This is a genomic window from Enterovibrio norvegicus DSM 15893, from assembly GCF_900115495.1.
Taxonomy (GTDB): domain Bacteria; phylum Pseudomonadota; class Gammaproteobacteria; order Enterobacterales; family Vibrionaceae; genus Enterovibrio; species Enterovibrio norvegicus.
In genome coordinates this window covers 1-115,343 of record NZ_FOWR01000016.1, presented here as the reverse complement: position 1 = coordinate 115,343, position 115,343 = coordinate 1, and the positions used below count along the sequence as shown (strand labels likewise).

The 115,343-nt window shown below is 49.2% G+C and carries 104 protein-coding genes, 1 other RNA gene, 1 pseudogene and 1 riboswitch (1 of these 107 running past the window's edge); of the genes and pseudogenes, 61 read left to right on the top strand and 45 right to left on the bottom strand.

Annotated features, from left to right (window positions below; translation table 11 throughout):
- Positions 1-103 carry the 5' end (the start) of a cation:proton antiporter gene (locus BM082_RS12225; RefSeq protein WP_074927080.1) on the bottom strand. Its footprint begins 1,232 nt before the window's first position, so only the first 103 of its 1,335 coding nucleotides appear in the window; its start codon is at positions 101-103; its stop codon lies beyond the left edge, outside the window.
- Positions 104-293: 190 nt separating this feature from the next.
- Here BM082_RS12225 and metH point away from each other — a divergent pair, with 190 nt between their 5' ends.
- Complete coding sequence (gene metH, locus BM082_RS12220; RefSeq protein ID WP_074927078.1) at positions 294-3,968, top strand: methionine synthase; 3,675 nt, start codon at positions 294-296, stop codon at positions 3,966-3,968.
- 102 nt (positions 3,969-4,070) lie between these two features.
- Here the strand turns inward: metH and lysC are convergent, their stop codons facing one another.
- Complete coding sequence (gene lysC, locus BM082_RS12215) at positions 4,071-5,423, bottom strand: lysine-sensitive aspartokinase 3 (RefSeq protein WP_074927076.1); 1,353 nt, start codon at positions 5,421-5,423, stop codon at positions 4,071-4,073.
- 92 nt (positions 5,424-5,515) lie between these two features.
- Positions 5,516-5,689, bottom strand: a riboswitch (Lysine riboswitch).
- Positions 5,690-5,904: 215 nt separating this feature from the next.
- On the opposite strand from lysC, the gene BM082_RS12210 reads away from it, so the two are divergent.
- On the top strand, positions 5,905-7,023 hold the full coding sequence (locus BM082_RS12210) for a pyridoxal-phosphate-dependent aminotransferase family protein (RefSeq protein ID WP_074927074.1): 1,119 nt from the start codon (positions 5,905-5,907) through the stop codon (positions 7,021-7,023).
- 78 nt (positions 7,024-7,101) lie between these two features.
- On the opposite strand, the gene BM082_RS12205 is transcribed toward BM082_RS12210, so the two are convergent.
- From BM082_RS12205 to BM082_RS12105, 21 genes are all read right to left on the bottom strand, one after another.
- A complete protein-coding gene (locus tag BM082_RS12205; protein ID WP_017017665.1) occupies positions 7,102-8,634 on the bottom strand; it encodes a Wzy polymerase domain-containing protein in 1,533 nt (510 codons plus the stop codon).
- A 242-nt stretch (positions 8,635-8,876) separates the two neighbouring features.
- Entirely contained in the window at positions 8,877-11,711 is a 2,835-nt protein-coding gene (gene uvrA / locus BM082_RS12200; protein ID WP_017017666.1) for an excinuclease ABC subunit UvrA, read from the bottom strand.
- Between the two features lie 163 nt (positions 11,712-11,874).
- Positions 11,875-12,735 carry a UTP--glucose-1-phosphate uridylyltransferase GalU gene (gene galU, locus BM082_RS12195; protein WP_017008090.1) on the bottom strand — a complete coding sequence of 287 codons (861 nt, stop codon included), beginning with the start codon at positions 12,733-12,735 and terminating at the stop codon, positions 11,875-11,877.
- 116 nt (positions 12,736-12,851) lie between these two features.
- A complete protein-coding gene (locus tag BM082_RS12190) occupies positions 12,852-14,162 on the bottom strand; it encodes an oligosaccharide flippase family protein (RefSeq protein WP_074927072.1) in 1,311 nt (436 codons plus the stop codon).
- Positions 14,163-14,169: 7 nt separating this feature from the next.
- Positions 14,170-15,891 (bottom strand): SLC13 family permease, encoded by a 1,722-nt coding sequence (locus BM082_RS12185; protein WP_074927070.1) that lies wholly within the window; start codon positions 15,889-15,891, stop codon positions 14,170-14,172.
- A gap of 3 nt (positions 15,892-15,894) precedes the next feature.
- Positions 15,895-16,959, bottom strand: coding sequence for a glycosyltransferase family 4 protein (locus tag BM082_RS12180; protein WP_017016830.1), 1,065 nt, complete (start codon positions 16,957-16,959; stop codon positions 15,895-15,897).
- On the bottom strand, positions 16,959-17,771 hold the full coding sequence (locus tag BM082_RS12175; RefSeq protein WP_017016831.1) for a putative capsular polysaccharide synthesis family protein: 813 nt from the start codon (positions 17,769-17,771) through the stop codon (positions 16,959-16,961). The genes BM082_RS12180 and BM082_RS12175 overlap by 1 nt, the downstream gene beginning before the upstream one ends.
- Positions 17,771-19,054, bottom strand: coding sequence for an O-antigen ligase family protein (locus tag BM082_RS12170; protein ID WP_017016832.1), 1,284 nt, complete (start codon positions 19,052-19,054; stop codon positions 17,771-17,773). The genes BM082_RS12175 and BM082_RS12170 overlap by 1 nt, the downstream gene beginning before the upstream one ends.
- Positions 19,038-20,090: a glycosyltransferase gene (locus BM082_RS12165; protein WP_017008096.1), complete on the bottom strand. Its 1,053-nt coding sequence runs from the start codon at positions 20,088-20,090 to the stop codon at positions 19,038-19,040. Before BM082_RS12165 ends, BM082_RS12170 begins: the two co-directional genes overlap by 17 nt.
- A 71-nt stretch (positions 20,091-20,161) precedes the next feature.
- Positions 20,162-21,571: a sulfate adenylyltransferase subunit CysN gene (gene cysN, locus BM082_RS12160; protein ID WP_017016833.1), complete on the bottom strand. Its 1,410-nt coding sequence runs from the start codon at positions 21,569-21,571 to the stop codon at positions 20,162-20,164.
- Between the two features lie 54 nt (positions 21,572-21,625).
- Entirely contained in the window at positions 21,626-22,543 is a 918-nt protein-coding gene (gene cysD, locus BM082_RS12155) for a sulfate adenylyltransferase subunit CysD (protein ID WP_017008098.1), read from the bottom strand.
- A 13-nt stretch (positions 22,544-22,556) separates the two neighbouring features.
- Entirely contained in the window at positions 22,557-23,528 is a 972-nt protein-coding gene (locus BM082_RS12150; protein ID WP_017016834.1) for a DHH family phosphoesterase, read from the bottom strand.
- Positions 23,529-23,560: 32 nt separating this feature from the next.
- A complete protein-coding gene (locus tag BM082_RS12145) occupies positions 23,561-25,786 on the bottom strand; it encodes a GumC family protein (RefSeq protein WP_017016835.1) in 2,226 nt (741 codons plus the stop codon).
- 33 nt (positions 25,787-25,819) lie between these two features.
- Positions 25,820-26,338 carry a polysaccharide biosynthesis/export family protein gene (locus BM082_RS12140; RefSeq protein WP_017014380.1) on the bottom strand — a complete coding sequence of 173 codons (519 nt, stop codon included), beginning with the start codon at positions 26,336-26,338 and terminating at the stop codon, positions 25,820-25,822.
- Entirely contained in the window at positions 26,339-27,541 is a 1,203-nt protein-coding gene (locus BM082_RS12135; RefSeq protein WP_017014379.1) for an outer membrane beta-barrel protein, read from the bottom strand.
- A gap of 10 nt (positions 27,542-27,551) precedes the next feature.
- On the bottom strand, positions 27,552-28,949 hold the full coding sequence (locus BM082_RS12130) for an undecaprenyl-phosphate glucose phosphotransferase (RefSeq protein ID WP_017014378.1): 1,398 nt from the start codon (positions 28,947-28,949) through the stop codon (positions 27,552-27,554).
- 416 nt (positions 28,950-29,365) lie between these two features.
- Positions 29,366-30,655: an HlyD family type I secretion periplasmic adaptor subunit gene (locus BM082_RS12125; protein WP_017014377.1), complete on the bottom strand. Its 1,290-nt coding sequence runs from the start codon at positions 30,653-30,655 to the stop codon at positions 29,366-29,368.
- On the bottom strand, positions 30,655-32,364 hold the full coding sequence (locus BM082_RS12120) for a type I secretion system permease/ATPase (protein WP_017008105.1): 1,710 nt from the start codon (positions 32,362-32,364) through the stop codon (positions 30,655-30,657). Before BM082_RS12120 ends, BM082_RS12125 begins: the two co-directional genes overlap by 1 nt.
- A gap of 124 nt (positions 32,365-32,488) precedes the next feature.
- Positions 32,489-33,106: a calcium-binding protein gene (locus BM082_RS12115; RefSeq protein WP_074927068.1), complete on the bottom strand. Its 618-nt coding sequence runs from the start codon at positions 33,104-33,106 to the stop codon at positions 32,489-32,491.
- 529 nt (positions 33,107-33,635) lie between these two features.
- Positions 33,636-34,253, bottom strand: a complete 618-nt coding sequence (locus tag BM082_RS12110; protein WP_017008107.1) for a calcium-binding protein — start codon at positions 34,251-34,253, stop codon at positions 33,636-33,638.
- Positions 34,254-34,461: 208 nt separating this feature from the next.
- Positions 34,462-35,139: a LuxR C-terminal-related transcriptional regulator gene (locus tag BM082_RS12105; protein WP_017008108.1), complete on the bottom strand. Its 678-nt coding sequence runs from the start codon at positions 35,137-35,139 to the stop codon at positions 34,462-34,464.
- 396 nt (positions 35,140-35,535) lie between these two features.
- Here BM082_RS12105 and ssb point away from each other — a divergent pair, with 396 nt between their 5' ends.
- Positions 35,536-36,072: a single-stranded DNA-binding protein gene (ssb, locus tag BM082_RS12100; protein ID WP_017014374.1), complete on the top strand. Its 537-nt coding sequence runs from the start codon at positions 35,536-35,538 to the stop codon at positions 36,070-36,072.
- A gap of 231 nt (positions 36,073-36,303) precedes the next feature.
- On the top strand, positions 36,304-36,858 hold the full coding sequence (locus BM082_RS12095) for a YbhB/YbcL family Raf kinase inhibitor-like protein (protein ID WP_074927066.1): 555 nt from the start codon (positions 36,304-36,306) through the stop codon (positions 36,856-36,858).
- A 14-nt stretch (positions 36,859-36,872) separates the two neighbouring features.
- Here the strand turns inward: BM082_RS12095 and BM082_RS12090 are convergent, their stop codons facing one another.
- Positions 36,873-37,751, bottom strand: a complete 879-nt coding sequence (locus tag BM082_RS12090) for a LysR family transcriptional regulator (RefSeq protein ID WP_017014372.1) — start codon at positions 37,749-37,751, stop codon at positions 36,873-36,875.
- 252 nt (positions 37,752-38,003) lie between these two features.
- Here BM082_RS12090 and csrD point away from each other — a divergent pair, with 252 nt between their 5' ends.
- The 24 genes from csrD to tldD all read left to right on the top strand — a co-directional run bounded on the left by csrD (position 38,004) and on the right by tldD (position 66,518).
- On the top strand, positions 38,004-39,956 hold the full coding sequence (csrD, locus tag BM082_RS12085; RefSeq protein WP_074927082.1) for an RNase E specificity factor CsrD: 1,953 nt from the start codon (positions 38,004-38,006) through the stop codon (positions 39,954-39,956).
- A 141-nt stretch (positions 39,957-40,097) separates the two neighbouring features.
- The gene (locus BM082_RS12080) at positions 40,098-41,549 is read left to right on the top strand and encodes a hypothetical protein (protein WP_017014370.1); all 1,452 of its coding nucleotides are present in this window, start codon (positions 40,098-40,100) and stop codon (positions 41,547-41,549) included.
- The gene (locus BM082_RS12075; RefSeq protein WP_017008115.1) at positions 41,546-42,202 is read left to right on the top strand and encodes a type II secretion system protein GspM; all 657 of its coding nucleotides are present in this window, start codon (positions 41,546-41,548) and stop codon (positions 42,200-42,202) included. The genes BM082_RS12080 and BM082_RS12075 overlap by 4 nt, the downstream gene beginning before the upstream one ends.
- A complete protein-coding gene (locus tag BM082_RS12070) occupies positions 42,186-42,512 on the top strand; it encodes a hypothetical protein (RefSeq protein WP_017014369.1) in 327 nt (108 codons plus the stop codon). The genes BM082_RS12075 and BM082_RS12070 overlap by 17 nt, the downstream gene beginning before the upstream one ends.
- Before the next feature lie 5 nt (positions 42,513-42,517).
- Entirely contained in the window at positions 42,518-44,140 is a 1,623-nt protein-coding gene (mshL, locus tag BM082_RS12065) for a pilus (MSHA type) biogenesis protein MshL (protein ID WP_017014368.1), read from the top strand.
- A gap of 14 nt (positions 44,141-44,154) precedes the next feature.
- The gene (locus tag BM082_RS12060; protein ID WP_017014367.1) at positions 44,155-44,988 is read left to right on the top strand and encodes an ExeA family protein; all 834 of its coding nucleotides are present in this window, start codon (positions 44,155-44,157) and stop codon (positions 44,986-44,988) included.
- A gap of 6 nt (positions 44,989-44,994) precedes the next feature.
- Complete coding sequence (locus tag BM082_RS12055; RefSeq protein WP_074927064.1) at positions 44,995-46,293, top strand: tetratricopeptide repeat protein; 1,299 nt, start codon at positions 44,995-44,997, stop codon at positions 46,291-46,293.
- On the top strand, positions 46,283-47,998 hold the full coding sequence (locus BM082_RS12050) for a GspE/PulE family protein (RefSeq protein WP_074927063.1): 1,716 nt from the start codon (positions 46,283-46,285) through the stop codon (positions 47,996-47,998). The genes BM082_RS12055 and BM082_RS12050 overlap by 11 nt, the downstream gene beginning before the upstream one ends.
- Positions 47,998-49,230 carry a type II secretion system F family protein gene (locus BM082_RS12045; RefSeq protein ID WP_074927061.1) on the top strand — a complete coding sequence of 411 codons (1,233 nt, stop codon included), beginning with the start codon at positions 47,998-48,000 and terminating at the stop codon, positions 49,228-49,230. The genes BM082_RS12050 and BM082_RS12045 overlap by 1 nt, the downstream gene beginning before the upstream one ends.
- Positions 49,231-49,842 (top strand): hypothetical protein, encoded by a 612-nt coding sequence (locus BM082_RS12040; RefSeq protein ID WP_074927059.1) that lies wholly within the window; start codon positions 49,231-49,233, stop codon positions 49,840-49,842. It begins immediately after the preceding gene.
- Positions 49,839-50,258, top strand: a complete 420-nt coding sequence (locus BM082_RS25435) for a type II secretion system protein (RefSeq protein ID WP_074927057.1) — start codon at positions 49,839-49,841, stop codon at positions 50,256-50,258. The genes BM082_RS12040 and BM082_RS25435 overlap by 4 nt, the downstream gene beginning before the upstream one ends.
- A gap of 3 nt (positions 50,259-50,261) precedes the next feature.
- Positions 50,262-50,726 carry a type II secretion system protein gene (locus BM082_RS12030; RefSeq protein ID WP_074927055.1) on the top strand — a complete coding sequence of 155 codons (465 nt, stop codon included), beginning with the start codon at positions 50,262-50,264 and terminating at the stop codon, positions 50,724-50,726.
- Positions 50,713-51,339: a type IV pilus modification PilV family protein gene (locus tag BM082_RS12025; protein WP_074927053.1), complete on the top strand. Its 627-nt coding sequence runs from the start codon at positions 50,713-50,715 to the stop codon at positions 51,337-51,339. Before BM082_RS12030 ends, BM082_RS12025 begins: the two co-directional genes overlap by 14 nt.
- Positions 51,339-52,082 carry a PilW family protein gene (locus BM082_RS12020; protein WP_017016846.1) on the top strand — a complete coding sequence of 248 codons (744 nt, stop codon included), beginning with the start codon at positions 51,339-51,341 and terminating at the stop codon, positions 52,080-52,082. Before BM082_RS12025 ends, BM082_RS12020 begins: the two co-directional genes overlap by 1 nt.
- The gene (locus BM082_RS12015) at positions 52,072-52,512 is read left to right on the top strand and encodes an MSHA biogenesis protein MshP (protein ID WP_074927051.1); all 441 of its coding nucleotides are present in this window, start codon (positions 52,072-52,074) and stop codon (positions 52,510-52,512) included. Before BM082_RS12020 ends, BM082_RS12015 begins: the two co-directional genes overlap by 11 nt.
- On the top strand, positions 52,509-55,544 hold the full coding sequence (locus BM082_RS12010; RefSeq protein WP_074927049.1) for a DUF6701 domain-containing protein: 3,036 nt from the start codon (positions 52,509-52,511) through the stop codon (positions 55,542-55,544). Before BM082_RS12015 ends, BM082_RS12010 begins: the two co-directional genes overlap by 4 nt.
- 116 nt (positions 55,545-55,660) lie before the next feature.
- On the top strand, positions 55,661-56,704 hold the full coding sequence (gene mreB / locus BM082_RS12005) for a rod shape-determining protein MreB (RefSeq protein ID WP_002537278.1): 1,044 nt from the start codon (positions 55,661-55,663) through the stop codon (positions 56,702-56,704).
- Between the two features lie 41 nt (positions 56,705-56,745).
- Positions 56,746-57,684 (top strand): rod shape-determining protein MreC, encoded by a 939-nt coding sequence (gene mreC / locus BM082_RS12000; protein WP_017016849.1) that lies wholly within the window; start codon positions 56,746-56,748, stop codon positions 57,682-57,684.
- The gene (gene mreD, locus BM082_RS11995) at positions 57,677-58,165 is read left to right on the top strand and encodes a rod shape-determining protein MreD (RefSeq protein WP_017008130.1); all 489 of its coding nucleotides are present in this window, start codon (positions 57,677-57,679) and stop codon (positions 58,163-58,165) included. Before mreC ends, mreD begins: the two co-directional genes overlap by 8 nt.
- Before the next feature lie 12 nt (positions 58,166-58,177).
- Positions 58,178-58,765, top strand: a complete 588-nt coding sequence (locus BM082_RS11990; protein ID WP_017008131.1) for a Maf family protein — start codon at positions 58,178-58,180, stop codon at positions 58,763-58,765.
- A complete protein-coding gene (gene rng, locus BM082_RS11985; protein ID WP_017008132.1) occupies positions 58,762-60,231 on the top strand; it encodes a ribonuclease G in 1,470 nt (489 codons plus the stop codon). The genes BM082_RS11990 and rng overlap by 4 nt, the downstream gene beginning before the upstream one ends.
- 16 nt (positions 60,232-60,247) lie before the next feature.
- Positions 60,248-64,165, top strand: a complete 3,918-nt coding sequence (locus BM082_RS11980) for a YhdP family protein (RefSeq protein ID WP_074927047.1) — start codon at positions 60,248-60,250, stop codon at positions 64,163-64,165.
- Complete coding sequence (locus BM082_RS11975) at positions 64,165-64,983, top strand: carbon-nitrogen hydrolase family protein (RefSeq protein WP_074927045.1); 819 nt, start codon at positions 64,165-64,167, stop codon at positions 64,981-64,983. The genes BM082_RS11980 and BM082_RS11975 overlap by 1 nt, the downstream gene beginning before the upstream one ends.
- A gap of 89 nt (positions 64,984-65,072) precedes the next feature.
- Positions 65,073-66,518, top strand: a complete 1,446-nt coding sequence (gene tldD, locus BM082_RS11970; protein ID WP_017008135.1) for a metalloprotease TldD — start codon at positions 65,073-65,075, stop codon at positions 66,516-66,518.
- A gap of 183 nt (positions 66,519-66,701) precedes the next feature.
- Here tldD and yjgA read toward each other — a convergent pair whose 3' ends face one another.
- Entirely contained in the window at positions 66,702-67,229 is a 528-nt protein-coding gene (gene yjgA, locus BM082_RS11965) for a ribosome biogenesis factor YjgA (protein ID WP_017008136.1), read from the bottom strand.
- A gap of 133 nt (positions 67,230-67,362) precedes the next feature.
- Between yjgA and pmbA the strand changes: the two genes are divergently transcribed.
- Positions 67,363-68,703 (top strand): metalloprotease PmbA, encoded by a 1,341-nt coding sequence (gene pmbA, locus BM082_RS11960; protein WP_017016853.1) that lies wholly within the window; start codon positions 67,363-67,365, stop codon positions 68,701-68,703.
- 222 nt (positions 68,704-68,925) lie between these two features.
- On the opposite strand, the gene mgtE is transcribed toward pmbA, so the two are convergent.
- The 12 genes from mgtE to BM082_RS11900 form a co-directional block, all read right to left on the bottom strand.
- Positions 68,926-70,293, bottom strand: a complete 1,368-nt coding sequence (mgtE, locus tag BM082_RS11955) for a magnesium transporter (protein WP_017016854.1) — start codon at positions 70,291-70,293, stop codon at positions 68,926-68,928.
- Positions 70,294-70,419: 126 nt separating this feature from the next.
- A complete protein-coding gene (locus BM082_RS11950; protein ID WP_017008139.1) occupies positions 70,420-70,695 on the bottom strand; it encodes an HPr family phosphocarrier protein in 276 nt (91 codons plus the stop codon).
- On the bottom strand, positions 70,692-71,543 hold the full coding sequence (rapZ, locus tag BM082_RS11945; protein WP_017008140.1) for an RNase adapter RapZ: 852 nt from the start codon (positions 71,541-71,543) through the stop codon (positions 70,692-70,694). The genes BM082_RS11950 and rapZ overlap by 4 nt, the downstream gene beginning before the upstream one ends.
- Before the next feature lie 21 nt (positions 71,544-71,564).
- Complete coding sequence (gene ptsN / locus BM082_RS11940) at positions 71,565-72,011, bottom strand: PTS IIA-like nitrogen regulatory protein PtsN (RefSeq protein ID WP_074927043.1); 447 nt, start codon at positions 72,009-72,011, stop codon at positions 71,565-71,567.
- Positions 72,012-72,013: 2 nt separating this feature from the next.
- Positions 72,014-72,301 carry a ribosome hibernation promoting factor gene (gene hpf, locus BM082_RS11935; RefSeq protein WP_017008142.1) on the bottom strand — a complete coding sequence of 96 codons (288 nt, stop codon included), beginning with the start codon at positions 72,299-72,301 and terminating at the stop codon, positions 72,014-72,016.
- Between the two features lie 27 nt (positions 72,302-72,328).
- Positions 72,329-73,822, bottom strand: coding sequence for an RNA polymerase factor sigma-54 (locus BM082_RS11930; protein ID WP_074927041.1), 1,494 nt, complete (start codon positions 73,820-73,822; stop codon positions 72,329-72,331).
- Between the two features lie 75 nt (positions 73,823-73,897).
- A complete protein-coding gene (gene lptB, locus BM082_RS11925; protein ID WP_017008144.1) occupies positions 73,898-74,623 on the bottom strand; it encodes an LPS export ABC transporter ATP-binding protein in 726 nt (241 codons plus the stop codon).
- A 6-nt stretch (positions 74,624-74,629) separates the two neighbouring features.
- Entirely contained in the window at positions 74,630-75,136 is a 507-nt protein-coding gene (gene lptA, locus BM082_RS11920; RefSeq protein WP_017008145.1) for a lipopolysaccharide transport periplasmic protein LptA, read from the bottom strand.
- Positions 75,117-75,683, bottom strand: a complete 567-nt coding sequence (lptC, locus tag BM082_RS11915; RefSeq protein ID WP_074927039.1) for an LPS export ABC transporter periplasmic protein LptC — start codon at positions 75,681-75,683, stop codon at positions 75,117-75,119. Before lptC ends, lptA begins: the two co-directional genes overlap by 20 nt.
- Positions 75,680-76,267, bottom strand: coding sequence for a 3-deoxy-manno-octulosonate-8-phosphatase KdsC (gene kdsC / locus BM082_RS11910; protein ID WP_074927037.1), 588 nt, complete (start codon positions 76,265-76,267; stop codon positions 75,680-75,682). The genes lptC and kdsC overlap by 4 nt, the downstream gene beginning before the upstream one ends.
- Positions 76,267-77,235, bottom strand: coding sequence for a KpsF/GutQ family sugar-phosphate isomerase (locus BM082_RS11905; RefSeq protein WP_074927035.1), 969 nt, complete (start codon positions 77,233-77,235; stop codon positions 76,267-76,269). The genes kdsC and BM082_RS11905 overlap by 1 nt, the downstream gene beginning before the upstream one ends.
- A gap of 12 nt (positions 77,236-77,247) precedes the next feature.
- Complete coding sequence (locus tag BM082_RS11900) at positions 77,248-78,210, bottom strand: calcium/sodium antiporter (protein ID WP_017008149.1); 963 nt, start codon at positions 78,208-78,210, stop codon at positions 77,248-77,250.
- 386 nt (positions 78,211-78,596) lie between these two features.
- Here BM082_RS11900 and mlaF point away from each other — a divergent pair, with 386 nt between their 5' ends.
- Genes mlaF through murA form a run of 7 tightly spaced genes read left to right on the top strand, consistent with a single transcriptional unit; the run spans position 78,597 to position 83,158 of the window.
- Positions 78,597-79,394 carry a phospholipid ABC transporter ATP-binding protein MlaF gene (gene mlaF, locus BM082_RS11895; protein ID WP_074927033.1) on the top strand — a complete coding sequence of 266 codons (798 nt, stop codon included), beginning with the start codon at positions 78,597-78,599 and terminating at the stop codon, positions 79,392-79,394.
- 8 nt (positions 79,395-79,402) lie between these two features.
- Entirely contained in the window at positions 79,403-80,173 is a 771-nt protein-coding gene (gene mlaE, locus BM082_RS11890; protein ID WP_102259412.1) for a lipid asymmetry maintenance ABC transporter permease subunit MlaE, read from the top strand.
- A 4-nt stretch (positions 80,174-80,177) separates the two neighbouring features.
- A complete protein-coding gene (gene mlaD, locus BM082_RS11885) occupies positions 80,178-80,654 on the top strand; it encodes an outer membrane lipid asymmetry maintenance protein MlaD (protein WP_074927031.1) in 477 nt (158 codons plus the stop codon).
- 6 nt (positions 80,655-80,660) lie between these two features.
- Positions 80,661-81,305, top strand: a complete 645-nt coding sequence (gene mlaC / locus BM082_RS11880; protein ID WP_074927029.1) for a phospholipid-binding protein MlaC — start codon at positions 80,661-80,663, stop codon at positions 81,303-81,305.
- The gene (locus BM082_RS11875) at positions 81,302-81,625 is read left to right on the top strand and encodes an STAS domain-containing protein (protein WP_017008154.1); all 324 of its coding nucleotides are present in this window, start codon (positions 81,302-81,304) and stop codon (positions 81,623-81,625) included. The genes mlaC and BM082_RS11875 overlap by 4 nt, the downstream gene beginning before the upstream one ends.
- Positions 81,622-81,885, top strand: a complete 264-nt coding sequence (gene ibaG / locus BM082_RS11870) for a BolA family iron metabolism protein IbaG (protein ID WP_017008155.1) — start codon at positions 81,622-81,624, stop codon at positions 81,883-81,885. Before BM082_RS11875 ends, ibaG begins: the two co-directional genes overlap by 4 nt.
- A 16-nt stretch (positions 81,886-81,901) precedes the next feature.
- Positions 81,902-83,158 carry a UDP-N-acetylglucosamine 1-carboxyvinyltransferase gene (gene murA / locus BM082_RS11865; RefSeq protein ID WP_017008156.1) on the top strand — a complete coding sequence of 419 codons (1,257 nt, stop codon included), beginning with the start codon at positions 81,902-81,904 and terminating at the stop codon, positions 83,156-83,158.
- Positions 83,159-83,294: 136 nt separating this feature from the next.
- Here the strand turns inward: murA and degS are convergent, their stop codons facing one another.
- The 3 genes from degS to zapG form a co-directional block, all read right to left on the bottom strand.
- Positions 83,295-84,359 (bottom strand): outer membrane-stress sensor serine endopeptidase DegS, encoded by a 1,065-nt coding sequence (gene degS / locus BM082_RS11860; protein WP_074927027.1) that lies wholly within the window; start codon positions 84,357-84,359, stop codon positions 83,295-83,297.
- A 119-nt stretch (positions 84,360-84,478) separates the two neighbouring features.
- A complete protein-coding gene (locus BM082_RS11855; protein WP_017008158.1) occupies positions 84,479-85,846 on the bottom strand; it encodes a Do family serine endopeptidase in 1,368 nt (455 codons plus the stop codon).
- Between the two features lie 85 nt (positions 85,847-85,931).
- Complete coding sequence (gene zapG / locus BM082_RS11850) at positions 85,932-86,351, bottom strand: Z-ring associated protein ZapG (RefSeq protein ID WP_017008159.1); 420 nt, start codon at positions 86,349-86,351, stop codon at positions 85,932-85,934.
- A gap of 195 nt (positions 86,352-86,546) precedes the next feature.
- Between zapG and zapE the strand changes: the two genes are divergently transcribed.
- From zapE to sspB, 8 genes are all read left to right on the top strand, one after another.
- On the top strand, positions 86,547-87,650 hold the full coding sequence (gene zapE / locus BM082_RS11845) for a cell division protein ZapE (RefSeq protein WP_017008160.1): 1,104 nt from the start codon (positions 86,547-86,549) through the stop codon (positions 87,648-87,650).
- A 234-nt stretch (positions 87,651-87,884) separates the two neighbouring features.
- Complete coding sequence (rplM, locus tag BM082_RS11840) at positions 87,885-88,313, top strand: 50S ribosomal protein L13 (RefSeq protein ID WP_017008161.1); 429 nt, start codon at positions 87,885-87,887, stop codon at positions 88,311-88,313.
- A gap of 12 nt (positions 88,314-88,325) precedes the next feature.
- Entirely contained in the window at positions 88,326-88,715 is a 390-nt protein-coding gene (rpsI, locus tag BM082_RS11835) for a 30S ribosomal protein S9 (protein WP_017008162.1), read from the top strand.
- A 413-nt stretch (positions 88,716-89,128) separates the two neighbouring features.
- Positions 89,129-89,719, top strand: a complete 591-nt coding sequence (petA, locus tag BM082_RS11830; RefSeq protein WP_017008163.1) for a ubiquinol-cytochrome c reductase iron-sulfur subunit — start codon at positions 89,129-89,131, stop codon at positions 89,717-89,719.
- Complete coding sequence (locus tag BM082_RS11825) at positions 89,719-90,981, top strand: cytochrome b (RefSeq protein ID WP_017016860.1); 1,263 nt, start codon at positions 89,719-89,721, stop codon at positions 90,979-90,981. Before petA ends, BM082_RS11825 begins: the two co-directional genes overlap by 1 nt.
- Positions 90,981-91,718, top strand: coding sequence for a cytochrome c1 (locus tag BM082_RS11820; protein ID WP_017008165.1), 738 nt, complete (start codon positions 90,981-90,983; stop codon positions 91,716-91,718). Before BM082_RS11825 ends, BM082_RS11820 begins: the two co-directional genes overlap by 1 nt.
- Positions 91,719-91,804: 86 nt before the next feature.
- Entirely contained in the window at positions 91,805-92,443 is a 639-nt protein-coding gene (sspA, locus tag BM082_RS11815; protein WP_017008166.1) for a stringent starvation protein SspA, read from the top strand.
- Complete coding sequence (gene sspB, locus BM082_RS11810; protein ID WP_017014343.1) at positions 92,443-92,922, top strand: ClpXP protease specificity-enhancing factor; 480 nt, start codon at positions 92,443-92,445, stop codon at positions 92,920-92,922. Before sspA ends, sspB begins: the two co-directional genes overlap by 1 nt.
- Positions 92,923-92,982: 60 nt before the next feature.
- Here the strand turns inward: sspB and BM082_RS11805 are convergent, their stop codons facing one another.
- From BM082_RS11805 to BM082_RS11790, 4 genes are read right to left on the bottom strand one after another with little or no spacing between them, the layout of a single operon-like run.
- Positions 92,983-93,552, bottom strand: coding sequence for a BON domain-containing protein (locus tag BM082_RS11805; protein ID WP_074927025.1), 570 nt, complete (start codon positions 93,550-93,552; stop codon positions 92,983-92,985).
- A gap of 15 nt (positions 93,553-93,567) precedes the next feature.
- Complete coding sequence (locus tag BM082_RS11800) at positions 93,568-94,161, bottom strand: phosphoheptose isomerase (protein WP_017008169.1); 594 nt, start codon at positions 94,159-94,161, stop codon at positions 93,568-93,570.
- Between the two features lie 3 nt (positions 94,162-94,164).
- Entirely contained in the window at positions 94,165-94,533 is a 369-nt protein-coding gene (locus BM082_RS11795; RefSeq protein ID WP_017008170.1) for a YraN family protein, read from the bottom strand.
- Positions 94,517-96,358, bottom strand: coding sequence for a penicillin-binding protein activator (locus tag BM082_RS11790; protein WP_074927023.1), 1,842 nt, complete (start codon positions 96,356-96,358; stop codon positions 94,517-94,519). The genes BM082_RS11795 and BM082_RS11790 overlap by 17 nt, the downstream gene beginning before the upstream one ends.
- A 55-nt stretch (positions 96,359-96,413) precedes the next feature.
- On the opposite strand from BM082_RS11790, the gene rsmI reads away from it, so the two are divergent.
- The 17 genes from rsmI to lpxC all read left to right on the top strand — a co-directional run bounded on the left by rsmI (position 96,414) and on the right by lpxC (position 114,979).
- Entirely contained in the window at positions 96,414-97,274 is an 861-nt protein-coding gene (gene rsmI, locus BM082_RS11785; RefSeq protein WP_017008172.1) for a 16S rRNA (cytidine(1402)-2'-O)-methyltransferase, read from the top strand.
- A 55-nt stretch (positions 97,275-97,329) separates the two neighbouring features.
- An RNA gene (rnpB, locus tag BM082_RS11780) (RNase P RNA component class A) lies at positions 97,330-97,715 on the top strand.
- A 265-nt stretch (positions 97,716-97,980) separates the two neighbouring features.
- Entirely contained in the window at positions 97,981-98,439 is a 459-nt protein-coding gene (gene mraZ, locus BM082_RS11775) for a division/cell wall cluster transcriptional repressor MraZ (protein ID WP_074927021.1), read from the top strand.
- A gap of 12 nt (positions 98,440-98,451) precedes the next feature.
- Positions 98,452-99,405 (top strand): 16S rRNA (cytosine(1402)-N(4))-methyltransferase RsmH, encoded by a 954-nt coding sequence (rsmH, locus tag BM082_RS11770; protein ID WP_074927019.1) that lies wholly within the window; start codon positions 98,452-98,454, stop codon positions 99,403-99,405.
- Entirely contained in the window at positions 99,405-99,716 is a 312-nt protein-coding gene (ftsL, locus tag BM082_RS11765) for a cell division protein FtsL (protein WP_017008175.1), read from the top strand. Before rsmH ends, ftsL begins: the two co-directional genes overlap by 1 nt.
- Positions 99,717-101,468: a peptidoglycan glycosyltransferase FtsI gene (locus tag BM082_RS11760; protein WP_017008176.1), complete on the top strand. Its 1,752-nt coding sequence runs from the start codon at positions 99,717-99,719 to the stop codon at positions 101,466-101,468. It begins immediately after the preceding gene.
- Complete coding sequence (gene murE, locus BM082_RS11755) at positions 101,468-102,955, top strand: UDP-N-acetylmuramoyl-L-alanyl-D-glutamate--2,6-diaminopimelate ligase (protein WP_074927016.1); 1,488 nt, start codon at positions 101,468-101,470, stop codon at positions 102,953-102,955. Before BM082_RS11760 ends, murE begins: the two co-directional genes overlap by 1 nt.
- Positions 102,952-104,322 carry a UDP-N-acetylmuramoyl-tripeptide--D-alanyl-D-alanine ligase gene (locus BM082_RS11750; protein WP_074927014.1) on the top strand — a complete coding sequence of 457 codons (1,371 nt, stop codon included), beginning with the start codon at positions 102,952-102,954 and terminating at the stop codon, positions 104,320-104,322. The genes murE and BM082_RS11750 overlap by 4 nt, the downstream gene beginning before the upstream one ends.
- The gene (mraY, locus tag BM082_RS11745; RefSeq protein WP_074927011.1) at positions 104,316-105,398 is read left to right on the top strand and encodes a phospho-N-acetylmuramoyl-pentapeptide-transferase; all 1,083 of its coding nucleotides are present in this window, start codon (positions 104,316-104,318) and stop codon (positions 105,396-105,398) included. Before BM082_RS11750 ends, mraY begins: the two co-directional genes overlap by 7 nt.
- Positions 105,399-105,401: 3 nt before the next feature.
- Entirely contained in the window at positions 105,402-106,742 is a 1,341-nt protein-coding gene (gene murD / locus BM082_RS11740) for a UDP-N-acetylmuramoyl-L-alanine--D-glutamate ligase (RefSeq protein ID WP_074927009.1), read from the top strand.
- On the top strand, positions 106,739-107,950 hold the full coding sequence (gene ftsW / locus BM082_RS11735) for a cell division protein FtsW (protein WP_017008181.1): 1,212 nt from the start codon (positions 106,739-106,741) through the stop codon (positions 107,948-107,950). Before murD ends, ftsW begins: the two co-directional genes overlap by 4 nt.
- A complete protein-coding gene (gene murG / locus BM082_RS11730; RefSeq protein WP_074927007.1) occupies positions 107,922-108,998 on the top strand; it encodes an undecaprenyldiphospho-muramoylpentapeptide beta-N-acetylglucosaminyltransferase in 1,077 nt (358 codons plus the stop codon). The genes ftsW and murG overlap by 29 nt, the downstream gene beginning before the upstream one ends.
- A 12-nt stretch (positions 108,999-109,010) precedes the next feature.
- The gene (gene murC, locus BM082_RS11725) at positions 109,011-110,474 is read left to right on the top strand and encodes a UDP-N-acetylmuramate--L-alanine ligase (protein WP_074927005.1); all 1,464 of its coding nucleotides are present in this window, start codon (positions 109,011-109,013) and stop codon (positions 110,472-110,474) included.
- Between the two features lie 219 nt (positions 110,475-110,693).
- Entirely contained in the window at positions 110,694-111,461 is a 768-nt protein-coding gene (locus BM082_RS11720; protein WP_074927003.1) for a cell division protein FtsQ/DivIB, read from the top strand.
- A gap of 17 nt (positions 111,462-111,478) precedes the next feature.
- Complete coding sequence (ftsA, locus tag BM082_RS11715) at positions 111,479-112,735, top strand: cell division protein FtsA (RefSeq protein ID WP_017008185.1); 1,257 nt, start codon at positions 111,479-111,481, stop codon at positions 112,733-112,735.
- A gap of 33 nt (positions 112,736-112,768) precedes the next feature.
- A complete protein-coding gene (gene ftsZ / locus BM082_RS11710; protein WP_017008186.1) occupies positions 112,769-113,944 on the top strand; it encodes a cell division protein FtsZ in 1,176 nt (391 codons plus the stop codon).
- Between the two features lie 117 nt (positions 113,945-114,061).
- Entirely contained in the window at positions 114,062-114,979 is a 918-nt protein-coding gene (gene lpxC / locus BM082_RS11705; protein ID WP_017008187.1) for a UDP-3-O-acyl-N-acetylglucosamine deacetylase, read from the top strand.
- Positions 114,980-115,139: 160 nt separating this feature from the next.
- Here lpxC and BM082_RS11700 read toward each other — a convergent pair.
- Positions 115,140-115,343 (bottom strand): annotated as a pseudogene (locus tag BM082_RS11700) (DUF721 domain-containing protein); the annotation flags it as partial.

Genomic DNA, 115,343 nt, shown 5'->3' with positions numbered 1-115,343 from the left:
CAGTGATAGCGATGGTCGTTTGCATTTGACCAATTTTACTATTGATAAATGCGATTGCCATGGCGGCGGCTGCGAGAAAGCACAGTGTGGTATAGACGGTCATAGGTGAACCCATGTTAGCGAAAAAAGGAGAACCAAAAATTTGTAACGAAATATAAATCTATGCGAAGAAGAAAACTACAACAAATCCCAGTGATTTTAAGGATCCGTTGAGTGTGAGATCCTAATAGACGTCTAGATTTCCAATTGAGCTATGTTACTATGCCAGTAGCGAGCAATTTAAGAAGGAATTTGTGGCTGTGAGTAGTAAGGACATAATAAAAAAACTGTTGGCTGAACGCATTCTCATTATCGATGGCGGTATGGGCACTATGATCCAGGACTACAAACTGGAAGAGTTCGATTATCGTGGTGAGCGTTTCTCTGATTGGCATTCTGATTTAAAGGGCAACAATGACCTTTTAGTTCTGACACAGCCAGCACTCATCAAGCAAATTCACGGCGAGTACCTTGAAGCCGGTGCTGATATTCTGGAAACCAACACTTTTAACGCCACCACGATTGCCATGGCCGACTATGACATGGAATCGCTCAGTGCCGAAATTAATCTAGAAGCTGCAAAGCTTGCCCGCGAAGTTGCCGACGAATGGACGGCAAAGAATCCCGATAAGCCGCGTTTTGTCGCTGGCGTGCTTGGTCCAACAAACCGCACCTGCTCTATTTCTCCTGATGTGAACGACCCCGGCTATCGAAACATCACGTTCGATAAACTTGTCGAAGCTTATTCAGAGTCCACGCGAGCGCTGATTGCTGGCGGTGCAGACATCATATTAGTCGAGACTATCTTCGATACCTTGAACGCCAAGGCATGTACTTTTGCTATCGAAACGGTGTTTGATCAAGACGGCATCGAACTGCCTGTTATGATTTCAGGCACGATCACTGACGCCTCGGGTCGAACTCTTTCCGGCCAAACCACAGAAGCATTCTATAACTCCCTACGACACGTTAAGCCTATTTCGTTTGGTCTTAACTGTGCGTTGGGGCCTGATGAACTGCGTCAATACGTTGAAGAATTGTCACGAATTTCTGAGTGCTCTGTCTCTGCTCACCCGAATGCGGGCTTGCCGAATGCCTTCGGTGAATATGACCTTAGCCCTGAAGACATGGCTGAGCATATCGCTGAATGGGCCCAAAGTGGTTTCTTAAACCTTGTTGGCGGCTGCTGCGGTACGACACCTGAACACATTCGCAAAATGGCGGAAGTGACGCAAAACGTCACGCCGCGTCAGCTCCCAGATTTACCAAAGTATTGTCGCTTGTCTGGCCTTGAGCCATTGACGATTGCCCCCGACAGTTTATTTATCAACGTTGGTGAGCGTACGAATGTAACAGGCTCGGCACGCTTTAAGCGTCTGATTAAAGAAGAGCTTTATGATGAAGCGTTAGAAGTCGCACGTCAGCAAGTCGAGGCGGGCGCACAGATCATTGATATCAACATGGATGAAGGCATGTTGGATGCGGAAGCTGCAATGGTGCGCTTTCTCAACTTGTGTGCGACAGAGCCTGAGATTTCGAAAGTTCCCATCATGGTCGATTCATCAAAATGGGAAATCTTAGAAGCTGGCCTGAAGTGTGTGCAGGGCAAGCCTATTGTTAACTCGATTTCCATGAAAGAAGGTGTCGAGAAATTCATTGAACAAGCCAGGCTCATTCGTCGCTACGGCGCCGCGGTTATCGTGATGGCATTTGATGAAGTGGGCCAAGCGGACACGCGCGAGCGTAAAACGGAAATTTGTACTGAAGCCTATAACATTTTGGTGAATGAGGTGGGCTTCCCACCAGAAGACATCATCTTCGACCCGAACATCTTTGCGGTGGCAACGGGGATTGAAGAACACAACAACTACGCGGTCGATTTCATTGAAGCGGTGGGTGATATCAAGCGCACCTTGCCACATGCCATGGTCTCAGGCGGCGTGTCGAATGTGTCGTTCTCCTTCCGCGGTAACAACCCTGTCCGCGAAGCGATTCACGCCGTTTTCCTTTATTACTGTTTTAAAAACGGCATGGACATGGGGATCGTCAACGCAGGTCAGCTTGCGATTTATGACGATCTGCCCGATGAGCTTCGAGAGGCCGTTGAAGACGTCGTATTGAATAAGCGCGATGATGGTACAGAGCGTCTTCTTGATATTGCAGACAAATACCGTGGTACGGGTGAGGTCAAAGAGGATCGCACTGCACAAGAATGGCGCAGTTGGGACGTTGAAAAGCGTTTATCGCATGCTTTGGTAAAAGGTATCACCGAGTTTATCGTTGAAGATACGGAAGAAGCACGCGCGAAAGCGACAAAGCCACTCGAAGTGATTGAAGGTCCATTGATGGCCGGCATGAACGTAGTGGGTGATTTATTTGGTGAAGGTAAGATGTTCTTGCCGCAGGTGGTGAAATCCGCCCGTGTTATGAAGCAGGCGGTTGCCTACCTCGAACCTTACATCAATGCAGAAAAACAAGCAGGGCAAACCAACGGTAAGATTCTTTTAGCCACGGTGAAAGGCGATGTGCATGACATCGGCAAGAATATCGTTGGCGTGGTTTTGCAGTGTAATAACTATGAAATCATCGATCTTGGCGTCATGGTGTCTTGTGACAAAATCTTGCAGGTCGCCAAAGAAGAAAACGTCGACATCATTGGCTTAAGTGGTCTCATCACACCGTCGCTTGATGAAATGGTACATGTCGCCAAAGAGATGGAGCGCCGTGGTTTTGATTTGCCTTTGCTAATAGGCGGCGCAACAACATCAAAAGCGCACACAGCCGTTAAGATTGAAGAAAACTACCATGCGCCTGTGGTGTATGTGTCTAACGCATCGCGTGCTGTTGGTGTTTGTTCTGCGTTGCTGTCTGACGAACATCGTCCTGCATTCGTCGAGCGTACAAAAGCTGAGTACGTGACGGTACGCGAACAGCATGCACGCAAAAAGCCGCGCACGCCGCCAGTTACACTTGAAGAAGCGCGCGCAAATAAAGTGCCGCTTGATTGGGAAACCTATACCCCACCTGTACCAAACAAACCTGGCGTGCATGTGTTTACTGATTTCCCGGTATCAAAAATTCGCAAATACATCGATTGGACGCCATTTTTCATGACATGGTCGCTCAGTGGAAAGTACCCAACGATTTTGCGCCATGAAGTGGTGGGCGAAGAAGCGCAGCGTTTGTTTGATGATGCCAATGCGATATTGGATGACATTGAACGCACTGGCATGATCAAAGCCAATGGCGTGTGTGGCTTGTTCCCAGCCAACAGCGTCGATGATGATGTCGAGGTTTATACCGATGAATCTCGTACTGAGGTTTTCACCGTGTTGAATGGCTTACGCCAACAAACGAAAAAACCGAAGGGGCCGAACTATTGTTTGTCGGATTACATTGCACCGAAAGAGAGTGGAAAAGCTGACTGGATTGGCGCGTTTGCAGTCACTGGTGGTATTGGTGAATATGACATTGCTGAGCAGTTCAAAGCCAAAGGTGACGATTACAACGCCATTATGGTGCAAGCTGTTGCTGACCGTTTAGCCGAAGCATTTGCTGAATGTATGCATGAAGCTGTACGTAAAGACATTTGGGGCTATGCGCCTGATGAAGCCTTGGCAAACGAAGACCTTATCCGTGAAAAGTACCAAGGTATTCGCCCAGCTCCGGGTTATCCTGCATGCCCTGAGCATACAGAGAAAGGCAAGATTTGGACCTTGTTGGATGCGGAAGCGAACACGGGCATGATCCTGACGGAAAGCTTCGCAATGTGGCCTGGGGCTGCGGTATCGGGTTGGTATTTCTCACACCCTGAATCGCGCTACTTCGCTGTTGCACAGATCCAAGAAGATCAGAGAGACAGCTATGCCGATCGTAAAGGATGGGATGTGATCGAAGCAGAGAAATGGTTAGGGCCAAATCTCGGCTAACGTTCGATAATTGTGAACAAAAGAAGGGCGCTCATTGAGCGCCCTTCTTATATTGTGTTGTTTTGTCTTTTACGTCAGGAAACCGCGACGACGAAGGGCTTCTTACTTTTCAAACAGCTCTTTGTGTAAGGTGCGAACCACGTCTTTGGATTCGGCGGTATTGGTCAAGAAACATAGGTTGTGATTACTCGCACCATAACAAATCATTCGCAGGTTATATTCACCTAGAGCGCCAAAAATTTGCGCTGCAGCACCGCGAGATTCGCCCATCTCGTTACCAATCAACGCCACCAAACACATGTCTTGTTCAACCGTCACTTTACACAGTTTAGAAAGCTCGAGCTCGGCCGCTTCAGGCAACTTAGGCGCACCGCCGCTGGTGTTGGTTTGATCCAAGGTCAAAGAGACGCTGACTTCTGATGTCGTGATCAGATCCACCGACACTTTATGCTTGGCGAGAATGTTGAAGACCTCTGCCAAAAAGCCGTATGCATGGAACATGTTGAGGCTTGTGAGCGTCACCATGGTTTGGTTGCAACGCAGTGCCAGAGCTCGGAAAAGGGGGGAGTGTTCAGCATCGCGGCGGATCCACGTCCCTCCTTTTTCAGGCGCTTTTGAAGAGCCAACAAACACAGGGATTTCTTGGCGCATTGCTGGCACCAAGGTTGACGGGTGCAAGATTTTTGCACCAAAGTTCGCCATTTCCGAGGCTTCACTAAAACTGATTTCGTCGATAGGTGCTGCAGCGGGGGCGATGCGAGGATCCGTACTGTAGATGCCTGGCACGTCAGTCCAAATTTCAAGCGTTGTCGCTTGAACCGCTTCAGCAAGCAGTGCCGCACTGTAGTCACTTCCGCCACGGCCTAGTGTTGTTGTGTTGCCTTTATTGTCTGAGCCGATAAAACCTTGTGTGACAACCACTTTCTCTTCGCATAGCGGGCGAAGCAGTGTTTGTGCTTGGTAAGCGGTTTCGATTAAGTCGGGGGAGGCTTTTCCATGAACATCGTCAGTTTTCAACGCATCGCGAACATCAAAACGCACTGCTTCTAACCCTTGCTGATTCAGCAAATGCGTAAAGATGTGTGTCGACATGAGTTCACCACAGGCAACCAAGCTATCGGTGATTTTATCTGATGGTGCTTTGGCAGCCGCAGCAGCGAACGTCGCGACAGTATCTAAAATGTCATTCACTGCCGTGTTAACCGCTTCATTTTCTGGCAGGCTCGCCAAAATGCTGAAGTGGATTTCTTGGAGGCGAGTGAGCAATGCTTTCTGTTTCTCTAAGCTGCTAACGCCGTTGGCGAGTTCAACCAATAGATTCGTCACACCAGAGCAGGCACTGATGACCACTAAGCGTGTGCTTTCATTTCCCTTGATGACCGATGCGCACTTGGACATGGCTGCGTAGTCGGCGACACTCGTGCCGCCAAATTTTGCGACAGTTAATGCGTTCACTTCCCTGTATCTCCCATAAATCGCGATATAGATGTTCTAAAGGATCAAAATGTGGATGAGACAGAAAGAGGGCGGGTATGAAGAAAGGATATTTCTCCAGAAGCGCTCCATCTCGAAAGAGATGACAATCCGAAGGACTCAACCTTCAAGACCGGCAATCTAACCCCCAAGGTGTCGATTACCTCGGCGTCTATCCCCTGATCGATTTGCATTGGAGTTGGGGCTCCGCAAATGGACTGCCTGATAGACGCGCCTCTTCTGTCTTCGTGCAGAAAAACACCGCACAAAAATTACACTGCATTGATAAAGCTTTGTAATCTAATTGTCAAATAGAGTTTGCATAAAAGGCGTTAAATGTATGCAAGGTGCATCAATTTTGCGAGGCGTTAGGTTGATGAAGCCTACGTTCTTACGATCATAATTTGGGAGAGAGGGATCGGGAGTGGTAGGGTGGTTAAATACTAAATAAGGAGAGCAGACAATGACTATTACACGCTTTATTCCGCCTCAGCGAACCTTGATGGGACCAGGCCCTTCCGACGTGTCACCACGTGTCCTACAAGCGTTATCACAGCCAACAATTGGTCACCTTGACCCGCTATTTGTCGGCATGATGGATGAAGTGAAAGCTTTGCTGCAATATGCCTTTCAAACCACAAATGCCTTTACCATTGCCGTATCTGCGCCAGGTAGCGCAGGCATGGAAACCTGTTTTGTGAATTTGGTATCAGCTGGCGATACGGTCATTGTTTGTCGCAATGGCGTGTTTGGTGATCGTATGCGTGAAAACGTTGAGCGCTGCGGCGCGACGGCTGTCATGGTTGATGATGAATGGGGTCAACCGGTTGATGTGAGTAAAGTGGAAGCGGCGTTAAAGGCTAATCCTGACACGTCAATTGTGGCGTTTGTGCATGCAGAAACATCTACTGGTGCGTTGAGTGATGCGAAAGCCTTATCTGCATTAGCGCGCCAACACGATTGTTTGACCATTGTCGATGCTGTTACATCGCTGGGTGGTGTGCCTTTGTTGGTCGATGAATGGCAGCTTGATGCTGTTTATTCAGGAAGCCAAAAGTGTCTGTCATGCGTACCGGGTTTATCGCCAGTGACTTTCTCTCCCCGTGCCGTTGAAAGAATGAAAACACATGACGGTAAAGTACAAAGTTGGTTTCTCGATCAAAGCTTAGTGCTCGGTTATTGGAGTGGTGAAGGGAAGCGAAGCTACCACCACACTGCGCCTGTAAATAGTCTGTATGCACTGCATGAATCATTGTTGATGTTACAACAAGAAGGCTTGGAGAATGCGTGGCAACGTCATCGTGAGATGCATGAACTGTTGAAAGCAGAACTTGAAGCATTAGGCATTGAGTTTTTGGTTGATGAGGCTTATCGCCTTCCTCAACTCAACGCTGTGGCTATCCCTGATGGGGCTGATGATGCCCTTGTTCGTCAGCGCTTGTTGAATGAATATAATCTTGAAATCGGTGCAGGACTTGGCACGTTAGCGGGAAAAGCATGGCGTATCGGGTTGATGGGATATGCAGCGAGAAAAGAGAACATCGCGCTGTGTGCCAAAGCGCTAAAAGACGTGCTCGGTTAACGGATTTATCCTCGCCGTTACAAGTACTAAAATTAAAAAAACGCCCTGACTTGTCAGGGCTTTTTCTATGTGAAGCATTTACGATTTTGAAGCGTCAGGCTCTGACGCTTCAAAATGTGAAAAGTTAGGTTGAAATGCCACGTAGGGAAACAATGCACTGGCTTCTTGCTGGATCTGTTTCGCAATCGCGCGGTCTCCTGTCAGCAGTGCCAACTCAATCAAAGACTGATACCCCTCCGCCGTTGGGCGTGTTGATAGGTGTCGGATTTGCTGTCTGAGGTATGTTGTCTGAGCGCGTTTGTCGTTATGTTCGACGTTTTCCAAAAAGGCGCGCTTCCCTGCTTCTTGTTGATAAAACGATGTCCACCAAGGGTGTGTTTGATACTGGGTTAACTTGTTATCGCTGATGTCATAGGTGCGCAGTGCTTGCTCGCCCAAATAGATAGAACTCACCACCAAGCAGATACTTGAAGCCAATAGCGTTGTCGAGCCAATGGCGAGGAGTTTAACGCGTGTTAGGTTGATGCGCTCGTAGCGTGCAGACAGGTTATCAATCCAGTAGACCAAGACGACAAACAGTAGAGCCAGAACAGGGTTGGTTGACACAAAAGATGTTGCTGCAATGCCGACAATGGAAGGAAGGATGATTGCCGTCAGCATCAATCGTGTGCCGCCCGGTGCGTCAGCGATACGTTTAATGATCAAGCCACCTAAGAGTGCAAAGCTTCCCCATATGGCGATACCCCCCTCAGTGATAGTCGCAACTAACCAGCTTGGATAAGGCGTATCAATGGGCAACGTGTTTCCTTGTGAAAGCCCAAACTGCAATTGCGCCAACGTAAGCTGACCAAGACCTACGCCTTCAAAGTGAGCCGTTTTCGTTAGTGCTGTTGTTTGTGCCAAAAGCTGCCATTCGTTTGGTGAGAATCTTTCAGCAAATAGCGCGTTTGTTGGGAGCCAGTTTGCTTGTCCTGCAATCACAAACGCAGCGAAGACAACGAGGTTCCAAAGCCCATGATGCAGTTTGGGGCTGAAACGAAACAGGAAAGGCTGTGCGAGTGCAATCACCAACAGGGTGAACGTAATTAGCCAAGGCTCACGAAGTGCCATCAACGCGGTAATGCACATCAGAGGCGTGAGCAGCAATACAATGTGTTGAGAGATGATGGTGCGTTTGTAGGCGCGGGTTCGTGCAAGCAGGTAGGCCGACAAGGCGAGCGCTGTGAGCAACACCATGGCGGTGGTGTTTTTTGCAATGCCTACGCGCTGAACCGTCAGAAAATAAGGAGCATCGTGTTCGAATGCTTCAATGAGAGGCGGTACAACGAAAGGCAATGCGAATATCCACCCAGCGATCAGTGGCAGCCAAAGCAAATACTGACGTTGTACGTGGTTGAAACTAAATTGCTGCAAGGTAATGAACAGTAACAAGCTCAACAGCGCGAGCCCTGTATGCCAAAGCGCAGCGCTGGTGTTCGCATGAAGATAAAACGCGGGTAACACGGCGAGTAAGGCGCTGAGTGCAATCCACCCCGTGAGTTTGGTCAGGCTAAATCGGTGCTGTCGAGCCACCTCTAAACCACCAAAGCAGATCATTGCAACTGACAACATGAACGATGTCGATATCGCAGGGTGTTGAATCCCCGAGACTGACAGCGGTATTTGATTGAGTGGAAAACAGAGCAAAAACAGTGTCGCCAGTACAATGAGTACCGGTTTAACTAAAGGTTTGCTCGCCACTTTGGATGGCCAGTGAAAAGGAATACGCGTTGTCGACATGCTTTCTACTATCAATATAAAACCACCTCTTACGAGGTGGTGAGTGAGGGGGATAGGTTACCGAAAGTATCGCTCTATTTACCCTTTTTCTTCAATAAGGGTTTTAAGAAGCGTGCGGTGTGTGAGCCTTTCACCTTCGCAACGTCTTCAGGTGTACCTTCTGCGACAATCAAACCGCCACCGTTTCCGCCTTCAGGGCCAAGGTCAACGATCCAGTCTGCCGTCTTGATAACATCCAAGTTGTGCTCGATGACCACAATGGTATTGCCGTGATCACGTAGGCGGTGAAGCACGGTCAGCAATTGTTGAATGTCGTGGAAGTGCAGACCCGTTGTTGGTTCGTCGAGTATATACAGCGTTTTGCCTGTGTCTCGTTTTGACAGCTCTCTCGCCAACTTCACGCGCTGCGCTTCACCGCCGGACAAGGTGGTTGCCGCTTGGCCTAAACGGATATAGGACAGGCCCACGTCCATCAAGGTTTGAAGTTTACGGGCAATCGCTGGCACGGCGTCAAAATACTCGCGTGCATCCTCAACGGTCATTTCCAACACTTCGTCGATGGTTTTGCCTTTGTAGCGAATTTCCAAGGTTTCGCGGTTATAACGCTTCCCTTTACACACATCACAAGGCACATAAACATCCGGCAGGAAGTGCATTTCAACCTTGATAACACCATCACCTTGGCAGGCTTCACAGCGTCCGCCTTTCACGTTAAAGCTAAAGCGTCCTACTTTATATCCGCGAGCGCGAGATTCTTGCGTACCTGCGAACAATTCACGAATTGGCGTGAAAATCCCTGTGTACGTGGCAGGGTTAGAGCGAGGTGTGCGTCCAATCGGGCTTTGGTCAATATCGATCACTTTATCGAAATGGCCAATGCCTTCAATGTCTTTAAACGGCGCGGGTTCGCCTGTGGTCGCGCCATTCAGTCGCTGGTGGGCGATTTTGTAGAAGGTGTCGTTGATCAGTGTGGACTTACCCGAACCGGATACGCCCGTGACACAGGTAAACAAGCCGACAGGGAGAGTCAAATCCACACTGTTAAGGTTGTTGCCCGTCGCGCCAAGCAAGCGCACGACTTTTTCTGGGTCATACGGCGTGCGCTCGGCAGGCATTATGATTTGTTTTTTGCCGCTGAGGTATTGACCTGTCAGCGAGTTTTCATTGGCAATGATGTCTTCGTACGTGCCTTCAGCCACGACATAGCCACCATGAACACCGGCGCCTGGGCCAATATCAATGATGTGGTCAGCGGCGCGAATCGCATCTTCATCATGCTCTACCACCAAAACGGTATTGCCAAGGTTTCTCAGGTGATCCAGCGTACTCAGCAATCGCTCGTTGTCACGCTGATGAAGACCAATAGAGGGTTCATCTAACACATACATCACACCGACAAGCCCAGCACCTATTTGGCTAGCAAGACGAATACGCTGCGCCTCACCGCCTGAAAGGGTATCGGCGCTGCGGTACAAACTCAGATAGTTAAGACCCACATTGACCAAGAAACGGAGACGGTCGTGGATTTCTTTCAGTATCTTGTCGGCGATTTGTGCACGTTGGCCTTCAAGCTGCAAACCTGCGAAGAAATCGAGTGCATCGTGAATACTCATCTCACAGACGGTCGGAAGATTAGTATCGGCAACAAACACGTGGCGAGCTTCTTCACGAAGGCGAGAACCGCCACAGCTTCCGCATGATTTATTCGCAATGTATTTTGCGAGCTCTTCACGCACAGCCATGGATTCAGTATCGCGGTAGCGGCGATTAAGGTTATTCAAAATGCCTTCAAATGGATGTTTGCGTACCGTGATATCGCCACGGTCGTTAACGTACTTAAAAGCAACCTCGGTGGTACCTGAGCCGTTTAGCACCACATCGCGGATCTTGGGTGTCAGGCTTTCCCAAGGCGCTTCAATGTCGAACGCATAATGTTCGGCAAGTGAGGTGAGCATCTGAAAGTAGTAAAAATTGCGTCGGTCCCATCCACGTATCGCACCGCCTGCAAGACTCACGGCTTCGTTTTGCACCACGCGGTTTTCATCAAAGAATTGTTGAACCCCTAAACCATCACAGGTTGGGCAAGCTCCTGCGGGGTTATTGAAGGAGAACAGGCGTGGTTCCAGTTCTTGCATGCTGTAACCGCAATGCGGGCAGGCAAAGTTAGCCGAAAATACCATGTCATCACCGTCGCCATCCATGTGGCTGACAACGGCAGTGCCGCCTGTTAGTTCAAGGGCGGTTTCAAACGATTCAGCCAAGCGCTGCTGTAAATCATCGCGAACTTTAAAACGGTCAACGACGACTTCAATGGTGTGCTTTTTATGAAGCTCCAGTGTTGGCGGATCGGACAAATCACACACTTCACCGTCGATACGCGCGCGGATAAAACCATGCGCGACCAAGTTTTCGAGTGTTTTAACGTGCTCACCTTTGCGTTCTTTGACGATAGGGGCGAGCAACATCAACTTGGTGCCCTCGTCACGCTCCAACACTTTGTCGACCATCTGGCTGACGGTCTGTGCCTCCAGCGTGACATTGTGTGTTGGGCAGCGAGGATCGCCGACGCGTGCATACAGTAGACGCAGATAGTCATACACTTCGGTGATGGTACCTACAGTAGAACGCGGGTTGTGCGACGTGGATTTTTGTTCAATAGAAATGGCCGGTGATAAACCATCAATATGGTCAACGTCTGGCTTTTCCATCAGTGACAAGAACTGGCGAGCGTAGGCGGAGAGCGATTCAACGTATCGGCGCTGTCCTTCAGCGTACAAGGTATCAAACGCGAGTGAGGACTTACCTGAGCCGGACAGACCGGTAATCACAATCAGCTTGTCCCTAGGGATAGTCAGATTGATGTTCTTTAAATTGTGGGTGCGAGCCCCTCTGACGTCGATCGTATCCATGTCCACCTTGCCTATTGGTCAGCGCGCTGTCTGATGAAGTGACTAATGTATTGAGTATCCCATAAATAGACGCCATGAAAAAGAACAAAGCTGTATAAACATACAGCTTTGTTTGAGTCTACTCGGAGCAGATATTAGCGTCTAAAAGCGCAAAGAAATGTGATTAACACTTCACGGTTTTTGGCTGGTTTGGCGCGTCAGATTGCAGATAGATGTTTTGGTAGCAGTAGTTGGTGGCTTCAATAAAGCCTTCTACGCTGCCGCAATCGAAACGCTCGCCTTTGAATTTATAGGCCAGTACACAACCATCTTGTGCTTGCTTGAGCAGTGCATCCGTAATTTGAATCTCGCCGTTTTTACCTGGTTCAGTATTTTCGAGAATGTCGAAAATGTCTGGTGTCAGAATGTAGCGGCCGATGATTGCAAGATTACTTGGCGCTGTGCCCGGCTCGGGTTTCTCAACCATGTTATCTACGCGGAACAAGTCATCTTTGATCTCTTGTCCTGAAATAACACCGTATTTGTGGGTTTCGTCTTCTGGTACTTCTTCAACGGCGACGATTGAACAGCGGAATTGCTTATAAAGCGCAACCATCTGCGTCAATACGCCCTGTTCTTGGTTGATACAAAGGTCATCCGCCAATACCACTGCGAAGGCTTCATCACCGACCAAGTCGCGACCTGTAAGGATGGCATGACCCAAACCGCGCATTTCTTTTTGGCGAATGTATGTGAAAGACGCCGCATCAATCGTTGCACGGATATCTTCAAGCAGGGCTTCTTTGTTGGTGCCTAGAATTTGGTGCTCGAGTTCGTAGTTTTTATCGAAATGGTCCATTAGGCTGTGTTTGCCACGGCCGGTGACGATACACATGCCATTGATGCCCGCTTGAATAGCTTCATCAACACCGTATTCAATCAATGGTTTGTTCACGATCGGCATCATTTCTTTTGGCATGGATTTAGTTGCTGGCAGGAAGCGTGTTCCGTAACCAGCCGCTGGAAATAGGCACTTGTTAATCATCAGATATCCTTACTTAATTACATCCGAGCTATCAGCATCTGTGTGCAAAAATAGACAGCGCAAATAGTATCATTTACCAATTAAAAATTATTTATTTCTTTCAGTATGGGGTGAGGTTAACCAATAGGCCAAAAACCTAAGCGCGATTTCACTTTATGGAAGGCAAGTAAGTTCTGCGTACTTAGCCCCACACTGACTGCGATAGCTGCACCGAGCGTGCCCCAAATGTGCGTGAGTATGAAGGTCAACGTTAGTGTGAGCAAGCCTGCGAATACCGTAACATTCCTCATGTCTCGTTCGTGGCCGCACATGGTGAGAAGAAACCCAACGGAGCCTGTCATCACATTGATGGTTTGGCCGATAGCGAGGATCACCAATAGCGGCGCGCCGAGAACAAAATCTTCCCCAAACAACCGCATAATCTGTTCAGGCCATACCAGCACAGAGAGCAGAACGGGCAGCGAAAAGGCGATCATTAATCGCGTTGAAAACTGCGCAAGACGTTTTAATTTATCCATTTCCCCTGCGTGAAATAAGGCGGAGAAACGGGGCGCTGCAACGAAATTCACGACCATCAACATAAAGGTGATGAGCAGCGAGGTACGTTGTGCGGCGGAAAAATACGCCACATCCTGCGATTGCGTATAAAACCCTACGATAACGACAGACGCCCACGGGATGGCTTGACCTGTTGCTGCAATGAGCCACAAATTTGGTGCAGCTTTCCACAGGGCCGGTTTGCCTAAATCGCTGCTATCGATGCGGTGTGCAGGTTGTCGGAACCACAACACCAAACCTGATAGCACCACAATGGCTGCGGCCCCCGTATACAGCGTGGCGGCAACACTGGCACTTGGCTCGATGGCATAAAGGGATAAGCCATACAGTGCGGGTAGCAGCAATACCGTTACTCCGAGTTGCATGGAACACACTGATGCAATGACGCGTCGGGTTGCTTGCAGCGCATAGCCATTGAGGAAAAACAGACTGATAAGCGGTATCGCCACTGCGAATGCACGCATGGCATCAACGGCACCGGGTTTATCGAACACGCTGGTCGATAACCAAGGTGAGAGAACAAACACGATGAGACCAACAACAGTGCTGGTGGGCACAACCACGGCATAGGCGTTGGTGAACACCTGGTTGGTTTCTGTCGCATCTTCTGTCGATGACTTTCCAATGAACCGCAATAGCGCGTTATCCATACCCAGCAAGCTTAGGGTGCCGAGTAAGGTTGCTAAGCTCAACGCAAGGAAGAACAGACCTGACTGGTGTGTACCCAGCGTTCTTGCTGCCACAACACTCAGCAGAAAGGCGGCGCCTGCAGAAAATACGCGAAACAACGCCGCAAGCGCAGCGTGAAACAGGAACTGCCGACGCTCCGCAGGGAGCTGTTGGAATCGGCTTACAAGGCTTGCGATCATAATTACTTCACCAAGGAAAAACGTAAGGCACGAGAGTAATGACACCCAAGCCATAGGCCAGTGTTAATGGAAAACCCGCTTTCAGATAATCTCGTGTTTGATAGCGGCCGGCTGTAAACACCATTAAATTGGTTTGATAGCCAAACGGTGATAGAAAGCTCGCACTTGCTCCAAACGCAACCGTCATGATGTAGGGCAGCGGATCCACCCCATATTGACCTGCCAAAGCGAGGCCGATGGGGAAGGCAATGGCTGCTGCTGCATTATTGGTAATGAGTTCCGTCATCAGCCACGTAGCAATATACAAAATGACTAAGGCACCAAAAGGCCCCCAATGCTGGCTAACTGACATCATGCTGGTGGCAATGATGTCTGCTAACCCTGTCGTCGATATTGCTTGAGCAAGGCCAAGTGCAGCGCCAATCACCACCACCAATTCGAACGGGAACCGACGGCGTAAATCATGAATCGTGACAATACGTGATGCCACGGCTGCAGCGATCAAAAGTACCAATCCTTTGTACAAGGGCAGCATGTCCATCGCGCCTGCCAGCAACACGGTAACGGCCCCTAAGCAAAACAGCGTAGATTGGCGCGATGTGAGCAATGCATGTCGACTGCGCTCACCCACCAACACAAAGTTCTGAGTGATGTTCTCTCGACTGTGAAAGTCAGCGCCAACCGCCAACACCAACAAGTCACCACCACGCAAACGCACTTGACCGAGGCCACCGCGAATGTGGTGGTCGCCCCGTTTTACCGCCACCACTGCTGCATCAAACTGCGAGCGGAAGTTCAACGATTTAATGGTTCTTCCCGCCACCATGGCTTGGGGTGTGACGACTACATCCACCAAGTTATCCGACGGTGTTTCTTCCCCTTGTGTCACCAAGGTTAAGCCCTTGAACCTTGCCAGTAATGCGGTTGCTTCAAGATCCCCTGAAAACACCAACACATCATTGGCTTGCAATGGTTCTGTCGGGGCGACAGGAGATATCACGTGATGTTTGCGAATGATTTCGACCAAAAACAAACGTTCGAGATGCCGCAAACCGCTGGCCTCCACTGTTTGTCCGATAAGTGGCGATTCCGGCTCCAATCGACTTTCCAGCAAATAGGACTGTGAGGTTGATTGTTGAGTTACATCATTTGTAGGCAAAAGACGAACAGAAACTAAGACAATGAGTGCGATGCCAATGAAAAACAGTGGCGCCCCAACTAAGGTGAAATCGAAAAAGCCCAGCCCAGGCAGGCCCGCGCTGAGCGTAAAACCGTTGACCAGAAGGTTGGTGGACGTTCCTATCAAGGTCATTGTGCCACCCAAGATGGCGGCATAAGAAAGCGGGATCAGCAGCTTGCTGGCAGGGTACGCCGTGTGAGTGAGGCTTCGCATCAAGGTCGATACCACCGCCGTGTTATTGATCACTGCAGACAACAACCCTGCCGCTAACGTCGATTGCAGGGTGACACGACGAAGGCTGCCGCGTGTGCACCAATGTCCGAGCGCACTAATCAAGGCGGTACGTTCTAGTACCACTGACACCAGAATTAGCAATACCAGTGTAATCAGTGCGGGGTTCGTGAAATGGTTAAACAGTTGAGTGGCAGGCACGATGTCGAGCAGCAGCAATACGGCAAACACGGCACCAAATACCAAAGCAGGGCGGACGCGAGTGAGCATCAAGGTCATCAGAAGCCCGACAATGAGCAACGCCACCACCCATATCATGGTTTATGCCCCATAAATCTCAATGAGCGCACTGCGTTGTTTTTCCGCACTGAACGCTTCGTTAATGGACACCAATGAAGATTGATAGTCAGGGTGCTGAGGGTGTCGGCAATACTCCACGATTTGCTGCGCCATGGCATCCGGTGTGCTGACGAGGAAGGGATAATGCAGGCTCTGTGTTGCGCCGATGATCCGTAACACCATCGGAACCTTAAGACGCGCAGCTTCAAGCAAGGTCAACGGCATGCCTTCCCATGCTGCGGTGTGTAAATACAAATCTGCGTCTTTCAGGGTTTTCATGAGGACGTGATGGGGAATCATGCCAGTGACGTCAACGCCTGCTGCTCGCAGTTCTTGCTCTTTGTCTTGATCGCCACCACCAAGCCACTGTAATTGGATGTGGTTAAACTCAGGAAAACTTCGGAGGTGATCAATGGTCTCTAACAAAAACTCTGGATCTTTTTGTGGTGAAACACGGCCGACAATGACCACTTTAGTGCGTGGGCTTTCTGCGTTTTCATCGCTGTCTTGAAAGGGCGCTTGTGAATCTGCCATCAATTCAGGACTGAGTTCGGCATAGTTATTGAGATGAACCGCGCGCTTTGCCCCCAGTTCTAAACCCAACTGACACTCTCGCTCGCTACACCCTGCAATCACATCAATACGCGATAAACCAAAAGTTTCTAAGCGCATGTAGACTTCTTGTTTCCAATCAGGGATGTCGCGACGCTCAAAGGCATAGCAATGCGGGGTATATACGAGCTTTGCATCGCCTTTGGGAAGAAAACGGCACAGAAATCCGGCGAAGCTTGAGTGAAGGTGAATCACATCCGGTTTGTGCTGAAGCACGGCTTTACGCGCGCAGCGATAAAAGTGAAGCAAACCACCATCGACCGTTTCTACTTCGTCAAACAAGTTCTTGATGGCAAGGCCCGTGTCATCTTGAGGGCGCAACCTCGCCAAAAGAAGGTGGCGTATAGGGTCACCTTCGGTGGATTTTGCGTAGCTGCACAGTGCGGTCTGAATGCCGCCACCAAAGGCTTCTGTGATATGAAGAACCGTCTTCATTAGTGTCCCCACTTTTGCTTAAAGCGTGCGATTTCATCGTCGCTATAAACGGCCTTGTAAATCGGCGCGTCGTAAAGGCTGAACAAACGCTCGAACGGGTACGTCTCTTTGAAACGTTGATACAAGGCTGAGTACCATTTGTTGGAGGCCTCATTGCTTGATTGCAGTGAGAAATCCGTTTGATCCAAAAACGCCCCTAATGCCTCTGCGGATTGGTTGATGGCTTCGCATTTCATTAGCAGCACATCACAACCATTTTCTTGAATCCGCCAATGTGTTTGCGTCGCATCCGTTAGGTGTGGCATCACATCTACGCCAAACTGACGCTTTAGCTCTCGGTCGAACCATTCTGTGAAATAGTCATGGCGCAGCTTGTTATCAAACGCATCGATGAGGTGGTTGAGGGTGGCATCCATGTCGCCATGAATGGCATTGTTTTTCTTTCCTTCGATCAATTGAATGTGAAGGTCTTGGAAAAAGCGTGAAACCACGGTGGCAACAGGATCACGAACAAGCGTGATGATCTTAATATGATCGCGCTTTTTGAGTATACGCAGTCTGTGCGCGAGCGTGAGTCGGTAAGCTGCGCGGATGTGCCAATCAAAGAAACAGCCTACATCGGACGTATTGCGGTACATCTGAAATTCTTCGTTATCGTCGAAGGTATGAATGTGCCAGCTTGGAATGTTGCAATGCTCTAACGATGCCTCAATGGAGGATGAGCCAACTTTACCCATTTGGTACACCAACACAAAATTAGGCTCTCGCAGTGTTTGGTCAAACGCGCGTTGTCGGGCAAGGCTGAACTTCATTACTTCTCCTCGTGAGGGGGGATTGGGTCTATGATAATGGATGCACTCGTCGGGAACGATGAGGGTGTTGACTCGCGATTCGTTGAAACAGCACGATAACGGCTTGTTTTCTGAGAGAGACGTTGTGCGAAAGATTCACTGCGAACATTGATAAATAAGGGTAATAAGAACATCAACATGATGGTGCTGTTTACGGCAACAAATAACACCATAGAAAGAATGTATACCCCTAATAGGAAGGCAACGGGATTTTCCATGCGAGCGCGGAAAAGGCGCATGAGTGCAATCAGGAAGCCGCCAATTAAAATGGACAGACCAACGGCACCATATTCAACGGCCACATCCAGTGCAAAGTTGTGGGTGTAAATGGCCAAGACTTCATTTTGGAAGTAGGGCGCAATGTGTGCAGGGAGCATCTTAGGGCCAACGCCGAAAATCGGATTTTCTTGAAAGAGTGAAAAGCCGTTTGCGAGCAGCAGTTTTCGCCAAAGTTCAGAATCCCATTGTGCCGCTTGTTGGTCCGCAAACAGAATGTCGAACCGCGTAAATTCAAGGGTATCTAAGATGTTGTTAAGCCCGACCATATACCAAACTGAGAAGGCCGCTAATAGCCCACCAAATAGCATGAAGGTAATGAGGGCGACACGTGTGGTTCGCTCTCTTTGGTGATGGGTTTGCTGACAAAAAAGCTGATCACAGGCAATCATCATGACGACACCTAACAATGCTTTGCGCTCTTCTGACATCACCAATAGAACAAATGCGATCGCAAATAAAACCCGGCTATAACTGATGTGTTGGCGTAGCAAGTAGAGCATTGCACAGGTAAACCCAAAAAAGTATTTGGTGTTGGCAAGTTGCTTGAAATCGGGCATGCCGGGTTGTGCTAAGTGCCAAGCCGCGGTATACAACGAGCCCGCCAAGGCATACAAGGCCACGAGCGAGAGAAACCGAGGTGATGCCAGTAAACCCGCTTGATGCAACATCCCTAAGAATGCAGCGACAGACAGCCATTGCACCATTTCGATAAGCACAAACTTGGCAGGGGCATCACTGAGTGTGCCTACCAGTAATATGTAAAGTACAAACAAGAAAATGAAGCTAGAGGCTTGGATGGTTGAGTGGTACAAGCGCCCGCGGGTAGTCGCAATACCCATCACGCCTAGCGATGCAATGCCAATGAGATCGGCAATATACAGTTCAATGCCCGAGAGATTGGTTTTTAACGGGACAAAGAAAAGGATGACTGCAAACGCAGCAAGATGCTCAACTGACCGTGCCATCTACCAATCCTTGATATGTTTGATAGTAATGCGTGCGGAAGGCATCAAGCGTAAATACCTGGCAACGAGAGACCGCATATTCAGATGCGATTTGGTACGTGCTATCGTCCTCGCACAGGCGCTGAATGGCCGATGCTAATGCGTGTGCATTGCCAAGCTCGAACAAATAACGTTCATCGCCCATGACTTCGCTAAGGCCTGGAACATTGCTTGCCAGCACTGGCAAACCTGCCGCCATGCCTTCAACGGCAGCCAAGCCAAACCCTTCTACGCTAGAACTTTGTACGTACAGGTCGAGCGAATCTAAAAACGCGGGAATGTCCGTTAACACACCATGAAAAATGACGCGGTTTTCTAGCTCTAACTCCTTTACCAACGCCATGTATTCGTCACGACGATCACCATCACCTGCAAAGTGCAGTTCGTAGTGCTCAGGCAATTCAGCCAAGGCGCGGATCACCGTTGGGTGGTCTTTGTAGGCATGAAACCGTCCCACCATGCCAATGCGACGCGGCTGTTCAGGCGCAGGCTGCGATTTGACGTTTAATGGATACTTGGTCAGATCGACGCCGTTAAAAATAACACGATAGTGCTTTTTATACTGTGGCAAAAAATCTTCCAGTGCGTCTTTCACTTGTTCAGTGATGCACACGGTGACGTGATAGCGCCAATAAAGAAACAACTCGAGCGGCTTCATCCAGACATGATCACGTCGACGGTTGTGGGTCGCGTGTTCGGTCTGAACGCGCTTTTTACCAAATGCCGCTAACGCGAGGTATATTGAAGGGAAAAGGTGACCATGAATCACGTCTGGCCAGCGCAAAGCCTGCCACTTTTCCTTCCATGACAGGTGCTCCCACACATCGCACCTCACGCCGAGTGCTTCCAATTCTTCGCAAAAATCATTGGTATCTTCGAGCGTGATAACGCGGATGTCATAGCCTTGCGGCGGAGGTGAAACCAAATCAATCACAAACCGCTGAGCGCCGCCATTTCGAGACAGATCATTAATGATATGAAGTACTTTCACGCTCATTGTCGCCGTATTCTCCCTGTTGGCATCGCACGCTATGCTGTTCACCGTTTCCCTTCCTCTCGCTCGTCGTCTTATTCGACTGACTTCGCTTCCCACTCAGGGAAGTTTTCGCGAATGTAGCGGTTCAGCGCAATTTCTGCGTCTGTGTATTGGCGTGTCGCTTTCGCTTCTTTTTGCGTGTGCAGCGCTTCAACCATGCCTGCTGCAATCGTGATATTGGTGAGCCTGTCGATAATGATAAAGGCACCTGTTTTCTTCACTGAGGCGTAGTTGTCCGCAGCGACAGGGGCATTCAAGTGCAAATCGACAACGCCAATTTCGTTGAGTGCGAGTGCATCAGAAGAGAGCTCTTCAAACGTATTGATATCAATCTTGTGATTCACCTTCGTCACGTGCCCGGTCAGGCTATGGCTGGCAAATTTGAAGTCATAGTCGCGGCCTGTTTTCAGCGCGTCTTGTGCCATCCATACCAGTGACGCCGAAAGATGATCTGTGAGCTCTGGTGCCGTGTCGGCATGGGTGATCATGTCGCCACGCGAAATATCAATTTCATCAGCGAGTGTGACGGTCACGGCGTTGTTGGGCGCAACGGCATCAAGTTCGCCGTCGTAAGTCACAATGCTGGTAACCGTGCTGGTTTGGCCGGATGGCAGTGCCATCACTTCATCACCTTTACGTAAAATGCCCGACGCTAATGTGCCGCAGTAACCACGAAAATCAAGGTTAGGGCGGTTGACGTATTGCACGGGGAAGCGCATCAATTCGAGGTTTTGGTCACGGCTGATCTCAACGGCTTCTAGCATGCCCATCATTGGTAAGCCTTTATACCAAGGCATGCTTTTGCTCGCGGAAACCACATTGTCCCCATCCAGCGCAGAGATAGGCACATATTGAACGTCTTTGATGCCGAGTTGTGTCGCCATGGCTTGGTATTCCGCTTTGATATTCTCAAAGACGGTTTCGTCGAAATCCACCAAGTCCATTTTATTGATCGCAACCACCACGTGGCGAATGCCTAGCTTGCTAACGATGTAGCTGTGACGACGCGTTTGCGTGAGCAAGCCTTTGCGCGCATCAACCATTACAATCGCGAGTTCGCAGTTCGATGCACCGGTGGCCATGTTTCGAGTGTACTGTTCGTGCCCTGGGCAGTCAGCAATGATGAACTTACGCTTTTCTGTTGAGAAATAACGGTAAGCAACGTCAATGGTGATGCCTTGCTCGCGCTCTGATTGCAGGCCATCGACCAGCAATGCGAGGTCAAGACTTTCGCCTGCATTACCGACGCGCGCGTTGTCTTTATGAAGGCTTGAGAGGTGATCTTCGAAGATCAACTTGGTGTCGAACAATAGGCGTCCGATCAAGGTGGATTTACCGTCATCCACGCTGCCACACGTAAGTAGGCGCAGCAGGTCTTTGTTTTCGTGCTGGTGAAGATACGCTTCAATATCTGATGCTATCAAATCTGAGCTGTGGCTCATGAGTCACTCCTTTGCAGGCAAGCAATAATCTAAATGGGTAATAGTGAGGCTTTGTTAGAAGTAGCCTTCTCGTTTTTTCTGCTCCATTGAGCCCGCTTGGTCATGGTCAATCACACGGCCTTGACGCTCTGACGTCTTGGTGAGCAACATTTCCTGGATGATTTCAGGCAATGTTGCCGCCGTTGACTCCACTGCACCTGTCAGTGGGTAACAGCCCAAGGTGCGAAAGCGCACCGACTTCATTTCAGGCTTTTCACCATCTTCAAGCGGCATGCGATCGTCATCGACCATGATCAAGGTGCCATCACGCTCAACCACTGGGCGCTTCTCTGAGAAGTAGAGTGGAACGATTTCGATGTTTTCCATATAGATGTATTGCCAGATATCCAGTTCGGTCCAGTTTGAAAGCGGGAATACACGGATGCTCTCGCCTTTGTTCACTCGGCCGTTGTAGGTATCCCACAGCTCTGGACGTTGGTTTTTAGGATCCCAACGGTGGTGTTTGTCGCGGAACGAATAGACTCGCTCTTTGGCGCGGCTTTTTTCTTCATCACGGCGAGCGCCGCCGAATGCGGCATCGAAACCGTATTGGTTCAGCGCCTGTTTTAAGCCTTGGGTTTTCATGATGTCAGTGTGTTTCGCACTGCCATGCTCAAAGGGGCTAATGTTCATGTCCACACCGTCTTGGTTGATGTGAACTTTCAAATCTAATCCGTGCTTTTTGGTGAACTCATCACGGAAGGTAATCATTTCCTTAAACTTCCACGTGGTATCGACATGGAGCAGAGGGAAAGGTGGCTTACCTGGATAAAATGCTTTCATCGCTAGGTGGAGCATGACGGCCGAATCCTTACCAATCGAGTAAAGCATCACAGGGTTATCAAACTCTGCGGCGACTTCTCGAATGATATGAATCGACTCGTTCTCGAGTTGTTTCAAATGGGTTTGGTTCAGCGAAATCTTGTCCACCATGTTCAGTCCCTTCTTACGTTGCCAGCAAATATTGCTGGTGGAACGCATTGATAAATTCAGATAGTTGTTCTGCAGGTAGTGCGTTGATACCTGCGGCTGCTTTGCGTCCGCCCCCTGTTGGGAACTTCGCAGCGAGTTCGTCGGCGCCGATGCGGTTCTTGAGTGGCGCGCGAATGCTGACCAAGTAGTTGCCATCGGCTTTTGCTGTAATCACGGCATTTGCACGGGCAGGGTCTTGGTTGGCTAAATCGTTGGAGAACACGCCGCTGATGCGTCGCGCCCATGCTTCATCGGGCAGCATAAACACGCTTGATCCCGCTTCTTCAGAAATAGGCACAATCGATGCGGCTTTCTCGGAATCGCTCAAATAGCCTTGCTCTAACGTGGAATACACATCAGGGCGTTCGGCGATAAAATTGAACGGTGAAGGATAAGGCGCAAGAAGGCGGTAGAGCTCTGCGGGTGAAAACAGTAAATCAGCCAAAGAGGCGCCATAGCCGTTGTAGTTTAGGTAGGTACCAAACTGCTTGAGCTTCTCTTTGTCTGCGTCGCTTAGCCCAGTTTTGTTCGCCAAGGTATCTGCGACGGCAAACAAATTGTCGCCATAAGCGCCCACCAATGCCCATTCGCGATACTTGCCTTTGAGCAATTTATCGACAATCAGGCTGGTGCAGGTGTTGGCTGCGGTGTTGATGTGCGTCGTCAGCGCGTTGTGTTCTGGGATCTCATCGGGGTTGTGATGATCCACGTAGAACACGCGCACACCTTGAGACAATAAATTGTCCAATGCTGCGCGGTTCTTTCCCATCGCCACGTCTAACACGGTGACATCTTGTGCCACGGCGGGATCCACTTGTTTGAGTAAGGCGATATCTCGCTTTACGCCCGTGATCAATTTGCTGTTCTTGGGGGTCGCAAGTCGGAGTTGGATCAGTGCACAAATCCCATCGGCATCGCCGTTAAATACATCAAAACTTGTTTTCATTATTATGGTATTTCCTTATTACCTTGAGGTGCTTAACTCGCCTCTAAGGTTCCTTCGTCCCTTGTATTGTTGTTGTAGTAACCATAGTGCAGCTTGTATTTTTCTTCTGCGTATTTGCTTGATAGCTGGTTCAGTACAACGCCATCCACAGGAATGTCATGACGGACAAGTTGCCCGACTGAATGGTTAATTTGTTGTTCGGTGGTCACTTCCGCTTTCACCACCAAAATCATGCCGCCAGCCAGTCGACCTAAGATCAGACTGTCACTCACAACCTGAATCGGTGGTGTGTCTAAAACGATGCGGTCATACGTTAGTTTTAGTTGCTCAAGCAGTGTGGCGAACTTCGGCGAGCTCAACAGTTCTTGTGGGTTAGGCGGCAGTAAACCGGCTGGTAACACATCAAGTTGAGAAATGTCGTCGTGGAAAATACACTCGGTCACGTCCGTGCCCATGACTAAAAAATTGGTCAATCCAGGTTGATTTTTAGGCAGTCCATAACGTTGACCAATGGCTGGCATACGAAGGTCACAGTCAATAAGGAGTGTGCGTTCCATTTTTGCCAGCGATTGCGCAAGGTTCAGTGCCACCGTGGTTTTTCCTTCTGAAGGAAGAGAAGAGGTGACAGAAAGAATATTGCGTTTCGAGTTAGTCAGCGTCAGCAGAATTGACGTGCGAATGGTTCGAACGGATTCGCTAAATAAGGTGGCGTCGGGATCGTAATACAAGGTGTGATCCAACGGGGTATTCTTAAAGCGACGCGCCTTTACGCGAGGCAGGAATCCTAGATGCTGCAATCCCAGCTTCTCCTCAATATCATCGGGTTTTTCAATGGTATTGCGGTATGCATCAGCAAGGAAAGCACAGACTATGCCTAGCAATGCTGCGAATGCGGCACTGATCACGATCAGCTTCGCTGTTTGTGGGCGATAAGGGTTCTGCGGTGTTTTAGCGATGTCAGTAAAGCGTGCTTGAACGTCTTGGAAGTCGCTGGTGGCGTTGGTTTCTTTTTCGCGGTTCAAGAATATTTCGTAAAGCTGGCGGCTAGATTCGACATCACGTTTGAGCGAATCATATTGCGCGCGCTTGCTACTGATATTTTGGTATTCGCCTTTCTTCGAATTTAATTCAGCCGTCAGTGCTTTCTCATTTTTACGCGCACTGGACAGCTCTTTCTCGATGCCGCGAGCCAGCTCTCTGATGACGGTGTTTGCACGATTTTGAACGGCAGTAAGCTGGGCACGCGCTTGGATCATTTTGTCGTGTTTAGGACCATAGCGTTTGGACATTTCAGACACTTTACGTTCTGCATCTGTTTCGGCGTTTTTAACGTCACGCACCTGTGGGTGATTGGAAATTTCAGGAACGGACAGTAAGCCATCGCCGGTTGCCCCTTTGTTTTGCAACAAGGAGAAGAGGCTCTCTGCAGCAACACGACGCTCTTTTGCTTCGGAGACGCGAATGGTCAGGTTGGTGAGTTCTGTGCCCGCCAGCTCATCGATATCACTGAGCTCGATAAGGCCTTCCAGTTTCAAGAATTGCGTCAGTGCAGTTTCAGCTTCGGCAAGGTTCTCTTTCAAACCGCCAAGGCGTTCATTGATCCACATGGAGGCTGTTTGTGTGGCCACCAACTTCGCTTCAAGGTTTGACTCGATATATGCCTGACCAATCGCGTTAGCCACTTTCGCGGCTAGCATTGGGTCAGCAGAATCAAAGTGGATTCTGACTAATTGTGTGTTTCGAATCGGTTCAATCGCCATGTGCGATTTGAACTTGCGCAATACCGCCAACTTGGCCGCATCGCTGTTTGGGTCTTCTGATGGCTGTGATACTGCAGGTAGGTAGTCGCCTAACAACGGAATATTTTTAAGTATGCTGAGCAACTTGTCGCGGCCAGAAGGTTGGCCAACCAGATTGTTGAACTCGCGCACTTGTCCAATGCCCAACTCCTCAATCACATTCTCTGCGATGTGGTTGGAGCGAAGGATCTCGAATTGGGTTTGGTAATACTCTTTCTTACTGGTATCAAGCGCATAAACCTCTTCGATAGAAATGGCGTTACTGGCTTGCGCCTCAATCAATAAGGTGGCGGTTGCACGGTATACTGGCTGGATCATCAAGATCAGCAGTGTTGAAATAAGGGTGATGATCGCTACAAACGCCGTGATGGGCACCCAATAACGTGCAATAACGCCTAGATAGCGTTTTAGGTCGAGACCTGACGGCTCCGATCCTTGGTTAGGCTCTATCAATTTCATTGAGCGATGTCCTTTCGTTTACTTACAGCAGCGCTAAAAAAAGCTCTGTTCAACCACGATGATGTCACCAGGGCCAACAGATAGAGACAGACCGACGTTCTTTTGAGTCGTGGATTTTTTACTGTCTGTCTTTTGAATTTTGTTTCTCGATGCGCGGTCGGTAAAACCGCCAGCAATCGCAATGGCTTTCGCGACCGTCAGGCCCGGTTGATAGTCGTACCCACCGGGCTGATTGACTTCGCCATTGACGTAGAACTTACGGAACTGAATCACATTGACCGTGACTTTGGGGTCAATGAGATAATCACCGCGAAGGCCTCTTTCAATCGTACTTTGTAGCTGTCCAACGGTTTTTCCCGCCGCTTGCAGACGCCCTAGGTACGGGTAATCGAATCTACCTTGCGTGCTGAGAAGGATGTCCATGGAGAGATCATCTTCACCATAAACTTTGATGGAGATACGATCGCCATCATCCAGCACGTACTGCTCGGTTTCCGCATGAGCAGCACTCATGGAAAACAGCAACATCCATATCCATAGTAATTTTTGCATTTAAAGGCTCACTTCCATTCCCAAGAAGAACCGAGTTTGATCATAACTAAACCCAGTGAACGTAGAGTCTCGGTCAAACTTGCTGACGCCGACAGTGACATCCCACCAACGTGCAAGACTATAAGTTGCCGAAACTTCAGCCAGCGTATCGTCGTCTTTGCGGATATCGCCGGGGTATTCATTTTGACCGTATCGGACCGTCGCGAGTGTGCTCAATCGCGGCGTCCAATAATGCTCCCAATCCACTTTTACTGAACGGTCTTTTACATAATCAGCGTTTAAGTCAGGGTCGCGTGCGTAATCGCGTGTTTCCAGACGTAATTCGCTATATTCCGCAGGTCTCCAACTGAAGTTGGCGCGCCAACTAAACCCTTGGAATGTTTCTCTGCCGCTGTTGTCGAAATCCTTGTTTTGAACACCAAGCAACAATTTACCCTGTGTTTTCCCCGTAATGTCCCACTCCAAGCCGCCATAAAGTGTTGAATTGGTGTTATCGCGCGAAATCACATTGGGATCTGTTTCATCATATGTTCTGTCTTCTATACGTCCGATCGCGACCGCATAGAAATAGTTGGATACGGCGTAGTAGAACTCACCACCGACATAAGGTTGTGTCCAATCGTAATACCTCGTTTGCTGAACAGAGTTCGTCATAAAGGTAGCATCGTCGTAATCTTTTACGTCATAGCCAACAATGCCGACCAAACGGCCTTTTGTTCCAATTGCGCCATAGGTATAGCGTGTATTGAATTGGTGATAATCGAAACGCAACGGTTCATCAACAGAGAGGCTATAACCTTCTGTCAGGCCCGTTCCACGTTCCTCATTCACACTTTCATAGGTGTAGTTAATGCGCAGTCGATTGCGGATGTCGAACATCCATGCCGCACCAATATGTGCTTTATGATCGACATAGCTGTCTTCGCTGCTGTCGGAATAACTGACAGCGTCTAGGCGGTAATCAAATTGGTAAGTACCTATGTCTGTTTGGAAAAGTGCGATGATCTTCGGCGTGACTGTCAGCATTGGAGAGCTAACGGTGTCCGTCGTGGTGCGGCGAACGTTATCGTTGTGCCCTGCACCCACTTCCAGCGTGGGAGTAATGTCTATGCCATTTTCTGTTTGGTATGCCAAAGGCTCCACCGCGGCGACAGACAGAGGTAGCGCACTGAGTGTGACAAGACAGCTTCCTTTGTAATTCACACCATTCTCCTTAGTAGGCCGTCTTACCAACGAACCCTTTAAACACCGTCGCGAAGACGATCTTTATGTCCATCCACAGTGACCAGTTTTGGATGTATTCCAAATCGAATTGGATACGTTTTTCCATTTTGTCCAAGGTGTCTGTTTCACCCCGGTAACCGTTGATCTGAGCCCAGCCCGTAATCCCTGGTTTCACCTTATGACGGAGCATGTAGCGATCAACAATTGCGCGATATTGTTCATTGTGCGCGACGGCATGAGGGCGAGGACCTACGATAGACATAGAGCCTTGCAGCACATTGAAAAACTGTGGCAGTTCATCCAATGATGTCCGACGAATGAATGCACCGAAGCGGGTGACACGCGGATCGTTTTTTGTCGCTTGTTTGACGTCATCGCCGTTATCCATGACGGACATGGAACGAAACTTCCAAACATCAATTTTTCGACCGTCTAAGCCATAACGAGATTGCTTGAAGATGATAGGGCCGGGAGACGACAGTTTTACGCCAGCGGCAACGAACAACATGACAGGGGATATAAGCAACAAGATAAGAATCGATAAAACGATATCTTCCATGCGCTTTGTCCACGCTGCTAAGCCGTTAAATGGTGTGTCGTGCACACTCAAAGTGTGGACATGTCCAACGGTTTGCCAACGGCTATGCAGTAAGTTGTAAGTGAAAAAGTCAGGCACGAGATACGTGGTTGCAGTGGTGTCTGCAAATAGGTTTAGGTAGCGTGCAATGCGGTCTTTCGCGTGCATTGGCATAGCAATATACACATGCTGCAACTCGCCGCGTTTAGCTTGCTCTAGCGCATCGTCTACTTTACCGAGCATGGGGGCAGGTAAACTCCCTTCGATACGATCAGCGCCACGGTCTTCATAAAAACCCGTGAGTTTGATACCTAAGGCGTGGTTGCGTTGGAATTCACGCGCAAGATCAATACCGTTCGCGGTTGTACCAATAATAGCGGCACGACGCGTGTTGATACCGCTGTTCCGAAGGTGGCTCAGTGCCATGCGAGCGCTATAGCGCCAAAGCACAAGGCTGATTGAGCCGAGTAGAAACCAAAGCATCATGACGGCACGCGAATACTCGATACCGCTTTGGGTAAAGAAGAAATAAGTAACAAGCACTGCGCTAGCACCAAACCAAGGCAGTAAGGTGGCGACCATTTGGCCTTGAAAGTTGCTCACACGCCAAGAACGGTAAAGATGTGCGCTTTCTGCAAACAAAAGAAAACACACCGCTGTCAACGTCACGATGAGTAAGTAATCTTTATACAGTTGTCCTAAGTAAAGCCAGCTGGATATTGCTAGCGTCCCTCCAATCACGGCCAAATCACATATTCGATAGAGGATGGCGAATTCTGTGCCGTGTGTACGAATTTTTCTGCTGTCCATAATGCAGGCTCATAATGTTGTTGCATGAGTTTGAATAAGAGTGACTTTTTTAATTTTTACACTTAAAAAGTAAACCACTCACCCCAAGCTCGCTAGCGAGGGAAGCATTTGTTTTAGTTGCTATAGGTTCCCAACAAGCGTGCACAGTAAAACAGCATGTGGTAAATCAGAGAAGATGAAGTTTGTCCTATTTTTAAACATGACATCTCCGTTGCAGTGCACTAGTGTTTTTATACGTAAAGAACAGTTAGTTAACAAAGCGCCCTCTCAGCGTGACATTCCTCACGTAAGTGTATATATGCTGCGTTATTATTAAGACGAAGTGTAAAAAAGAAAAACTCATCACTAGGCCAAAATCAAATCTCAATGTAAGTCACTCAGTCTTTAGTTGGAATTAAGACTGAGCGATGTCTAGATTATTCCTCACGAAATGCGCGGTTAAAACTCTCTGTTAAAGGCTTCATCAGGTAGTTGAACGGTGTGCGAGGTTCGGTCAAAAGCATGACTTCTGCCTGCATTCCTGGATAAAGAGCAATGCCGTTTAACATCTCTTGCACGTCATCCACTAGCTCAACGCGTGCGAGGTAGTAAGCGAGACCGGATTGTTCATCAACGAGTCGGTCAGCAGAAACGGTGAGCAATTCGCCATTCAAGGGTTTGACACTGCGCATACTTAGCGCAGTAAGGCGAATCTGTGCTTTCATGCCTGCACTGACCTGATCGATATCTGACGGGTCGACACGGGCTTCAATCACCATACGTTCGTTGTTAGGCACAATGTCGAGCAGTTCTTGCCCCGGAGAAATAACCCCTTCCTCAGAGAAGACTTGGAGGTTAAGTACGGTACCGTTGAGCGGCGCGAGAATCTTCGTTCTATTGAGGACATCGGTCGCTGCTGCGATTTGTTGGTCAAGCTCATAACTTTCTTGACGACTTTCGCGCAAGCCTTCCACGATTTCCTTAATACGCTCTAACTCTTGTTCTTTGAGCTGCGCTTGGCTTTCTGCAACGTTCTGCGCAAGGCGGGTGGCGTTGGATTGAATTTGGCTAATGGTACTGAGTATCTGGGTCTCTTCACGCTCCAGACGAAGTACCTGTGTTTTACTCACATACCCTTTTTCTGCCAACTTACGGTTACCCGCGATTTCTTCGCCGATGATAGAGAGGCGACGCCTCTCAATGGTTAAGCGCTTTGATTGACCATCTAACTCCGCTTCATTTTGCGCGAGCTGTTTGTTGATGATTTCTTTTTGGGATTCGAAGAACCCACGACGAGCGACAAAAATGCGGTGTTGGTTAGTCAGGAGTTCTTCAACGCGAGGGTCATCTTCATCGTCCAGCAAAGACTGGGGGAATACGATGCCTTTGACATTGTCACGCTCGGCGATTAAACGCGCTTCGCGGGCCTGTGCATTGCGTTTATTGTTAACCAGAAGTTCAAGCTGCGAACGGGCTTGGGTATCATCAAGCATGATGAGTGTTTGCCCTTTTTCAACGGTATCTCCCTCGGCGACAGTGAGCCGAGCTATGATCCCGCCTTCTAAATGCTGGACAGTTTTACGCTGGCTATTAATGGTCACGATACCTGGGGCAATCGATGCACCATCGAGTTTGCTAAATACTGCCCAAACACCAAAGGTGCCAAAGAACAATGCGATGATGGTGAAACCTGTGATAGCAAGTGGACGAATTGCTGGAATTGCCATTACTTACTTCCTCCTTTTGATGTAAGAGCAGCGCTTTGATCAAGTAGAGGTTTCAATACTTCGTCACGATCGCCAAAGGCGCGAATTTGGGTGTCTTGCAGCACCATAAGTTTATCCATTGATTGCATCATGCTTGGACGGTGGCCAACCAAAATGACGGTGGCTTTACGCGATTTGAGATAGGTAATGGCGCGTTGCAATGCCACTTCACCGACACCATCAAGGTTTGCGTTTGCTTCATCAAGAATGACAAGGCTTGGGTTGCCATAAAGTGCGCGAGCAAGGGCAATACGCTGACGTTCGCCCCCTGAAAGTCCAAGGCCTCGTTCACCAACCACGGTGTCGTAGCCTTGTCGCTGGCGCAGGATCAAATCATGGCACCCAGCAAGCTTCGCGGCTTGGATGACAAGATCCGGCTCACCTTCTGACATACGTGCAATGTTCTGGCGAATCGTGCCAGGAAACAGTTCAACATCTTGAGGCAGGTAGCCACAGTGAGGGCCAAGATCGTCAGGATCCCATTTGGCTACGTCCATATTATCTAGGCGCACACAACCCGCATTTGCGGTTAAGTTGCCGAGTAAAAGTCGTGCGAGGGTTGATTTACCTGTTCCTGATGGACCAATCACGCCAAGTGCTTCACCAGCGGCGAGCTTAAATGTGATGCCATGAAGCACGGGTTCTGCTTGCCCAGGGTGAAAGTACGTCACTTTCTCAACTGACAGCGCACCGTTCGGTTTTGGTAGCGGCATGGATTTCGCACGCTCAGGGAACATTGGGATTTGCTCTCTCAAGCGTTGATAGCTTTGTCGGGCTGAAATCGCGGTTCCCCAAGCCCCAATTGCTTGCTCAACCGGCGCGAGGGCGCGAGACATCAAAATAGAGCTCGCAATCATGGCACCAGCGGTAAGTTCATTTTCAATCACCAACCATGCGCCTACACCTAGCATGGCAATCTGTAAAAGCATGCGAATGAACTTGGATATGGCGGTGAGGGTCGCCCCTTTTGAGTTCGCAACGATTTGGCCTTCAATGCTTTTGTTGTTCAAGCTGCTCCAATTTTTGATGAAGTTAGGCATGATGCCCATGGCTTCAATGGCATCAGCATTACGTGCTGCTGATTCAGCTTGCTGCATTGCGAGAATCGCCGATTCATTGGCTGTCTTGTGGGCTTTCCGTGTCACGGCATCATTCACTAGGGCAATGATGAAAAGAATGACAGCACCGATAGTCGCGATAAGGCCAAGAATTGGGTGCAAGAAGAAAACGAACGTCAGAAACACTGGCGTCCAAGGTGCATCCAGAGCGGGGATGACGGAGTTCCCGCCGATGAAGCCGCGGATTGCGGCGACATCACGTAAGCTTTGTACCGAGGCTGAAATACCTTGGCGAAGCTGTGCGGCAATGCTGCCGCTGAGTATGTCGGGTGACAGACTTTGGTCAAACCAAGCACCAATACGCACCATGACACGGGTACGTACGCTTTCTAATACTGCCATCGTGAGGAGTGCGAACACCGTGATGACAGTCAGTAATAAAAGGGTATCAATGGAACGTGAACCAATAACACGATCGTAGATTTGAAGCATGTAAATGGGTACAGCAAGAACAAGTAAATTGATGACGCAACTAAAAGCAATAACCAATAGGAGCGCTTTCTTACATTGATCTAATGTTGTTTTTAATTGATTTTCTGTAGTCAAAGACATGGCAAACCTAGCGCAAATACCTTACTCCAAACTGATAACTTCAGTTGGTGCAGAGGGTTAAAGTGAATTCTAAAAAAGACAACCAGCATTTACGCTGGTTGTCTTGAGTATAGTTCGCTTACCGTCAGACAATCTGAAAGTCGTCAGCAGTAAGATCTGTAACCGAAATATTGTTAAGAGTGATGCTTGAACCGTTATCTAGATCAATCACTGTGTTGTTGCCTACTTGCGTCATATCAAGTGACGCAAAGTCAGTGTCACCCGATGCGCGGATGAAGATCAGATCGACGCCAACTTCGAAATCTGTCACGCGGTCGCTACCTGTACCTTGCTCCAGTACGTTGTCGAAGAAGAAAGTATCTGCACCGCTGCCACCGATCAGGAAATCGTTGCCTGTACCGCTGACAAGCGTGTCGTCACCAGAATCACCAAACAAACGATCTTGACCAGAGTTAGCATACAAAGTGTCATTTCCTATGCCACCTAGGACATCGTCATTGCCTTCGCCGCCGAAGAGGATGTCATCACCGCTTCCACCGCCAACGTAATCGTCACCTTCACCGCCACGAACTACGTCGTTACCGCCGCCGCCGATCAAGAAATCGTCGCCGCTTCCGCCGAGGATGGTGTCATCACCGCCAAAGCCAATGATGCGGTCATCGCCACCAAAGCCATTGATCGTGTCTGCGTCTGGAGAACCACCTAGCGTGTCTACGCCACTTGTACCGTTAATTAATGCCATGTTTCCCTGTGTCCTTTATAAAGTTGCCTAAAGCAATTGAATGAATACCAACGTTGACGTTTTCTTTGTTTTTAGAATGTTCGGCAAGCGTTAAAACACGGGAAGGCCTGCCAATTTTGAGCAGGTATACTTTGACGCAGTAGACATTTTTATGTTGTCTCAATCTTGAGTGGTTTTGAGAAAATGTCGCCAAGGTTTGATGTGGATTTATCGGTACAAATCAGCACGTTCGAGGGTGTGACATGCCTATGTGACTTCTTGTTTTTTTCCTATTTCTCTAGGTAAATCAAGGTGATCATTCATGCCTTGGTTTTTAAATATGTGTTGTCTAGGTTGTTAAGTATAGGGTTTAGTAAGAGGCTCTTAATATTGAGTCAACGTCGCAACTTAGGCGCAAGGGGGGTGAGGTTTCTTTTCAGTGCCTGTAAAAAAGTCTGCAGGCTCGGTCAAAGGGGGAGGGGGAATGAATTGTAAAGTAGGCAACTCACTGTGGGTGTGCTGCCTACTTGCCAAACGTGGTGAAAATTATCTAGACAATATGGAAATCACTCGCAGATAAATCAGTGGATGTAATGCCGTTGAGGATGAAGCTTGATCCGTCCGCAAGGCTTATTAACGTATTGATACCCACTTGGGAGATGCTGAGTGACGCGAAATCAGTGTCACCTGTTGCGCGAATAAATAATGTGTCTATGCCTACTTCAAAATCGACAACGCGATCGTCGCCGGTGCTGTTACCAAGAATGTTGTCGAAGAGAAATGTATCAGCACCTGAACCTCCAATCAGAAAGTCATTGTCGATGCCACTTACTAACCAGTCATCCCCGTCTCCGCCAAACAATCTATCGTTGCCAGACACTGCAAATAACAAGTCGTTTCCTATGCCTCCAAGTACATCATCGTTACCTTCACCTCCGAAAAGGATGTCATCACCGCTACCACCACCAACAACATCGTCGCCAATACCACCGCTCACGAAATCATTGCCAGCACCACCAGTCATTAGGTCATCGCCTCTGCCGCCGAATACATTATCGTCTCCGCCGAACCCTACTTTTACGTCATCTCCTCCAAAACTAAAAATATTGTCAGATTCGTTTGTGCCATAAAGCGTTTCCGCTACTGCGGTGCCATTTATGTCAGCCATTGTCCTGCCTCTTTCTTAAATCAATTACTAAGAAAGCCAACTGGGTCGTCATCTATTTTTGTTATTTTGCAGGGTGCACTGAGGGTGAATAGATGTGGGGATAAACGTACACCATGCACTATCAATATGGTGTATTAATCTATACAGGGGTGTCTCGATAATGCAGCAATATAAGGAAATACTTATAAAAGTCTTTCCTTATAACAGGTTAGCCTTGGTAGTCGAGACCGATGACTGAAAGGTTGTTTTTTGCCCAGAACACTGCTTGAACACGGTTCTTAACGTTAATTTTCTTAAAGATGTTATACAGGTGAGACTTAACGGTATGTTCAGAAACGAACAAGCTGTCTGCGATTTCGCTGTTGGAAGCCCCCGTGACCAGCTTACGTAGAATCTGCTGTTCTCGGTTAGTCAGACAAATCTCTGAATAATCGATCGCGTTGTTGTTGTTCTGTTGGTAATAGTGGATGAGTTCGGCCAGTTTCTGGCGAGGTAGCCAGTATTCGCCGGAAAGCATTTTTTCGATGCCGTGGCACAGATGTTCGAGGTCATCTTCTTTTTTGAATACGCCCTTGATGAATGGCCAGCTTGCAAGCTCCTTGGCGGACAAGTCGTGAGCATTAAACAATGCAAAGACATGTTGCTCGCTAAATGGAGCAAGACTCTGCTTCACATAGTTGACTGCATCACCTTCAAATGCGCTCAAATCGATAAGCACGAGGCCTGAGGAGGTTGCGAGTTTATCGCCAATTTCTTGCTTTTCCACCAGTGCGACACTGCTCTCTATTTCTTTCTCGAGGCAGGAAATCAACGCGTTGATTGTCATGCTAGGTTCAGAAACAAGCAGGATAGTGTATTTGTCTGAGGTGGTTTCAATGATTGGCATGTGTATCCCTAATGCTTTAAATAAGTACGAAGTGGTTTCCCTCACCGACACACGGTGGTGTATCTGGAACATGGTTCGCAAAATATATTAAGTCGCAGCATTCTAACTGCACATGCTGGAACCAATCCGTATCATTTCTTGAACTCTTTGATGAACAGCGCATTGCGATGTTTCACTCAAACTCTTTGTTAGTCTAATACAATTTGCACTTTTTCGTTGTTTCTTCACTCGATGTTTTTGATTTCATTCGTGCAAACATGAAACGCATTGCGGCTTTTTAACGTGCCCACAGAATCAATGCAAAGCTGTGAAGAATTTTCTCGCATCTGTTATTATCATCGTTTAAGCGCGAATCGCGCATTTCGATGCCGTAATGAAAAGGTTTGGGAGCAAAATATGGCCAGCCGTGGTGTAAACAAAGTAATTTTGATTGGCAACTTGGGCAATGACCCTGAAGTTCGCTATCTGCCAAATGGCGGTGCAGTTGCTAATCTGACCGTTGCGACCTCAGAAACGTGGCGCGACAAGAGCACTGGCGAAAACAAAGAGATGACTGAGTGGCACCGTGTGGTGATGTATCGTCGTCTGGCTGAAATCGCGGGTGAGTACCTGAAAAAAGGGTCAAAAGTGTATTTGGAAGGCCGCCTGCAAACGCGTAAGTGGCAGGGTCAAGACGGTCAAGACCGCTACACGACTGAAATCGTTGCGAACGAAATGCAAATGCTAGACAGCCGTTCTGGTGGTGGCATGGGCGGTGGTCAAGGCCAAGGCCAACAACCGGCTCAACAAAATGCACAGCAGCAAGGTGGTAACTGGGGTCAACCTCAGCAGCCTTCTTACCAGCAGAAGCCGCAGCAGCAAGCACCTCAACAACAAAATCAAGCACCTCAGTACAATGACATGCCTGATTTTGATGATGACATTCCGTTCTAATCACGCTGTGACGAAAACTGGCTCAATCGTCTTGGTATGATTGATATGAATGCATAAACAAACCCTGCTTCGGCGGGGTTTGTTGTTTTCGGCTTCACGATTTTTCTCCTTAACGCTTTTCACTCCGCTTTCCCTCACTAAAACCGTCAACATCCTTCTGTATTGAATATGAGTCGAGTTGTTTAGAGAGCATGAACAATACTCTTTCGAACGCAAAACGGAGAAACAGACATGAAGACAAGGTTAGCAGTTTCGATCTGTACGATGACGATGCTTTCATTCACCGCAGAATCTATGGTGATAACAAGCCCTCAAGTGACGGAAGGCGCGTCGTTAAACACCCAGCAGGTATTTAATCAATGGGGGTGTGAAGGGGACAATGTTTCTCCCGAATTAGTGTGGCGAGATGTGCCTAAGGGGACAAAAAGTTTTGCCGTGACCATGTATGACCCTGATGCGCCGACAGGCAGTGGTTGGTGGCATTGGGTGATGATCAATATCCCTGCAAATCAAACGCAAGTAGCCAGTGATGCTGGCAATCAAAGCGGTGAGAATCTGCCGAAAGGGGCCCAAATGCAGCGTAATGACTTTGGCTTCGTGGGCTTTGGTGGGGCATGTCCACCACCGAACTCAGCACCACACAATTATAAAATCACCGTGTATGCATTGGATGTTGATACGCTGGGTGTGCCCGCTGACGGCTCGCCTGCATTGGCCGGGTATTACATTCTTCAGCACCGAATCGGGGAGGCACAATTGCTTGCGCCAACCAATACGAGAAAATAACAGACCTTCTGGTGTTACTGAGCCACTTTGCACTTCATGAAATCGATGAACAAGCGTGTTTTCGTGTGGTTGTATTCGAGTTTAGGGTAATACGCATAAGCAGCACTTTTGGGTTGACGCAGTTCAGGTAATACGGGAACCAGTAACCCTTGATCCAGCTCCTTGCGTATGGTGACATCGCCGACCAAAATGATACCTAGCCCGGCCACCGCAGCGTTTACCAAGGCTTCAGGGTTTGGTGATACAAAGTTACCCGTTAATCGCAGTTTTCTGCCGTGTTCAAACTCATGCTCCTGAGGGTGGCTCGTTGATCCATACAGTAAGCAGTTATGCTGAAGAAGCTGCTCAGGTTCGAGAATCGGTGAATGCTGCGCAAGGTAGCCGGGAGAGGCAAAAAAGCGCGGCTGGAAATCGAACAACTTGGTGGCGATAAAACTGGCAGAGTTGAAGTCAGCCAGTTCGCGCGTAATGACCACATCGAGATTCGGGTCGGGCAACTGCCCTGGCGCAAGGGTGTGCATCTCAACTTGAATGTTCGGGTGTGCGGTTAGGAACTCGCCAATGTTGTTGATCAGTAGGCGACTGCCTGTGGCGAGTGGGGCGGCAATGCGCAAAACGCCGCTGACTTCACCATAGGTGGAGGTGGTTTCAGACACCAGTTGGGTCCAGTCATCAATCAGCAGTTTCCCGCGCTGGTAAAATAGGCGGCCTGCATCTGTCATGGTGAGATTTCTCGTGGTGCGTTTGAGTAGCTGAACCCCGAGTTGATTTTCAAGCCATGCGAGACGCTTAGAGAGTGCAGAACTTGATGTGTTGAGCTTCGTGGCCGCTTGAGCGAGCGACCCCATTTCAACCACGGTGACATAGCTTTTAGCGCAGGTGATCCAATCCATTTAATGATTCATTCCAATAGTGTTGAGATTGCGTTCACTTTCGTTTCGGGAAGAACGATAATAACCCCAAACTGTTGATTAGGTCTGAGATTCATACGGGATCGCACTGCGTCAGTCAGAGAGACATATGGAACAACGCGTGCCTGTAAACGCGTACCAATATTCTAAAACACTTGCCGAAATGCAACCTTGGCCTCACTAAACTGCTTTAAAAGGATTTAGAGAGTGGCCAATACCAACAATGGACTTTACATGAGAAAAGTTGTCGGGATGAAGCTCACCAATCGATTGGTGGCTTTTGTTACGCTTATCGTCGTCTGTGCGATGTTTGTGCTTTTTATTGGCGGCGCCGTCAGCTTCCGTAAATTGGGAACGGACTTTCTCTCCCATTACCTGAAACAAGTGGTCGTGCAAATCGACGACGCAGTCGCTAATCCTGTCGAAACCGAAAACATTGGTATGTGGCTACCGAAACTGCTGAAAGCCAGTGATGTGGTAGAGCTTGAAATCAGCAGCCGCACAGGGCTTTTGTACCGCTACGATCAAATCCAAATTGCAGTTCGCCCGGTGGAATTGGTGGAAAACCGCTATGAACTGCCGAACAACCCCGGTTTCTTCGTGACGGTAAAAGCCGTGCCACCTTACGCAGATTTTGCGTATTCCATCGGCCCTATGTTCTCCCTCTCTCTTGCTGTTTTGTTTATCGTGCTGTCGTTAGCTTGGGGTATTCGTTGGCTCAAAATGCAATTGCACGGTGCAGAGCTGCTTGAAGACCGGGGGAGAATGATCCTCGCTGGTCGCGCGGAAGAAGTGCAGAAGGGAGACGAGCGAGAGTGGCCAGTTACCGCCAGCATTGCACTTGATCAAATGATTGCTGAGCTCCGTGATGCAAGGCAGGAGCGCAGCCGCTTCGATACCTTTATCCGCACCAACACCTTCCTCGATAAGCTCACTGGTGCTGCTAACCGCGTGATGTTCGATAACCGCCTTCAAACCCTGTTGCAAGACAAAGGGGCGCATGGTGCGGTTATGATCATCCGCATAGGTGAGTGGGATGCCTTGGTGCAAGATCTCGGGAAGTCCGGCGCTGACGAGTGGGTGAAAGAAGTGGGCAATGTGCTGTCGAATGCTGTGCAACGTTTCCCTGATGCGATCTTGGCGCGCTACTACGACACAGAGTTTGCCATCTTGTTAGTTCACCAATCAGGCAAAGAAGCGAGATTATTTGCCAACCAACTCATGAAGGCGTTAGAGCGCTTAACCCCTCCAGAAGTGCTTGAGGTGGAAAACTGGGCACACATGGGGATGACCTTCTTTACCACTGGCGAACGTCGCGGTCGTTTGATGGAAGAGGCCGACATGGCAAAACGCAGTGCCGTTTTGCAAGCTTCTAATGGCTGGTATGCCTTTAAGAAAGATGTGGTCGCAGAAGATGCACGAGGCAGTGTGCGCTGGCGTACGCTACTGACTCGTGTTTTTGAAAACGGTGGACCAGATTTATACCGTCAAACCGTGAAAGACACCCTGCAGAATGATCTTCACACTGAGCTTCTTGCGCGCATAAAAGACGAAAATGGTTTAGTGGTCAAAGCTTCTCGCTTCATGAATGGGATAGATTTGATCGGTTTTAACAGCCGACTCGATCGTACTGTTGTGACCAAGGCCTTACAACAACTTCGCCAAGGCGATGGCAGAGAAATCCTCGCCATTAACGTGTGTGCCGAATCATTGCGTCAGCGACCTTTCCAAAAATGGCTGCGAGATGCATTGCTACAAACACCGCGTAGCGTGCTAAATCGATTGATGTTTGAAGTGTCAGAAGGACCACTAGTCAACCACTTCGATGCCGTGCGTCCAACGCTTCGCATGATCCGTGCATTAGGGTGTCCTTTGGTGGTCGATCAGGCGGGTCGTTCCGTTGTCAGCACCCATTACGTGAAAGACATTCAACCTAAATATATCAAGTTGCACAGAAGCCTGGTTCGCGATATTCATCTGCGCCCTGAAAATCAACTTTATGTGCGCAGTATGTTAGGGGCTTGTGAGCCAACACCAACGCAAGTGTTGGCGGTTGGTGTCGAGTCAGAACATGAGTGGAAAATTTTGATGCAGCTCGGCGTACAAGGAGGTCAAGGTCGATGGTTAGGTGCGGAGCTTTCCGGTAGCCCTGCAACACGTAAACGACAGCGCTGGCGTAAACAATAATACACGCTAAACGGTGTTTATTTTTTATACGTTCGCGTCAGATAATCATCAGAGAAAGACTTATTTTTTGGCGGAAATTTTGATAGAATATGCCGTACTTCAAACATGTTTTTAACAAACTTTGGCCTGTTGTAGACGTAGATGGCACTCTCTTCTTTGATCGCAAAAATCCCTACCCGAAGGCAGCGCCAAGTTGTTAGCTTGATTGTGTCTTCAAATCAAGTGGTTATAAGCTACTTGTTGCATGAAAGTCATCATGTGACGAGTTTGCCTGTGACCGGAATGGATGCCGTACGCGTTGTTGCTCAGTTGTTGCAGCAGCAAGACGTGAATCATTCTGACGTGCATCTCGTGCTTGGTCACGGTTTGTACCAATCATTGCTGATAGATAATCCGGGTTTGTCTGATGAAGACAAACGTTCCGCATTGCCTTTTCAGATCAAAGATTATATTTCTGACTCTCCTTCTGAGATTGTTGCCGATGGCTACGCGTTACCCGTTGCAAATCGCTACCAAGTCTTCGTTTGTAACAAGTCTCTGCTTGCTCAACTTGACGATGTCTTAAAGAAAAACCAGTGCCGCTTAACAAATGTTTCTGTTGAAGATGTGTTACTCCGTCAGTGGACGGCACTGGATAAAGCAGAAATGGTGCTCAGCCAAGATGGCCAAGGTGCCATCCAATTAAGCGTCTTTAGCTTGGGCAAATTGTGCTTCCAGCGACAAGTCCGTGGCGTGATGTTTGATGGCGTTTCGCTGTCGCCATCCGTTGTTGATGATTTGGCGTTAGAAATTCAACGCTCATTGGATTATTTGCGTTCGCAACTGAAAGAAGCACAGGTCAGTGGATTGGTTGTTAGCGTCCAAGCGGCGGACAACACAGAGCTGGCTTTTCAGCTCTCTTCTCGCTTGACGGTGAAGGTTCGACCTCAAACCTTGTTTGACTCGGATGACCACCTGCATAACATCGCGCTCGCAGCCCTTGAAACTGACAGTTCGCCAGACATTAACCTTTTCAGTGATGATCTACGCCAATCGACACCTTTGCTTTCATTTGAACGCATGTTGCTTTGCTGGGGCGTGTCTGCATTCATGCTGGTGTTAGTGGCTGCTTACCAACAATGGCAGTTGTCGAATGCAAACCAAGCTTTAAAAGTATCCACATCTGAACTTCAGGTCGCACAATCATTGTCGGATGAGCTGAATAGTCAGCTCAAGCTGCATTTACCGTCGGTCAGCATGGTTAATGATACCAACCGCGCCCAAGAATCGGTTCGAGCGAAAAAAGCTGCGCTCGACGCAGTGCGTCAACACGATAAAGCGCTGCAAAAGGGCCATGCTGATACCTTCCGCGCGCTCGCAACGTTATCACGCCGCGATGTGTCCGTATCAGACATCTTTGTTAGCCAAGGCACCTTGAATATTCAAGGGTTGGCTTCATCGCCAGATGCCGTGCCTGCTTGGATTAAATCTTTCGAGACTCAGCCACCGCTGTCGCAGCGCGTGTTTGAGCACATGGCATTGGCCCGTGATGAAAACAACCGACTTACGTTCAGTTTGCAATCTAAGCGTGAGAACGCGGAGGGCAAGCAATGAATGCATTTCTGGAAAAACTAAAACAAGGGTTTGAAGGTTTAACGGCGCGTGAACAGTGGCTGATCGCCAGCGCGGGATGGTTGCTGATCATGGGCCTTGGTGTGTTCCTTTTCCTTGAACCGATTGCTAAAACGTTGAGCGCGGTAAATGTCGAGTTTTCTCAACAACAACAAACCACGAAAGAGTTGTTGGCGCTAAACATGATGAAGCAAGAAAAGCTCAATACCTCAGCGAATGCGGAACTTGAAAAAACATTGGCATCACTGAATCAAGAAATCGCGCAACTCGATGCTGAAATGGCGCGTAAAACGGAAGGTTTGGTGAGTGCGCCGCAAATGGCAAACTTGATGGAAAACGTCTTAAAGCAATCAGATAAATTGACTTTATTATCAATGACGACGTTGCCAGCGGCGCAATTGACCGAGAAAGATCAAGCGGGCTTCTATTTGCACCCTGTCGAGATTGAACTGCAAGGGCGCTATTTCGACATCGTGGATTATTTAGCGGCACTTGAAGCGTTACCTGTGAAGTATTACTGGCGAAGCGTGGATTATCGCGTCAAAGCGTATCCGCTCGCAGACGTCACTTTACAAGTTTACACCCTTGGTGAAAGCCCGGTCTTTATTGGAGGTGTGCATGCAAACGATGGCTAAAAGCGTTATAGGTATGTGCTTGCTTACTCTCGCATTGCCATCTGTGGCGGCAACCGACCCAACTGCACCGCTTGGCTTTGAAGCGCTGAGCCAACCGGCGACGCGCGCCAAGATTCGACTTCCTCGTTTGGATGCAATCTTGTGTGCCAGCGAAAACGACTGTTCAGCGGTGCTGAATGGCCGTGCGCTCGCGAACGGCCAATCGATCAATGGCTATGTCATTCGCGCCATCAACGAAGAGGCCGTCACGCTAGTACGTGGCGATCGCCGTTGGTCCTTAACCGTATTCAATGAGCAGGTGGTACAGTGAGAAATATGACGATGTTAGGTAAAGTCTTGCTGACTTGCTTAGCGGCAACTTTATTGACTGCGTGCCAAAGTGTGGGGCATCAAAAGCCTACTGAAGTGCAAGCGGCGCTGAACGAAGCGTATGCGCAAAGTACCACTCAGCCTTTGTCGGCATTGCCTGATGCGGTGACGGACGATTTGATGGGGGATTTCTCTGACCCTGCGGGCGGCGCGATGGTGACTGAAAAACGCTTGCGCATTAACGCCAATAACATCGATGCCAAAGCTTTTTTTGGTAGCCTCGTTCAAGGCACGGATTTCAACCTCGTGATGCACCCTGATGTCAGCGGGAAAATCACAGTATCGCTGAAAGACGTCACGGTAAAAGAAGCCTTAGACGTGGTCTCTGATATCTATGGCTACAGCATTGAAACACAGGGTCGCCTGATCCAAATTTTCCCAGCGGCACTTCGCACTGAAACCTTCGCTGTCGACTATTTACAATTGCAGCGTGCAGGCGTGTCATTAACGTCTATCAGCACGGGGGCGATATCCACTGACAGCGGAAGTTCCAGTGGTGACAGCGGTGAAGGCAGCGAACGTGCGTCGAAATCGACGGGCGGCACTGTGATTGAAACACGCTCCGAAAGCAGTTTCTGGATGCAACTGGAACGCGCGGTGAGTGCCATGATTGGTTCGGGTGAGGGGCGTTCTATCGTTGTTTCTCCGCAAGCCAGTTTGATCACTGTGAAGGCGTTTCCTAACGAACTTCGCGAAGTGAAACGCTTTCTTGAAATCTCTGAAAAACGCTTAAAGCGCCAGGTGATTTTGGAAGCGAAAATCCTTGAAGTCACCTTGAGCGATGGTTATCAACAAGGCGTGAATTGGTCAAACATCAGCAAAAGCATCGGCAGCGGTGGTATTGATGTGAGTCGTCCTGCCTCTGATTTGGCGGGCGATCTGATTTCCAACGTGATTGGCGGACAAACCAATATCACCATCACGGATGGGCATTTCGATGCAGTACTGAGTTTCCTTGATACCCAAGGCGATGTGAACGTGCTGTCGAGCCCTCGAGTGACGGCAGCGAACAACCAGAAAGCGGTGATCAAAGTCGGTGGTGACGAGTACTTCGTGACGGATATTTCCTCCAGCGACAGCTCTGGCGATAACTCAGAATCTGGGCCAAACATCGAGCTCACCCCTTTCTTCTCTGGTATTTCTTTGGATGTTACGCCGCAAATTGATGACGACAATGGTGTGCTGCTGCATGTTCACCCTGCGGTTATTGATGTGGTGACGGAAGAGAAAACTATTCAGCTAGGCAGCGCGTCTGAACCTTATGTGTTGCCGTTGGCGAAAACCTCGATCCGCGAGTCTGATTCGATCATTCATGCCCGCTCTGGCGATGTGGTGGTGATCGGCGGGTTGATGAAATCAAGCTTCGACGAGCAAGTGTCGAAAGTACCGCTACTGGGTGATATTCCGGGGCTGGGCCATCTTTTCCGCAACGTGAATCGCTTGAAGCAGAAAACTGAATTGGTCATCTTGCTTCAACCTTCCGTGGTGGGTGAGCAAACGTGGCAAGAAGAGATTCAGCGCTCACGCGAACTGCTCAACGAATGGTTCCCTGAGAACGACGCGAAGTAGGCGAAATTAGCACAATGTATCTTAACCACTTTGGCCTCAATGCCGCGCCTTTTAGCTTAACGCCGGATACCCGAAGCTTTTTCGGGACGCAGTCGCACGTCGACGCCATCAATACCAGCGTCATGGCGGTGAGAATGGGCGAAGGCTTGGTGAAGATCACGGGTGAAGTCGGCACGGGGAAAACCATGGTGTGCCGCCTTCTTCTGTCGACGCTTGCCGAAGAATGTACCTTGGTTTTTTTGCCAAACCCTGCGAATACCGTGTCTGTGTTGTACCGCATGATTGCGGATGAGCTCACCCTGCCGGAAGCCTTGTCAGAAGACAAAGTCTTGGGGGCGATCCAGCAAGCCGCCATTGCTGCGGCGCATGCCGAAAAGCCTGTGCTCATCTTATGCGATGAAGCACAAGCCTTGCCTGATGGTGTGCTTGAAGCCATTCGCTTGCTCGGGAACCTTGAAACGGAACAGCGCAAACTGATTCAAATCGTGTTGTTTGGACAGCCTGAACTAGATGAACGTTTGTCGCAGCACAACATGCGTCAACTGCTGCAACGCATCAGCTTTAGCGCAACCTTGTTGCCGCTCACTTATGCCGAAGCGTCTGCATACATTGACCATCGTATGAGTGAAAAAGGCGCATTGTCGCGACACTTTAGCGGGTGGGCGAAACGTCGTATTTGGGTAGCGAGCCAAGGCATTCCCCGATTGATTCACCAGCTATGCCATAAGTCCCTGTTGTTGAGTTATGGCAAAGGACGCCGTCAGGTTTCTGATCGCGCCGTCCGTTTAGCGATTAAAGACACGCCGCTGGCGAAGCAGCACTCTGCGCTGCGTGCTTTGTGGGGGTAGGAACGTATGAGTGAATTGAACCGTATGCTGAGCGACCTGAGTGCGCCAGCTCAAAAAGAAAATACCGTTTCCTTGGCAGCGATTCCATCGACGTGGGGATTCCGCGTTGTACGTGTGGTGCTGGCGATCGTCGCAACCTTGGTTGGGGCTTCCGGCATCGCATGGGCGATTGCTGCCAATGGTGACAATGCTGACCGCGAAGGCAAAACCGTTATCGCGCAGCCTCAAGCGATTGCGCCTGCGCTGATCAAAGAAACCGACGCTGGCGTGGCAATCCACGAGCCAGTGGTCGCACCGTCAATCATCACGCCGAGCGTCACAACAAAAGTGGCGACGCAAGACATTACTTTTGTCGCGTTGAATGACAAACCAAAGGCATCCGCAGTTGCGGTAAAGCAACCTGACATTGTTCGTCAGACAGCATTCGTTTCAGATCCTAAAGCGGCGCCCATGAAGCATGTTGAAGCACCTGTAGAGCTGGCGGCGATAAGCTCGAATACCCGTTCAAATTCAAAAGCTGACACTGATGTGAAAACGCCCGTGAGCACATCGTCTGCTGCGCCGAAGAATACCCCGCGCGTTATCGCGATGACGACCCTTGAGCCGTCCGCGAATTCTGCGTCTACGTCTGAAGAAAGCGCGGTAATGGAAGACACATCCACGCCATCACTGACGGTCGAAACCGTTGAACTGAGCGGCGAAGACTTGGCGGCGATTGCGTACAAAAAAGCACAAAAACGCACGCAGGTGGGCGATACCCAAAAAGCGATTGTTTACCTGCGTGATGCCGTGAAATATCAACCGACACACCTTGGTGCCACCAATCAACTTGCAGGCTTGCTTTATGGACGCGGAAAGCTGCGTGATGCAGAAAGCGTGCTGCGAAAAGGCATCAGCGCGAACCCGCAAGCGGCGTCACTCAAGCTGACCTTGGCACGCATGTATCAGCAAAGTAGCCGCGAAGAATCAGCATTGAATGTGCTGATGACCCCGGTAGACACGTTAGATGGTGAGCAACGTCGCTTCATGTCGATGCGTGCTGCCTTGGCGCAGAAACTGGGTCGTCATGGCTTAGCCAAAAACAGCTACCAATGGCTGACGCGCAATGAGCCACATGATGGCCGCTGGTGGTTAGGCTACGCCGTGTCTTCGGAGCGAGAAGGCGACTTATCGACAGCAAAAGAGTCGTATCAATCAGCGATTCAGGCGGGTGGTTTGAGCGATAAATCCGTGCAATTCGCGCGTCAGCGTTTGGTGTACATCAATAATCAAGCACAGAAAGAAGGAGACTCAGATGGCCGTTAAGCTACGCAAACGTCTGGGGGATTTGTTGGTTGAAGAGCAAATTATCTCTGATCATGATTTAAGTGCTGCCTTGCAACGCCAATCTCAAACAGGCCGTAAGCTTGGCGATACCTTGATGGACATGGGGATCTTGTCTGAGCATCAACTGCTCGACTTCCTTGCGCGTCAATTGCATGTGCCCTTGATCGATCTGAGTTTGACGCAAGTGGACCCAAGCGCAGTGACCTTGTTGCCCGAAGTGCATGCAAGACGATTACGTGCGCTGGTGATTGGTCGTGTGGATGACACAGTACGTGTTGCCATGTCCGATCCTGCCGATCTTGCCGCGCAAGAAAGCGTACTGAACTTGCTGCATCAATACCGTGTTGAACTGCTGATCGTGGCAGAACAGCCGCTGGTGGATGCGTTTGATCGTTACTATCGCCGTACCAGTGATATCGCCTCGTTTGCAGAGCGTCTGCAAGCTGAGCACGGCGTAAAGCTGGAACAACATTTCGGTGCGGAAGACGACCAGTCTGAAGAAGTGACGGTCGTTAAGCTCATCAACTCTTTGTTTGAAGATGCTGTGCAGGTGAATGCCTCGGACATTCACATCGAGCCTGATGCCGATGCATTGCGCATTCGCCAGCGTATTGATGGTGTGCTGCATGAAACCTTATTGAAAGAACGCGCCATTGCGTCTGCCCTTGTTCTGCGCTTGAAGCTAATGAGTGGCATGGACATTTCTGAAAAACGTCTGCCGCAAGACGGGCGTTTTAATATCAATGTGCGTGGCAATGCCATTGATGTGCGTGTGTCAACCTTGCCTGTTCAGCACGGCGAATCTGTGGTGATGCGTTTGCTCAACCAATCGGCGGGTGTGTTGAGCCTGACCCAAGTGGGTATGGATCCAGTGATGTTGCAGCGCTTCCGAAATCAGTTGCGTCGCCCTCACGGCATGATCTTGGTGACAGGGCCAACGGGCTCGGGCAAAACCACCACCTTGTATGGCGCATTGAACGAACTCAATGTGCCGGGTAAGAAGATCTTGACGGCGGAAGATCCGGTGGAATATCGTCTGCCGCGCATCAACCAAGTACAAATTGCAAACAAGATTGGCCTGACGTTTTCCTCCGCGCTGCGTACTTTCTTGCGCCAAGATCCAGACATCATTCTGGTGGGGGAAATGCGTGATCTTGAAACCGTCGAAATCGGTCTGCGCGCATCACTGACGGGTCACTTGGTGTTATCCACACTGCACACCAACAATGCCATCGACAGTGCATTGCGTTTGCTGGACATGGAAGCGCCAGGGTATCTGGTTGCCAGTGCGGTGCGCGCAGTGTTAGCGCAGCGCTTGATCCGTCGTATTTGTCCTGATTGTAAAGTGCCTCACGCCTTGGATGAAAGCGAGTCTCTATGGCTAACGACCACCATGCCCGAGTCTGCGAATGCAGGATTCTACGTCGGTCGTGGTTGTCAGCACTGTAATTTTACCGGCTACAAAGGCCGAATTGGTGTGTTTGAGCTGCTCGAAATCACGCCAGATTTGATGGATGCATTGCGTGCCAATGACACGCGTGCGTTTGCGTTGCTTGCCGAGCAGCAACCGGGCTATAAGCCATTGGTGAACTGTGCACTGGATTACGCCAAACAAGGCAGTACCACGCTGGAAGAGACGATGAAACTCTCTGAAGGTGCTGCCATGTCGTTAGTGAGTGTGTAATGGCGCGTTTTCGTTATACCGCCCGGGCGGCCAATGGTAAGCGTGTCTCCGCCGTGGTAGAGGCGGGCACAGAGCATGAAGCGATCGCCTCCATCGTTGATGGCGGCATGGTGCTGCTATCGCTGACGCCAACAACGGCGCGCGCGCAAAAAGCGTCATCAGGTCAATCGTCGGTATCCTTGTTCCAGCGCCCTGTGAAGCTGGAATCCTTGGTGATCCTTTGTCGCCAGATGTACAGCCTGACCAAAGCGGGCGTGCCATTGATGCGCGCCATCAAAGGCTTGGCGCAAAGCACCGCGGATAAACCGCTTCAAGCGGCGCTATTGTCGATTTGCAATGAGCTGTCGAATGGCCGCGCGTTATCGACGTCGATGCGAGACCACCCTCATGTGTTTAGTGATTTGTTTGTGTCACTGATCCAAGTGGGCGAGAACACAGGGCGACTAGACGACGCCATGCTGCAATTAGCGGAGTATTTCGAGCAAGAAATGGAAACCCGTCGTCGCATCAAATCGGCGCTGCGTTACCCAAGTTTTGTCCTCATGGTCATCATTTCGGCCATGGTGTTTTTGAACGTGAAAGTCATCCCGCAGTTCGCGGGCATGTTCGCCAAGTTCGGTTCTGACTTGCCACTGCCCACCAAAATATTGATGGCGACGTCGAGCTTCTTTGTCGATTTCTGGTGGTTATTGCTGATCTCAAGTGTGTGCTCTTTTGCTGGCTGGAGCCTTTGGAAGAACACGGAGAAAGGCCGCGTGTCGTGGGACAAATTTAAGCTGCGCATTCCGCTTGTCGGCCCGTTGGTCAACAAAGCCTTGATGTCACGATTCTCGCGCACGTTCGCCCTGATGCTTCGTGCAGGCGTGCCACTCAATACGGCGTTACAGATGTCCGGCGAAGCGCTGGACAATCACTTTCTGGCTGGCGAAGTCGATCGCATGAAAAACGCGATTGAATCGGGCGTGAACCTCAGTTCCGTCACGGGCGACAGCAAACTCTTTACGCCACTGGTTCATCAGATGATTCAGGTGGGTGAAGAGACGGGTCAAATCGACAACCTGTTGTTGGAAGCGAGCGAGTTTTACGACCGCGAAGTGGATTACGACTTAAAAACCTTGTCTGCACGCATGGAGCCCATTTTGCTCTTGGTGGTGGCAGGCATGGTGCTGATTCTCGCGCTGGGTATTTTCCTGCCGATGTGGAACATGCTCGACCTTATCCGCGGCGGATAAATGCGCAGTGCTAAATGGAACCGCACGCCCGTTGAATGGGGGATCCTGACGGTACTCATTGGCGGGTTTGTTATCGCAGCCATCCCTGTGTTTGAAGGCATTGTGCGTTATGCCGACAAGGTGGAGTTTCGCTATCTGGCCAATGCTTTTCAAGGCGCGGCACAGAATGTGTACTTCCACAGTCGCCTGAGCCATGCATCCAGTGAGCAGGGCAAAAGCATCGTAGTGCTGGAGGGCGAACACTTTCGCCTAACAGATGAAATAGCAGGTAATGGGCAGTATCCCTTTGCCTTAGAAAGCGGGGCGAAAACCCTGTCAGCGTTGACCGCACAAGATTGCGGCGCGCTATTTAAAGCATTTACTGGCCAATCGTATTGGCTGGAACAAGACACTCGGCCGAGGGCTTTTTCTCGCACTTTGCCTAGGGTTCGTGCAGTAGCGGTATTGGAGAACGGGACGCAACCTTCTCCCCCTTATTGCCGATTTGAACGACCGGTACATGCCGGTTTTATGAAAGATGGTTCATCAGATGTGCTGATTAACCATGTATTTGCCTACTATCCCGCTTCGGGCAGGGTAGAGGTATTGAATAAATCTGGAGAGAGACAATGAAACGTCAAGGTGGTTTTACGCTGATCGAAATGATCGTGGTAATCGTGATTCTGGGTATTTTGGCGGCAACAGCAGCACCTAAATTCTTTGATTTTAAAACTGATGCACAAAATGCTGCACTGCAGGGATTAAAAGGGGCAATTGATGGCGCGGCAAATGTAACTTTTGCTGAAGTTCAAGTTAATGGCAGTGCTGCTGGAATTACCGTAACGGCTGAAGGTTATCCAACAGCGGCTGTTGCAGGAATCGGTGCTGCAGTTACTGGTCTTACGACAGATTGGGCGTCAGATTATACCGTTGCAGATAAAGCTAGATATGCACTCAAAGGCCAGACAATTGGTGCAGGTGTAACTTGCGTTATTTATGAGTTTGACGCTAACAATTTCCCAAAAACTACAGTTGATGACTGTGAATAATTGATGAGTAAAGGCTTCACCCTGATCGAGTTAATCACCGTCTTGGTGATCCTCGGTATTATTAGTGTGTTTGCCGTACCGCGCTTGTCGGGAGCTGAAGCCTTTTCAGTGATCGGGGCGCGGGATGCGGGCTTGTCTGTCGCACGGCAAGTTCAGCTTAGGGCCATGCAGCAGGAAGATCCTTCCGATAGCTGCCATACCCTGACCGTTGCTGCCTCCCGCATGGGGGGCAGTGCCGCTTCTGGCTGTGGTTTTAATACAGACCGCAGTGATGTGGTGGATTTATCGGACTCATCCGTTCGCATCTCACCACAACAAACGATTCATTTTGATTTGTTGGGGCGACCCATAGATTCGGATAAGAAGCGCATTTGCGTATCTTCTGAATGCCAAATAACCTTTTCGCAAGGCGCGAGTCGCGCAAGTATTTGCCTAAACAGTGAAGGCTATTTCTATGCCTGTGACTGAAAATACCTCTAAGTATCCAACCCCTATTTCTCACCATCAGCGCGGATTCACGCTGGTGGAGCTGGTTATCGGCATTGTCGTCTTTGGTGTGGCGATGGTGTTGATCAGCACAACCCTATTCCCTATGTTCGCCAAATCAGCCAACCCGCACTTTGAAGCCCGCGCAGCAGCGTTGGGACAAGCGGTGATGTCAGAAGTGCTGGCGCGACAATTTGATCGCAATAGCGACCCTAACGGCAGCCAATGGCGCTGTGATGAAAATGCCGACGCGGTGAAAGCCTTGGGCATTCCAGCACCCGACACCATTCCTGCCTGCACGCCAACGTTAGTTGCAGGAGACGGCTTTGTGGCCACCGAAGACTACATTGGCTGTTGGGGGGCAGATAGCAGCATTTGTTCTGATACGGATCTTCATAAAGGTAGCTTGCACGAATTGATTGGTGGCAGTGCCGATGATTATTTGGGCTTTATGGTGGATATCAATGTCACCTATGACGATTCGACCTTCACGGATAGCACGAACAATTCCCAGCTTCATAAACGCATCGACATGGTGGTTGATACCGGACAGTTTGGCCGTTTTGACTTCACCGCCTATCGGAGCAATTTCTGATGAAACGAGCGTCCCAATCAGGATTTACGCTGGTTGAGCTTATCGTCACCATGACAATCCTCGCGATTGTGTCTGTCGGTATCTTTGGCTTTATCGAAAGCAGCACCAGTGGGTATGTGGAATCAAAAAACCGTGAAGCGTTACAATCCCAAGCTCGCTTTGTGGTTGAGCGACTAGGGCGCGAATTGCGTCATGCTGTGCCGAATAGCATGACGGTGTGGGATGATGGCGCCTGTTTAACCTATACCCCTATTCGTTACTCAGGCACGTATCACCAGTTAAAACAGGGCGCGAACACCTTGGATGTTGCGCTTTCTACCGAAAAGACAAACTGGCAAGGTGGGGTCACAAGCGATCGTTTGGTCTTTTTGCCCATGAAGCCATCAGATCTTATAAGCGGTGCATCGAACAGTTTTGCCATTACTGCTGCCTCAGGAAACACCCTAACACTTGATAAACCTCTCGCAGCCGAATGGCCTGCATCTTCACCGTCTAAGCGGATCTATATCTATCATCATTCGGTGACACTTTGCTTCGGTGAGGGTGAACTTCGTCGACGTGTGAACGATGGTGCGACGCCCAAAAATATCACACTGGCACAAAACATTGCGGCAGGCAGTCGCTTCGACCTTGCTGGCACATCGCTATCTAGCGGCAACCTGATCAATATTTATTATCGTTTTAATCAATCCAGTGAAACCTCTGTTTACAACCAACATGTGCAGGTTCTCAATGCGCCTTAGCCGCTTTTCTTCTTATAAACGTCAGCAAGGCAGTATGTTGATGATTGCCATATTTGCGATAACGGGATTAGCCGCACTCGGTGCCGCCTTGATGCAAATTACTTGGTCGCAAAGCGATACAACGACGCGAGAAGTGCTCGGTACACGCGCTTGGTTGGCCGCGAACAGTGGCACAGAGATGGCAATGGCAAAGCTATTTCCCCTTGCTAAGGATATTGATAGCCCACCAGTCGCAGAGTGCAATGCGACGCCCCAAACCACACAATTCTCATCAAGAGGGTTACGAGGATGTTCTGTGTCTGTGACCTGTGAGGTAGTTGGTACACCGCCATTGGCACAGTACAGAGTTGAGAGCACAGGCAAGTGCGGTAGTGGGCATCTTCAAGTTGTGCGAGTGCAAGAAAGCTGGGCGAAGGAGTTGGCGCTGTGATTCGGTTACTTTTTTTCTTTATCTTTACGCTTTTTAGCGTTCAAGTCCTAGCATCTAATGCACAGTATTTTCCTGGCCCCGCGCAAGCCCCAAGTGTTGCAGGCAACGCGTTTAACTGTCGTTTGGATGCAGTTAAGACGAGTTGTATACAAATTAATGAAGGGGCGACAGTGGTTGTTCCTAATGCGCCAGAGGTCGAGCTTGGCTTTGAGGATGTCTATACCTCATGGGGGGTTAAGTGTAATGCTATTAATGGATTAACCCCTGTTGAATGTGTTCAGAGTGATGTAAGGGTAGCTGATAAAGGCTTGAAACCATTGGTCAGAGGTCACGGTGAAAATGATCTTACTATGGACGATGCGAATGCTAACTATGAGACAAAATACCAAGATGACGTCCGTTTAACGCCAAATGATCCGAACTATGTCTCCGTATTAATTCTTGCTGAATCTACGATCACGCTCGCTCCGGGTAAATACTATTTTGGCACGTTAACACTAAATCAAAATGTCCATTTGGTGCTCGAAGGTGAAACAGAAATACATATCAATGAATTAAATGTTCTGAATGGTGTATTTATGAATTCAGACGGCAAGTCGAGCGCATTGTCTATATGGGTGCACAAACAAGAGCAGGGGGAAGACTTCTACAGTATTAAACTCGGTTCTGGTTCTGTCGTAAGAGGAAATATTTACTCTGTCGGTTCTGCCTATTTGGCGGGATATACTCAAACAAAAGTATTCGGTGCGCATATTCATGGTGCGGTAACAGCAAAATCCATTGTGATGACTGATGGTTCACGTATCTTCTATGAGCCTCTAAAAGTATTTGATTTATTTATTACTCCTGAGCTGGCATCCGCTAACACATGCTCGCGCATTCCTATTATGTTTAACGTCACTGACGACACAGGTGACATTCAAACAGATATCTCTGGTGACTTAACGGTCAAAGCAACCAACCACTTAGACACCGCGTGCTGGGCTACCAGTGAGAACGGTAACTGTATTGGACCCGATAAATCGGTAACGTTGACAGCGGGTAGCACTGAGCTTTGGCTTCAAAACAAAGCCATTGGCACCGTTAATGTCGAAGCAACGTTTAACTCCAGTGACACGGGTGAACTCACCTCCGAACAAGGCAACTACACCTTCAAAGCGGGTGGGTTTCGTTTCTCTCCTTCACCCCTGAAAATGGTGGCTGGCAAGCCAGAGAAGCTCTCCATTGAAGCCGTTTATGGCGATTGCGACCCTACCCCAATACCTGATTATGAAGGGACGAAAACGCTTAAATTTGGTGAAGCGTCTTACCTTCAACCTGCATATTTGAGCGGGGGGGCGCCAAGAAAGCCTACGATCAATGGTAATTCGGGCGAGCAAACGCTGAACATCAACTTCGTTGATGGACGCGCCAATAATGCGGTAACGGTGAGATATGCAGATGCTGGCGCTCTGAGTATTCCTGTGGAGGAAGTATCAACAGGAAAAAGTCAGGCGACCCTACCCTCAGGCTCGGAAAACAAAGCGATGTCAGAAAAGCTGCAAGGCGACGCAGTATTGCATGTTCGCCCATACACTCTGGCAATATGTGATCTTTCAGGTAAGCAAAGCCCAGCCACAGACAATGGCAGATTAAGTAAGGCAGGAGATGCATTCTCGGCTTCCCTAAAGCCCGTGATATGGAAAAGCGGTGATAGAAATGATGGCGGCATCGTTATGTTAGATGATTCTTATTGCAGTCGTCCCATCACACCGAGTTTTAAAGCGGTAGACGCGCCAGCAGCGCAGGTGCTGTTTGATGATGTGGCGCGGATTGTTACGCCTGTATCAGGCAGTGATGCCACTCTTAACGGTTTCACACCCAAAACCAATACAGACGCTACCAGTAACGGTTTATACCCATTTTCCACTTTAAACATCAGTGATGTTGGGATCTTCAAAATACGCTCTCAGCTAGTATCAAAATATCTCGATATGACGGTTAATCCCGGACAGCGGGACGTCGGCCGTTTCTACCCGTCTCATTTTGGCCTCAGTGCGAGAATAAATCCCGGAATTGATCCAGCCTATGATGATGAGAGTAAAGGGTTTACCTATCTCGAACAGCCATTTAGTGGCAATTACGTTATCCATGCGATGACGACGGACAACAAGCCCGTTAAAAATTACCATGTGTTTTCAGGGGCCAATGACAAAGCCGCATTTGAAGACTGGGCGGTTCATGATGCGTCTGATATGACCTCTCGGTGGTCGCATCCCGCATTACCTTCACAAGCCGCGCAGCAATGGAAAGCTGGCGCTGGCGGAGCGAGTGAGGTCGCGATTGATGGAAGCATGATGGTGCAAAAGAGCGCGTCGCCAGATGGGCCTTTTGAATCGCTACGTTTTGCTGTGGGGGTTAAATCACCTGATCGGGATGGAACGGGATTTACGTTTTGCGATGAAAACGCCGCTGCTCAGTGCGTAGAAAAAGTGCCAGATCCCAAAGGGGGAAGCGATGGCGCCAAATTCGGCAGAGGCGACTTCCTCTTCGGCCGTATGCGTATTGAAGGGTTTACGGAAACCCAGGATTTAACGCGTGAACAAACCCTGCCTGTGACTGTCGAAGTCTTCAATGGGTCTCACTTCGTGACAAATGCGCGAGATAACGCGACCAATATTTCCACTGAGGCAGGCGTTGCTCAAAAAAATGTACTGTTTAGTGATACAACCGTCGAAGCTGACCGTGCTCAGATAGTGCTAAAAAACAGCGCGAATGAGGTTGTTCAAACGAAACGTGTTGAAAAGGGTACTTCTGTCTTTCACGTTATTCCGCCAAATCAGGATAAAGGGCCAAACCGTGAACAATTTCGGTTTTGGCAAAAGCTCGGTGCGCCAACAAAAAGTGGTCTGCGTCAAACTTGGCTGCAATACCGTTGGCAGGGCGACAGCTTTAATGAAGATCCGTCAGCAATAGGAACATTTGGTTTCTACAGAGGCAGCGATCGCGTCATATTTAAAGGTGAAAAAAACATCACTTTGACAGGGGAATGAAAAAAAAGACTGATCTCATTCAGGTTTGTAGATCATCGCCTTGCCGCGCCCCGTCAGCATTGGTACATTTAGCGGAATTTGAAGAATTTTAACGCTTGCAGGATTAACCGAAGATTATGTTTAAGAAACTTCGTGGCATGTTCTCTAATGATCTGTCTATCGATCTAGGAACCGCTAACACACTTATCTACGTTAAAGGACAGGGCATTGTTCTTGATGAACCTTCCGTTGTCGCTATTCGCCAAGATCGTGCAGGCTCACCAAAAAGCGTTGCTGCTGTAGGCCATGAAGCCAAGCAAATGTTGGGTCGTACCCCAGGCAATATCGCAGCTATCCGTCCGATGAAAGACGGCGTTATCGCTGACTTCTATGTGACCGAGAAAATGCTGCAGCACTTTATCAAAACGGTTCACGATCATAGCTTTATGCGACCAAGCCCACGTGTATTGGTTGCCGTTCCTTGTGGTTCTACCCAAGTTGAGCGTCGTGCAATTCGTGAATCTGCATTGGGTGCAGGTGCACGTGAAGTGTATTTGATTGATGAGCCAATGGCGGCGGCAATCGGTGCTGGTCTGCCTGTGTCGGAAGCAACCGGTTCTATGGTGGTCGATATCGGTGGTGGTACCACGGAAGTTGCGGTTATCTCTCTGAACGGTGTGGTTTACTCATCGTCTGTACGTATTGGTGGCGACCGTTTCGACGAGTCAATCATCAACTATGTGCGCCGTAACTACGGTAGCTTGATTGGTGAAGCAACCGCTGAGCGTATCAAGCACGAAATCGGCTCTGCCTACCCTGGTGATGAAGTGCGTGAGATCGAAGTACGCGGCCGTAACCTTGCTGAAGGTGTGCCACGTAGCTTTACCCTGAACTCAAACGAAATCCTTGAAGCGCTGCAAGAGCCGCTAACCGGTATCGTTTCTGCGGTCATGGTTGCACTGGAACAGTGTCCACCAGAATTGGCGTCTGATATTTCAGAGCGCGGTATGGTATTGACGGGCGGTGGTGCATTGCTGCGCGATCTTGATCGTCTGTTGACTGAAGAAACCGGCATCCCTGTGGTTGTTGCTGAAGAACCATTGACGTGTGTTGCGCGTGGTGGTGGTAAAGCGCTTGAGATGATCGACATGCACGGTGGCGATCTGTTCAGCGAAGATTAATTCGCGTCCACCTATTTACAGGTTTAACAGGTTGTAAGTGAATGAAACCGATATTTGGCCGTGGGCCATCGCTACAATTACGCCTGTTTTTCGCTCTATTGATATCAGCCAGCCTTATGCTGGCTGATAGTCGTCTTGGTGCTTTCACCAACTTTCGTTATCTCCTGAATTCCGTTGTCGCGCCGTTGCAGTATGCCTCTAACGTGCCGCGTGATTTATTGGATAACGTATCCCGTCAGTTTACCTCTCATCAGCAATTGTTGATTGATAACACCAAGCTGAAAGAAGAAGTGCTAATGCTTCGAAGCAGTCAGTTGTTGTTCACGCAAATGGAGCAGGAAAACCAACGTCTTCGCGAGCTACTCGGCTCTCCGTTTGTGCGTGATGAGCGCAAGATGGTGGCGGAAGTCATGGCGGTTGACTCTGATCCTTACAAGCATCAGGTCATGATCGACAAAGGGCGAACAAACGGCGTGTATGAAGGCCAGCCCGTGCTAAATGAGCGCGGTATCGTCGGCCAAGTCTCTTATGTTGGGGCGCATAACAGCCGCGTATTGCTGATCACAGATCCGACGCATGCGATCCCTGTGCAAGTGGTGCGTAACGATGTTCGGGTAATTGCGGCAGGCCGAGGCCAAACCGACAATATTCAGCTCGATAATATTCCAAGCAGCGCTGACATTGAGCCGGGCGACATGTTAGTCACGTCCGGCTTGGGCGGTGTTTTCCCTGAAGGGTATCCGGTGGCTAAGGTGAGTTCGTTTTCCTTTGATAACCGTCGTCCGTTTGCGCAAGTGGATGCGAAGCCAGAAGTGCAGTTTGATCGCTTGCGTTATTTGCTGCTGGTGTGGCCAACCAATGTCGATAAAGACGAAGCCCCCGCGAATGACGAAAGCCTTGAAGGTGCACAAGAGGGCGATGCTACGCCTACTGTGAACCCTGATGCCGCTACAGAACAACAAGAGACCACCAATGGCTAATTCTACTGTGCGCGGTCATACGCTTATTTGGCTGTCATTCATTGTTGCGCTGATCCTTCAAGCCGCGCCTTGGCCTGGTGAGTTAGCCCCGTTTCGTCCTTCTTGGGTGTTGCTGGTGGCCTTTTACTGGGTATTGGCATTACCACATCGTGTGAACGTCGGGACGGCGTTGGTGCTGGGGTTGCTTTGGGATTTGATGCTGGGGTCGACGCTCGGTGTGCGTGGCCTCATGATGTCGGTGCTGATTTATATTGTCGCGCTCAACTTCCAGTTGTTGAGAAATATGTCCCTTTGGCAGCAAGCAGCACTGTTGTCGTTGCTCACGCTGGCAGGAAAGGTGTTAGAGTTTTGGGCGGAATATTTGGTGTCGGATGTACAGTTCGACCCCAATATCCTTTGGTCCGGTGTGCTTAACTTCCTGTTGTGGCCATGGCTATTCCTTTTACTGCGTCGCGTTCGTCGTCAGTTTTCCATTAAGTAATCTGGAGCCTTTATGTCTGCGCTTCACGTGTATCTTGCCTCTGCCTCGCCGCGCAGAAAAGAGCTACTCGAACAGCTCTCTGTGTCGTTTTCTATTTTACGTGTTGATGTTGAAGAACAACGTCAACCTCACGAAGAAGCGGCGGACTATGTCCGCCGTTTGTCTATTGATAAAGCCAAAGCGGGTGTAGACGCTGCGCCAACGGATTTGCCTGTTTTAGGTGCTGACACCATTGTGGTCTGTGATGGTACTGTGCTTGAAAAACCGCAAAACCTTGATGACTCACGACGCATGCTGCGCCAATTGTCGGATAGGCAACATCAGGTAATGACGGCGGTAACCTTTGCTGATCGGAACCAAACCCTCACCACGCTTGTCACAACTCATGTATGGTTTAAAGCATTGAGTGATGAAGAAATTACGGCCTATTGGCAAAGTGGTGAGCCGGCTGATAAAGCGGGAAGCTATGGTATTCAAGGCTTAGGCGGGCGCTTCGTAACGCGCATTGATGGCAGCTACCATGCTGTTGTCGGCCTCCCCCTATTTGAGACAGATGCTCTGTTGACCGAATTCAAAAAATTACGCGGTGAAAAGCTATGAATGCAGAGTTGTTGATTAACGTAACACCGACTGAAACGCGTGTTGCGATGATTGAAGGTGGAAACCTTCAGGAAGTTCATATCGAGCGCGAAGCCAAACGCGGTATTGTTGGCAATATTTATAAAGGTAAAGTCAGCCGAGTGCTGCCAGGTATGCAAGCAGCGTTTGTTGATATTGGTTTAGACAAAGCGGCTTTCCTTCATGCATCAGACATTGTTCCGCACACGGAATGTGTGTCTGAAAACGAAAAGCAGCAATTCCAAGTCAGGGACATTTCTGAACTGGTACGCCAAGGACAAGACATTGTTGTGCAGGTGGTGAAAGACCCGCTGGGCACGAAAGGCGCGCGTCTAACCACTGATATCACGTTGCCTTCCCGTTATCTGGTCTTTATGCCAGGGGCATCCCATGTGGGTGTATCTCAGCGCATTGAAAGCGAAGAAGAGCGTGAGCGTTTAAAGCGCATTGTCTCTGATTATTGCGACGATTTGGGCGGGTTCATTATCCGTACCGCTGCAGAAGGTGCATCGGATCTGGAAATGGCACACGATGCCGCGTTCTTAAAGCGCCTTTGGAACAAGGTGTTGGAGCGTCGCAGCAAACGCCCTTCAAAATCGATGCTTTACGGTGAGCTAGGCTTGGCGCAGCGTATATTGCGTGACTTTGTTGGCACGGAGTTGAAGCTGATTCGCGTCGATTCACGAGCAACGCTTGATGCAATCAGTGAGTTCACTGAAGAGTTTGTCCCTGAACTGAATGACAAACTTGAGCTTTACACCGGTGATAAGCCTATTTTCGATATGTTTGATACTGAGAACGAAATCCAGCGTTCACTCGACCGTAAAGTGGAGTTGAAGTCTGGCGGTTATCTCATCATCGATCAGACCGAAGCTATGACCACCATTGACATCAATACGGGTGCGTTTGTTGGCCGTCGTAATCTCGAAGAAACCATTTTCAACACCAATGTGGAAGCGACCGGCGCCATTGCACGTCAACTTCGTCTTCGCAACTTGGGCGGCATCATCATCATCGATTTCATCGATATGAACTCTGATGAGCACCGCCAGCGCGTGCTCCAATCGTTAGAGCAGGGGCTATCGAAAGATCGTGTGAAAACCAACATCAACGGCTTTACCCAGCTTGGTTTGGTAGAGATGACGCGTAAGCGCACACGGGAAAGTATTGAACATGTGCTGTGTGGTCAGTGTCCTACGTGTATAGGCCGCGGCTCCGTGAAGACGATTGAAACGGTTTGCTACGAAGTATTGCGTGAAATCACCCGAGTAAACCGTGCGTATGATGCTGACAAGTTTGTGGTGTACGCATCACCTGCGGTCGGTGAAGCGCTCGAAGGCGAAGAGTCTCATGCTGTTGCTGAGCTCGAAGTCTTTATTGGTAAGCAAGTGAAAGTCCATGTTGAGCCGCTGTATACCCAAGAGCAATTTGACGTCGTCATGATGTAATGAGAACACACTGTAAATGGTAAGCTTTGCTCGACGCTTGGCGTTGATTGTTAAATGGATCTTGATCGTTTTAGTCGTGAGTGCTGCCGTGCTCACGGCTTCTATGCGAATTGTTCTTCCAAACCTAGATACCGCGAAAGCGCCGCTGCAACGATGGGCGAGTGATGCCACGGGATTTAACGTCGATTTCAGTACCGTAAAAGGTCACTGGCGATACCTAATTCCCTCACTTTCTCTGCACGATCTTTCTTTATCAACCCCAGATGGCGATCAATCTGTCTTAACCGCAGACAGCATCGAAATGCAGTTCGATGTGGTTGAGAGCATAAAACGTCGAGAACCTACCTTTTCCCATGTCAGCATCGACGGCTTGGTTTTAGATGTCACGCAGCTTCCAGAAGGCGAAAGCAAAGAGACAAAGCCTCTAGCGGAACGGTTAGAGAATCTGTTTCTTGTTGGGCTCGGGCATTTTTCGATTCAAAATGCTGACATCACGGTGCTGTCTCCTTCTGAACAGCGCAAAACCATCGATGTGCGTTCATTGTTGTGGGAAAACAAAAACGGCACCCATCATGTGCAAGGGGTGGTGAGTGTTGAAGGGACATCACTTAACCTTATTGAAGTGCGTGGCGCGTTTTCAGAGCACAACGGTTTAGCCTCTCTTGATGGCGACTTCTATCTCAAAGCGGATGACCTATCCCTGAAAGATTGGATTAAGCGCTTTATCAATCCAAACATTGTTATTGCCAGCGCCAAGGTGGGTGGTGAGGCGTGGTTTACCTTGAAAAAAGGCGAGCCAGAAAGCGTCTTGTTGAACCTGACGGAAAGCGATTTGGTTTGGCATGCAAATACGCCAGCAATCTTGCCGTCAGAACTGGCTGCGAGGAATCTGCCCCCGCAAGAACAAAACCAATCTCTGACCATAGAGCGCGGTAAAGTGCTGCTCGAAAAGCAAGATGCGTCGACATGGCGTGTTGCGAGCCAAAATTTTTCGGTATCAACCGCGAATGCGCCTTGGCCATCTTTGTCGGTCAACGCGATATATTCACCGCAAGGTTGGGCGGCAAACATCAATGAACTTGATGTGGCTTTGTTATTGCCGCTTCGAGAGGTGGTCGACATCCCTAAAGATATCGACAACGCCATTACCGCGCTTGCAGTAAAAGGAACGGCCAAAGATATTCGTGTCGCCCAAGCGAAAGAGCAGCCACTGTCTTATTCATTATCGCTGACAGATGTTGGCTTCCAGCATTGGACGTACCTGCCTGAAGTGCACAAGCTTGGTATTGATGTGGTGGGGCGCGGCTCTAATGGTAAAGCCTCGCTTTCAATGGTCGACGATCAATTGCCTTATGGCGATTTCTTCCAAGCGCCACTGGATATACAGCAAGGTGATGTAAATCTTTACTGGCACCTTGATGACCTAGGTGTGGTGCTTTGGTCTGATAAAGTGTCTGTAAGTGCGCCTCACATTAATGTGCTGGGCGAGTTTAGGCTAGATATTCCCAAAGAGGGCGACTTGTGGCTGTCTTTTTATGGTGAAGCGAACGCCAATGATGCGGGTGAAACCTGGCGCTATTTGCCAACACTGGCGTTGGGTGATGAGTTAACCGATTTCCTTTCCGCTGCAATTCGTGGCGGTACGGCTGATCACGCGAAACTGCTGTGGTATGGCGGCATTTCGACGTTCCCTTACCTCGAACATGAAGGCATGTTCCAAGCTGACGTTCCCCTTCGTAAAGCCAAGTTTAGTTTCGATACGCAATGGCCAACATTGACGGAACTGGATTTGAACTTGTTGTTTGAAAACGATGCCATGTATCTCAACGCGACCAACGTGGGGTTAATGGATGCACGCGGCTACAACCTGAAAGGTGAAATACCGTCGCTTAGTGCAGAAGATACCGGCATGCTCTACATCACGTCAGACATTGCCGCAAGCGGCGAGACATTGCGAGAGTACATGCTTGCTACGCCTCTGGTGGACTCTGTCGGCGCCGCCTTGACCCATGTTCAAGTGGACGGCTCGGTAGCTGGGTCAATTTCCCTCGAAATTCCGTTGAATGGCGATGACGTAAACGTGAAGGGAAGCGCCAGGCTTAACAAGAACATGGTGTCGATCGTTAGTCCTGAAATGACCTTAGAAAGGGTGAGAGGCAAGATCACCTTTGATAATGACAAAGTGACGGCAACAGGGCTTCGCGCTAACTTGCTCAAACAACCGATTACGTTCGGATTCAAAGGCGAAACGGAATCTGAAAACTATATCGTGAACATCGACATCGACGGAAAGTGGGAAGCTGACAAGTTAAAATCGGCGTTGGATTTGCCTGATTTGTCGTTTATCGAAGGCCAGTCTGAGTGGGATTTAAACGTCGGTATTGCACTCAAAGACATTGGCTTTACTTACGATGTGTTGCTCGATGCTGATCTGATGGCGATGAGCATTGATTTACCTGCACCATTGAGTAAATCATCATTCATTAAAAGCCATGGGTATTTGAAAGCGTCGGGCGATGCCCAGCGTTTGGTGGGTCAAGTTGAACTGCCGAATTTGAAGTACCAAGCGGATGTGGACATTTCGGGTGATATTCCCAAAGTCACGCGAAGCCGCATGGTGATTGGTGAAGGTGAATTGGCGCTGAAACCTCAGGCTGGAAATGCGATCAGTGTTGATGTGCCGTCGATCGATGTTAACGCATGGCGTTCAGTGTTTTCGCGCTATGAAGATAAAAACAAAGGCAAAGACAATTCACTGCCTGTTGATCTTCCAGCGCCATCGCGCATCAATGTCAAAGCTGACAAGATCCATGCTGGAGAGATGGTCTTTAACAACGCGTCGATTGCCGCGCGAGAAAAACGCGACGGTTACCATATTTTGATTGGCAGTGAAGAACTGGCAGGCGATGCATGGTGGGATGGCAGTCGTTTACTCACCGTATCCATTGAGCACCTGTTCCTCAACCTTGATTTAGAAAACAAAAAAGAATCGTTTACCGCTTCACTTCAAAAGGCCGTGAGCGGACGAGTGACGGAAGAAGATCGCGTCATCATGGCGAAAATCCCTGCCACTGATTTAGTGATCGATGAGCTTTGGCTGCAAGGTTATCGCTTAGGGCGCGTGGAAGCTCAACTCTTAAAAGACAAAGATGAAGTCACACTGTCGAAGTTCACTTTAGGCAGTAATGCGCTGAGTATGAAAGCCATGGGTGATTGGCGTTTTACGCCAGAAGGCATGAATCAGAGCCATGTTAAATTTACGGTTGAAGGTAAAAACAGCAGTGATTTGATGGGACGCTTCTCGGTGACGGGGGGCATTCAAGATGCCCGCTTTAACACCAAAGGGGAATTAGAGTTTAATGGTGTGCCGTGGGAGATAAATGTTGCCAGCCTGGATGGCATGTTAGATACCAAACTAGAAGACGGTTACATCAGTGGTGTTGGTGGAGCGGGTAAACTTCTGGGTCTGTTTAGTCTCGACTCCATTTTGCGAAAAATGCAGTTGGATTTTACGGGCGTATTTGAAGATGGACTGGCTTTTGATGAAATCAGCGGCAGTGCGTCAATCACGAATGGCGTTGTTGTCACGGATAATATCCAGATGAAAGCGCTCGCAGGTGATATGTTTATAAAAGGGATAGCGAATCTGGCGAAAAATCAGGTAAATGCTGAAGTCCGTTTTATTCCTGATCTCACCTCCGGCATTCCTGTCTTCACCGCGTTTGCAGTTACGCCGCAAACCGCGCTTTATGTACTCGCAGTTACGACCGTGATCTCGCCAGTTGTTGATGCGTTTACTCAAGTCAGATATCAGGTAACCGGGCCAATCGATGAGCCCGTCGTCAGGGAAGTTTCACGCCGCAAAGCTGAAGTGACGTTACCAGAGCAGGCCACAGAGCGCCTGCGATCAGAGCAGCAAGGGAGCAAAAACTAATGACCAAATTTGGCGTAGTACAGATGAATTCGGGTGCGAATGCTGATGACAATATGGATGTTCTTGAAGGTCAGCTAAGGCATTTGCGCGCACAAGGCGCACGACTGGTTCTTACACCAGAAAATGCGATTGTGTTCGGTAAGAAAGAAGATTACGAGAAATACGCGGAAGAGCTAGGGCATGGGCCTTTGCAAAAACGCCTTTCTCAACTCGCCTTTGAGTTGGGGATTTGGCTCGTGGTTGGATCGTTTCCTATCACCAATCATGACGGTACCTTGAGCACGACATTGCTCGTTTATGATGCTGCAGGTAACTTGCGTGCGTCTTATGAAAAACTGCACATGTTTGACGTGGATATTGCTGATAACCACCGCAGTTACCGAGAATCTGACACCTTCCGTGCCGGTGATAACCTTGCGCTAGTGGAAACGCCATTTGGAACATTGGGCCTGTCGATTTGTTATGACATTCGTTTCCCGCATTTATACGCGGCGTTGCGTCAACGTGGTGCTGACATCATTGTTGTGCCAGCGGCATTCACCAAAGTCACGGGTCGTGCGCATTGGGAAGTGTTACTGCGAGCACGAGCCATTGAAACCCAGTGCTGGGTATTGGCTGCGGCACAATGTGGATATCATGAAGGTGGCCGAGAAACCTATGGGCATTCGATGATTGTCGATCCATGGGGTCAAGTGGCCAGTGAACTGCAAGAACAAATCGGCAGCGCTTGGGCTGATATTGATTTGGCAACCAACAGTGCGATCCGCACCAAAATGCCGGTATTACAGCACGCTCGGTTGCAATGCGCGTTGAAATAGCGCAGTCTCATTTTATTATAAGTCCCGCGGTGACAGGCCTGTTGCCGCGGGACGTTTGTCATTTTCAGCGCTAAAAGAGCAATTACACAATGAGCCTCGAACACGTCGAAGAAACGATGCTTCACCTCTCGGGTATGAGCAAGAGTCAACTCAGCCAAACACTTGATCACTTGGCAGCAAGAAACATCGACTACGGTGATGTTTACTTCCAATCATGCTGGCATGAATCACTGGTGCTTGAAGACAGCATCATTAAAGACGGTTCCTTCAACATCGACCGTGGTGTGGGTGTTCGTGCAATTTGTGGTGAGAAAACCGGTTTCGCGTATTCTGACCAGATCAATGCTGATGCCTTGATGCAAAGTGCCACAGCGGCACGTGGTATTGCAGACAAAGGCGGTAAGCTTCAAGTGTCTGCTTTTGCTACTCGTCAATATCCAACCATCTACCAAGCGATGGATCCACTGCAAAGCATGAGCAAAGAAGACAAAATTGCTTTGTTGAAAGAGGTGGATGTGTACATTCGTGCGAAAGAGCCACTTATTCAGGAAGTGTCTGTCAGTATCAGTGGCGTGTACGAACAAGTGCTTATCGCTGCAACTGACGGTACATATGCGGCCGATACGCGTCCATTGGTGCGTTTGTCTGTGAGCGTGTTGGTTGAAAAAGATGGCCGTCGTGAACGTGGCTCGGCAGGTGGTGGTGGCCGATTCGGTTACCAATACTTTCTGACCGAAGAAGATGGAAAAACCGTTGCCTTAAACTATGCCGATGAAGCGGTGCGTCAAGCGCTTGTGAACCTTCACGCCAAAGGTGCGCCAGCAGGCACCATGCCTGTGGTGTTGGGGGCCGGTTGGCCGGGCGTATTGTTGCACGAAGCGGTCGGCCACGGGCTGGAAGGTGATTTTAACCGTAAAGAATCGTCTGTGTTCTCTGGTCAAATCGGCCAACAAGTAACCTCGTCGCTATGTACGATTGTGGATGACGGTACGCTTCAAGATCGCCGTGGCTCGCTGAACATCGATGATGAAGGCGTGCCAGGTCAATACAATACCTTGATCGAAAATGGCATCTTGAAAGGCTACATGCAGGACAAGCACAACGCGCATTTGATGGGCGTTGCACCTACGGGCAATGGTCGTCGTGAATCCTATGCGCACTTACCTATGCCACGTATGACCAATACTTACATGCTCGCGGGTGAAAGCACGCCGGACGACATCATTAGCAGCGTTGAATATGGCTTGTATGCCCCTAACTTTGGTGGCGGCCAGGTTGATATTACGTCTGGTAAGTTTGTGTTCTCAACCAGCGAAGCGTACTTGATTGAAAACGGCAAAGTAACCACGCCAGTGAAAGGCGCAACCTTGATCGGTAGCGGCATTGAAGCCATGCAACAAGTGTCGATGGTAGGTAATGATCTTGCTCTAGACCGTGGTGTGGGTGTGTGTGGTAAAGCCGGACAAAGTGTTGCCGTCGGTGTTGGTCAGCCAACGTTGAAGCTGGATGCGATGACGGTGGGTGGAACGGAATAAGAAGATAGAGCAGAGCCTAGGAAGAGAAGATCCTAGGCGCTGGGAAGGGCAAAAAGCAAAAGCTTGATAGTGCTTCCTATCTTCAAAGAATCGTTGCAGTACCCAGTACCCAGTACCCAGTACCCAGTACAAAAAAGCCAGACCGAGGTCTGGCTTTTTGCGTTTCTGACAGCAAGCGTCGAATTACTCGTCTTCTGCTTTTAGCGCTTTTAGAATCTGGAACAGTTCTTTAGCGGCTTTAGACGGTTTATTGCTTTCTTGATCTTTCTTCGCTTGGCGAACAAGTTGGCGTAGCTTTTGGCGATCAGCAGCAGGGTGTTTGTCGACGATCTCGTTGATCATCTTGTCACCTTCCACGATCAGGCGATCGCGTTGCTTTTCCAATTTCAGTAGTTCGATGGATTGCTGACCGTGTTTATTGTTCAGCTTGTCCAACGCTGCTTGGATGGCTTCTGCATCAACATGACGCATGAGCTTACCAATCAACTGAAGTTGACGGCGGCGCGCTTCTTTTTCAAAACGCTGCGCATCTGAGATCGCAATGCGAAGATCTTCTGTCAGAGGGAATTTTTCCAATACAGAAGGTTTAAGTTCAATCAGCTTAGTGCCGAGTGCTTGTAGCGCTTCCATATCGCGTTTCATCTCGGAACGACTTACCCAGATGATTTCTTCTTCCTCTTCCCAAGGCTCACGTTTATTTTTACGGCCCATAATCTTTCCCGAGGTTGTCACTTACTTGATCAGCGTATCTTATCAAGAATGTCGAATTTTGCTGGTGTTTTTTAAGCATTGTCTTCGCTACGAGTGGTATGCTTACAAACAACATACATTTATCTAAGACTTTATGGACGTGAAACAACAGGTTGCTCAGCAACGCACAGAACTTGAAGCTGCAGTGAGTCGCGCATTGGAGCTAGCAGGTAAGAAAGCAGATGCTGCTGAAGTGGCGATCACGAAAACCACGGGTATCAGTGTGGCAACACGCATGTGCGAAGTGGAAAGCGTTGAGTTCAATAGCGATGGTGCGTTGGGTATTACTGTGTATCGCGGTCAACGTAAAGGCAGCGCGTCAACCTCTGATCTTTCAGAAGAAGCGATCGCGCAAACTGTTGCGGCTGCATTGGATATTGCTAACTACACGTCCGAAGATCCTTTTTCTGGCCCAGCGCCTGCTGAGTTGATGGCGTATGACTACCCTGATCTTGATTTGTTCTACCCTGATGAGCCAGAGCCTGATCATGCGGCAGAGAAAGCGATCGCCGCCGAGCGTGCAGCCTTGGAGCACGACAAACGCATCAAATTCAGTGATGGTGCAAGCTACGACAGCCACTACGGTGTGCGTGTATACGGTAACAGCCATGGCATGCTAGGCAGCTATGCGTCGAGCCGTCATAGCATCAGTTGCAGTGTGATTGCCGAAGACAGCAAAGGGATGGAGCGCGATTATAGCTATACCTCTGCGCGCGACAAACTTGACCTTTGGACCCCTGAAAGAGTGGGTATTGAAGCGGCAGAGCGCACCATTTCTCGTATGGAACCGCGTCGCGTTGCGACTTGCCACGCACCTGTGATGTTCGCGGCAGATGTTGCCACGGGCTTGCTTGGCCACCTTGTTATGGGGATTAGCGGCTCGAGTTTGTACCGTAAATCGTCTTTCCTATTGGATAAGCTGGGTCATCAAATCTTGCCGGAATGGTTTGAAGTGTATGAACGCCCACATATCCTAAAAGGCATGGCGAGTGCGCCGTTTGATAGCGAAGGCATGTTTACCCGCGATCTCGACATCATCAAAAACGGTGAACTACAAACCTACCTTGCGACCAGCTATGCAGCCCGTAAATTGGGTATGCAGCCAACGGGTCATGCTGGGGGGATCCACAATTGGTTCGTGGGCAACACCGGTCAAAACTTCGAGCAAATGCTGAAAGAGCTTGGCACAGGCTTGTTGGTAACAGAGCTCATGGGTCAAGGCGTGAACATCGTAACCGGTGATTACTCACGTGGCGCCGCAGGCTTCTGGGTTGAAAACGGTGAAATCCAATACCCAGTGACGGAGATTACCATCGCCGGTAACCTGGCTGACATGTACAAGCAAATCGTTGCGGTAGGGTCGGACACTGAGCTGCGTAGTCAGATTCAGACGGGGTCGATATTAATTGAGTCGATGAAAATCGGCGGCGAATAAATAACGCGTCATCTTTAACGCTACAGCGTTGTTGGCTGCTTTCATCCGCTTCAATCACTTAGCCTACTAAGCTCATGAAGACGTATTCAATTGCCGCCTAGCTGTAACGTTAAAGCTTTAGCGTTATTCGGGCGTTATAGAGCTAACGCCTTAATATCTGACGATATTAAAGACACAAAAAAGCCAGACTTGCGTCTGGCTTTTTGCTATCTGGATAATTTGTTATACCAAGAATAAGGTGGCGAGGCCGAGGAAGACCGAGAGGCCGACCATGTCGGTGATGGTGGTCAGTGCCATGCCGCCTGCGAGGGCGGGGTCGATTTTCATCTTCTTGAGCATGATGGGCACGGTGACACCCGCGACACCTGCGATGATAAGGTTTGCCATCATGGCGGCGGCGATGATGCCTCCGAGTATCCAGTTGCCCTTCCAAAGCACGACAACACCACCAATGATACATGCCCAAATAACGCCATTGAGCAGACCCACTAACGCTTCTTTGGTTAATAGCCAGCGGGTATTGGAATCACCGATGTGACCAACCGCCAAACCACGAATAACCAACGCGACGGTTTGGTTACCCGCAACGCCACCCATCGACGGTACGATGGTCATGAGCACTGCAATGGCGGCCATTTGCTCAAGGGTATTTTCAAACAGGTTGGAGACAGATGCTGCAGCCAATGCGGCGAGGACGTTGGCCCCCAGCCAAATGCTACGGCTACGCGCCGATTTTAAAACGGGCGCAAAAGTGTCTTCTTCATCGTCCAAACCCGCCATGCTCATCATGGAGTGTTCGGCATCTTCACGGATGATATCAACGACGTCATCGATAGTGATACGACCAACGAGCTGGTGTTGCTCATCAACAACCGGTGCGGATACCCAGTTACGACGTTCGAACAAGCTCGCGATTTCGCCATCGTCCATGTCGACAGGGATGGCTTCATCCGAGTCTTCCATGACATCGAGCACTTCGGTGTCGGGTTGTGTCGTTAGCAGCGTAGTAATCGGTAGAGAGCCTATTAGGCGGCTATTCTCATCCACCACATACAAGGCATCGGTTGCTTCAGGGAGTTCGCCTCTCATACGCAGGTAACGCAGTACCACGTCGACGGTAACGTCGGAGCGGATGGTGACCACGTCGGTATTCATCATACCGCCGGCGGTATCTTCAGGGTACGCGAGTGCTTGTTCTACGCGATCACGATCTTGCGTATCCATCTGCGCAAGAACGTCTTGAGACACGTGATTGGGAAGGCTTCGAAGCAGGTAAGCGACGTCGTCGGTGTCCATGCCTTCGGTTGCGGCGGCCAATTGCTCTGGCTGCATGCGCACCATGATGCCATCTTTGACATCTTCCGAAAGCTCTTCGAGGATTTCACCTTGTTCTTCGGGATCGGTTAATTGCCAGAGAACCAGACGGCTCTTTGGAGGAGACGCTTCGAGCAGGTGTGCAATGTCTTCCGGCTCCATGTCTTCGAGCATACGTCGGACATGGACAAACATACCGTTGTCGATTGCACGGCTAACTTCCTGCAACGTTTGATGCGTTTGATTAGACTGTTCTACTTCGTAATTCTCTGCCATGGAATTGTCCGGTTTACGGCGGTTGGCGCAATGAAATGAATATTAACGCAATCTCGTAAGACTGTCTTTGCCAAATCTGTGTTGAAATGAGAGCGAGTGGGCTGGTGTGTAGGGAATAGGACGAGGTTAGTTTTCCTCGTCAAAGCCTGCTTCAATCAATGCCGTCACTGCGCCAAGTGCTTTTTGTGCCTCAGGGCCGAGTGCCGATACCGTGATTTGTTCACCTTGGCTAGAATCAAGCAACAAAATCGCCATCACGCTGTCAGCGGTAACTGCCTGTTCTGCTTTGGATATGGTGACTTCTGCATCGAAACTTTGCGCCAGTTCCACGAGTTTCACCGCTGCACGTGCATGTAGACCAAGGCGATTTCTGATCAACACTTCCTTACTGCACTGCGTCATACTTTCCCCTCAAGTGTTCTGTGTCTGATTTGCACTTGCTGTCCATTTGCCTTGAAGTAGTCTGCCAAGAACTGTGCGATATACACAGAGCGGTGTTGTCCACCTGTACAGCCAATGGCCACGGTCAGGTAACTGCGGTTGTTTTTTTCTAGGGCAGGCAGCCAAGATTCGAGGAAACTTTTGATTTGGGCAATGAGCATCGCGACGTCTTGCTCGGCAGCGAGGAACATTTTTACGGGTTCATCAAGACCGGTTAGTGGCCTTAACGATGGCTCCCAGTGAGGGTTGGGTAGAAAACGCACATCGAAAACGTAGTCAGCATCAGATGGGAGTCCATGTTTAAACCCGAAGGATTCAAACACCATCACCAAATCGCGACTGGTTCTCCCTAATACCAAGGAACGTACAGCTTCGCTCAAGTCATGCACAGAATGCTTTGACGTGTTGATCACTTTATCTGCGCGTTCTTTAAGTGGTGTTAGTAGAAGCTTTTCTTTTTCGATGGCTTGTTCGAGCGATAAGTTATCTCTGCTCAGTGGGTGTAGGCGACGTGTTTCGCTAAAGCGCTTAACGAGCTCTTTGTCGTCTGCATCTAAGAAAAAGATATCAACATCAAGGTCAGCAGGAAGCTTTGCCAGTGTTTGGGCTATTTCATCAGGATCAGCAGGCATGTTGCGGATATCAATACTCACGGCGATGTTGGAGCTATCATCCGTTTGTGCATTCACGAACTGTGGGAGTAGATTCACGGGAAGGTTATCGACACAGTAATAGCCTAAGTCTTCAAGTACGCGAAGTGCGACAGATTTTCCCGAGCCTGAACGGCCACTTACGATTTTCAACTGCATGGTGCTGGGATCCCTGTCTCGCTATTCACCAGTAATGATGTCGAAGAGTTCTTGGTCAGAGCTGGCATTACGCATACGTTTACACAGTTGCTTGTCGCCAAGCTTCTGCGCAATCAAAGACAGCGTTTTGAGGTGCTCTTTGCATTGTTCATCCGGAACGAGCAGTGCGAACAAGAGGTCAACAGGTTGGTTATCAATGGCGTCGAACTCGATAGGCTCTGCACACTGAATAAACACGCCGACAGCTTGGTCACTATTGAATATACGGCCATGGGGAATGGCGATTCCATTCCCTATGCCCGTACTCCCTAGCTTTTCCCTGCTTAGGATACACTCGAACAGTTTTTGCGGGTTTTGGTCTAATTGGTTGCCGGCCAACTCGCTGATCAATTCAAGTGCACGTTTCTTACTTGAACAAAGGACTGCACTTTTGGTGCAGTCCAACTTAAGTACGTCTTTAAGTTCCATGGTTAATGGTGATTCATCTTTTCTTTATGTTTGTTTAGCTGTTTAACCAGCTTATCCGTAAGCGAATCAATGGCCGCATACATGTTTTCTGAGTCTGCTTTCGCATGAATTTCGCCGTTGTTGACATGAAGCGTCGCTTCGGCAATTTGTTGGAGTTTTTCTACGTTAAGCACGACATGGACGTTGTTAATATGCTCAAAAAAGCGCTCAAGCTTATCAAACTTTTGCATCACATACTCTCGGAGGGATTCGGTGATCTCGACGTGGTGACCGGTGAGATTTATTTGCATAAACATCTTCCTTCTTTGTAGAGACGCCTAGATAAGGCGCTTGCGCTGATTTGACGGTGCGATACCAAGAGACTCACGATATTTTGCAATCGTTCGACGTGCTACTTGGATACCTTGTTCCGCCAGCAGTGTGGCAATTTTGCTGTCGCTGAGTGGTTTAGCCTGATTTTCGGCGGCAACCAACTTTTTGACCAGCGCACGAATTGCCGTAGAGCTACATTCGCCGCCATTGTCAGTACTGACATGACTAGAAAAGAAGTATTTCAACTCAAAGATACCCCTTGGGGTATGCATGTATTTTTGGGTGGTGACCCGAGAGATGGTGGATTCATGCATTTCCACTGCGAGTGCGATGTCGTTAAGCACCATTGGCTTCATCGCCTCTTCGCCGTACTCAAAGAAATCTTGCTGATGTTCAACGATACAACGTGCAACCTTCAACAGGGTTTCATTGCGGCTTTCTAAGCTTTTGATCAGCCATTTTGCATCTTGTAGATGACTGCGAATAAATTGGCTATCGGCGGCGCTGCACCCGCTTTTGGTCAGCGCGGCATATTGTTGGTTTACCTTCAGTCTTGGCACGCTATCTGGGTTGATTTGTACGACCCATTTTCCGCGATCTTTGAACACGGACACGTCGGGAATGACATACTCAGCCTCGTTGGTGACGATCAGATTGCCAGGGCGTGGTTCAAGGCTGTGGATTAACTGCATCACTTCTTTGAGTTCAGGCTCGCGAAGTTTGCTTTCTTTCATGATCTGACGGTAATCGCGGTTCGCAAGAAGATCCATGTGTGCTTTTAGCACGGCTTTTGCTTCGGTCAGCCATGGCGTGTCTTCAGCAAAAGAGGCCAATTGGATCAACAAGCACTCTTGAAGTGATCGAGATGCAACGCCTAGCGGATCGAACTGTTGAACCCGTTTGAGTACGGCTTCAACTTCATCAAGCTCAACTTCTTCGTCTTCAGCGCCAAGGCTTTCAAGGATGTCTTCAGCGGTAACGGTAAGGTAGCCTTTGTCATCGACGGCATCGATGATGGCGGTAGCAATTGCAAGATCCACCTCGGTAAACGGGGTTAATTGCACTTGCCAGTTTAGGTAGTCTTGGAGTGTTTCGGTTGTCTCACCTTGATAAACCGGAATGTCGTCACCGAGCGAAATGCCTGTGCTGCCTGTGTTGGCGCTGTACATATCATCCCACGTGGTATCGACAGGAAGATCGTCGGGCATTTCTTTCTGGCCGAGGGCGTCTGAACTATCGAGGCTGTCCTCACGATTTAAGTTGTCATCGCTATCAGCGGAAGCACTGACCTGCTCGTTATTGTCATAATCATCAGATGTGTCGCTGTCTGATGCATTATCACCCAATTCGTCTTGTTCAAGGAGAGGGTTTGCTTCAAGCGCTTCCTGAATCTCTTGTTGCAGATCTAACGTCGAAAGCTGCAGCAGACGAATTGCCTGTTGCAGTTGCGGCGTCATTGCAAGTTGTTGGCCAAGCTTGAGCTGAAGCGAGGGTTTCATAGTTATTCTGGCACCTTTCCTATTTTAAATTATCAGTGCTTGTTGTTGTAACGATTCGCCAACCGTTACTTTTAACTATAGCCTGAACTGGTCGCCAAGATAGACACGTTTTACATGTTCATCGTTAAGGACTTCATCAGGCGTGCCATGAGCAATCAAATGTCCCTGACTCACAATATAGGCGTGTTCACACACACTCAGTGTCTCACGTACGTTGTGATCGGTAATTAACACACCCAAACCACGATCGCGAAGATGCTCAATGATCTTTTTAATGTCGATAACGGAAATCGGGTCAACACCGGCAAACGGTTCATCAAGCAAGATGAACTTAGGGTTCGCGGCCAGCGCTCGAGCAATCTCGACGCGGCGACGTTCACCACCAGAGAGTGCCATACCCATGCTGTTTCTAATGTGCTGAATGTTAAACTCTTCGAGCAAGTCTTCCGCTTTATCCTGACGCTCTTCTTTGGTCATTTCTGAACGCGTCTGCAAAACCGCCATTAAATTGTCGTAAACACTCAGCTTACGAAAGATAGACGCTTCTTGCGGTAAATAGCCAATACCCATACGAGAACGATTGTGCATGGGTTGAATACTGATGTCGGTATCATCAATGTGAATTGAGCCTTCGTCGCGTGCGACCAAGCCCACAATCATATAGAAAGAGGTGGTTTTCCCCGCTCCGTTTGGGCCAAGCAATCCAACGATTTCGCCGGATTTAACTTCAAGGCTAACGTCGGTAACGACTTTGCGTCCGTTATAGCTTTTCGCGAGGTTCTTAGCGGTAAGTATGGCCATGAAGTGTTAGTTCTTTTGTTTTGTTTGCGGCTGCAAAATGGTGGTAACACGACCGTTAGAGTCGCTTTCAGCAACCAACTGCTGTTTGTCGATTTGGTAGGTAATCAATTGACCTTCTACCTTGTTGCCACCTTCTTGGGTGAGCACAGCTTGATTACGCATTTTTAGGAAGCTTTTTGCGACTTCATATTGAAGGTCAAATGCTTCACCATTGATTTTTTTGCCGTCGTCCATGGTTTGTTCGAACGTAGCAGGTTTGCCATAAGCATCAATGATTTCGGTTCCTTCACTGCCACTAGGGCGAGTGACAACCACCTTATTTGCGTGTAAGCGGATTGAACCTTGGCGCAAATACACATTACCCGTGAAGATGACGGTATTGGTTTTTAGATCCAAATTCTGCGTGTCTGAATCAATATAAATAGGTTGTTCAGAATCACTGGTTAGCGCAAATGCACTACCCGAAATGAGGAGCAGTAGAAAGGCGAAAATATTATTGAGTTTTTTGTTCATATCTACTTTTCACTTGTTCGATCAGTTCCATCTGATGGGAGCCAAAATTGCCTTTCACCCGCTGTCCGTGGGTTTGAAAGCCTACACCGGTAATTTCAGTTTCTTTGTCCGACCAAAAATCCCGGCTAGTAAGGTCGAGTGTCAATTCGTCTGTCGTCACGACTTTAATTTGCGCATTAGGCAATAGGTTAAAGATCCGGACGCGTCCTGTCATCACTAGATAACGACCGTTTTCTAAGACGGCAAAATTCGAGCTAACCCGCCATTCTTCTGCGATACCGTCGCTAAACGTCCACAACACAGGTTCATTAAAATGCGTTTCGTCTAGCTTTTGATAATGTTCAATATGGCTAGAATCGAGCGTGTAACTACGAATGCCTTGCTCGTTGTAGCTGGTGGACTTAATGTCATCACCAGTGAACAGTGGCTTTTCTGCATCGGGTGTGACTTGTGCTTCTGTGTCGAGGTAGTGCTGGCCAAGCAGGTAATAACCTGCATAACTGCAGATGCCGAGCAATGCCACAATGCAAAGGCGTTGCAGCATCATATGCTTAATCCCTTGTGCGCATCGAGCTCGCCACGGGCTTCTAGAATCAGGTCACACACTTCACGTACTGCGCCATAACCGCCGGGGATACGTGTAACCAAGTCGGCACGTTTTGCCAGTAAGAGGTGGCCATCTTTCACACAGACAGACAAGCCTACACATGACATAACAGGCCAATCAATAAGGTCGTCACCAATATATGCGGTCGCTTCTGCTGGGATCCCCAGTTGTGCGACCAAATCTTGGTATGCAGTGGCTTTGTCGTCTTGGCCTTGGTAGATGTGTTTAATGCCTAACGCTGACATTCGACGCTCTACAATGGCGGACTTTCTCCCTGTGATCACGGCGATTTCAATGCCTGCATTCATGAGCGATTTAATGCCATACCCGTCGCGAGTGTGGAATGTTTTCAGCTCTTCGCCATCGTTGCCCATGTAAATACGGCCATCTGAAAAGACGCCATCAACATCGCAAATCAACAGCTTAATGCCAGCGGCTACATCAAAAACACGTTTCGCGACAGGTCCGTAAAGGGTATCGACGGTGTTTTCGGTTGCCATGGTGTTGTTTGAGTTCTCTTGCATTACATGACTCCTGCTTTAAGAAGATCATGCATGTTAAGTGCCCCCACCAAGATACCTTGGCGCGTCACGAGCAAACCATTGATTTTCTTTTCTTCCATTAGCTTGAGGCCTTCGGCTGCAAGTAGGTCTTCATCGACACAGGTTGGGTTTTCACCCATCACATCGCCAATACAGGTTTCATGAAGGTCAAGGCGTTGATCAAGAAGGCGACGTAAATCGCCATCGGTAAAGATGCCGCAAAGTGCACCTTTATCATCAATCACGGCGGTCATGCCTAGGCCTTTTGCGGACACTTCAAGCAAGGCATCGCGAATCGTTGCTGTCACCAGTACGGTCGGCAAGTTGTCGCCCGCATGCATGACATCAGAGATACGAAGTAACAGTTTACGCCCGAGTGCACCACCTGGGTGAGAAAGGGCGAAATCGTCAGCGGTGAAGCCTTTTGCTTGCATCAGTGCGACAGCAAGTGCGTCGCCCATCACCAATGTAGCCGTGGTGCTGGATGTCGGTGCAAGGCCGATCGGACAGGCTTCTTTGGGTACCTTAATGCACAAATTCACTTGCGCCAATCGCGCCATGGTCGATGCAGGGTTTCCTGTCATTGAAATTAGCGCTATGCCGCGGCGTTTCACCACAGGCAGCAAGGTAAGTATTTCAGAGGCTTCGCCAGAATTTGAAATCGCCAAAACCACATCGCCTTTTTCAATCATGCCCAAGTCGCCATGGCTGGCCTCTCCTGGGTGAACGAAAAACGAAGGGGTGCCAGTGCTTGCAAAGGTTGCGGCAATTTTATTGCCGATGTGGCCGGATTTCCCCATGCCCATTACCACCACTTTTCCTGAGGCTGACAGGATAAGTTGGCATGCCTTTACGAAGTCATCATTGATGTATTGCTCGAGCTGTGTAATCGCATCGAGTTCGGTTTTCAATACTGTGGTGCCAGCTTGGCGAAAATCAAAATCAGTCATAGCGTATCCGAGTTATGCTGCCATATCGGTAAGCAAATAGCCTTGGTAGCCGACGAAGCAAATCAGCAGCGCGATACCTTCCCAGCGATTAATAATACGGGACTTACCAACGGCAAACAAAAACAACAAAACAGACACGGCGAGCATGACATAAAAGTCACGATCCATCGCCAGTGGATTAAGCATTGAAGGGTTCAAAATCCCCGGAATGCCCATTACTGCCAGAATGTTGAAGATGTTTGAACCAATGATGTTTCCTACCGCGAGGTCATCTTCGCCTTTCAATACACCAGCGATAGAGGCTGCAAGTTCAGGCAGACTCGTGCCGACAGCGACGATAGTCAAGCCAATCACCAAATCACTCATGCCAAACGATTTTGCGATTATTACGGCAGATTCAACCACCATGTCAGCACTGAAAATAAGGAGAACAAGGCCGACAACGACCCAAATGCCTGCAGATACATTGCTCACGCCATTTGGGATTTCAGCTTCTTGCTCAGCAAGCATGGGATCGGATTCGCCACTTTCTTTGCCAATCTTCATCATCGCAAGCAAAAAGCCGACAAACAGAACAGCAAGAAGCACGCCTTCGTAAAAGCCCAAGTGGTTGTCCCACAAAATCGCACCAGCAACGATAGTGACACCCAGCATCAGCGGGAGTTCACGTCGAATAATGCCAGAGCTGATAGAGAGGGGCTTGATAAGCGCGGTAACACCGAGAATAAGGGCGATGTTTGCAATGTTTGAACCGAGCACATTTCCAACAGCTGTATCAGTTTTGCCACTCAGAGCTGCTGTGGCGGAAACAACCATCTCAGGTGCGGAACTGCCCATCGCAAGAATGGTCATACCGATGACAAGCGGGGAGATGCCAACGTTGCGGGCAATAGCGGCAGCACCGTAGACCAATCTGTCAGCGCTCCACACTAACAAACACAGGCCGACGACGAGGATGGCGGTCGCTTCAAACATTTAATTACCTTCTGAATGGATCTGTCGAATTGTATAGAACCGCAATTCTGACCGCTTATTGAAGAAATGTGAAGGAAAACGGCGTACTAATGACGGATATGGACACGTAATTTCGGCGATGTTGTGTTTTGTTCAATCACACGGGTTTTCTGTTTCGAATCCTTGCGTTTCATTGCCTTTCATCCAACTTTTGCGTCAAGGTGCTTCGTCGGAGGCCTTTTAAATTGAAAAAGTGCATATATATAAAGACAAAGCGTCATTAAACGCTGTTGAATACTTGACCAAAAAATTGCAAATGAATACTGTGCAATTACTTGTTTTGCACGCACACTCACTCTATGATCAGCCACTTAACTCGTGAATGAATCACCACCGAAGGCCCTGCTATGAGCCCTAAAAATCTGGTTGAGATCAGCAACCTAACCTTTTCTCGGGATGAGAGGGTTATTTTCGACAATGTAAGTTTAACGGTGCCAGTGGGCAAGGTCACAGCGATCATGGGTCCATCAGGTATCGGTAAAACGACGCTATTGAGATTGATCGGGGGTCAACTTCAGCCAGACAGCGGGCGCATTGAATTCGCCGGTCATGACATTCCTACCTTGTCACGCAGTAAGCTTTTCGAAGCGCGTAAACGCATGAGTATGCTTTTTCAGTCAGGTGCGTTGTTCACTGATATGACAGTGTTCGACAATGTGGCGTACCCACTTCGTGAGCACACTGAACTGCCTGAATCTCTTATCAAAACCATTGTATTGCTGAAGCTGGAAGCAGTTGGGCTACGTGGTGCATCGAAATTGATGCCGAGCAGCTTGTCTGGTGGAATGGCACGCCGAGCTGCACTTGCCCGCGCCATCGCGCTTGATCCGGAACTCATCATGTTTGATGAGCCGTTCGTTGGGCAAGACCCTATCACTATGGGCGTGTTGGTTTCATTGATCCGTAACTTCAACCAAGCATTGGGGTTAACCTCTATTGTCGTTTCGCATGATGTACCAGAAGTGATGAGCATTGCTGATCATGTTTACCTTTTGGCAAACGGTAAAATCATTGCATCAGGTTCACCACAATCTTTGCGTGACAATCCCGATCCTCGCGTGAGTCAATTTCTCAAAGGCGATGCCGATGGGCCCGTGCCTTTCCGTTATCCTGCCAGTGATATTACACAGGAGCTGTTCTCGTGATCGTGAATATGGTTCAAGCGCTAGGTGCTCGCACCATGGCGGTGTCGCGAACAATGGGTCGCGCAACCTTTGTGTTGCTTGGCGCCTTAGTGGGTAAACCGCAGCCCAAGAAAATGTTCCCGCTGCTAATTACTCAACTGTATTCCGTGGGTGTGCGCTCACTCGCCATCATTATGGTATCTGGCCTTTTTATTGGCATGGTATTAAGCCTACAAGGCTACCTTGTGTTGGCAGATTTCGGCGCAGAAAGCTCACTAGGGCAAATGGTTGCATTGTCGTTGCTTCGTGAACTGGGGCCTGTTGTGACTGCGCTGCTGTTCGCGGGGCGAGCCGGTTCAGCGTTGACGGCTGAAATCGGTTTGATGAAAACCACCGAACAACTTTCAAGCTTAGAAATGATGGCTGTCGATCCACTTCGTCGCGTTATCGCGCCACGCTTTTGGGCGGGTGTGATTTCAATGCCGCTCCTTGCGATGATTTTCATGATGATTGGGATCTGGGGCGGACAGCTTGTGGGTGTCGATTGGAAAGGCATCGATTATGGCAGCTATTGGTCCGTCATGCAGTCCTCCGTTGAGTTGGGCTATGACATTGGCCAGTCATTCATCAAGTGTGTGGTGTTTGCTATCACCGTCACTTGGATAGCACTTTTTAATGGTTACGATGCCATCCCCACATCAGAAGGGATCAGCCGTGCCACCACACGTACCGTCGTGCATTCGTCGTTAGCAGTGTTGGGTTTGGATTTTATTCTTACCGCGCTGATGTTTGGGAGCTAGTTAAATGCAACAGAATCGTAAAACAGAATTTTGGGTAGGCACTTTTGTATTGGCAGGCATTGCAGCTGTGCTGATGCTTATCTTTCAAGTTGCAGATGTGAAGAGCTTCTCTCGCTCAGACTATTACACGCTGGAAGCGCACTTTGATGATATCGGTGGATTAAAAGTTCGCTCGCCGGTGAAAGTGGGCGGCGTTGTTGTGGGTCGTGTTAGTGACATCTCATTAACTGCGCCCGATTATGTGCCATCGGTAACATTGGAAATTGAACGTAAGTACGGTTTCTTCCCTGAAAGCAGTTCTGCCGCCATTTTGACCTCAGGGTTACTTGGCGAGCAATTCATTGGCATTCGACCAGGTTTTTTGGATGAAGACATCGATGTTCTACAAGACGGTGATTTGCTGGAAGATACACGTTCCGCGCTCGTGCTAGAGGATTTGATTGGTCAGTTCCTTTACAGCGTTGGCAGCGACAAGGAGTAAATAGCGATGAAAAAATGGATAACGCTAGCGATGGCTGCCATCACGATGATGGTGTCGTCGGTAAGTATGGCAGCGGTAGATGCAAGTAATCCTTACCTTTTGATCAATGGTGTAGCAGAGAATGCATTCAGCCGATTGAAGAAAGATAAAGACGCGTATCAGGAAAACCCTGAGCTACTGCGTGCTGTTGTGAAAGAAGAACTCATGCCGTACATCAATGTTCGCTATGCGGCATTGAAGGTACTCGGTTCTCAAGCCAGAAAAGCATCGAAAGAAGAGCGCGACCTGTTTACTGACGCGTTTTATGAATATCTGGTGGCGTCGTATGCGCAAATCTTAACGGAATATACCGATCAGCTTGTTACTGTTGAGCCAGTGAAGACGATTGATCCTAAACGCAAAGTTGTGTCTGTTCGGGTTGATATTACAGACAACGCCCGCCCGCCAATTCGCCTAGACTTTAAACTGCGCAAAAATCGCAAAACCGATGAGTGGCAGGGGTTTGACGTTCAGGTTGAAGGCGTAAGTATGCTGAATACAAAAGCGAGCGAGTGGAGTGGTCAATTACGCAAAAATGGCGTTGAAGCCGTCGCTGCTGAGCTAGAGACGCGTGCTAAAAAACCGATCAGCAAAAGTGAAGGTGCATCGTGAGTGAGCCATTAGCGTGGCGTAAAGACACAAATGGCCATTACTGCTTGTCAGGAGAGCTTGATCGTGACACAGTTCCACCATTTTGGAGCCGCCTTGCCGATTGGTTTCCAAAGGAAAGTGCTGTCACTCTCAATCTTTCAGAGGTGAAGCGCGTGGATTCGGCAGGGATGGCGATGTTGCTCCATTTGCATCAGCAGTTCAAAGACAATGGGCAAGCACTGACGCTTTGTCATGTGCCTGCTCAGCTTACTGTGCTGCTGCAACTGAGTAATGTAGATAGTCTATTTACCGGTGATAACACACTGGTTGATGAGGAATGATCGTGGAACCATCAGAAATTAAAGCAATTCTTGAATCGACGTTTGAATTTGAAGAGCTCCTTGTAAAAGGCGACGGCAGCCACTTTGAAGTGATCGCTGTTGGCGACATGTTTGATGGCATGTCTCGTGTCAAAAAACAACAGACTATCTATGGACCGCTGATGGAGCACATCAGAACAAATGCTATTCACGCGCTAAGTATTAAGGCGCTGACGCCCGCAGAATGGGCGCGTGATAAAAAACTGATGCAACCGCTATAAGTCCAAGAGGAACAGCATGCAAAAATTCCGTGTCCACGGTGGTGGCCCACTGCGTGGTGATGTCACAATCTCTGGTGCTAAAAATGCAGCACTCCCTATTCTGTTTGCTGCACTGTTGGCTGAAGAGCCAGTGGAAGTTGGAAACGTTCCTAAATTGCGTGACATTGACACGACAATGGAACTGCTTTCCCGCTTGGGCGCAAAAGTATCGCGTAATGGCTCAGTGCATGTTGACGCAAGCAACATCGACGAGTTCTGTGCACCGTACGATCTCGTAAAAACCATGCGTGCGTCTATCTGGGCGTTAGGTCCTTTGGTCGCGCGTTTCGGTAAAGGCCAAGTATCACTGCCTGGTGGCTGTGCCATTGGCGCGCGTCCCGTTGATCTTCATATTCATGGTTTGGAGCAACTTGGTGCCACCATTACCCTTGATGAAGGTTATGTAAAAGCACACGTTGATGGCCGCTTGAAAGGCGCGCACATCGTCATGGATAAAGTCAGCGTGGGTGCAACGGTCACCATCATGTGTGCAGCCACATTGGCTGAAGGCACGACGGTCATTGAAAACGCAGCACGTGAACCTGAAATCGTTGATTGTGCGAAGTTCTTGAACGTTCTGGGCGCGAAAGTCACCGGAGCGGGTACTGACACCATCACTATCGAAGGTGTTGAGCGTCTTGGTGGCGGCTATCATGACGTAGTGGCTGACCGTATTGAAACAGGTACCTTCTTGGTAGGTGCTGCAGTTTCAGGCGGTAAAGTGACGTGTCATAAGACATCACCAAAACTGCTCGAAGCAGTATTGGCGAAGCTCGAAGAAGCGGGCGCAGCTATCGAAACAGGCGAAGATTGGATTTCGCTTGATATGACGGATCGCGAGCTTAAAGCGGTGAACATCCGCACTGCACCGCACCCAGGTTTCCCTACTGACATGCAAGCGCAATTCACCTTATTGAACTTGATGGCAAAAGGCACCGGTATTATTACCGAAACCATTTTTGAAAACCGTTTCATGCACGTGCCTGAACTTCAACGTATGGGCGCACATGCTGAAATTGAAGGTAACACAGTGGTTTGTGGTGATTGCGATGGCCTGAGCGGCGCGCAAGTGATGGCGACCGATCTTCGTGCATCGGCGAGCTTGGTGATTGCAGGTGCAATTGCAACGGGCGAAACCATTGTTGACCGTATCTACCATATTGATCGCGGTTACGAGCACATCGAAGACAAACTGCAAAAGCTGGGTGTTCATATTGAACGCTTCAGTGACTAACGGTTGCTGCTAACCGAAAGGTGATGTGCCATAAAAACAAAAAGGTCGCCGAGGCGACCTTTTTTTGTCTGTTTAGTTTGGTGAGTGTGGCTTTACGCAAATGCCTGCGCGCAGACAGTCATCATGAAACACGCGGCTATCGAACGGGCTCTTCTCCAATCGTCACCATCAACTCCATGGTGTTACCTTCTCGAATCACTTTAAACGGCACAACCGTGCCTGGGCGAATATCAGCCACAATATCGAGTGCGTTTCTAAAACCATGAATGGGTTGATTGTTGATCTCTATGATCAAGTCATTAGTGCGCAGCCCTGAACGATCTGCTGGGCCATTTGGCTCAACTGCCGCCACCATCACGCCGCTTAGCTGTTCAGCATCAAGTAAACGTGCCATCACAGGGTTCACTTCTCGGCCATCAACGCCAATGTAGCCGCGGATAACGCGTCCATCAGCAATCAGTTTTTGCATGATTTTAACGGTGAGCGAGTAGGGGATAGCGAAAGAAATGCCGTAGGTTTCGATGTCCGTTGCTTGTTGGAAAGAGGCGGTATTGATACCAACAAGTTCGCCGCGACTATTCACCAATGCACCGCCAGAATTACCACGGTTAATAGCCGCATCGGTTTGCAGGAAATCTTGTTGACGATTAAAGCTCATGCCAGGACGACCAGTGGCAGAGATGATGCCAAAAGTGGTGGTTTGCCCAAGGTTGTAGGGGTTACCAATGGCGAGTACAACATCACCGACAGCAGGATCGTAGCTGTCGTTGAAGGGGATCACTGGAAGGCTTTCAAGATCCACTTTGAGCACGGCAAGATCGGTACGTTGATCTTTACCCACTAACTGCGCTGTGCTGATCCGTCCATCTTGTAACGCGACGATGATTTGATCCGCGCGAGCGACAACGTGATAGTTCGTCACTATGTACCCTTTGTCGCTCATGATCACGCCAGAGCCTAGCCCTTCAGCATTGAGCTGCAGACGATTTTCACTGCTGTAACGACGGGTATAAATGTTGACGACGGCAGGGGAGGCGCGTCTAACGGCATAGTTGTAAGACACCAAGGAGGCATCGGGTTCAAATTGCGAAAGGGTCGCGTCCGAGACCAATTGACCCGTGCGAAGGGACGGAATAGCCAGCAGTAAAAGTGCGGCGATAAGGCCGCCATAAACGACGGAACGCGTCATAAAAGCTAGCATGCTACTCCTCAATCATCTCGTTGATATTAAGTCGATGAGCATAACACTGAAATGTGGACATGAGTAGAGAGGGAAAAGGAGCCTGATGAACTCAGGCCCCTGAATTTCCGTAAAGAGTTTTAGCGAATGACCAAATACATCGTCGACTCACCGCGTACAATGTTTAAGGCAAGCACGTTTGGTTTACTCTCTAATTGCTTGCGGAAATCGCCAAGATTGTTCACGTCGTTACGGTTCAGGCCAACAATGATGTCCCCTTGTTTTAAGCCATAGCGCGCAGCAATCGAGTCTTTCTCTACGCGCGCAACACGTACACCTTTCACCTTGCCTTCGCTATAGTTCTCGAGCTCCGCGCCAGTTAATGCTTCATGCAAGGTTTCGGCTTTTGCCTTCACCATGCCTGCTTCTTTCAACGTAGCAGTGACGGTTTTATCTTTACCATCGCGAATCAAACCCAGTTTGACCTTCTTACCCGCACCAAGCGTAGCGACTTTCGCGCGCAGTTCGCCAAATGTTCTGATCTCTTTGCCATTGACGGAGATGATGATATCGCCAGCTTCAATGCCTGCTTTAGCCGCTGCAGAATCAGGAACAACTTGGCTAACAAATGCGCCGTGGTTGGTTTCATAGCCGAAGGCTTCCGCAAGCTCAGACGTGAGCTCTCCGCCTTGAACACCCAACACACCACGGCGAACTTCACCGAATTCTAGGATTTGTTCGACGAGGTTTTTCGTCATGTTGACAGGAATGGCAAAACCGATACCCACGTTACCGCCGTTAGGGCCCAAAATGGCCGTGTTAATCCCGACGAGTTCACCGTTGAGGTTCACCAACGCACCACCAGAGTTACCGCTGTTAATGGCGGCATCGGTCTGAATGAAGTTCTCGAAATTTTCGAGATTCAGACCGCTTCGGCCTAGCGCCGAAATGATACCGGATGTGACGGTTTGCCCGAGGCCAAATGGGTTACCAATGGCAATGGCAAAATCCCCAACACGAAGGGCATCGGAATCTGCAAATTTAATCTCTGTTAGATTTTCTGCTTTTTCGAGCTTGAGCAAGGCGACGTCTGACATGCTGTCGCTACCGATCAGTTCTGCGTCATACTCTCGACCATCATGAAGCTGTACACGGATTTTATTCGCGCCATCGATGACATGATGGTTGGTGACGATAAAGCCTTTTCCTGCATCAACAATGACGCCAGATCCCAACCCACGAAAAGGACGTTCACGGACTTGTTCTGACGGAAAATCAGGGCCAAAGAAGAAGCGGAAAGACTCAGGAACACGTTGCTTAGAGGTGTGGCTACCTTCCACAGAAATGCTGACAACCGCTGGGCTGACAGTTTCTAGCATCGGCGCCAGACTTGGAAGGCTCTCACCTGCAACGGCCATCGGTAATGCGGCAGTTGCAGGCAAGGCAGTAATACTTGTACTAATGGCGAGTGCAATTGCACTCAAAGTAAGCAAAGACGTCTTTTTCATAAACACTCCCCTGTATCGGTACGATGTAAGAGTGGGGATTATTTGAAAAAGTTCAATGCTACCTCAATTAAGAAGTGTGACCGACTTAACTCGCTTTGCTGGTTTTTTCAGCATCTTTTAACAAACCGGTTGCTTGACCAGAGTAGTCACGCGGTTGCTCTTGTGACGTATCGCTATCAGCCTCTGGCGTAACGTCAGACAATTTACTGATGCGTTTGGCGAATGGATTGTCTTGTTCAGGCAAGTTTGGCATCAGCTCTGCAGACGTTGCTGCCATGTGTTGATACAACTTGCTGTAGTCACGTGAAATGTTGTCGAGCAACTCTGCGCTTTGTGCAAAGTGATCCACCAATTCTTGGCGGTACTGTTCTACCTCGTAACGTGACTTTTCAAGTTCTTTTTTTAAGTCCTTTTGCTGCGTATTGTCACGATTCATGAAACGGCCGATTAAGAAGCCAATGACAATGCCGAGGGCTCCAAAAGCAATGATGTTGATTTCAGCCATGAATGCTCCTTGATGTTCTTTAGTAAGTTTTTAGATGCAAGATGATTAATAGGACCACGCTGCTACTCTGATTTTGAGAGCTCAAGTAGTTACGAATCCCTTAAATGCGTCGGTTCACTATACATGGCAAAAGTTGAGCGTGGTACTATTGATTTTGAGAACAAAGATGTCTTCAGTCACAGTTAGGTTCAAGGAATGACACCGCTAGATTTATACAATAAAGACCTCCAACGCCCCGATTTTTTTGAGGATGCTTCTCAACGAAATGCGGTAATGCTGCTTGATGATTTGTACCATCGCCTTGTGAAGCGAGTGAATACACCGCAAGAGAAACCGTCATTTCTAAAAAGCTTGTTTGGCCAGAAATCGACGAACACAACGCCGGAGAAAGGGTTGTATTTCTGGGGCGGTGTTGGACGAGGAAAGACGTATCTGGTTGATACTTTCTTTGACAGCTTGCCTTTCGACAAAAAGATGCGAATGCACTTTCATCGCTTTATGCACCGGGTTCACCATGAACTTAGCATGCTCGATGGTCAGGTCGACCCTTTGCAGAAAATCGCCGATAAACTGGCTGATGAAACGCACATTCTTTGCTTTGATGAGTTCTTTGTCTCCGACATTACCGATGCCATGATCCTCGGCACCTTAATGGAAGCCTTGTTTGAACGCGGCATTTGTTTGGTCGCGACGTCCAACATCGTGCCTGATGAGCTGTATCGAAACGGGCTGCAGCGCGCGCGTTTCCTTCCTGCTATTGCATTAATAAACGCACATTGCGATGTGGTAAATGTTGATGCTGGAACGGACTACCGTTTACGCACATTGGAACAAGCGGAAATTTACCATTTCCCTTTAGATGAAAAAGCCAATACCAACCTCGAAAGCTACTTTTGTCAGCTAGCGACAGAGCCGATGCACTCGCATCACACCATTGAAATAAACAACCGACCATTACTGACGGTAAGAGAAGCGGAAGGTGTGGTGCATTTCGACTTCGCCACCTTGTGTGATAGCCCGCGCAGCCAATCTGACTATATAGAGGTTGCACGCTTATACCACACGGTTTTGCTGTCTGATGTTCCTCAGATGGGGGCATCAAGAGATGATGCAGCAAGACGCTTTATTGCCATGGTTGACGAGTTCTACGAGCGACATGTGAAACTCATTATTTCCGCAGAAGTGGCACTCACAACATTATATGTTGATGGCAGGCTGAATTTTGAGTTTAAAAGGTGTTGTTCTCGCCTAAAAGAGATGCAAAGCCATGATTATTTGGCGTTGGAACACCTTCCGTAGCAAGGCTTGGCGCTGCTATAACATTGTTATTAGCGACCCGATGAAAAAGTCAGGACTTTTTTAGAAAAAAAGGTGATTTTTTCTACACCCTTCTCTATAATCCCGCAACCCACCGTTACTGTTGAAAGGCTTAGGCCGAGGGTACACCGCTCGAAGGGGCGCTGAATGGGCTCTTAACAGTGGGAGCATTCGCTCCTTAAGTGAAATTTTTAAATAATCGGGTAATTTATTAGCATGAAAACTTTCGTTGCTAAACCAGAAACTGTAAAACGCGACTGGTATATTGTAGACGCAGAAGGTAAAACTCTGGGTCGTATCGCAACTGAGATCGCATCTCGTCTACGTGGTAAGCATAAGCCGGAGTACACTCCGCACGTTGACACTGGTGACTACATCGTAGTTATCAACGCGGACAAAGTAACCGTAACTGGTGCGAAATTCACTGACAAGATGTACCACAGCCACACTGGCTACATTGGTGGCATCAAGTCAATCAGCTTCGACAAGCTGATCGCGAAGAAACCAGAAATGATCATTGAACTTGCCGTTAAAGGTATGTTGCCACGTGGTCCTCTAGGTCGTGCAATGTTCCGTAAACTTAAAGTTTACGCGGGTACTGAGCACAAGCACGCGGCACAACAGCCGCAAGCACTGGACATCTAAGGGGATTTAACAATGGCAGAACAATACTACGGCACTGGTCGCCGCAAAAGCTCCGCAGCTCGCGTATTTATTAAACCGGGTAGCGGTAACATCGTAATCAACCAGCGTTCACTGGAGACCTACTTCGGTCGTCCAACAGCTCGCATGGTTGTTCTTCAGGCTCTTGAGTTGGTTGAAATGACCGACAAGCTAGACCTATACATCACTGTTTCTGGTGGTGGTATTTCTGGTCAAGCTGGCGCGATCCGTCACGGTATCACTCGTGCACTGATGCAATACGATGAATCTCTACGTCCTGCGCTACGCGCTGCTGGCTTTGTTACACGTGATGCTCGTAAAGTTGAACGTAAGAAAGTTGGTCTACGTAAAGCACGTCGTCGTCCACAGTTCTCTAAGCGTTAATTCGCTTCCGGATTTTATCCGGAGAACATTGGACCAAAAAGCCTGGCTCATGCCAGGCTTTTTTATATCTGTTGTTTCCGTAATTTCCTCACCTTTCTTAACGTCTTCGCTAAAATCCCGCTTTCTCAACATTTCTCGCGACATCTCAATATTGACATCCACCTTGAAAAAATTGGTTTTTAGGGCTTAGGTTAAAAAACGGTGTGCCCCTCACATTTGTTACAAAAAGGTAGCTTTATCTTGTCAAAAAGTGGGGTTTTCCTTATCATTTAGGCGACGTATTAGTGGGTTATATTGAGTCGATTTACTCAGTTGTACGCCGTAGAAATTCTTATTTTGAGTTAGCCGTAAGCTCCAGGGACGCATAAGGACAGTTATAAAAATCCATGCGGGAGCACATGGGAGTATGTTGGATGAGCAATGCGCCAGTGAATTCGGGCCGACGCCGTTTCTTGACTTTATCGACCGCTGTGGTCGGTGGTGTAGGTGCAGCAGCAGTCGCTGTGCCTTTTTTAAAGTCTTGGAACCCTAGCGCCAAAGCAAAGGCGGCAGGAGCCCCGGTCGAAGTCGATATTAGTAAAGTAGAAGAAGGCCAGTTAATCAGGGTTATTTGGCAAGGGAAACCTGTGTGGGTTGTTCGTCGAGGCGAGCAGACTCTGGAAGAGTTAAATGGTATTGGTGACAAGCTTCGTGATCCTGAATCACAAGAGCCTCAGCAGCCTGAATATATCACTGGTGCGTATCGTTCGATAAAACCAGAGATATTTATCGCTGTTGGTCTTTGTACGCACCTTGGTTGTTCACCAACGTATCTCCCTGACAGTTTCGGAGAACAGGTTCAAGGCGTTACATCTGGTTTCTTCTGCCCATGTCATGGTTCTAAGTTTGATATGGCCGGACGTGTATTCCAGAGTGTTCCAGCACCACTAAACCTAGTTGTACCGCCATACGTATATCTTGATGATAACCGTATTTTGGTGGGTGCTGATGAGGGGAATGCGTAATGGAAAATCTACTCAACTGGTTTGAAAAACGCCTTCCTGCGATAAATGCATATAAAAAGCATTTGTCCGAATACCCAATGCCGAAGAACTTCAACTTCTGGTACTTGTTTGGCTCGTTAGCCATGCTGGTTCTAGTGAATCAGTTGCTGACGGGTATTTGGCTAACCATGAGCTATAACCCTTCAGCGGAAGGTGCGTTTGCCTCAATTGAATATATCATGCGTGATGTTGAATACGGTTGGCTGCTTCGTTACATGCACTCAACGGGCGCATCTGCGTTCTTTGTTGTGATTTATCTGCACATGTTCCGTGGCTTGATTTACGGCTCTTACCAAAAACCACGCGAATTGCTGTGGCTGTTTGGTATGCTGATTTTCCTCGCGCTAATGGCAGAAGCCTTTATGGGTTACTTGCTACCTTGGGGGCAAATGTCTTACTGGGGCGCGCAGGTAATCATTTCGCTATTTGGTGCAATTCCTGTTATCGGTGACGACCTAACACTTTGGATTCGTGGTGATTTCGTCCTCTCGGGTGCAACACTGAATCGCTTCTTTGCGTTACACGTTGTTGCATTGCCGATTGTTATTTTGTTGTTGGTTGTCTTGCACATTCTTGCGTTGCATGAAGTCGGCTCGAATAACCCTGATGGGATAGAGACTAAATTGCCGAAAGGCACGAAAGGCGAAGGCTACGAAACGCAGTTTCCATTCCATAAGGACTACACCAAGAAATACGACATCATCGATTCTGTGCCGTTCCACCCTTATGGAACCGTGAAAGATCTCATCGGTGTCGCTGGCTTCGGTATCTTGTTTGCGTATGTGATTTTCTTTAATCCGGAGATGGGCGGCTACTTCCTTGAGCCACCTAACTTTGAAGCAGCTAACCCGATTAAAACGCCTGACCACATTGCGCCAGTTTGGTATTTCACACCGTTCTACGCCATTTTGCGTGCGGTTCCAGATAAGCTGACCGGTGTTGTGCTCATGGGCTTGTCTATCGCGGTATTGTTTGTTCTGCCTTGGTTGGACCGCTGTAAAGTGCGTTCTTACCGTTATCGCAGCAAGTTGCACCTTGCTAACATTGTTCAGTTCGTTATCTCCTTCATTGCTCTGGGTGTGTTGGGTACATTGCCTGCCACTAGCCTGTATACGCTGTTGGCTCAGATCTTTAGCTTTGGTTACTTCATGTTCTTTGTGATGCTGTTTGTTTACAGCAAGAACGAAGCAACAAAACCATTACCGGAGAGGGTGAACTACTAATGAAGAAGTGGATTGTAATCTTGTTCGCGTTGTTGCCTTCTCTTGCGCTAGCCGCAGGTGCGAAAGTGCCACTGGACGCAGCTAACAATGATTTGTCGGACAAAGCCTCTTTGCAAAACGGTGCAAAGTTGTTCATGAACTATTGTTTCGGCTGTCACGCAACGCAATACCAACGTTACGAGCGTATTGCGAATGACTTGGATATTCCGAACAACTTGATGATGGAAAACTTGGTGTTTGATGAAAACGCCAAAATCGGTGACCTTGTTAAGAATGCCATCGCAACGGATGACGCAGCGACGTTCTTTGGTGCGCCTGCACCAGACCTTACGCTAGTTGCTCGCGTGCGTGGCACAGATTGGGTTTATACCTATCTGCGTTCGTTCTATGCAGACCCTTCTCGCCCATTTGGGGTGAACAACGTTGTTTTCCCGAGCGTTGGTATGCCTCACGTACTTGAAGAGCTTCAGGGGACGCCTGTTAAGCAATACAAGTCAGTGATGGTTGATGGTGAGATGGTAGACGAGTTTGTTGGCATTGAATCAATGGGTAACGGTGAACTGAGCCCTGATGAGTTTGATGAAGCTGTTCGTGATTTGGTTAACTTCCTAGAGTATTCCGGTGAGCCAAACAAGCTTGAACGTCAGCAAATGGGATATTGGGTAATTGGCTTCTTGTTGATTTTCCTAGTATTGACCATTTTCCTGAAGAAAGAATATTGGCGTGACGTACACTGATCGGTTAATCTAGTGAGTTGCTGATCCACAATGGGGGCATGAGCTCCCATTGTTTTTTCTAATGATGAAATATTCTGGAGGGGTTAATGGCTGTTGCTGCCAATAAACGCTCGGTGATGACGTTGTATTCTGACGCATCAGACATGTATAGCCATCAGGTGCGCATCGTTCTTGCTGAGAAAGGTGTTACCTACGAGATTGAGCTTGTTGATCCTAATAACCTACCAGAGGATTTACTAGACCTGAATCCATACAATTCGGTTCCTACTCTGGTTGACCGTGAATTGGCGTTGTATAACGCGAATATCATCATGGAATACTTGGATGAGCGTTTTCCGCATCCACCATTGATGCCTGTTTACCCGGTTGCCCGTGGTAACAGCCGTCTAATGATGTACCGCATTGAACGTAACTGGTACACCTTGGTTGAGAAAATCGAAAAAGGGAACGCAGAAGAAGCAGATAAAGCACGTCGTCAACTTCGTGAAGAACTGCTGGCACTGGCTCCTGTATTCGCGGAATACCCATTCTTCATGAGTGAAGAATTTAGTTTGGTAGATTGCTACCTTGCACCTCTACTATGGCGTTTACCTGTTATGGGTATTGAGCTAAGCGGTCCTGGTGCAAAAGAAGTGAAAACGTACATGGCACGTGTTTTCGAACGAGATTCGTTTTTAGCTTCATTGACCGAAGCAGAACGCGAGATGCGTTTAGCTGGTCAGTAATGAGCGAAGAAAACCTTAAGCCTAGACGTCCGTATTTATTGCGGGCGTTTTACGACTGGCTTCTTGATAACGATTTGACGCCACACTTGGTGGTAGATGCAACCTTGCCGTTTGTGAATGTCCCTATGGAGTATGTTCAGGACGGTCAAATTGTATTGAATATTGCGCCACGTGCAGTAGGCAATATTGAGCTCGGTAACAACGACGTGACCTTTAATGCACGTTTTGGTGGCCGACCAATGCAAGTCAACGTACCTATGTACGCTGTACTGGCAATTTATGCCCGTGAAAACGGCGCTGGCACCATGTTTGACCCAGAGCCTGCTTATCAAGCAGAACTGGAGAATGTGGATGCGATGACTGAGTCTCGTGAATCTTCTGAGCCTGAAAGCTACACATCAACACGTAGCGAAAGCCAAGATAAAACTCCAGACGAAGAACCGCCAAGGCCAAGACCGACGCTGACAATTGTTAAATAAAAAAAGCAGCCAATTGGCTGCTTTTTTTATTCTCTTAAAGTGACTACCACGCACGCTGAGTTAAGGTGATTCCTCTGTGGCGGCAGGTGTCGCGCTAGGCTCGTAATACTGAAAGCCTTTGATGACCTGTTTTACACCACTTAGGTTGCGTGTAATCTCTGTGGCTTCGTTGCCTTGCTCACGGGTGACGTACCCCAGCAAGAACACTTCCCCGTCTTCCGTGATGACTTTGATACTCACGTCTCGTAGCTTCTTACTGCCAATCAGTGCTGATTTAACTTTTGTGGTTAGCCATGTGTCTTTACTCACATCAGCCAGCGACAATGGTGCTTTAATGCGGATTTGATCGTAAACCGTTTCCACACCTTTAAGCTCGCGTATTTTACTCACAAGGGATTGTTTGAGCTCATCGCTTGATACCTGCCCTACGAGCAGTATTTTACCGTCGTAGCTTGCCGCATTGATGCGTGAGTTTCCTTGGTAAGGCGCTTTGTTGGCAATGCCTGCTACTTCCATTGAAAGCTGTGTATCTGTCCATTCCGTTTTAGCACTGCGTGTATCTTGTTCATACACGAGCGAACAGGCATTGAGTGCCAAAATACCTGTCAATAAAAGCGCCTTCTTGAGCATCACAACTCTCCTAAATCAATATTCACCGTGTGTAGGGAAAAGATTCTGATCGATAAGGTCACACAGTGTGTGAAGTGTCACGAGGTGCACTTCTTGGATGCGAGCTGTGCGTTGGGATGGGATGCGGATTTCAACGTCTTGTTCGCCGAGAAGTCCTGCCATTTCACCGCCATCTTTGCCGGTAAAAGCCACAATTGCCATGTCGCGGGTTACTGCGGCTTCCATGGCTTTGATAATGTCTTTGCTGTTACCACTGGTTGAAATGGCAAGTAATACGTCACCGCCTTGTCCGAAGGCGCGTACTTGCTTTGAGAATACTTCGTCATGGTGATAATCATTGGCAACCGCGGTCAGTGTTACCGTATCAGCGGTCAGTGCGAGTGCTGGAAGGCTAGGGCGTTCCGTTTCGAAGCGGTTCAATAAGCACGAGGCAAAATGTTGAGCATTGGCTGCAGAGCCGCCGTTACCACAGCATAGGATTTTGTTGCCGTTCAGTAAGCACTGAACCAGCACCATCGCTGCTTTGGATATTTGCTCTGGCAGCGCCTCTGCTGCTGCGATTTGTGTTTGAATGCTTTCGGTGAAGCTTTCTTTAATGCTCTCTAGCATTGATTACCCTTCGATTAAAATGTTTCTCACCCAGTTTACAGCGTTTACACCGCCGTCAAAAGTCACGGCATCAAATCTAAATTCTGTGCTGGTCGCAGATAACCCCTTATTCGCGAGCCAAAGGTAGGCTGCACGCAATAAGCGTTGTTGCTTTTGGGAAGAAATGGCGGCGGCAGCACCGCCAAATGACGATTTTTTTCGAAACTTCACTTCAACGAAAACGATACAAGCACCGTCGCGCATGATGAGGTCAAGCTCGCCTTGTTTGAAGCGCGCATTGCTGCCTAAGTGGGTTAAACCGTGCCGCTGTAGGTAGCGGCACGCTTCATTTTCATAGTGATCGCCAGTTTGTTTCTTATTTAACAGAAACAATACCTTGGTCCCCAAACATTGCCCAAGACACGGTGCGATTCACTGTGCACTGCTCTCCTAACGATAGTTCACCAGACTGACCTTCGAAGCGGTATTCTGGTAGTGCCTGCATTTGAGGCAGCGCTTCAATCAGGGAGTACGCATCCATGCCCAACGCGTAAAGGCGGGTCATGCCGTTGTCGAGGCCAGGCCAAAGCTGATGGAAACGTGCAGCGGCAGGGTGATTGTTTTCGACCAGCAGAGGCACATCACTGAATTCGATGCCACGTAGTTCACCGACTTCACCGACACCGTTAATGCGGTTGTTACTGCGAGAGCTCGCGTAAAGTTTGGGTGGTTGCACGTCAGGGTTGATGGCTACTTCAATGAACGGCTTCAACAGAGTTAGCTCACCGGCATTTGCAACAAGGTAAACCGCATCAATATCACGACGACTGCGTTGCTCAGCTTCCATGTCCAAACCTAGGATTTGGTTCATTTGCTGAATACGGCCTTGGCTTTCAGTTAAACCAAAGACACGTTGAACCGTTTTTTGCATCGCGGCGCGGTTTTTGAAGAATTCGGTTTCTGCTTTTTCGCCTGTTGCTTCTTCCCACTCTTTTGAGAAGGCATCGCTGACACGTTTACCGAAACCATTGTTTGGTGCAATCACGAGAGGGAATTTGTGATTGTTTTGTGCAATGTGCAGCGCTGCTTGTTGGGCTTCTTGTTCGGGTGAGAGCGTGAAGAAACACGTGCCACCTACTGACGATTCGTCTTTGGGGATGTTTAGCGCGAGTGTCGGCAGCGTGTTTTGGCTGGCGCTCAAAAACGCGTCCACTTTGTCTTTTTGCAATGGGCCAATAACGAACTGAATGCCATCTGCTTGCATCTGAGCAACGATGTCAGTCATAGACTGGCCATTGGTGTCATAAAACATCACAGAAGGTTGAGACACACCAGATTCATCATCTAACAAACCTTGCACGAATCCATTTCGAATGGCTTCACCTTGGGCTGCAAATTTCGCGCTCAATGGCAACAGAACACCAATGCGGTCAGGACGAATGATGTCCATCGCCTGCAGCGTTTCAAGGTTTGCGGGCAAATAGGTGTTTGCTGGATGGCTTGGGTTTGCAGCTAACCAATTATTCAGCGCTTCTTGTTGAAGGGCTGGATGACCAGCGTGTTGACGCAACAAGGTGACGAGCTCTACCCAACCATTCAAGATTGGGTTACCACTGGCCGAGAGTACATTCAATTGGCTTGATGGCATTTGAACCAGCAAATCCCATACACGATCCCAATTTTGCTGCTTGTCAAAGCTGTTCGTTAGGTAAGGTGAGGCTTCGGTGTACGAGAGTACCGCACCCGAAATATTACCGACTTGTTCGTACAATTCGCCCTTTAATTGGTAATAACGCTGATATTGAAGCGCAGGTAATTGCCAGTTAGGTAAAAAGTTCAAACTGTCGGCTGCCGCTTGTGGCTGCTCTTTTTGTTGAAGCAACACGGCACGGCCTAGCTGCCATTCTGACAATTGCAACGGTGTGAGAGGCAGTTTCGCCAAACGACCAATTAAAACATCCGCTTGCGCGAACTGTTTTTCTGCAATTAATGCTTTCAATGCCAATAAATACCAGTCTGCTTTCTCTTCACCAGCAGTGGTTTCGGCTTTCAATAAGTAGAACGTTGACGACTCAAGCGCAGGAGCCGTGATGTCATACTGAGGCTCCGGAGGAGCGGGGGGAGTGGTCACACACGCCGAAAGCACCAATGCTAGGGCGATTGGAGAGATAACTCGTGATACACTTTTGCACTTATGGGTTATTTTACGCATGAACATCTTCTGTCCGTAACTTGTTGCCCTCTATATTAATCGCCGAAGGGTTGTGAAACAAATGACTGATGAAACTTCAACCATGGTTGACGTCTCAACTTTATATATCGTGCCGACACCGATCGGAAACCTGGGAGATATCACCCAGCGTGCATTATCAATTTTGCAGCAAGTTGACATCATCGCTGCCGAGGATACCCGTCATACAGGAAGACTACTGTCGCATTTTGGTATCACGACCCGAACTTTTGCGCTGCATGACCATAACGAGCAGCAAAAAGCAGACATTTTGATCGAAAAGTTAGTCTCTGGACAAACTATTGCGCTGGTTTCTGATGCGGGCACGCCGTTGATCTCTGATCCAGGTTACCACTTAGTCACCCGTTGTCGTCAGGCAGGTGTAAAAGTTGTGCCCTTGCCAGGACCTTGTGCTGTGATCACTGCATTGAGCGCGTCGGGGTTACCTTCTGACCGTTTTAGTTTTGAAGGCTTTTTGCCACCAAAAAGTAAAGGGCGTCGTGATCGCTTTACTGAAGTGGCGCAAGACCCACGCACCCTGATTTTCTATGAATCGCCGCACCGTATTACTGATACTTTGGATGACATGTTAGCGGTGCTGGGTGCCGACCGTATGGTGGTGTTAGCGCGCGAGCTAACGAAAACTTTCGAAACGATTCACGGCGCACCTCTGGGTGAGTTGATGGAATGGTTGAGCGAAGACAGCAACCGTATTCGTGGTGAAATGGTATTACTGATAGCGGGTCACCGTGCAGAGAAAGACGATTTGCCTATCGACGCGACGAACGCCGTTGCATTGATTGCCAAAGAGTTACCATTGAAAAAAGCCGCTGCGATTGCCGCAGAACTGTATAACGTGAAGAAAAATGCCCTCTATAAATGGGGATTGGACAATCTAGAGTAATAAGTCGCAACGAAACGCTAGATTACTGGTGGTGAGTTCTATATAATCCGCCGCCTGAGTTGGCCGGGTAACCGCTGCTTTGTTGATGTCCCTTGGGAGACTGACAGAGGGGAGGAAAGTCCGGGCTCCAAAGGGCAGGGTGCCAGGTAACGCCTGGGAGGCGCGAGCCTACGACCAGTGCAACAGAGAGCAAACCGCCGATGGTTTACTATTTATAGTATTCACAGGTAAGGGTGAAAGGGTGCGGTAAGAGCGCACCGCGCGGCTGGCAACAGTTCGTGGCACGGTAAACTCCACCCGGAGCAAGACCAAATAGGTCCTCATTGGCGCGGCCCGCGTTGAGGACGGGTAGGTTGCTGGAGCCTGTGAGCGATTGCAGGCCTAGACGAATGGTTACCACCGTTTACGGTACAGAACCCGGCTTATAGGCCAACTCAAATCATACCCAGAAGGCGAGCATTAGCTCGCCTTCTTTCGTTTTATTGACCCTCTCTATTCATGAAACACCTTCTGGGAATAACGTGCGGTTAAAAAGTGAGCAGTCTTTTCTAGCGCTCAAGCTATTGAATTCGCGACGTGATCGCTGCGTTTTTCGGAGTATTGCGCTGTTCGCCTGCTTGACTTTCTTTTTGCCTGATACGTACACTTCAAGTGGGAAATTGTGGAATAAAGTGGGATATTCTGGTGTGAAAGGGATTCAAACTGCATGTTAAGGGGCGTATCCGCCATTTCACTTGACGCGAAAGGTCGAGTGGCATTGCCAAAACGTTATCGAGAAGAGCTCGATACGCTGTGCGATGGCGTGTTTGTTTGCACCATAGACCATCAGCTTCCCTGTTTGTTGCTATACCCTTTGCCTGAGTGGGAGCGCATTGAAGCAAAGCTTGCGCGCTTATCGAGCTTAAACCCTGCAGAGCGACGTCTACAACGTCTGTTGCTTGGCCATGCCTTCGAATGTGAGATGGATGGTCAGGGGCGCATTTTGATCGCGCCAACGTTGCGTGATTACGCAGGATTAGACAGCAAAGCAATGCTCGTGGGACAGCTCAATAAGTTTGAGTTGTGGAATAACGATAAATGGCAGCAGCAAATCGATAACGATATTCAACTTCAAGCCGATTCTGCAGAGGCGTTGAGTGATAGACTCAACGCACTTTCGCTTTAGGTAATCAAAATTATGTCAGAGCAGTTTTCACACATTTCCGTCCTTCTCCATGAATCCATTGATGGTTTGGCAATTAAACCCGATGGCATTTATGTCGATGGTACGTTTGGCCGTGGTGGTCATAGTCGCCAAATTTTGTCTCGCCTAGGCGAAAACGGCCGCCTTTACGGTATCGATCGTGATCCTCAAGCCATTGCAGAAGCGGCAACGATCGACGATCCACGATTTAACATCATTCATGGGCCTTTTTCTGGCATTCAACAATACATTGAAGAGCTTGAGCTAAGCGGTCAAATCGACGGCGTGCTTTTAGATCTGGGTGTCTCTTCTCCGCAACTGGATGATCCGGAGCGTGGCTTCAGTTTCATGCGTGACGGCCCGTTAGATATGCGCATGGACCCAACATCAGGTGTTTCTGCCGCGCAATGGCTTCAAGAAGCCGATGCGGATGACATTTCTTGGGTTTTGAAAGTCTTTGGTGAGGAACGTTTTGCGAAACGCATTGCGCGCGCCATTGTTGCCCATCGTGAAGACGAAGAAAAAGAGCCTATTACGCGCACGTTGCAGTTGGCAAACTTGATTGCAAACGCAGCACCGTCTCGTGACAGAAAGAAACACCCAGCAACGCGTAGCTTCCAAGCCATTCGTATTTACATCAACAGTGAGTTGGATGAGATCGAAACGGCACTGCAAGGCGCACTGAATGTGCTTGCACCGGAAGGACGTTTGTCAGTTATCAGTTTCCACTCGTTGGAAGATCGCTTGGTGAAGCGTTTCATTCGCAAACAAAGTAAAGGACCAGATGTGCCACACGGTGTACCACTGACTGAAGTGCAGATCCGTGCTTTGGGTCGTGCTGCAATGAAGCCAGTAGGTAAAGCCTTGAAGCCCTCTGATACCGAAGTATCTGATAACACGCGTTCACGCAGCTCCGTGCTTCGTGTCGCCGAAAAGCTTGGTGACTAATGTCGTCTAATCCAGGACTAACAAAGCAAATCGCGCATGACCTTATCACTGTCGGTAGGATCCCGTTGGTCTTGTTCGTCCTGGTGTTGCTGTCAGCGTTGGGCGTGGTGTACACCACGCAACAAACGCGTTCAGTCATCGCTGCTAATGATCAATTGCTCATGGAGAGAGAGCGCCTTGATGTTGAATGGCGAAATCAGCTCCTTGAAGAACATGCTCTATCAGAACACAGTCGCGTCGAAGGTATGGCGCGGCAGGATCAGGACATGATTCGTCCTGACAGCAAGCGCGAAATCATAGTGAGCCAATAAGTGTTTAAGGGAAAAAAGAAAGCCGGTAATCAGCGAGCCAAGAAGCAAGCGCCAACTTTTATTAAGTGGCGTTTTGTGACGGTTTGTTTCTGCATTTCCTTAGCCATGATGGCGCTCATTGCTCGCGCTGCCTACATTCAAGTCATTGAACCAGACCGCCTTCGTTACGAAGGCGATTTGCGTTCTGTGCGCGTAAAAGCCATGCCGTCTGCGCGTGGCATGATCACAGACAGAAACGACGAATCCTTAGCGGTCAGTGTGCCTGTTCAAGCGGTGTACGCAGACCCTGCCACTATCTTCAAGAACGATAAATTGCAAGACAAGCCGCGTTGGTATGCGCTGGCGGATGTACTTGGTATCGACCGACAAGAGATGCTTGAACGCATCGAGAAAAACAAAACCAAACGTTTTATCTACCTTCAACGCCAAGTTGGTCCTGCGATGTCGTCTTACATCAAAGGGCTGAAACTCGCGGGCATCGGCATGAAAGACGAATCTCGCCGTTTTTATCCAGCGGGTGAAGTCAGTGCTCACCTTGTGGGCGTGACAGGGATTGATGGTCGTGGCCTTGAAGGCATTGAGCGTGGTTATGATGGCTGGCTAAGTGGCGAGCCTGGCCGACGTACGGTGCGAAAAGACAGATACGGTCGCGTGGTAGAAAACATTTCTCTCGAAGAAAGAGAGGAAGGTAAGCCGCTGCAATTGAGTATTGATCAACGTTTGCAGGCCATTTCTTATCGCGCCATCAAACAAGCGGTGGCGGATTACCGGGCAACCTCGGGTTCGTTGGTGATGGTCGATGTACGCACGGGCGAAGTGTTGGCCATGGTGAACGCACCTTCCTATAACCCGAACAATCGTGCCGATCTTAAAAGCTTTAAAATGCGTAACCGCGCCATTACCGATGTGTTCGAGCCGGGTTCAACCATCAAGCCTTTGGTTGTGCTGGCAGCATTGGAAAACGGTGTTGCTGACGAAAGCACGGTGATTGATACCGGCAATGGCGTGATGTCGATCGGTGGCGCGAAAGTGCGTGACGTATCGAAAGCGGGTAAAGCAAACCTTCGCAAAATTCTTCAAAAATCCAGCAACATCGGCGTGAGTAAATTATCACTCTCTATGCCTGTTGAAGCTTTGTTGGGTCTCTACAGTAGCGTGGGTATCGGTGATGCGACAGGTGTCAATCTGGTCGGGGAATCCTTAGGCCTGTATCCTTCTCGCCGTCGCTGGTCGGACTTCGAACGCGCGACTTTATCTTTCGGCTACGGATTATCAATCACGCCAGCGCAATTGGCGCGTGCTTACGCGGTGCTGGGTGGCCTTGGGGTGAATCGCCCCTTGTCGATTTTGAAAACCGAAGCGGTGGTGCCGGGTAAACAAGTGGCCTCGCGTGAAAATACACGTAAAGTCATAGACATGCTGGAAGCGGTAACGCAAGAAGGCGGCAGTGCTCGTCGTGCTGCGGTTGATGGTTACCGTGTCGGTGCGAAAACAGGTACCGCGAAAGTGGCTGTTGCGGGTGGTTACGGCGATGAATACATCGGATACACCGCAGGCATTGCGCCAATCAGCGATCCACGAATTGCGTTGGTGGTGGTGATCAATGAACCTCAGGGTGACAAATATTATGGCGGCCAAGTGGCTGCGCCTGTGTTCTCTGAGGTCATGAAGAGCGCATTACAAATTCTAAATATCGCGCCAGACGCGAAACAACCTTCGTTACAACTTGCACATACGGACAGGCAGAACTGATGCCGAACACGAGTTTCAAAGAATTATTAGCGCCTTGGTTTGATGGCGCGCCGGAGCAACGCATCACTGGCCTTGCGCTGGACAATCGTCAGATCCAGCAAGGTGATGTTTTTATCGCGGTTCAAGGTCATAGCCTTGATGCGCGACGTTTTATTGCCGACGCGATCCGCGCCGGTGCGGTTGCTGTTATTTCAGATGACGGTGACACTTCAGGTCAGTTTGGCCTGACCTTGCACGATAACGTGCCTGTGGTTGCCTTCCCTCACCTTAAATCCTCACTTTCAGACATTGCTGCTCGCTTTTATCAAGCGCCAAGTCAGCATATGACCACCATCGGTGTGACCGGAACCAACGGTAAAACCACCGTCAGTCAGCTTATTGCGCAGTGGATTGACCTTATGCAAGGTCGAGCGGCAGTAATGGGAACCACGGGGAATGGTTTTCTTGCTGCGTTAGAGCCAGCACTTAACACCACGGGCAGCGCCCTTGATATTCAACAGCAACTCGCGGCTTTTAACGTGGCGGGCGCAACCCATGTGGCAATGGAAGTGTCGTCACACGGTTTGATTCAAGATCGCGTGAAAGCCGTCGATTTTGATGCGGCCATTTTTACCAACCTGAGCCGTGACCACCTTGATTACCATGGCACCATGGAGGCTTACGCAGAAGCAAAATTGCGTTTGTTTACCCACTATGGATCGCCAGTGTCAGTGATCAACGCAGATGATGACGTTGGTGCACAATGGTTGGGCTCAATGCCTGAGGCTATTGCGGTATCCATGTCTGAAGAGGGTGTGGTATCGCATCAAGGCCGTAAGTTATGGCTAACCGCCGTGAGCTATGCGACCAGTGGCGTTACCATTGCGTTCTCATCCGATTGGGGGGACGGTGAATTTACCGCGCCGCTGGTGGGTGAATTCAACGTTATGAACTTATTGTTGAGCCTCACGACCTTGTTGGGGCTTGGCTATGACAAATCCGCACTCTTAGGTGTTGCTCCACAACTTCAAGCGGTTATCGGGCGAATGGAAGTTTTTCATCGTGCTGACAAACCTATGCTTGTTGTTGATTACGCTCACACGCCTGATGCACTAGAGAAAGCGCTTACTGCTTTGCGTCGTCATTGCGAAGGCGCACTGTGGTGCATCTTCGGTTGTGGCGGCGATCGTGATACAGGTAAACGCCCGATGATGGCGAGTATCGCTGAGACGTTAGCAGACAAAGCCATTCTCACGGACGACAATCCTCGCTCTGAATCTCCCGACATCATAGTGTCAGACATGCTTGCGGGTATGGCCGCGCCTGATAACGCGATTGTGTTACACGACCGTGCAGACGCCTGCCGTTATGCCTTTGAGCATGCTGCGCCGAGTGACGTGATTTTGGTAGCAGGTAAAGGGCACGAGGATTACCAAGTATTGGCATCGGGCACGATTGATTATTCAGACAGAGACACAGTGCGAATGTTGTTGGAGGGAGAGCAATGATCCCCGTTTCGCTCACGTCATTGAAAGACGTACTAAAGGCAGAACTTGTTGGCACCAACACCGATGATGTGGTGATTGGTGCAGTATCAACGGATACTCGAACGCTCGGTCAAGGTGCGCTGTTTGTCGCGCTTGTCGGCGAGCGTTTTGACGCGCATGATTTTGTGGGTACCGCGAAAGACAACGGCGCGTCTGCGCTTCTCGTGTCAAAAGCGGTGGAATGCGATTTGCCGCAGCTTATCGTTGCTGACACAACACAGGCATTGGGACAACTCGGTGCTTGGGTGAAAACACAATGTGATGTAAAAACCATTGCGTTGACAGGCAGTTGCGGTAAAACCACGGTGAAAGAGATGTTGGCCGCGATTTTGTCGCAAAAGGGTCAAACGCTCTATACCTCAGGCAACTTCAACAACGATATTGGCGTCCCACTCACCTTGTTACGCCTGCAACCGTCAGATGACTTTGCAGTGATTGAGCTGGGGGCGAACCACATTGGTGAAATCGCCTATACCACCCAATTGGTCAAGCCGGATATCGCGCTGGTGACCAACCTTGCTGCGGCACACTTGGAAGGCTTCGGTTCACTTGATGGTGTAGCGAGAGCCAAAGGTGAGATTTTTGAAGGCCTTGCCGATGACGCGTTAGCGATTGTGAATCTCGACAGCAATGGCGGACCACGTTGGGATGCGGTACTGGAAAGTAAGCAGTTACTGACCATGACAGTGTCAGATAAGGCGGCCGATTATCGCGCTGAGAATATTCGACCAGCAGATGGTGGGTATTTTCAGTTTGATTTAGTGACGCCTGCTGGAAGCTTCCCAATAGTACTTAGCTTGCCGGGCGAACATAACGTCGCCAATGCCGTATTGGCCGCCATAGCTGCACTGAATATTGATGGTGTGACCATGGTTGAAGTAACAAAAGGGTTGGCGTCTGTTGCCCCCGTAAAAGGCCGCGGGGCGATCAGCTTTCCTCGTGAGGGTCTCCGTCTTATCGATGACAGTTACAACGCGAGCTTGGCGGCAATGAAAGCCGCTGTTGATATGCTCGACAGTTTTGATGGCGACAAGGTCATTGTGTTGGCTGACATGGGCGAGATGGGTGAGCACTCTGATGCGGTGCATCTAGAAGTTGCTGAACACCTTAGCCAATCAGGCATCCAAACCGTGATTACATTCGGACCAGCCAGTGCTGTGATCAGCGAACGCTGTGGTGGTCAGCATTTTGAAAACAAAGACGCGCTGATTGCGCATGTAGTAGAACTCATGAATACAAAACACGAAGTTTCTTTGTTGGTAAAAGGCGCCAATGGAATGAAAATGTCTCAAGTAGTGGCAGCAATTGAGGAGGCCGCAACATGCTAGTTTGGCTATCGGACCTTCTTGAAAACTATGTGCCGTTTTTCCGTCTATTCGATTACCTAACGTTCCGCGCGATTGTCAGTGTGCTTACCGCGCTGGTGATTTCGTTGTGGATGGGGCCGCGCATGATTGCGCGTTTGCAGATGCTACAAATTGGTCAGGTGGTGCGTAACGAAGGGCCTGAATCACACTTCAGCAAACGTGGTACGCCAACCATGGGCGGTATCATGATTTTGACAGCCATTGCGGTGACTTTACTGATGTGGGCGGATTTGAGTAACCCTTATGTTTGGGCGGTACTTGTCGTGACCTTGGGGTATGGCGTTATCGGCTTTATGGATGATTACCGTAAAGTGGTGCGCAAAAATACCGATGGTCTGGCCGCGCGCTGGAAGTTTTTCTGGCAGTCCGCCATTGCGCTCGTGGTTGCTTTTGCACTGTATGTGCACGGCCAAGACACCGCCGCCACGCAGCTCGTCGTGCCTTTCTTTAAAGATGTCATGCCTCAGCTTGGCCTGTTCTATATCGTCTTTACCTATTTCGTGATTGTGGGCACCAGCAATGCGGTTAACTTGACCGATGGCCTTGATGGCTTGGCAATCATGCCAACGGTCATGGTGGCGAGCGGCTTTGCCTTTATTGCGTGGGCAACGGGTAACGTTAACTTTGCAGAATACCTGCATATTCCATACATCAAAGATGCCAGTGAGTTGGTGGTGGTGTGTGCCGCGATTGTTGGCGCAGGCCTCGGCTTCTTGTGGTTCAACACTTACCCAGCACAAGTCTTTATGGGCGATGTGGGTTCACTCGCATTGGGTGGCGCGCTTGGCACTATCGCGGTGTTGGTTCGCCAAGAGTTCTTGCTCGTTATCATGGGCGGCGTGTTCGTGATGGAAACACTGTCCGTTATCTTGCAAGTAGGCTCATTCAAACTGCGCGGTCAGCGTATTTTCCGCATGGCACCTATCCATCACCACTATGAATTGAAAGGCTGGCCAGAGCCGCGCGTGATCGTGCGTTTCTGGATCATTACATTGATGCTGGTTCTTATTGGACTGGCTACCTTGAAGGTACGTTAATCCATGGCAGACACCGCGAAAAAACAGATTGTGGTGATAGGGCTCGGTGTGACCGGGCTTTCTGTCGTGAATCATTTGCTGCGTAAAGGCGGCAATGTCGACATTAAGGTAATTGATACGCGCGTAACCCCGCCTGGTGCTGAACAATTGCCTTCAAATGTCGCATTGCATGCGGGTGGTTGGAACATGGATTGGCTATTGAGTGCCGATCAAATTGTTGCAAGCCCAGGTGTTGCGCTCGCGACCCCTGAACTTCAAGACGCCGCAGCGAAAGGCATTGAAATCGTCGGTGACATTGAACTGTTTGCCCGTGATGTGTCTGCACCTGTGATTGGTATTACTGGCTCGAACGGCAAAAGCACCGTGACCAGCCTTGTTGGCGAAATGGCAAAAGCGGCAGGCGTGAATGTCGGTGTCGGTGGCAACATCGGTTTTGCTGCGTTGGATATGTTGGCGAATGATCACGCACTGTATGTGCTTGAACTGTCGAGCTTCCAGCTTGAAACCACATCGTCCCTCGACTTAGCCTCTGCTGTGTTTTTGAACCTGTCTGAAGATCACATGGACAGGTACACAGGCATGGACGATTACCGTGATGCCAAGCTTCGCATTTATGATCAAGCGCGCTTAGCGGTATGGAATCAAGACGATGTGCAAACCAAACCGCTCTCTCATGAGAAGGCAATCAGCTTTGGATTTTCTGATGGTGAGTACACGCTAACGTTGCGCGACGGACAAGAGTGGCTTACGGCGAAAGGCGAGCAAATCATGCCAGTGTCTGACATTGCCCTCGTGGGTCGACACAATGTGGCGAACTGTTTGTCTGCAATGGCGCTCGCTGATTCTGTTGGCATTGATCGTCAAGCCCAATGCCAAGCGGTGCGTGAATATCGTGGGTTGGCTCACCGTTGCCAACAAGTGTTGGAACAAGATGGCGTTCTTTGGGTCAATGATTCTAAAGCAACCAACCCAGCAAGCACATTGGCGGCATTAGATGGTCTGCAATTGGCGGGCCGTTTGCATTTGTTGGTCGGTGGCGATGGCAAAGGCGCGGATTTTTCTTCGTTAAAGCCTGTGCTCAATACGTTGAACGTGACTTTGTATTGCTATGGCCGCGACGGTCATGCATTTGCGGTACTTGTTGATGCGCCAGTGGTAACAGAAACCATGCAAGCGGCGATGGACATCGCGGCACGTGATGCGACATCGGGTGACATGGTGTTGCTATCACCAGCCTGTGCGAGCTTTGATCAGTTTACAAACTTTATGGTGCGAGGTGATACCTTCGCCGCCTATGCAAAAGAGATTGCTACTCAGAGGGCTGGGAGCCAGGTGTCAGGATGATGAGTATGAAGTGGGAAGACAATAATGTCTGGCGGTGGCTGTCTCAGTCTTCGCCTACCGCTTTATATGACAGACAAATTGTCTGGTTGTCATTCGGGTTAATGCTCGTCGGTTTGATCATGGTGACGTCTGCGTCGATCCCTGTATCCAGTCGCTTGGTTGATCAACCGTTTTACTTCGCAATCCGTCAAGGCATTTACTTAATTGGCGCGCTGATCCTCGCAGCGGTAGCGCTACAAATACCGCTGGCAAGATGGCAACAACTCAGTGTGCCAATGCTGCTCATCTCCTTGTTCCTGCTGATTGCAGTATTAGGGGTAGGCCGCTCGGTCAACGGGGCAATGCGTTGGTTACCATTGGGGATCATTAACCTTCAACCTGCAGAAGTGGCAAAGCTCTCGTTATTTTTGTTCATCGCAGGCTACTTGGTGCGTCGGCATGGCGAGGTGCGCGAAAGCGTTTATGGCTTTTTGAAGCCCCTTGCGGTGCTGATCATTATTGCGGTGCTCTTGCTGGCTCAGCCTGATTTGGGTTCTGTGGTCGTGATGTTTGTTACCACGATTGGCATGTTGTTCATCGCGGGTGCGAAGCTGTGGCAATTTGGTGTGCTTTTGTTTTCAGGGCTTGGCCTTGTAGGGCTGTTGATCATCGCCGAACCGTATCGTGTTCGGCGTGTGACCTCTTTCCTCGACCCGTGGCAAGACCCGTTTGGTAGTGGTTACCAACTTACCCAATCTTTGATGGCGTTTGGTCGCGGAGATTGGTGGGGGCAAGGGCTCGGTAACTCCATTCAGAAACTGGAGTACTTGCCTGAAGCACACACCGATTTCGTGGTGGCTGTGCTTGCCGAAGAGCTTGGTTTGGTGGGCGTGACAGTTGTTCTATTGATGGTGTTTGCCCTTGTTTTCCGTGCTTTGTTTATCGGAAAACGCTGCCTTGAGGCAAATCAACTGTTTGGTGGCTTCCTCGCGTTTGGTATTGGCATTTGGTTTGCATTCCAAGCATTGGTCAACGTCGGTGCTGCCGCCGGGATCATGCCAACCAAAGGTTTGACGTTACCGCTGGTCAGTTACGGCGGTTCCAGTTTATTTATTATGTCTACGGCGGTGGCCTTGCTGTTGCGAATCGACCATGAGTATCGGTTGGAAACGTCTCAGGCACACCAACGAATAGTGACCCATGAAAAAAGAAAACGAACAAAAGCATAAACGATTATTGGTGATGGCTGGTGGTACTGGCGGCCACGTTTTTCCTGGGCTTGCGGTTGCCAATGAGCTTCAGCAAGAAGGCTGGGAAATCCGTTGGTTAGGAACCGCTGACAGAATGGAAGCCGATTTGGTGCCAAAACATGGCATTGAGATCGACTTTATTGAAGTTAAGGGGCTGCGTGGTGCAGGGTTTGCGCGTAAACTTCTCGCCCCCTGGATGGTGCTGAATGCGGTGTTTCAAGCCAAAAAGCACATCAAACACTGGCAACCTAATGCCGTATTAGGCATGGGGGGGTATGTCAGTGGCCCTGGTGGTCTTGCTGCATGGTTGAGTGGCATTCCTGTCGTTCTGCATGAACAAAATGCAGTGGCAGGGCTAACCAACAAATGGTTAGCGAAAATTGCACGACGTGTATTGCAAGCGTTCCCTGGTGCGTTTCCAAACCAAGAAGTGGTTGGCAACCCAGTGCGAAAGGATGTATGTGCATTGCCTGCGCCTTCTGAAAAGCACCATGAAGACGGCGCGCCGCTGAAGGTGGTAGTGATGGGAGGCAGCCAAGGTGCGCGTATTCTCAATCACACCGTGCCAGAGGCATTAGCGCAAGTGAAACGCGATGTGGTGGTTCGCCACCAAGCGGGTAAAGGCAGCCAAGCCGATACTGCGGCGCGTTACACGAATGCCAGCGTCAGCAATGCTGACGTGACTGAATTTATCGATGATGTGGCAGAAGCCTATGGCTGGGCAGACATCATCATTTGCCGCTCTGGCGCTCTGACGGTGTCAGAAGTTGCCGCGGCAGGCGTGGCCGCGATTTTTGTGCCGTTTTTACACAAAGATCGCCAACAGGCATTAAACGCAGAACATTTGGTGAGTAACGGGGCGGCCATCATGATGGAGCAACCTGATCTTACCGCTGAGAAACTGGCGGAGACGCTGGAGGCATTAGAATTTAGTACCTTGATGACGATGGCAGAAGCGGCAAAAAGCGCGGCCATTACGGATGCAGCAACGCGTGTTGCTACCGTCATCAAAGACGTAGCGAATTAAGAGAACAACGTGATGGGCAAGTTTGATAGTCATCAGCTAGAAAAAATTAGAACCATGGTGCCGGAGATGCGCCGTGTAAACCGTATTCACTTTGTTGGTATCGGCGGTGCCGGTATGTGTGGCATCGCGGAAGTTTTGATCAATGAAGGCTACGAAATCACAGGTTCAGACCTTTCTGAAAATGCGGTGACACAGCGCTTGGAAAGCAAAGGCGCACACGTTTTTATTGGTCATGCTGAATCAAACGTAGACGGTGCAAGTGTGGTTGTCGTTTCTACCGCCATTAAACAAGACAACCCGGAATTGGTTGCTGCGAAAGCAGCACGTATTCCAGTGGTTCGCCGAGCAGAGATGCTGGCTGAATTGATGCGCTACCGTCACGGTATTGCGGTTGCGGGTACCCACGGCAAAACCACGACAACGGCACTGACCACGTTGATCTATCAAGAAGCGGGTCTGGATCCGACGTTTGTTAACGGTGGTTTGGTGAAAAGTGCGGGCACAAATGCACGATTAGGGTGCAGCCGTTACTTGATTGCTGAAGCGGATGAAAGCGATGCCTCATTCCTGCACTTGCAGCCAATGGTATCCATCGTTACCAATATTGAAGCTGACCATATGGATACATACGGCGGCGATTTTGAAGTATTGAAACAAACCTTCGTCGACTTCCTGCACCAACTGCCTTTCTATGGTCAGGCTGTTATGTGTGTAGACGATCCCGTTGTGCGTGAGTTAATCCCGTCGATCGGTCGCCAAGTGATTACTTATGGTTTCTCTGATGATGCAGATGTGCAGCTGAGAGATTACCGTCAAGAAGGTCAAAAGGGCATTTTCACCATTCGCCGCGCGGGCAAGCCTGATCTTAATATTGAGCTTAATATCCCAGGTCGTCACAATGCATTGAATGCAACTGCAGCAGTGGCTGTTGCGACAGAGGATGGTGTTGAAGATGACGCAATTCTTCGCGCATTGGCAGGGTTTGAAGGCACTGGTCGTCGTTTTGACCAGTTAGGTTTGTTCCCTGTTGATGATGGCCATGTTTTGCTGGTGGACGACTACGGTCACCACCCAAGTGAAGTGGACGTGACCATTCAAGCTGCACGAGCTGGTTGGGCGGATAACCGCTTGGTGATGGTATTCCAGCCACACCGTTATAGCCGAACGCGCGACCTGTATGACGATTTTGCAAATGTTCTTGAACAAGTTGACGTTCTGCTGATGTTGGATGTGTATTCTGCAGGCGAAGCGCCGATTTCTGGTGCTGATGGACGTAGCCTTTGCCGTACAATTCGTGGACGAGGAAAAATCGATCCAATTTTCGTTCCAGACGTTGAATCTCTGCCTGCAGCCTTGGCTGCTGTGATTCAACCTGGCGATATGGTACTGACTCAAGGTGCTGGCGATATCGGTAAGGTGGCTAGAAAACTGGCCGAATTGAAGTTAGATAAAACGGCGCTAAGTGAAGAAAGCTGAAGAGAAAAATCAAGTTTTGTGTAAAACAGCCGATGTTTAAATGAGCAATGTCTAATTTTTAATCGGATATTGGTGGTTTTGCATGTATTTGATCTCAGCTTAATCACTTCTGAGCCAACAAGGGTTGGAGACCTGTCAAACTGACCGTTATAATCGGTCGGTTCTACACATGTAGTGCGACAGGTTGCATTAGAATGATGCGAGGCAATTAGCCTGACTATGACAAATGTGACCGCAGATGATGTACCGGCTCAACCTTCAATGTTTAAAGAACATTGGGGGGGGCTGGTGTTTTTGGTATTTGTCATTCTAGGGATTGTTTGGTCTTTGCTCCGCGTGTTGTCGTGGATGGGAGACGAAAAACAATTGCCCTTGTCGCAGATTGTTGTACAAGGTCAGTTAACGCACTTGTCGTCGTCAGAGGTGCGTGATGCGGTTCTGAATCTAGGCCCGCTTAGCAGTTTTATGCTGCAAGATGTTGATGCCATTCATGGCGCAATAGCGTCGCTACCTTGGGTAGCAAACGTGGCCGTAAGAAAACAATGGCCAGACACATTAAAAGTAAATGTGACTGAATACCGCCCTGAGGCAGTCTGGAATGGATCTCAACTTCTGGATGTCACTGGCACTGCATTTAGTGCAAACCCCGAAGACGTGGCAGGGGAAGGATTAGTTTCCTTGCATGGCCCCGAAGGGAGTGAGCATGAAGTGTTAGAAGCTTGGCGAGAAATGCGCCGAATTCTAGCACCGACAAAATTAGAGATTGCCGCCCTGGCATTAAATGAACGTCGATCGTGGCGAGTGGTTACCCGAGACGGTACGCGCATTGAATTAGGGCGAGAATCCAGAGAAGAGCGGTTAGAACGCTTCGTGAGCCTGTTTGATGAAATCAATGAAACAGGTCGAGCCATACAATATGTGGATTTGCGCTACGACACTGGTGCAGCGGTGGGTTGGAAAGCTCCCAATGCAGACAGTGAAGAGTAAACCTGAGAGTAGGTGGAATGAAACAAACAACTGACAGACCACTGATTGTTGGATTAGACATCGGGACCTCAAAAGTCTCAGTGTTAGTCAGTGAGATATTGCCGGACGGCGCGGTGAATGTGCTGGGTGTCGGTACCACGCCATCTCAGGGCATGGACAAAGGTGGCGTTAACGATCTCGAATCGGTAGTGAAATCTGTCGAACGTGCGGTTAACGATGCTGAGCTGATGTCGGATTGTAAAATCCGTTCAGTGTTTCTTTCTTTGTCAGGCAAACATATTCACTGCCAGACAGAGCGCGGAATGGGGACGATTTCTGATGAAGAAGTGACCCAAGAAGATGTCGACATGGTGATTCATACAGCAAAATCGGTGAAGATCAGCGACGAACAACGTGTGCTGCACGTGATTCCGCAAGAATACAAAATTGACTATCAAGAGGGCATTAAGAACCCTGTTGGTTTGTCGGGCGTCCGAATGGAAGCCAGTGTTCATTTGATTACGTGTCATAGCGACACGGCAAAGAACATTGAAAAGGCGGTTGAGCGCTGTGGTTTAAAAGTCGATCAATTGATCTTCTCAGGACTCGCAGCAAGCCACGCGGTGATCACTGCCGACGAGCGAGAGCTGGGTGTGTGTGTGGTTGATATCGGTGGCGGTACGATGGATATCTCTGTATGGACGGGCGGTGCGCTTCGCCATGCAGCTGTTATCCCTTATGCCGGAAACGTCGTAACCAGCGATATTGCGTATGCCTTCGGTACACCATTGAGTGATGCTGAGAAGATCAAAGTGAAACACGGCTGTGCGTTAAGCGAGCTGGTGAACAAAGATGCCAAGGTCAATGTTCCAAGTGTAGGTGGTCGCCCTTCGCGTAGCCTACAACGACAAACGTTGGCTGAAGTTATTGAACCTCGTTGTAGCGAACTGTTGGGGTTGGTGCAACAAGAGCTAGAACGAGTTCAGGAACGCCTACGTGCACAAGGCGTAAAACATCAATTAGCGGCGGGTATCGTCCTGACCGGTGGTGCGGCACAAATGCAAGGTTTGGTGGAGTGCGCTGAGCGTGTCTTCCAAAACCAAGTTCGCGTGGGGCTTCCAGCAGGGGTCACTGGTCTTACAGACTATGTTGACGCGCCTTATCACGCGACAGCGGTTGGATTGCTGCATTATGGCAAAGAAAACCTATTGAACGAAACGAACGAGCCAGAGCCTAAACGAACTGTATCAGGAATGTTCAGTAAGCTTAGTGGCTGGTTAAAAAAAGAATTTTGAACCTGATGCGAACAGGAATGACGGAGAGAACACATGTTTGAACCGATGATGGAAATGTCCAACGACGCGGTAATTAAAGTCGTTGGTGTTGGCGGCGGCGGTGGTAACGCAGTCGAACACATGGTGCGTGAGTCAATTGAAGGGGTGGAATTCATCACCGTCAATACAGATGCTCAAGCGCTGCGTAAGACAGCAGTTAGCACAGTCATCCAAATTGGTGGCGATATCACGAAAGGCCTTGGTGCGGGTGCAAACCCACAAGTCGGTCGTGAATCTGCAATGGAAGATCGTGAAGCGATTAAAGCTGAGCTCGAAGGTGCCGATATGGTATTTATCGCAGCTGGCATGGGTGGTGGTACCGGTACCGGTGCAGCGCCTGTTATCGCTGAAGTTGCGAAAGAGTTAGGTATTTTGACCGTCGCGGTTGTCACAAAGCCATTTAGCTTTGAAGGCAAAAAACGCATGGCATTTGCTGAGCAAGGTATCGAAGAGCTGTCTAAGCACGTCGATTCTTTGATCACTATCCCTAACGAAAAGCTTCTGAAGGTACTGGGTCGTGGTATTACATTGCTAGACGCGTTTGCGAAAGCGAACGATGTGCTGCGTAACGCTGTCCAAGGTATTGCAGAGCTGATCACTCGTCCTGGCCTGATCAACGTCGACTTTGCGGATGTCCGTACAGTGATGTCTGAAATGGGTCACGCGATGATGGGTAGCGGTATGGCTACTGGTGAAGATCGTGCTGAAGAAGCGGCTGAAATGGCAATTTCAAGTCCACTTCTGGAAGACATTGATTTAGCAGGCGCACGAGGCGTGTTGGTAAATATTACCGCAGGTTTTGATATGCGACTGGATGAATTCGAAACTGTGGGTAACACTGTAAAAGCGTTTGCCTCAGATAACGCCACTGTGGTTATCGGTTCGTCAATGGATCCAGAAATGAGTGACGAATTGCGCGTGACAGTAGTCGCTACTGGTATTGGCACTGAGCGTAAGCCTGACATCACTTTGGTTCCGGGAACACAGAAACCGGCACCGGTTGAGAACAAGGCACAGCCTTTGCAAGAAACACCAAAGGCAGCAACCTCTGTACCAAATCGTCCAACTGAATCTCCGGTTCAGTCTCAGACGACCAATGTGGCACCGAAGCCTAAACAGGAACAAGACTACTTGGATATCCCTGCGTTCTTACGTAAGCAGGCAGACTAAACTCGTAGCGCTTGGTTTGTGTACAGTTGCGTGGTACTATTGCGCCCGTTTTATGCTGTTGTGACAGTGTAATGAGTGACTTAGTACGCAGAAATTAAATTCAGTTGGGAATGGCAGATGATTAGACAACGAACATTAAAGACTATTGTTCAAACGACGGGAGTGGGTTTGCACTCGGGTCGTAAGGTCACATTGATCCTGCGCCCAGCTGCAGCTAACACTGGCGTTATTTACCGCCGTACTGACCTTAATCCACCGGTAGATTTTCCGGCAGATCCGGCGTCAGTGCGCGATACAATGCTGTGTACTGCACTGGTCAATGACGACGACGTTCGTATTTCTACGGTTGAGCACTTGAACGCCGCGCTAGCGGGTTTGGGTATCGATAACGTTATTGTTGAAGTTGACGCACCAGAAATTCCAATTATGGACGGCAGTGCCAGTCCATTTATCTATCTGCTGCAATCTGCGGGTATTGAAACCTTGAACGCGCCTAAGCGATTTGTGCGTATCAAGAAACCTGTTCGCATCGAAGACGGCGACAAATGGGCTGAGCTTGTGCCTTATGACGGGTTCCGACTCGATTTCGCCATTGATTTCAATCACCCAGCGATTGAAGCAGAGCAGCAAAGTCTGGTGTTAGATTTTTCTTCACAATCATTTATCAAAGATATCAGCCGTGCACGTACCTTCGGGTTCATGCGTGACATTGAATACCTCCAATCACGTAATCTGTGTTTGGGTGGTAGCTTTGATTGTGCCATCGTTTTGGATGACTACCGTATCCTTAACGAAGACGGCCTGCGTTTTGACGATGAGCTTGTTAAGCACAAAGTATTGGATGCCATTGGCGATCTGTACATGTGTGGCCACAACATCATTGGTGAAATGCGTGCTTATAAATCAGGTCATGCTTTGAACAACCAACTTCTTCGTGCAGTGCTTGCTGACCAAGAAGCGTGGGAATGGGCGACCTTCGAAGACGCACAGACATTGCCAGTTAGGTTTGCTGAGCCAGGAATGGTATTGGCGTAACAACCTAAGCGAATACAAAAAAAAACCGAAGCCTTGGCTTCGGTTTTTTTATGTGTGTTTCTTTTCGGCAACCCCTGACAATTGTCTCGCTTCTCGCTTCTCGCTTCTCGCTTCTCGCTTCTCGCTTCTCGCTTCTCGCTTCTCGCTTCTCGCTTCTCGCTTACTGCTCACCCTTATTAGATAACGCTGCAATCGCTTCTAAGCGCTTTTTCAGCTTATCGGGCACCATTTCCGCGACGGCTTTTAAATATTCGGCAGCGATAGGGCTCAGTGTTCGTGGTTCCGCTTTCTTTTTCTCTGCTGCTATTCGAATGTCTGATTTGGCGAGATCGGGGTTTACCTTTATCTCTATGGTCGACAGGGT

Excerpts from the sequence above, each read along its gene's own strand:
- BM082_RS12210 (WP_074927074.1), top strand. The coding sequence starts at position 5,905 with ATGACTATTACACGCTTTATTCCGCCTCAGCGAACCTTGATGGGACCA.
- BM082_RS12205 (WP_017017665.1), bottom strand. The coding sequence starts at position 8,634 with ATGTTGTCAGTTGCAATGATCTGCTTTGGTGGTTTAGAGGTGGCTCGA.
- uvrA (WP_017017666.1), bottom strand. The coding sequence starts at position 11,711 with ATGGATACGATCGACGTCAGAGGGGCTCGCACCCACAATTTAAAGAAC.
- galU (WP_017008090.1), bottom strand. The coding sequence starts at position 12,735 with ATGATTAACAAGTGCCTATTTCCAGCGGCTGGTTACGGAACACGCTTC.
- BM082_RS12190 (WP_074927072.1), bottom strand. The coding sequence starts at position 14,162 with ATGATCGCAAGCCTTGTAAGCCGATTCCAACAGCTCCCTGCGGAGCGT.
- BM082_RS12185 (WP_074927070.1), bottom strand. The coding sequence starts at position 15,891 with ATGATATGGGTGGTGGCGTTGCTCATTGTCGGGCTTCTGATGACCTTG.
- BM082_RS12180 (WP_017016830.1), bottom strand. The coding sequence starts at position 16,959 with ATGAAGACGGTTCTTCATATCACAGAAGCCTTTGGTGGCGGCATTCAG.
- BM082_RS12175 (WP_017016831.1), bottom strand. The coding sequence starts at position 17,771 with ATGAAGTTCAGCCTTGCCCGACAACGCGCGTTTGACCAAACACTGCGA.
- BM082_RS12170 (WP_017016832.1), bottom strand. The coding sequence starts at position 19,054 with ATGGCACGGTCAGTTGAGCATCTTGCTGCGTTTGCAGTCATCCTTTTC.
- BM082_RS12165 (WP_017008096.1), bottom strand. The coding sequence starts at position 20,090 with ATGAGCGTGAAAGTACTTCATATCATTAATGATCTGTCTCGAAATGGC.
- cysN (WP_017016833.1), bottom strand. The coding sequence starts at position 21,571 with ATGAGCCACAGCTCAGATTTGATAGCATCAGATATTGAAGCGTATCTT.
- cysD (WP_017008098.1), bottom strand. The coding sequence starts at position 22,543 with ATGGTGGACAAGATTTCGCTGAACCAAACCCATTTGAAACAACTCGAG.
- BM082_RS12150 (WP_017016834.1), bottom strand. The coding sequence starts at position 23,528 with ATGAAAACAAGTTTTGATGTATTTAACGGCGATGCCGATGGGATTTGT.
- BM082_RS12145 (WP_017016835.1), bottom strand. The coding sequence starts at position 25,786 with ATGAAATTGATAGAGCCTAACCAAGGATCGGAGCCGTCAGGTCTCGAC.
- BM082_RS12140 (WP_017014380.1), bottom strand. The coding sequence starts at position 26,338 with ATGCAAAAATTACTATGGATATGGATGTTGCTGTTTTCCATGAGTGCT.
- BM082_RS12130 (WP_017014378.1), bottom strand. The coding sequence starts at position 28,949 with ATGGACAGCAGAAAAATTCGTACACACGGCACAGAATTCGCCATCCTC.
- BM082_RS12125 (WP_017014377.1), bottom strand. The coding sequence starts at position 30,655 with ATGGCAATTCCAGCAATTCGTCCACTTGCTATCACAGGTTTCACCATC.
- BM082_RS12120 (WP_017008105.1), bottom strand. The coding sequence starts at position 32,364 with ATGTCTTTGACTACAGAAAATCAATTAAAAACAACATTAGATCAATGT.
- BM082_RS12115 (WP_074927068.1), bottom strand. The coding sequence starts at position 33,106 with ATGGCATTAATTAACGGTACAAGTGGCGTAGACACGCTAGGTGGTTCT.
- BM082_RS12110 (WP_017008107.1), bottom strand. The coding sequence starts at position 34,253 with ATGGCTGACATAAATGGCACCGCAGTAGCGGAAACGCTTTATGGCACA.
- BM082_RS12105 (WP_017008108.1), bottom strand. The coding sequence starts at position 35,139 with ATGCCAATCATTGAAACCACCTCAGACAAATACACTATCCTGCTTGTT.
- ssb (WP_017014374.1), top strand. The coding sequence starts at position 35,536 with ATGGCCAGCCGTGGTGTAAACAAAGTAATTTTGATTGGCAACTTGGGC.
- BM082_RS12095 (WP_074927066.1), top strand. The coding sequence starts at position 36,304 with ATGAAGACAAGGTTAGCAGTTTCGATCTGTACGATGACGATGCTTTCA.
- BM082_RS12090 (WP_017014372.1), bottom strand. The coding sequence starts at position 37,751 with ATGGATTGGATCACCTGCGCTAAAAGCTATGTCACCGTGGTTGAAATG.
- csrD (WP_074927082.1), top strand. The coding sequence starts at position 38,004 with ATGAGAAAAGTTGTCGGGATGAAGCTCACCAATCGATTGGTGGCTTTT.
- BM082_RS12080 (WP_017014370.1), top strand. The coding sequence starts at position 40,098 with ATGGCACTCTCTTCTTTGATCGCAAAAATCCCTACCCGAAGGCAGCGC.
- BM082_RS12075 (WP_017008115.1), top strand. The coding sequence starts at position 41,546 with ATGAATGCATTTCTGGAAAAACTAAAACAAGGGTTTGAAGGTTTAACG.
- BM082_RS12070 (WP_017014369.1), top strand. The coding sequence starts at position 42,186 with ATGCAAACGATGGCTAAAAGCGTTATAGGTATGTGCTTGCTTACTCTC.
- mshL (WP_017014368.1), top strand. The coding sequence starts at position 42,518 with ATGACGATGTTAGGTAAAGTCTTGCTGACTTGCTTAGCGGCAACTTTA.
- BM082_RS12060 (WP_017014367.1), top strand. The coding sequence starts at position 44,155 with ATGTATCTTAACCACTTTGGCCTCAATGCCGCGCCTTTTAGCTTAACG.
- BM082_RS12055 (WP_074927064.1), top strand. The coding sequence starts at position 44,995 with ATGAGTGAATTGAACCGTATGCTGAGCGACCTGAGTGCGCCAGCTCAA.
- BM082_RS12050 (WP_074927063.1), top strand. The coding sequence starts at position 46,283 with ATGGCCGTTAAGCTACGCAAACGTCTGGGGGATTTGTTGGTTGAAGAG.
- BM082_RS12045 (WP_074927061.1), top strand. The coding sequence starts at position 47,998 with ATGGCGCGTTTTCGTTATACCGCCCGGGCGGCCAATGGTAAGCGTGTC.
- BM082_RS12040 (WP_074927059.1), top strand. The coding sequence starts at position 49,231 with ATGCGCAGTGCTAAATGGAACCGCACGCCCGTTGAATGGGGGATCCTG.
- BM082_RS25435 (WP_074927057.1), top strand. The coding sequence starts at position 49,839 with ATGAAACGTCAAGGTGGTTTTACGCTGATCGAAATGATCGTGGTAATC.
- BM082_RS12030 (WP_074927055.1), top strand. The coding sequence starts at position 50,262 with ATGAGTAAAGGCTTCACCCTGATCGAGTTAATCACCGTCTTGGTGATC.
- BM082_RS12025 (WP_074927053.1), top strand. The coding sequence starts at position 50,713 with ATGCCTGTGACTGAAAATACCTCTAAGTATCCAACCCCTATTTCTCAC.
- BM082_RS12020 (WP_017016846.1), top strand. The coding sequence starts at position 51,339 with ATGAAACGAGCGTCCCAATCAGGATTTACGCTGGTTGAGCTTATCGTC.
- BM082_RS12015 (WP_074927051.1), top strand. The coding sequence starts at position 52,072 with ATGCGCCTTAGCCGCTTTTCTTCTTATAAACGTCAGCAAGGCAGTATG.
- mreB (WP_002537278.1), top strand. The coding sequence starts at position 55,661 with ATGTTTAAGAAACTTCGTGGCATGTTCTCTAATGATCTGTCTATCGAT.
- mreC (WP_017016849.1), top strand. The coding sequence starts at position 56,746 with ATGAAACCGATATTTGGCCGTGGGCCATCGCTACAATTACGCCTGTTT.
- mreD (WP_017008130.1), top strand. The coding sequence starts at position 57,677 with ATGGCTAATTCTACTGTGCGCGGTCATACGCTTATTTGGCTGTCATTC.
- BM082_RS11990 (WP_017008131.1), top strand. The coding sequence starts at position 58,178 with ATGTCTGCGCTTCACGTGTATCTTGCCTCTGCCTCGCCGCGCAGAAAA.
- rng (WP_017008132.1), top strand. The coding sequence starts at position 58,762 with ATGAATGCAGAGTTGTTGATTAACGTAACACCGACTGAAACGCGTGTT.
- BM082_RS11980 (WP_074927047.1), top strand. The coding sequence starts at position 60,248 with ATGGTAAGCTTTGCTCGACGCTTGGCGTTGATTGTTAAATGGATCTTG.
- BM082_RS11975 (WP_074927045.1), top strand. The coding sequence starts at position 64,165 with ATGACCAAATTTGGCGTAGTACAGATGAATTCGGGTGCGAATGCTGAT.
- tldD (WP_017008135.1), top strand. The coding sequence starts at position 65,073 with ATGAGCCTCGAACACGTCGAAGAAACGATGCTTCACCTCTCGGGTATG.
- yjgA (WP_017008136.1), bottom strand. The coding sequence starts at position 67,229 with ATGGGCCGTAAAAATAAACGTGAGCCTTGGGAAGAGGAAGAAGAAATC.
- pmbA (WP_017016853.1), top strand. The coding sequence starts at position 67,363 with ATGGACGTGAAACAACAGGTTGCTCAGCAACGCACAGAACTTGAAGCT.
- mgtE (WP_017016854.1), bottom strand. The coding sequence starts at position 70,293 with ATGGCAGAGAATTACGAAGTAGAACAGTCTAATCAAACGCATCAAACG.
- BM082_RS11950 (WP_017008139.1), bottom strand. The coding sequence starts at position 70,695 with ATGACGCAGTGCAGTAAGGAAGTGTTGATCAGAAATCGCCTTGGTCTA.
- rapZ (WP_017008140.1), bottom strand. The coding sequence starts at position 71,543 with ATGCAGTTGAAAATCGTAAGTGGCCGTTCAGGCTCGGGAAAATCTGTC.
- ptsN (WP_074927043.1), bottom strand. The coding sequence starts at position 72,011 with ATGGAACTTAAAGACGTACTTAAGTTGGACTGCACCAAAAGTGCAGTC.
- hpf (WP_017008142.1), bottom strand. The coding sequence starts at position 72,301 with ATGCAAATAAATCTCACCGGTCACCACGTCGAGATCACCGAATCCCTC.
- BM082_RS11930 (WP_074927041.1), bottom strand. The coding sequence starts at position 73,822 with ATGAAACCCTCGCTTCAGCTCAAGCTTGGCCAACAACTTGCAATGACG.
- lptB (WP_017008144.1), bottom strand. The coding sequence starts at position 74,623 with ATGGCCATACTTACCGCTAAGAACCTCGCGAAAAGCTATAACGGACGC.
- lptA (WP_017008145.1), bottom strand. The coding sequence starts at position 75,136 with ATGAACAAAAAACTCAATAATATTTTCGCCTTTCTACTGCTCCTCATT.
- lptC (WP_074927039.1), bottom strand. The coding sequence starts at position 75,683 with ATGATGCTGCAACGCCTTTGCATTGTGGCATTGCTCGGCATCTGCAGT.
- kdsC (WP_074927037.1), bottom strand. The coding sequence starts at position 76,267 with ATGCAAGAGAACTCAAACAACACCATGGCAACCGAAAACACCGTCGAT.
- BM082_RS11905 (WP_074927035.1), bottom strand. The coding sequence starts at position 77,235 with ATGACTGATTTTGATTTTCGCCAAGCTGGCACCACAGTATTGAAAACC.
- BM082_RS11900 (WP_017008149.1), bottom strand. The coding sequence starts at position 78,210 with ATGTTTGAAGCGACCGCCATCCTCGTCGTCGGCCTGTGTTTGTTAGTG.
- mlaF (WP_074927033.1), top strand. The coding sequence starts at position 78,597 with ATGAGCCCTAAAAATCTGGTTGAGATCAGCAACCTAACCTTTTCTCGG.
- mlaE (WP_102259412.1), top strand. The coding sequence starts at position 79,403 with ATGGTTCAAGCGCTAGGTGCTCGCACCATGGCGGTGTCGCGAACAATG.
- mlaD (WP_074927031.1), top strand. The coding sequence starts at position 80,178 with ATGCAACAGAATCGTAAAACAGAATTTTGGGTAGGCACTTTTGTATTG.
- mlaC (WP_074927029.1), top strand. The coding sequence starts at position 80,661 with ATGAAAAAATGGATAACGCTAGCGATGGCTGCCATCACGATGATGGTG.
- ibaG (WP_017008155.1), top strand. The coding sequence starts at position 81,622 with ATGATCGTGGAACCATCAGAAATTAAAGCAATTCTTGAATCGACGTTT.
- murA (WP_017008156.1), top strand. The coding sequence starts at position 81,902 with ATGCAAAAATTCCGTGTCCACGGTGGTGGCCCACTGCGTGGTGATGTC.
- degS (WP_074927027.1), bottom strand. The coding sequence starts at position 84,359 with ATGCTAGCTTTTATGACGCGTTCCGTCGTTTATGGCGGCCTTATCGCC.
- BM082_RS11855 (WP_017008158.1), bottom strand. The coding sequence starts at position 85,846 with ATGAAAAAGACGTCTTTGCTTACTTTGAGTGCAATTGCACTCGCCATT.
- zapG (WP_017008159.1), bottom strand. The coding sequence starts at position 86,351 with ATGGCTGAAATCAACATCATTGCTTTTGGAGCCCTCGGCATTGTCATT.
- zapE (WP_017008160.1), top strand. The coding sequence starts at position 86,547 with ATGACACCGCTAGATTTATACAATAAAGACCTCCAACGCCCCGATTTT.
- rplM (WP_017008161.1), top strand. The coding sequence starts at position 87,885 with ATGAAAACTTTCGTTGCTAAACCAGAAACTGTAAAACGCGACTGGTAT.
- rpsI (WP_017008162.1), top strand. The coding sequence starts at position 88,326 with ATGGCAGAACAATACTACGGCACTGGTCGCCGCAAAAGCTCCGCAGCT.
- petA (WP_017008163.1), top strand. The coding sequence starts at position 89,129 with ATGAGCAATGCGCCAGTGAATTCGGGCCGACGCCGTTTCTTGACTTTA.
- BM082_RS11825 (WP_017016860.1), top strand. The coding sequence starts at position 89,719 with ATGGAAAATCTACTCAACTGGTTTGAAAAACGCCTTCCTGCGATAAAT.
- BM082_RS11820 (WP_017008165.1), top strand. The coding sequence starts at position 90,981 with ATGAAGAAGTGGATTGTAATCTTGTTCGCGTTGTTGCCTTCTCTTGCG.
- sspA (WP_017008166.1), top strand. The coding sequence starts at position 91,805 with ATGGCTGTTGCTGCCAATAAACGCTCGGTGATGACGTTGTATTCTGAC.
- sspB (WP_017014343.1), top strand. The coding sequence starts at position 92,443 with ATGAGCGAAGAAAACCTTAAGCCTAGACGTCCGTATTTATTGCGGGCG.
- BM082_RS11805 (WP_074927025.1), bottom strand. The coding sequence starts at position 93,552 with ATGCTCAAGAAGGCGCTTTTATTGACAGGTATTTTGGCACTCAATGCC.
- BM082_RS11800 (WP_017008169.1), bottom strand. The coding sequence starts at position 94,161 with ATGCTAGAGAGCATTAAAGAAAGCTTCACCGAAAGCATTCAAACACAA.
- BM082_RS11790 (WP_074927023.1), bottom strand. The coding sequence starts at position 96,358 with ATGTTCATGCGTAAAATAACCCATAAGTGCAAAAGTGTATCACGAGTT.
- rsmI (WP_017008172.1), top strand. The coding sequence starts at position 96,414 with ATGACTGATGAAACTTCAACCATGGTTGACGTCTCAACTTTATATATC.
- mraZ (WP_074927021.1), top strand. The coding sequence starts at position 97,981 with ATGTTAAGGGGCGTATCCGCCATTTCACTTGACGCGAAAGGTCGAGTG.
- rsmH (WP_074927019.1), top strand. The coding sequence starts at position 98,452 with ATGTCAGAGCAGTTTTCACACATTTCCGTCCTTCTCCATGAATCCATT.
- ftsL (WP_017008175.1), top strand. The coding sequence starts at position 99,405 with ATGTCGTCTAATCCAGGACTAACAAAGCAAATCGCGCATGACCTTATC.
- murE (WP_074927016.1), top strand. The coding sequence starts at position 101,468 with ATGCCGAACACGAGTTTCAAAGAATTATTAGCGCCTTGGTTTGATGGC.
- BM082_RS11750 (WP_074927014.1), top strand. The coding sequence starts at position 102,952 with ATGATCCCCGTTTCGCTCACGTCATTGAAAGACGTACTAAAGGCAGAA.
- mraY (WP_074927011.1), top strand. The coding sequence starts at position 104,316 with ATGCTAGTTTGGCTATCGGACCTTCTTGAAAACTATGTGCCGTTTTTC.
- murD (WP_074927009.1), top strand. The coding sequence starts at position 105,402 with ATGGCAGACACCGCGAAAAAACAGATTGTGGTGATAGGGCTCGGTGTG.
- ftsW (WP_017008181.1), top strand. The coding sequence starts at position 106,739 with ATGATGAGTATGAAGTGGGAAGACAATAATGTCTGGCGGTGGCTGTCT.
- murG (WP_074927007.1), top strand. The coding sequence starts at position 107,922 with ATGAAAAAAGAAAACGAACAAAAGCATAAACGATTATTGGTGATGGCT.
- murC (WP_074927005.1), top strand. The coding sequence starts at position 109,011 with ATGGGCAAGTTTGATAGTCATCAGCTAGAAAAAATTAGAACCATGGTG.
- BM082_RS11720 (WP_074927003.1), top strand. The coding sequence starts at position 110,694 with ATGACAAATGTGACCGCAGATGATGTACCGGCTCAACCTTCAATGTTT.
- ftsA (WP_017008185.1), top strand. The coding sequence starts at position 111,479 with ATGAAACAAACAACTGACAGACCACTGATTGTTGGATTAGACATCGGG.
- ftsZ (WP_017008186.1), top strand. The coding sequence starts at position 112,769 with ATGTTTGAACCGATGATGGAAATGTCCAACGACGCGGTAATTAAAGTC.
- lpxC (WP_017008187.1), top strand. The coding sequence starts at position 114,062 with ATGATTAGACAACGAACATTAAAGACTATTGTTCAAACGACGGGAGTG.